Raw genomic sequence first — 91,029 nt, 5'->3', positions numbered from 1 at the left:
TAAGTATGAAAGTTGAAAACTAACGTCATTTTAGGTCTAATGTTACGCTTCCCTAAACTTAGACCAGATTGGGAGCTTTGCTGAAATTATCTTTTGCTTTTCCAGACCCTAGGATCTCTGCTAGTATGAGTAACTGCTATAACAATAATGGATTTGTCAGGTTCTATTATCCTATAATGAATTTGGTATGGAAACTTATCGACCAATATATTTCTAACATCTCTATATCCAACCTGACATTGAAACGGATAATTACTGATGTAATTTAGTCTTGTTTTTAAAGATTTATAAAAACGACTACCTAGGCCTTGCCTTTTTTCATTGTACCATTTAATGATTTCTTTGATGTCCATACTAGCCTCACTGAGTAGCTTTACCTTATAGCTCATTGGCCATTTTCAATATCCTTCATCACATCATCCCAATCCAATACCTTGCTAGGATCTTTTTCATAGGAAGCTATTCGCTCATCCAACAATGCTTTATGAGCCTTACTTAAACCTTCTTCTTGTCTATCTTTATAAGCCTGCATTTGTTCAAGTACTTTTCGATCATCTAGCTTTGTGATCCAATGGATTAGGTCCACTTTTATTGATTGAATATCCATTTTGTTCCTGTTTATTTGTTCCACTAAGTTAATGAAAATTTTGTTGAGTTAAATTTTCGTATTCCTAACAATGAATCGTCATTTTAGGTCTAATGTTACGCTTCCCTAAACTTAGACCAGACTGGGGAGTAGGATCTCGAGAAGGCCCTAAGATTTTTAAAATACTTCTTTGCGACTCCGCGACTCTGCGTGCAGCTTTCAATGTTTACTTTGTGCATGATCCTCGCAAAGGCGCTAAGACGCTAAGGTTTTGAAAATCCTTTCTGTGGCTCCGCAATTCTGTGCGAAACTCTTAACGTTTATTTTAATTTTGGGAAAGTATGAAAGTTTTCAACTTTCATACTTTTGGGTCTAAGTTACGCTTCGCTAAACTTAGACCAGACTAGAATAGCCCTATATAGGGCAAAAATTTAGACCAATAATGGGATAGTTAAAACCTTAAACTAGCGGGATCCTGTCTGGTATCTACTACGGCTTCTACATACAAAGCGTCTCTTTCAATACTGTAGATAATCTTATAATTTCCTTGGACTAAGAAGCGGTATGAAACTCCTATCGATATATTGGTCTCATAAGGTGATCCTGATTCAGGAAAAGTTTCTAATTGTCTGGTTTTAGATAAGATAGACTGGACAACATTTTTTGCAGATTTTCGAGATTTTTCCGCAATAAAGTCATAAATGACTTCCAAATCACCCATCGACTCATCTGTCCAAATTACCTGTACTTTCTTCAACGGTCCCACTTACTTTTAAAATAATTCTCAACATCCTCTTGGCTGTGAGTCTTACCCCTCTTTTTGTCGGCTTCCGATCGGGTTAATTTGGATTCCAGATTCTCACCCATTCTTATACGGTAGGCTGATTCGATGGAAGATCTACGCAGGGCATCAACTTTTTTGATCATGGTTTCATCTTGCGTGGTCAACCAGTTAATTAATTCAATTTTTTTAACAGCTAGGTCCATACTATTGAAATTTCTTTTATAAAGTTAACGAATTTTCTCTTTTATAAAATCCCTTTTGAATACCTTTTAGACGAAGTTTAAGTGTTATCGGTTGGTAACTAGAGTAGAATTCAGAAAGTACATTAACCTAGCCCTAAGGTTATTTATAATTCAGACTTAAAGCGAATTGCTGAAAACTTATGATAGGAAGGAGTAGATTCAATCTACTCCTAGTGCGGGCATAAAAGTTGAAAACTTTTGTCATTTTAGGTCTAATGTTACGCTTCCCTAAACTTAGACCAGACTGGGAGTTAAGATTTTTAAAATACTTCTTTGCGACTCCGCGACTCTGCGTGCAACTTTCAATGTTTAATTTGTGCATAATCCGCGCAAAGGCGCTAAGACGCTAAGGTTTTGAAAATCCTTTCTGTGGCTCCGCTAAACTTAGACCAGATAGTGCTCTCAGTGTAGTCCAATATTTTAATTGGACCTATAATCAGGATTGTAATTGGGGTTTTCGGTATGTAGTATCGGATTAAAGTCCATCAACCATTCTTTAAAGGATGCTTTCATCTCCTCCACTTTTTGGCCATTCTCCTCACTCAAATCATTGGTTTCGCCTATGTCTTTAGAAAGATCAAACAACTCCACGGATGGAGGATCATAGTATTCGACCAATTTATATTCTCCCATGCGTATGGCATACCCGGGCATTTTGGCTTGTGGACTGTAATGTGGGTAATACCAACAAAGTTTGTCACGATTCCATTTACCTTTCCCTGTCAATAATGGGAGCAAAGAAACACCATCTATGTCCTGATTGTCAATGCTTAAACCTGCCATTTCAACAATGGTTGGAAGCATATCATCCGTAATCACAGGTACATTACTTGTACTGTTTGGTTTAACATTACCCGGCCATTTGATAATTAATGGCACCCTGATACCCCCTTCATAAATATAACCTTTGCCTTCTCTGAGTGGGGCATTATTGGTCACCCTACCTTCCCCTCCATTATCGCTTCCCAATACAACGATGGTATTTTTGTCCAGGCCAAGTGAGTCCAAGAACTTCAATAACCTTCCGACATTCCAGTCCACATTCTCTATCATGGCTGCATAAATCGCATTCTTTTGCTCCTTTTGCCCTTCTAACTTCAATTCATATTTATTCACCAAAGAATCAGGCGCCTCTAACGGGGTATGCACTGCATAATGGGACAGGTACAAAAAGAAGGGGCCCTCTTTATTCTTATCTATAAAATTAATGGCTTCATCGGTAAGCCTGTTGGTTAAATATTGCCCTTCTTCTCTATTGTCTAGGTTCTTTATGACAGGGTTCCAGCTTTTCTCCGATTCAAATGGCCCCCAATAGGTGGGAGGACTGCCATGTTCATATCCAGCAATGTTAATATCAAATCCTTGGTGCGTAGGAAAATATTGCTCTTCTTCCCCAACATGCCACTTACCTATGCTAGCCGAGGTATAGCCTGACTGAAGCAAAATTTCAGGAATCATTTTTTCTTCAAGCGAAACGTGCATATAATCATCTGGGGGGATAATCCTCCCTTCCTCCGGATACCTATGTTTACCAATGGCAGTGATATGTCCGGTAAAACCAATGTTCGCAGGGTTTTTACCGGTCAATATACTGGCACGAGATGGAGAACAAACCGGACTTGCAGAATAAGCAGCTGTAAACTTCATCCCTTGGGACCTTAGCTTGTCAATATTTGGCGTTTCATAGAATTCACTGCCATAGCAGCCCAGGTCTTTCCAACCCAAATCATCTATCAGGATATATACAATATTTGGAGGCCGCTCCTGAGCCAATAGGTTGGAATGAATGCTTAGTAGCAAAAGGTAAATTACACTCAAAAAAATCTTTGAATTACTCATATATAATCTTTAGAACAGAAATACAATTGATTCGAGCTTAGTGAATGCTCCCTTCTGGTCGAAGTTTAAGGGGTAGCAATAACTTTAAACCTACCATGACGAAAGTTTTCAACTTAAGAAAATATCCTTACCAAGTTGCTTTTGGTTTAAAATTCGAGATCTTTTTTCTATTCTCAAAACCGAATTGCAAATTCAATTGGAATTTAACTTGAAAGCACAATTTCCAAACAGTCAAATAGCTACCTCAAACAATTAAATACTGTCATAGACTATGGGAGGGAAATGGAAGCTTACTAGTTTTTCTGGATTAGCTCGAGTTGGGAAAGTTGAAAACTTCCGGCCTTTTAGTTCTAAGTTACACTACGCTAAATATAGACCAGACGGAGAATTTCTTAAATAAGTAGCTACTAATAAGCTAAAGTTATCCGTCAAAAGAGAAAGTAAAAATAATCTGTCTAAGGATAATTTATCCTGATTTTGGAATCCAAATATACTTTTGTTAGATTTAATCTAACCTTTGAAAATATGTTACGATTATCTTCTCTTCCATTGATTATTATTTTATTTGCATGTAGCCAACAAAATAATGAAGGTTTAAAATCCGATTCAATTTCCATTTCTATTGATTCTGTAAGGGTAGATGCTAAAGATCAATTTCTTTATTTAAATTCTTACCTACGTCACTCTGACCTTTCTGAAGATAAAAAATTCCTGTTTAATTTCAACCTGGACAAACACCATATCGAACAAATTGATTTGGATAAATTGGAATTGGTAAATACTTACCCAATGGAAAAAGAAGGTCCAGATGGGATTGGAACAAATATTCATAATATTCGCTACCTACAAAACGATACTTTTTTTATTAGTTCTTATGAAAGAAGTGGCATTGTGAATTTGGAAGGTGAAAAAATATTGGATATCTCCTTCGATATTCATGATTTAAAGGGTAGTCAAATTAGCCCAAGCGCTAGTCTCCAAGAGATCCAAATTCATCCTAATAATACAAACCTGATTTATGCTATTTTTAATGATTGGAGAGAAATGGAATATATTTTTGCCAAAATTGATCTTAAGACCAAAATTGTAGAAATCATAGATTTACCCGAATTTAATGATGTTGAAAAACAATATATAGGGTTAACCGACCAGGAAGGCAAAACATTAACAATGAATGGCCCTACACCATACCTGGATTTATTTGAGGATCAAATTTATATCTCGAATATAACTGATAGTGCGGTTTATATTCTTGACCTTAAGAATGACACTCTTCAGTTCAAACAGCCAAACCATAAAATCTTCAATTTATCTAGAAAAGGGCCATCTGTACCCAAAACAGAAAGTTTTGAAACTTTTAAAGCGCAAGTTTTAGCCGTTCGAGAGGATATTAATTTTTCAAGGGTATTATATGACCCAGATCGGAAGTTACATTATAGATTTAGCTTTAATGAGGTGTATAATGACGGAAAAATTGAAGAAGGGCCTACAAGAACCACTAATTATTTAAGTGTATTTGATTCAGAATTTGATTTGGTGTCAGAACATAGAATTAAATCCTTGACTATCACACCACTTAAATTTTTTGTGAAGAATCAAAAAATCTGGATCTACAAAAATTTCGAGGATGAAATGGGGTTTTTACGATTGTCACTTCATGACGTAAAAGGTTGAAAAGAAATAGGAAAACCCTATGAAACACTTCATTTACTATTTCATTTTTTTCTTTTTGTGGGCATGTGGGTCTGGCGATTCTTCCGGTGAAAATGGGATAGTTGCGGATTTGAATTTTACACTTGATACTGTAAAGATCGATTCCAAAGGGGAAATCCTGTTTCTGAACAATGAACTGCGTTCGGCTGTACTTGATGATAAAAAGCAATACCTATATAACCTAAATCGGCAAACTTTTTCTATCGAAAAGATCGATCTGGATAAGTTGGCACTTGCGTCCATACTCCCTTTCGAAGAAAATGGACCAAATGGCTTAGGAGACTATATGTATGGAATAAAACTTGTGGATGGTGACCGGTTTTTGATGTCTGGCTATAGAAGGCATGCGTTGTTTGACAGCAGTGGGAATAAATTGTCTTCCGTAGGACCATGGGAAATCCCAACATTTGTTTCAAGTAAGGAAGAAGGGAACGTGCTATTTCCTGAGCGTTTACCCGGTACCACCTCTTCATATGTTGGAGTATATATAGCTCCCGGAAATCGGGAACCAGCCGTATTGTTTTGGGATATCGATGAAAAAACCTACCGAAAAGTGAAGAATCCATTATTAAAAAAATCAATTCAATACCAAACGGATTTTGACGATGGGACAACTTCTTTGTTTGTAGGAGGAGGGGAATACTTGAAGGTGATCAATGAAAAGGTATTGCTGGGCTTGTTTGGAAGTTCAGACCTATCTATTATGGAAGCCGGAGAGAAAGCGTTTCACAAAAAGACTTTTGAGAACGGTTGGATTCCCAGGGAAAAAGAGACCGTTTTTCCAGAAAAAATAAACGACAGGCTTTTGTTTCAAGAGCTCCTTAGGGAAAGTTTAACCGAAATTTCTTACACCAGTCCTTTTTGGGACGAGAGTCGTCAGGTGTATTTAAGGTTTTCCTACGAAATGGAATTCAGCCAGGATGTAAGCCCTTCTCTTAGTCAACTCATACCAAAACCATCCTCAGTCAAAGTTTATCTTTCTGTTTATGATGGTAATTTTAATTTATTGCGGGAGTCCCATGTGCCTGTTTTGGACAAAGCACCTTCTCACCATTTCGCCAAAGATGGCAAGATCTGGATTTTTGAGAATATGGAAGATGAAATGGGGTTTGTGCGACTTGAGTTTGATTTGTAATTAATCATCGAATTTAGAATATCATAAATGCTCCTACCTAATAAAACTTAAACTATGAAAAAATCATTCATCATTGCTCTATGTGGTTTATTAGTTTATTGTGGAGAAACAAAAGAGGGCAAAGTGAATCATCCGTTAGAGATGCATTATACACTTGATACCCTTCTAATCGATACGGGAAATGAATTCCTTTACTTAAATGCCGGGCTTCGGGTGGCTGCACTTGATGAGAAAAAGGAATACTTGTATAATTTTAACCCAAATGATTATACCCTCGAAAAGATTGATTTGAACAAGGGGATACTGGCAGATAAACTTCCCTTTGAAAAAGAGGGGCCCAATGGGGTAGGCGAAATGGTTTTTGGAATCAATCTCATTTCGTCCAATTCCATTGCTTTTATGGGCTATATGAATGTAAGGCTATTCGATTTAGAAGGAGGTAAAAGGAGTGAATTTGCCTTTTACGGTATACCATTTGCCGGAGACATGATGGCAGAAAGTGAAAGTTTTCAATTTTTAAGTAACCAGATGGTTGATCTGCACACCATGATAGGCTTGATTCGAGATAATAGTAAGAAAACGTATGCCTTGGGAATTTTGAATACAGATACTCAATCCCTTACTAAAGTACCTTTACCTTTTGAAGCATTAGAAAATTTTCGTTTTAAATTAAGCAGTCCTTCCAGAATCCAAATGTCCTCTCCAACTGTAACGATAAGTAAGCACCAAAAAAGTTACATTATCAGCAATGAAATTTCAAACAGTATTTTACTTTATGATAATGACAGCCTGTTGCAGATTGATTACCAGAGTAAATTGACTGCTGATAAAAAAACAGGGGAATACAATCATGATTTTGAAAACGAAGAGGCGTTTAAGCAGACATCCTTAGACATGCGTAGGGAGATTAATTTTATGGCTCCCCTTTGGGATGAAGAGAAGCAGCTGTTTTACCGGTTTTCTCATAAAATTATCAAAATAGGAAACGATGTAGAAAATTATGAGGATATTGAATCAGCTGTGTACCTGACTGTTTTTGACATTGATTTTAATGTGCTTGCAGCGTCTCTTGTTGAAGCGCTAAATACACCACCTGGCTACCATTTTGTCAAGGACGGTAAAATTTGGATGTTTATAAATAGGCAAGATGAAATGGGCTTTGTGCGGTTAACTGCGGATGTTGAGTAGAGCAACCGCTTTCGGCCTAGTAAAACTATTAATTTGGACAAGGTGAGCGTTTACAAATTACACCTAGTTGCGGTTAGGAAAGTTGAAAACTTTCAGCATTTTGGGTCTAAGTTACGCGCTGCTAAACTTAGACCAGACCATAGGCTTGAAAAGCTTTGTCAAATCAATCCGGCACCACTGCAACCATGTCCATATTTAAGTAAATGCCTTCACGGCCTGTTCCCTGAATCCGTATCAAGGAGGCAGCCGGAGGTCTTTCGGGATTGTAAAATGCTGTCCTTACTTTCATCAAACCTTCACGACCTTTTTCATGGGAAGGATAGTAACTTGCTTTTACCAGGTGGTCGTAGCTTGATCCGGCTTTTTCAAGAATTCGCGACAAGGTTTCAAAAAGGTTTCTCGTTTTTTCTTCCTCATCTTTTCCTTCTGTCGCATACAAGCCGGAAGTAAACAATAGCCCTCCTGCTTTAATGTCAACTATCCTACTGTAGGTGGTAGCCTGGATCATCCACGGTGGAGCGTAATAACTGACGGCTTCTTTGTCATTGTAATGCTCAGGAGCCGAAGCGACCAATTCTATTTCAGCCTTGTTTTCTTCTACCAACCATTCCACCATGACAATGGGGGGTACTAGCTGCCCTCTGAAAAAAGCAGCGATCACTTCTTCTACTGCTGCCGCATCCTCAATGGGATTGATAAAAGCTTTAACCTGAACCACGTCACTGGCACTGGCGCCAATATAAGCCAGGGTAGCAAAAAGGTTTTGCATGGTTTTGTCACTGGCCTCTAAAAGGTCTTTGCCAGGTTCAGCCTGACCTGCAATAAATACTTTTCTGCCTGTCGGTAAGACAGCAACAGCCGCACGGTTGGTTTTTTCGTAAAGCCCTTTGCTAAAAGGAAGATTCACGCCCCGAGATGTTACTGAAGTCATTGGCGCAACAGCAATCCCATCCATACTCACTAAAACCTGCTCCCGAGCTTGATTAGCAACTATCAGGGTAATGGCCGGAAACGCTCCTTCAGGTAATAATTCTTTAATAAACTCACGAACAGGTCTGGAATGTTCTTCTTTCTGAAGGTAAACATTTAGCCTTAACAACTTACTTAAATCGGTATCCGCAGCTTGCAAAGTACGTTCTAAATTGTTCATAACTTGAGTTACCTGTACTTTGAGGTCATTGGGCGCTGATAGATTTCCATTGTCATCCAATGGAAAAACTTGATCCGTAAAGGCCAATGGGACATCTTCCGCTACCGTAGCCATTGAAGTACCGGTATCCACATTCGGTTCTATATAGTTTATATCTGAGCTTTTGCTCTGAAATTGTCCCATACTTTCCAATACCAGACCTAAAAACACAATCAAAAAAACCAATGGATAATGTAGGATCAATCCTTTATTCCTATTAAAATTGATTCCGGTAGGGTTACCGACCCCTGCATAAACAGACCTCTTTAAAATTGTCATGATTGATTTGTATTTTTTTCTCAAACTTAAGCCCTAATAATTTAATTTGCCACTTGCTGCTCCAGCCATTTGATCATTTCCTGTTGTTGGGCTTCCGTAAAATGGTTAAAAGCATGAGGGCTTTGCCATTCCAGTTCATCCCCTACTCCCATTTTTTGGTAAAGCTGCTTTAAACCTTCCATGGTATTAACGACATTTTCATGGTCAGCATGCCTGTCCAACTCCGGAGAAATAACCATTAGGGGTCTTGGGGCAATACTGGCAAGCATTTCAGGGAAATCCACTGGAATGCGACCTTCCTGTCCATCAAAAAACCCCAACCTTGGAATTAGCCCATACAAATGCGAAAAGGCTTTTAATCCCTCCACATTTCCAGAGGCATTTCTCAAAGGGGTAAAAGCGCTGGACAAAGCAAGCCCTGCTATTCTAGGTTCCAGTGCAGCCGTGATTAAGCCTACTGTTCCACCCAAAGCATAGCCCCCAACAAAAATCTTATCCTTATCGATAAAATCAATACTTTCTAATGCATCCACAGCCCCTCTGGCATCGGTGACCATTTTGCCCATCTTGGACCAATGGGGATACCTTTGGTAAAACAAAGTACCTTCTTCTATTCTGGCTCCATAGCCAATCATATCGTACGTCAAAACGGCTATCCCTTTGGCCAACAACCCATCAATCAATTCATTTAACTCATTATTGTAACCCGTATTGGTATATTTGTGTAAAAAAAGAACTGCAGGGATTTTTCCATTGGGGCCAGTTTTTCTTTCACCAGCTTCATCAGTAGGAACATAAAGCGCTCCATACAAATAATCGCCCATGGCATTATAAGGGGTAATGTTAAGTTTTTTTCCATTTTTCACCTTTGGTCGAGGCATAAACCTGCTAACATAATCCTCCTTTTCGCTAAATGTCTCAATGTCACTGGCAGGTAGGCCTGCGGGTTCATCGCCCAACAGCCAGATAAGGTCCTCTTTTATTTTTACTTGGGTCTTTTCCCATTGGGATACATTGGCCGGAATATTTTGGGTCGACTGAATAGGAAACTTGCTAAGCTCAATGGATTCCCCACTTTCTCTCTTCCACTTTTCAAAGCTATAATTGTAAAAAAGCTGATTTTCCCATGGGAAATTCTTCCTGCCAAATTGTATGTCCAGCCAATCCATAAAGGCTTCCAAATCCCTTTCTGAAACCGCATGCTCTCCATCTCTTAGCCTAATGCCAAGCTTTTCTGGAGCACCAAGAAAGTCATAAACTTTGGTTAGTGAAGTATATATTTGCTCGATGGCCCAAGGATCACCTCCACCTCCTTCTCGAATGGAAGAGCTTAACATTAAAGAATTCGGAGCAATCAGCGCCATTAAGGAATTTTGATCGATGGGCATTTTATGCTCTCTGCCCGAATAAAAACGTATTCGGGGATGCAACCAATGGGTACGTCTGGAAACTAGAAAGTCAATGGATTCATTGGAGTGCCTCTCGTCGGTATAGCGGTAAGGAAATTCTCCTCCTGTTCCTCCGCTGCTTGTAATGGTAGCTGTAATCCGCTCATCAAAAGCAGCAGCAAACAGAGATTGTTTTCCATTTCTGGAGTGACCGGTTATGGCTATTTTGGATTTGTCAACCTTACCTAATGTATACAAATAATCCACCGCCCTATGGGCACCCCAGGCTCTTGCCATCAATGTGGACCAATCGTATTCAGGATAGCGTTCCAGGTATTCTCTGGTATCGTCTTTCGCATCAGCCCCGGCATAAATCAAGCCCATATAACCTCTCCTTACAGCTATCTGTGCCCATCCTCGGTGGTTCCATTGCGTCATAAATACAGGAAATGGCCCATCGCCCGGCGGAGTAAACAACTCCAATGTCAATTTGGCCTTATGGTCTTCTCCAAACCGAAGTTCAATCATCTGAATGCTGACTCCATTTTCTGTCCTTTCGGACAAGATCTCAGCTTTCAGATTGGTAGGAGGATCAGGGAAAGTCCCTGAAAGGATGTGTTTCACCTGCTCCTTAAAATATTCCCTTTGCGACGCCCATTGAGCCATGGTGGTAATCTTCTCATTTTCTTTGCCCTCTCCAATGATCAGTGGATCAGGCAGAAAAGGAATGGAGGGAATTACCCCGTAATTAGGGGGTAATTCTCCGGTTCTTTCTATCCAATCTTCCCAGGTAAGGTCATGAAAACTAACAAAGCTATCATGACTAGAAGGTTTCTCCTGTAAAAGAATCAACTCCTTCAGGTATTCCTCACGGATAGCTTTGTCTTCTTGCGCATTTGCCATAAACTGACATAGGCATAGCATTATGAAAATAAAGCCGATTGAATATTTTTCCTTTCCCATTGTTTACTTATTAGTGGAAATTGAGGCGAATAACCTGTTGTGAACCAATTCTTTTATTACAATTCCCAGCCATTTACTGAATTGATTTACTCATTCAAAATAGTTAAGAAAAGGTAAAAGATGCTAGTGTCTGGACATTTATTTTGACCCAAAAAATTAAAATCCCTTAATAATATAAAGATTGACCTTCATTTTTTAACCTAATCCATTGCGATTTTATTTTCTCTTCAGTTTTTCCACTTTGGTATTTTAATAATTCTCACTATTACGATTTTTGGCCTGATTTGTGACATTTACTTCTATCGCCTCGTATAGGAAAAATAAGTGCGCGAAAAACAGTAATTTTTAGGAAAGTGCTTAAATCCGGTTTGTATAAATATCCAATTCTTATGAAAATCTTATCCTCCCTTTTCTTGCTCCTAATTTTTCATCAATCCATCGCTCAAGTAAGCCCTGAGAAAGAAGTCCAATCCAAGGTGGAGGAAGCCACCGTCTTTTTAAAAGGGGCCCAGATACTCCGCAAGGAAACAGTCACATTGCCAAAAGGGGAATCCATTGTCAAATTCACCCACCTCTCTCCTTTTATAGCTCCCAAAAGCATACAACTTAAAGCCGATGGTGAATTGACTGTATTGGGCATAAATCACCAACAAAACTTTCTGAATCAATCAGAAAAATCGGCATCTCTCCTTAAGCTGGAAAAAGCCCTTGAACAGGTCAATGAAAAAATTGAATTGGAAAACACTTATTTGTCCATTGCCCAAGAGGAAATCATTTTTCTCCAAACCAATCGGCTCATAGGAGGTAAAAACGAAACCCTAAATGTAACCACCCTTAAACAAGCGGCTGAATATTATGGCAATCAACTCACTGCCTTAAAACTGCAAACCATAGAAAGGAACAGTACCATTAAGAAATTACTTGAAGAGAAAAACAACCTTCAGAGTCAAATCAATTCTCTAGCTGGTGAAAAAGAGTTTGCTTCAGGCGAGGTATTGGTAAGAGTAGATGCTAAAGTATCCGGTAGCTTTTCTTTCGAGCTGTCCTACCTTGTTGACAATGCTGGCTGGTTTCCTTCCTATGACATTCGAGCCAAAGATATTAATAGTCCGGTTAGCTTGCATTATAAGGCCAATCTCAGACAGGACACTAAAGTAGATTGGGAGAATGTGAAACTTACCTTTTCTTCAGCGGAGCCTAGTGTCTCCGGTGTTGCCCCCGAACTACGACCCTACTTGCTCAATTACAATACTGCCCCTCCCAGTTATAGCCAAAGGACAGGAAGCGTGGCAGGAAAAGTTATGGACCCAGAGGGAAATGGTCTACCCGGTGTGACCATCGTTGTGTCCGGAACAACCATTGGTGCCACTTCAGATTTTGGGGGTAATTACAGTATCACCTTGCCTAACCGTGCCAGCCAATTAACTTATTCATTTGTTGGGTATGTTTCGCAAACCCTGCCAATTACCGCAGATGTTATGAATGTGGTAATGAGAGAGGATAAGGTTGCACTGAATGAGGTAGCCGTTACTGCTTATGGAATTAGTAAACGGATGAAAGGTATGGCTGAAAGGCAAGAGGTAAAATTTGACGCTGATGAAGCTCAAGCCATGCAAAGTCAACCCATTCCAATGGCACAAGTTGAAAACCAAACGGCCGTTACCTTCGAAATTACCACCCCCTATTCCATTCAATCAGACAGTAAAAATTATACTGTGGATATGGTCACCTATGAATTGCCTGCTTTTTATCAATACTTTGCTGTCCCGAAGGTCAATAACACGGCTTACCTGATTGCTGGGATTACTAACTGGGAACAATACCAACTATTAGAAGGAGAGGCCAATGTCTTTTTTGAACAAACCTTTGTAGGTAAAAGCCTGCTGGATGTAGGCTACGCTTCTGATACCCTAGAAATTTCCCTAGGAAGAGATAAAATGGTGACTGTAAAGAGGGAAAAAGAAAAGGACTTTACCGAGAAATCTTTCTTAGGAAACAAAAAGACATCAAGCAGGATGTGGAAAACCACCATTAAAAACAATAAGAGCCAGCCTATATCAATGGTTGTTTTAGATCAGGTGCCTGTTTCTACCTTAGAAGAAATAGAAGTAACAGTACAAAGTCTTTCCGGGGGGAAACATGATACTAAAACCGGTGAAATCAAATGGGATTTCGAATTGGCTCCTTCAGCTACAAAGGCGCTGGAATTGAAGTATGAGGTCAAGTATCCCAGAAGTAAGAATCTTGTCATTGAATAATTTCAATCTGATACATACATGAAACTTTTAAATGGGACTTATAGGATATTGTAGCAAGATGATGTAGGTCAACCCTCTATTCAATGGTTTAGAAATATTTTTGACATTAATTCCTCCGTTCATTTATTCTCCTGATACTTCGTTCCTCAGGGCAGGCTTGCTTTGAGAGGAAAGTAAAAAAACAGGGCTGTCAAATCTTATATGAAGAAGGAATAGTAGTTGGTAGCCTCTTAGCCATTGATAATGTTTACTGTTAATGCTTTTTGGATTTTTCAAATAGCCTATTTATCAAGTTCATCGATCAAAAATTGACAGTTGATAACTTTCTCCAATAAATCTTGAGGTACATAGTAATACTGGTTGGAGGCCTCAAATCCTATTCTGGAATCCTTGCTTGATACTTCAAGCAGGTCAATCGCCGTTTGTTTTTCTTGCTCTAAAATTTCTTTCACCTGATCTCTAAGTACTGTATCGGTTTTTTGGCTTTCAAGCCAAATGTCTCTTGCCATAATAAAGCGACCCTGTTGCCCAACCGACTGAAAATGAAGGTAGGCAGCCTTGGCCAGGTTAAGGTCTTCTTCCAATAGTCTTTTTGTTGCCTCCTCTTTCGTAACTAAAATAGCTCCTTCCAGAAATTTAAGCCCTCTTTTCCACTGATGGGCCATTTTTTCAAATTGGGAGATCAGGGTTTCAGGGGGATAGGGCCCGGCCCAGCCTTTCAAGTCATCATAAGGAAAACCAACCATGGTTGCCCGATAACCTGTGGGTTTCAGGAACAATAAATTGGATGGCCCATATTGTTGAGGAGCAGAATAAACCACCCGAATATCATAGGGATATTCTTTAAAAGCTGTACTGAATGTAGTCCAAGCATTTCTTACATAGGGAACAGCGGTTCTTCCATATCTTTCAAGGGCCAGGGCATTCAACACTTCTTCCTCTGTCGCATCCGGATTATCGGAGAATTTTTTCGCTACCTCTAGGTTGGGCGAAGGATAGGATCCTAAAGTCCAGCTTAACATCACTCCATCTATATCCATTTGTGCCAAATTTGCTGCATGTTCAGCAACCAAGTCCATGACAGGTAGCCATGGGATGGCAGACAACTCCCAGGTATTGTTAAATTGTACTTTGGCTACTGTTTTTAGCAGGTTCTTTTTTGCCCCACTCCAATGTGATTTGGCCCTAGGACCAGGCCCTACAGCAGATATTGAATATTCTCCTACTGTATTGGAAACCCCTCCTCTTTCAATAGGCTTGGCCCATTCACTAACAGACATCAACCATACATCTTCTGGCAATTTATCGATCACTTCTCTTGCCATGCCATGTCCATTCCATCCCCAGTCCCAAGCGATAACTTTTGCCTCTGGTTTGGCAGCATGTACTCCATTTCCAATGGTACGGTTTACTTCTGCTATGATGTCTTCATAAGGTCGCTTACTGCATCGAGGACACTGGTCTTTCCCTCCATGAGAAGCACAATTGGTAAGGTTTTCTGAAGCTGTGATGGTAAAAACTCCTCCCAATTCAGGAACTTCGGTAAAAACATGGGTAAGCGATTTTTCCATCCAATTTCTTACCTGCTCGTCACTCGTACACATGGTAGCAAAACCATCTTTTTTTACTCCGGCCATTTCTGGACGGTGATCAAAAAAAGCCATAGGCTGTGCCCGAGGTTCGTTCATATAGAGGTAGATATCTATTCCAAATTTTTTGGCCCGCTGGGCTATCTTTTGTAAATTCTTCAGGCGAATTTCACTGTCTTCTCCAAATTCCGGAAACTCCTCCCCCTGAGGTGCCAGTTGACCGAGAACTACATGCATCCACACTCCATTTACACCCTTTAGAGCTAGTTTTTGCAATAACCCATTGGGAAAGGGATCATTTTCTTCGTCCATCAAAGGGTCACCAAAAATTCCAAAATAAGAATAAATAAAACGAAGTTGATCCTCTTTTAACGAATCTTTCTCGATAAAAATTTCTTCCTCATCAAAGGTTTTCAGTGCCTCTATAAATTCAAAAAGCTCCTCTGATTCTACTGTATTATTTTTTTCAATGATCGGCTGGATAAGTTCTTTTATGGCCATTGCTTTTTTTACCTCCTCCGCAGTGGGATTTGTAAATCGCAGCTCAGGGCAGGCCGGTTTGAGGTTCCCAAATTTATAGAATAAAAAATCATCTTCCTTTAATGCAAATTCAAGCCTTTCCCTATCCATGTCCAGCAGGGTAAGCAATTGATCATAAGGCAATAAATGCCAATTTCTCCGCAATAAACTTATATAAATTTGGTCTTGAAATTTCTCCGGAAGCAACTTTTGATCCTCCAAGCCCATAAGCTGTGCAAGCATAATAATGTCCGCAGGCTTACAGTGTATGGTTTCTGCCAATTTTTCAGGGCTCACAAGGTTCCAGTTCCTCCATACAAAGGCAAAGCTCCTGTTGGGAAAATGGTCAAAGGTTAGGGCAGGTGGGTGAGTGCCTATGGGCAGGGAGTTTTGGGCAAAAACCGGATATTGAAATAGTACACAAACAGAAAAGATTACTGCGAATATAAGTTTCATAAGACGGTTGGGAAGGTAATTTATTGTTTTTAAAGAACCACTTGTAATTAATAAAAATTTAAGCTTTAATAAAAGGTAAACTTTTAACTTGACAGACTTTATTGTAAATTTATGTTTGGCATGCTTTAAATAAATGAGGAATAGAGGAGTTTGAATAAATATTAATGGAGAAAACCCCCTAAACCTAAACCACCTATCTATGACCCTACCCATAATTATTGTGCTTTGTGCTTTAATGCTCTTTGCATATTTTTTTGACATCACATCAGCAAGAACAAAAATCCCGCCAGTGATTTTGTTATTCGCTATGGGCTGGGCAGCAAATCAAGCCGCTGGCTTTTTTGATTTGGATATTCCGGATCTAACCACCGTATTGCCTTTTCTTGGCACCATCGGTTTGGTACTGATCGTATTAGAAGGTGCCCTTGAACTGGATTTTGATACTTCAAAGTTGTCTTTTGTAGGAAAAACAGTTTTGATTGCTATTATTCCAGTTATTATAATAAGTTTCAGCTTGGCCTACGCCATACAGTTTTTCACTGATGTGGCATTTAAATCTGCTTTACTCAACGCCATACCTTTCGCTATTATAAGTAGTGCTATTGCCATCCCTTCCGTACAAAACTTAAGAGCGGTAAACCGTGAATTTGTAACGTATGAAAGCAGCGTTTCTGATATTTTTGGGGTGCTCCTTTTTAATTTTTTATTGGAAAAGAAAATCATGAACGTCAAAACCCTAGGCCTATTCTTTGGGGAGATAGTCATGATTTTAATCGTTACTTTTTTTGCTACCATTATGCTGGCCTTTTTGTTAAGCCGCATCAAACATCCGGTAAAATTCGCTCCTATTATTTTAATGATTGTATTGATCTTTGCAGTCTCAGAACTTTACCATTTACCTGCTTTAATATTTATCCTTCTTTTTGGCTTGTTTATAGGTAACCTTAACCAGCTCAAACAAAGCGTTTTCGTAAAAAAACTACATACAAAAAGTTTTAAAAAAGAAATTAAAAAGTTTAAAGAGCTCACCATGGAGCTTACTTTCTTGATTCGGACCTTATTCTTTCTAGTGTTTGGATTCTTGATTGAAACCAATGAACTTATCAATACAGAAACCCTTATATGGTCTGTTTCAATCACTGCAGGTATTTTTCTGTTGAGGGCATTAATTTTAAAAATATTTAAAATTAACCTTTTGCCTTTGATGTTTATTTCTCCAAGAGGTTTGGTAACTATTCTATTGTATTTGAGTGTACCGCTAACCATGTCCATTCCCATAATCAATGACTCACTGATCATTCAGGTAATCATTTTTACTTCCCTTGCCATGATGCTTGGCATGTTGACCTCTAAACCAAAAAATGGCAAAGCGGAAGAAATCAAGGCTAAAGAAGCGGAGCCTCAAAATAAAAACCTGAGTAATGGCTAAACCATAGGTTTTTGGCCCATAGGAAACCTTTAATGGCTATTAAGGCATGACCTGTACTTTACTATTAAAGTTAAATACAAGCCATACCTAGATTAAGCTGCTCTCTATACTTTAACCCAAACGATTAAAGGTTTTACTAATATCATAAAGGCAAAACAATCCTTACAAATTACCGCGATTGACCCCTTCCTAAAATAGGCAAAATGCTTGCTACTTTTCCTTTTCGGATACCATATATACGATCATATAAATTCACTACGGGATCACAGTGAGGAACAATAACTTCCAAAATATCCCCGGTTTTATACGATTTATTGGAGCTTTCGAAGGTAACCGTTCCGTATTCATCCGAACCGGCATTATAATTAAAACCCGTTTCACCAATCACTATGCCACTGGGCTTATTAATGGTTAAAGCTTTGGCTCCTGAATCAGTTATTAGCCTGTTGGAATGATTGGTATTGATCACAGTTGCCAGGACTGTAAGTGCCGGATCAAAATCATCGTACAAACTTTCATTGCGCTCACTACCAATGGCCATGTATTGGGTATCCATAAACAAATAACTACCTACCTGAACATCTGTAAAACCAGGTACCTCACCCATCATATTATAGGTTCCTGTACCTGCTCCGCTAAAAATCTCCATATTCAAACCGGCTTTTTCCATCATGGCATAGGTCTCTGATACAGGACCAAAAGTTTGAATGGTTCTTTCTTTTCTCTTTTGGAACCCTTTTATATGCTGCGCTCCACCATCATAAGCCAAAATCCCCTTAAAAGTTAAATTTGGAAGTTGATCCACCAATTGGGCCAATTCAAGCGCTGGTAAACCGGTAGGTACACCCGATCTTCGGATCACATCCAAGTCGACCACCACGTCAGCGATAACTCCCGCCTCCTTGGCAGCATCCTGTAAGTCCCGGGCATTTTGCTTGTTGTCTACAGCCTGAATAAATCCATTATGCGCTTTACGCAATTGCATGGCCTTCCTGATTTTCGGCTTACTGATATTCACTCCGGTCATAAGCACCTGTGAAATGCCATTTTCAAGCATCACCTGCGATTCTGCTAGTTTAGCAGTACAAACACCCACCGCTCCGGCTTCCATTTGAAGTTTTGCAAGGGCAGGACATTTGTGTGTTTTGGTATGCGGCCTTACGCCAATACCTGTACCCTCGAGATTCTTATGCACCTTTTTGAGGTTTTCTTCCATAATGTCCAAATCCAAACACAAAGAAGGAGTCTCCAATTCCCATTTAGAAAGGCCTATCTCATCCTCCTTTTCCGGTCTATATGGGTTGGAAAATGCTTTCCCGGCCAATAAGGCAGCAGATCCTGCCATGCCTGTATACTGTAAAAATTTTCTACGGTTAAAATTATTTTTCATTTGTTAGTGGTTTTTGTAAAGGTTAAAAATATTCAATAAAACTTATTAATCAACAGTTTTTTCTCTCTTGTCCAACAGAAAAATTTACAGCCCACCATAATCCCTCCTTAATGGTCAAAGGCTATTTCTAACTCCTACAGTTCCCGTCATTTCAAGAAAACATTGTATATTGATGTTGACAAGATTTCTATGTGAAATGAAACAGGCAACAATTGTTGAATACGGACCTGCAAACAAGGCATTCCAAATTCAAGAAGCCCCTTCTCCTAATCCTCAGGAACATGAGGTGCAAATTGAGGTCGAAGGCTTTGGTTTGAATTATGCTGATGTGATGGCAAGAAACGGACTGTATAAAGAGGCTCCTGAACTTCCTTTTGTACCAGGATATGAAGTCGTAGGTAAAGTAAAAAAAGTTGGTGACCGAGTACCTTTACCTTTGAAAGGAAAGCGAGTGGTGGCATTTACTCGATTTGGTGGATATGCATCTGAGGCCTTGGCAGACTACAAAGCTTTGGGGATAATTTCGGATGAAATTTCAGGTGGAGAAGCCTGTGCATTGGCCACCCAGTATTGCACGGCATACTATATGAGCCATTACTTCCAACAAGTGCGTAAGGGGGAAATTGCCTTGATTCATGCCTGTGCCGGAGGAGTAGGTACTGCACTTACCCAGCTGTGTCAATTAAAGGGGGTAAAAGTAATTGGTCTATGCAGTTCCAATGAGAAAATGGACTACCTGAGAACTTTAAAGGTAGATTACCCCATCAATTATAAGGAGACAGATTATATGGATTGGATTATCAAAAATTTTGGTGATAGAGCCGTAGATCATGTATTCAATGCCGTAGCCGGAAAAAGTTTTAAAAAAGATTTAAAACTACTGACGTATGGAGGCAAACTCTTTTGTTTTGGTGGTGCCGCCAGAAGTGGCCAAAAGGATAACCTGATCAATGACCTTTCCTTTTTATTAAAAACCGGTTTTATAAGCCCACTTTTCATGATGATGAAGGCACAAGCAGTTATCGGGGTGAATATGTTGCGTTTTGCAGACCATAAGGTGGAAGTAATTGGCACTTGCTTAAAAGAACTTATCAAGCTGTATGAAAATAAAAAAATAGCTCCAGTAGTAGGTGGAAAATATGCTATAGAAAATTTAGCTGAGGCCCATACTTCTCTGGAATCAGGTAAAAGTATGGGTAAAATATATGTGCATTGGTAAGAGCTCTCCGACCGTCGGAAGCTTGAAGCGCCTATCATTTATTTCAGTATGCTCAGTGGGAGCTAATGGACTCTTTTATAGTCTTTAAAAATTTAGAATTCATGTAAAAAAGTCAAAGTCTTCGAACCAAAGATATTATTCACAATCACTTAGATTATCAACTTTAACCAAATAAACAACCTATGAACTCAAAAGTAAATCCCGTAAACTGGTTTGAAATCTATGTCGAGGATATGGACCGTGCAAAGAAATTTTATAGCCAAGTATTAGAGCAAGCCTTGGAAGACATGAAGGTACCTGAAGGAGCCGGAGACCTAAGAATGGTTTGCTTCCCCTATGTAGATGGAGGTATCAATGCTTCCGGTGCATTGGTGAAATCAAGTGAGATGAAGCCTGGAACCGGAGGTACACTGGTATATTTTTCTTGTGAAGACTGTGCGGTAGAACAAGGAAGAATAGCCGCTGCAGGTGGACAAGTAATTCAGCCTAAATTTCAAATTGGGGAACATGGCTATTGTGCTATAGGTATGGATACCGAAGGAAATACCTTTGGATTGTATTCAATGTAAAAAATATAAGCAATGAAAAAGTATCTCATTGAAATTAAGTGGGGATTAATCTTTGCCTTTATGGGCCTGATTTGGATGTTTATCGAACGCTCTGTAGGCTTGCATGATACCTACATTGCCCATCATGCGACTTATACAAATTTTATTGCCATCCCGGCAATTATCATCTATGTATTAGGCTTATTGGAAAAAAGAAAGGTTTACTATGCAGGCAAAATGACCTATTGGCAGGGAGTCAAAACAGGTTTGTTGATAACACTGGTAGTCACTATCCTCACCCCACTTACCCAATGGATTACACTTTCGATCATCACGCCTGACTATTTTGAAAATGTCATTGCCTATGCTGTAGATTCAGGTAAAATGACCAAACAAGAGGCCAGTGATTACTTTAATTTTAAAAGTTATATGATTCAAAGTATTCTAGGTGCACCAATTATGGGCATCGTTACTTCAGGAATGGTGGCTGCTTTTACCGTTAAGAGATAAGAGACTGGGAAATCCTTTTCCAGTTTATTTTCAAGAATTAAAGCGGAAATTTAGCAAAGGAATCTAAATCCACATAACCGAGCAATTAACTGTTCAGTGGCCCCCATAAAATTTATTTCTGTAGAATACTATGGCTTATTTGGTAACTTGGATTTAGTCACTTAAATGATTTATTATGAAGAAATTGCTTTTCTGGTGGTCTAAGCTCAAGTCTACATTTTGGTTTGTGCCTGTATGGATTATAATTTTAGGCATTGCTCTTCCCTTTTGGCTTGTTTATTTAGACAGCATACAGACGATTGATCCACAGGGTCCTTGGAAGTATTTATTTCCCGGCAGTCCGGATGCTGCCAAAAATATTCTTAGCACCATTGCCGGCGCCATGATTGGGGTAGCAGGCACAGTATTTTCGATTACCTTAGTGGCCCTTACATTGGCAAGTAATCAATTTGGCCCCAGATTGATCAAAAATTTCATGTATGACCGAATCAACCAAACAGTTTTAGGGACATACGTTTCTTTATTTATTTACTGTTTGATTGTATTAAACACGGTTAAGGATACTGATGAATTGGAGTTTATACCGATTATTTCGGTCTTTTTCGCCTTGGTGATGACCCTGGCAAACATTGTATTACTAATTGTTTTTATCCACCATGTGGCCAATAGCATACAGGCAGATAATATCATTGGTAAAATTTCAAAAAGCATTTCCCAGAACTTAAAAACGCTATTTCCGGAAGAAATAGGACAAGCTGCCGACTCCAATTTTGATTTGGAAAAAGTAAGATCCAACTTCTCTTATAAGCTACCCTTAAAAAGCAATAAAGAAGGCTATTTGCAGTATGTGGATGGGGAGCGCCTGATGGAAGAGGTTATGGAAAAAGACCTCTACTTAGAACTTCACTTTCGGCCTGGGGATTACGTTTTTCCCGGAAAAGAAATGGGAAAGCTTTATTCCCATAGCAAGCTTTCAGATGAGGAGATAAAACCAATCCAAAACAGCTTCCTAACCGGAAGAACCCGAACTTCTGAACAGGATGCGGAACATGCCATTCATCAAATGGTGGAAATCGCGGCCAGAGCCCTTTCTCCCGGCGTAAATGATCCTTATACAGCCATTGCTTGTATAGATAATTTAAGCAATACCATTGCTTATCTTACCACAGTAAAATTTCCCTCCCCTTATCGACTTGGAAAGAACAATAGGTTGAGGATTTATGCCAATGCACTGACCTTTGAAGGAATGATGGGTGCTGCCTTCAACGCCATCAGACAATATGCCAAAGGAAACCCACCTGTAATTATCCATTTGATGGCAGCCATGGCCACCCTTTCTGATTTTACACAAGACAAAAAACAGAAACAAATAATAAATAAACACGCAAAAATGATCCTGAATTTGGCCGAAATTTCCATTGAAGAGGAATCAGACCTTCAGGATTTACAGAAAAGATTTGATGCCATTCATCAATAGCTTGAAAAATAATTTTTTTCTACTAACCTATTAATGCAACAACCTATCTTATAGTTGGTTAAACATTTATGGGTCTTATAACGAATTGGAAGTCAACTAATAGTTGCATAATTTCCCTAATTTTGCAATGCTATGAAGAAATTTGTTATTGTTGTTTTTCTGAATTTGGTAGTATCAGTCACTTTTGCTCAGCAATATGATATGGGTATTTATGCCGGTGTATTTTCACCGACAAGTTTTGGAAACTACACTAAAGGAACACTTGGGCCCTCTTTCGGGATTAAGTTTGACTACCATTTCAACGATAAATTTGCCCTGTCTTCCAATTATATGTTTGGACGCTTCAATCATACTTCTGATAGAAATGGCTTAAAAATCCGGGAGAAAGCAAACCTTTTTTTCCTTACTTTTCAAAAAAAGTTTCCGTTAAAAAAAGGATGGTTGCTGGCAGTGGGCACAGGTATTGGGTACTACCTGGAGTACAGTAATGATGAAATAGATCCAATTACGCAAATCACTGAATTCTACAGGGATTTCACAATGCCTTTAGAATTAAATATCAATAAAAATATCGGGAAAAACCTTTATGGGGGCATTAAATCAGGCTTCTTTCTAACTCCTTTTTACGATATTGGATCATTTCATTTAGGACCGGAAATTCGGTACCGTTTTTAATATCAATTCATGAGCAAGCTTTTAACAATTGCAGGACTTTTGTTTTTTACGATGGGTGGGCTATCGGCCCAAAATTTAGACCTACATTTTAACCTTGGCCATTTTACTATTACTGATCAAAGGGCCATAGAATTACCAAGTGTTGGATTAAATGCAAACCTGGGCTTTTTTTATCAAGTAGATAATCACTGGTCCATGGGTGTTTCCCTTAATCGTTCTTGGAACAATTATTATCGAGAATCTATGGCTGGGACACCTGTAATGGGTATTCCATTACCTCTAAACGGAACACTCACTTCAGACCATTTTTCATTCATGGTAAATAGAAAGCTAGAACTTCCATTTTCTATTTTGCTAGAGGGAGGAGTTGGACTAGGTATGTATGTGGATCGGAATAATTACTATGAACCTGTATATTTCAATGAGGACAAACAGGAATACCGTGGTTTTTTTAATGTAGACGATTATACACAAGGCATCACTTTTCCTGCTCAATTTAGTTTGCGGAAAGAATTTTACAACAAATGGAGTATAGGCATTCAAGGGGCCGTTTATTATGATCAGTTTTTTAAAAGGAGAGGCAAGTATTTTGGCCCTAGGTTAGGGTTTTATCTTTAAGTTATAACAGATAAAAGGGTATCAGTGTTCTTTATTTTCTCAAGTAAAAAGTCCATTGACTACATTCCCGGCAACATCGGTAAGGCGGTACCTCCTGCCTTGATGTTTAAAAATTAGTTTTTCGTGATCGACTCCAAAAAGGTGCATAAGGCTGGCATGGAAATCATGCACATGTACCGGGTCTTTGGTGACATTGTATCCAAAATCATCCGTTTCACCATAAGTAAAGCCTGGTTTAACCCCTGCACCGGCCATCCACATGGTAAAACAGCGAGGGTGGTGGTCTCTCCCATAATTATCGGCCGTCAATGTCCCTTGACTGTATACGGTTCTACCAAACTCTCCACCCCAAACGACCAAGGTATCTTCCAGAAGCCCTCTTTGTTTAAGATCTTTGATAAGGGCAGCACTTGCCTGATCCGTTTTTGCACATTGATTTTTTATTCCATTGGGTAAGTTGCCATGCTGGTCCCATCCCTGATGGTAAAGCTGTACAAATTTTACATCCTTTTCTATTAGCTTCCTAGCCAAAAGACAATTGGCCGCATAGGTGCCGGGGTCTCTACTTGACTCACCGTACAAATCAAATACCCAATCAGGTTCATCAGACATATCCGATACCTCAGGAACTGAGGACTGCATACGGAAAGCCATTTCATACTGAGCAATTCTGGCATTGATCTCTGGGTCTCCATAAGTATCGTACTGGAGTCCATTTAAAGTTTTTAAGTAATCCAGCATTTCTTTACGGTCATTCCCATCATAATTTTCCGGATTGCCCAAGAAAAGAACAGGGTCTTTTCCGGACCTGAATTGAACCCCTTGATGCTGGGAAGGCAAAAACCCATTGCCCCAAAGCCTTGCATACAAGGGCTGATCCCTTACGGCATCCTTGGATACAAGGACAACAAAACCCGGCAAGTTTTGATTTTCAGAACCAAGACCATAGGATAACCAGGCGCCCATTGAGGGCCTTCCGGGCAACTGATGTCCGGTTTGCATAAATGTAATGGCCGGGTCATGGTTAATTTGTTCGGTGATCATGGATTTAATAAAACAAAGCTCATCGACCACTTCAGCCATATGTGGCATCAGTTCACTTACCCAAGTCCGACTCTTTCCATACTGCTGAAAATTAAAGCTGGATTGAGCTACCGGAAAAATACTTTGATTGGCACTCATACCAGTGAGGCGTTGGCTTCCACGGATGGATTCCGGAAGGTCTTGACCATGCCTATCACTTAGGCCCGGCTTATAATCAAAAAGGTCCAACTGTGAAGGTCCTCCACTTTGAAAAAGATAAATAATTCGCTTGGCTTTGGGCGCATGGTGCGGAAGGCCCGGCAAGCCTGAGCCGAGCATGGTATCCGTTCCTTTGGCCATAAGTCCATCACTGGAAAATAGGGAAGCCAAAGCCAAGCCTCCCATTCCCATGGCTGTTTTGGTGAGAAAATGCCTGCGGTCTATCTTTTTCTCCAGCTCATGAAGCTCCGGATAAGCTTGAAACTGATGTTTTTTATGGTGGTTGCACATAGTCAATTATCTTTTGGTGATGGTAGCGTCAGCGTTGAGTATGGCACTCGCTACCACAGTATTGGCCGCCCATTCATATTGGTCCGGGCTTTTTTGCACGGGATAAGCTCCGGTATTGAGCCATCCGTCCATTTTCTCGGGAGATTTTTTAAACTTTTCTAGTTCTGCTTCCTTTAAATTTAATAAAACTGCCAGTTCTGCATCTTTAGGAAACCTACCCGTCAGCTTTCGAAAAGCATTTTGAATGGCCTTACCGGTGTCCTGTTCTGAAGCTATCTGCATGCCCATCACTTTTGCTATTTCCACATAAATGGGATCATTCATTAGCACCAAGGCTTGAAGGGGTGTGTTGGTTTCCTGTCTTTTAATGGTCGCTTCTGATCTTTCCGGCGCATCAAATATATGCAAGGTGGGATTAGGCACAGAACGTTTCCATAAGGTATATAAACTTCTCCTGAACAGGTTTTCGCCGGTGTCCTCTACATATTGACCACCATTTACAGACCATAGTCCCTCAGGTTGATAAGGTTTGACACTTGGGCCTCCAATCTTTTTTCCCAGCATACTGCTGGCAAAAAGCGCATTGTCTCTGATCATTTCACCTGCCATTCTCCCGGAAGGGCCCCGAGCCAGCCATGTGTTGTCAGGGTCCTTTTCCTGTAAATCTTTTCCGGCCAAAGAAGACTGTCTATAAGTGGCAGACAACAATATCATTTTCTGTATTTTTTTTACATCCCAGCCGGAGCTTCTAAAAGTTACCGCCAACCAATCCAATAATTCCGGATGACTGGGCATTTCTCCTTGGTTCCCAAAATCTGAAGAAGTAGCAACCAAACCTTTACCAAAAAATTGCTGCCAAAGGCGGTTTACTGCCACTCTTGCTGTCAGCGGATGTTTTGGATCTACCAACCACCGGGCCAGGCCTAGCCGGTTTTTTGGATAATTTTCCGGCATGGGCAGAATGGACTCCGGTGTGCCGGCTTCAACTTCCTCACCATGTGCCGCATATTCTCCCCGCTCCAAAATATAAGTGGGTCTCGGGGGATTCATGTCCTCCATTACCATTACTTCTTGTATAGGTTCCACCTCGGCAGTATGTTCGCTTCGGGCTTTTTCTAATACCTTCAATTGTTCCTGATACCTTTTTGATACATTATGCCAGTAGAAAGTCTCCAAGATTTTTCTCTCAACTGTACTTAATTCGGAAACCTTTTTATTGATCAGCTGAGCAAATTCTTTAGGTTGTAACCATTCAAGAATTTCCAAAGCTGTCAATTCCTTGTTGAATATTTGGAGCTCATCCACTGCCGCACCTTTTAGCCCTCTTCCTCTCCAAACAGCTCCTACCTGAATCCCCGGTTGGTCATTACCTGCAAAAAGTATGTCTTTGTACAGGTTGTCTCTGGACACTTCGCTTTCCATCAGTACACCATTGGCATAGGTTTTAATTCCCTTGGCCTTGGATGAGCCATCATAAGTCATTAATAAATGGACCCACTGATCTCTAGGAACGTCCTCAATTGTCAGGTTACTTATGACATTGTATGGAGCCGTATGGGCAAGAATCATTTCCAATTTATTGTCCTTCAAATACAAGTGATAACCACGCCTATTGAACAATACCGCTCCATTTCCGGTATGGAAAATCACTCCATTTTCTAAGTCCGACGGGATGTTCACCCATATGCCTACACTGAAAGGTTGATCCTTAGAAAAACTACCTACGCCTCCCATCTTCAACCAAGAATCACCATTTAAAGAAGCTGCCTTACCTATATATCCTTCCACCAATTCGGGCTGTTTGCTTTTTTCTCCCGTACTTTCCATAATACCTCTAACAGAAGGATTTATCTTGTCTTGCAAAGGGGTTTTATCAAAATCAAAATGCGCGATTAGTGATTTTGATGGATTGTAAAAGCGGGAATTTTTGTAGGATTCATTATTGATCCAAGATTTAAAATTGTCCTGTTCATTATTTTTTATGTTGGCCAAGATCTTTTCCGCTTGGTTTATATCGGCCTCTAACATCTTAAGCAGATTGTCTTTTTCTTCATCCGTCCAAAGCATCGTGGGTACAGGCATTGCATCGTCCCAGGAAATCTGTCCTGCTTCATCTACTTGATTGAAGAAACTACTTAGCTGGAAGTATTCTTTCTGGCTAATGGGGTCAAACTTATGGTCATGACACCTCGCACATTCCAGACTTAGGGCCATAAAAGCTTTGCCCAGTGTATTGGTCCTGTCTGCAACATATTCTACCCTAAATTCCTCCTGAACAATCCCTCCTTCCATGTTTTGGGGATGAATGCGATTAAAGGCAGTGGCCAGCTTTTGATTTTTCGTAGCTTTTGGCAGTTGATCACCGGCCAATTGCTCAGTGATAAACTGATCATAGGACATATTCTGATTGTAAGCCTCTATTACCCAATCGCGCCATGGTGACATGTCTCTAATCCTATCTACGGTATATCCATGCGTATCGGCAAACCTTGCAAGATCCATCCAATACAAGGCCATCTGCTCTCCATAATGGGCTGAGTTTAGCAATCGATCAACTTGCTTTTCATAGGCGTTTTCCGAACTGTCAGCCAGAAAGGCATCCAATTCTTCCAAACTTGGGGGTAGCCCGGTTACATCCAAGCTTAATCTTCTCAAAAGTAATTCTTTGGTGGCAGGGGGGCTAGGTTGAAAACCATGTTCAAAAAGTTGCCTACCTATGAAAAGGTCAATGGGTTTTTTGGACCAATTTTGGATTTTAGCCGCCGGAATATCCGGTAATTCCGGCGTAATGAATGCCCAGTGGGGGCGGTATTCGGCCCCGGATTGGATCCATTTTATTAGGATTGCTTTTTGCCTGTTGGTTAAAGTCAGGTGAGACTCAGGGGTAGGCATTTGGAAATTGGGGTCTTCTGATATGATCCGGTGAAAAACTTCACTTTCCTTCAACTTCCCCGGGCTAATGGGAATTTTACCACTTTCCTTTGTGGCCGCATAAGCTGCATCCGGAAGGTCAAGCCTCATACCGGCTTCTCTGGCAGCCTCATCGGGACCATGACATGAAAAGCAATTGTCCGATAAAATGGGTTTCACATGGATATTAAAATCCACTTGCTCCGGAAGGTCTTCCATTGCCTCAGCTATTGGTTCCGGTAAATTGGGCTTACAGGAGAATGCCATCATTACCAGAAATAAATGTATCCATCTAATCGACATCGTATTCCTTGGGTCAATTATTAAGTGTAAAAATAAATTTAACCGAAATTTAATCCAATTCCCATATTTTTTGAAGATATCATCGAATGCGTCAATTAAAAATTAGGCCAAATCCACTAAATATAGGAGCTACCCTAATCATCAGATTTAAAAGTGCCTTCCACTTAATTAGCTAGATAAAAAAGGACAGAGGAAAGCTGTTGGTAGATAAATGAAGGCCAGGCCTTAAAATATATAAGTCAAACTATAACTGAAATCCACCCTTTTAAGCAACTTAAATCAAACTAAAAAACACTTAAAATGGATGGAAATACAGGAAAACACTTAAAATAAAATGTTACTTATATTAAAATACATATAATATTATCACAGTGTATAAAATAAAAGTATTCCATTAAAATATGTTATTTTTTTAAATTTAAAATTATATTGGGATTAATTGGTTTGTCCAATAACCAAGGGACACCTGTTGACTTCTGCTTACCACAATCAATAGAGACAGACAGGAAGGTTGTATTTGGAGAGACAGCTCTCCAAACGGTGGGGTTATGAATATGCTAAACCCTTTCTAACAGAAATAAAATAAATAATAAACCCAAAAAACCCAAAGTATGAAAAAAGCACTTTCCCAATCGCTTTTCAGGATCATCACCTATTCCTTTATTGGCATTTTAGGACAAATTTTGATGGTTAGCAGTTCGTTTGCAAATGGAGAATTCATAAATGTCTCAGGTACAGTCACCTCATCTAACGGAGAGCAAATTCCCGGCGTCAGCATATTAGTCAAGGGCACAGCCATAGGCACAGTCACGGACCTTGATGGCACCTATTCGCTTAATGTTCCGAATGAAGGTGATATACTTGTTTTTTCCTCCATTGGATACCTTACACAGGAAGTACCCTTGAATGGCAGGGCTGTGATTGACATTATAATGGAAGAAGATATCCAAGGCCTAGAAGAGGTAGTAGTGGTGGGATATGGAACTCAGAAAAAAGTCAATGTAATCGGTTCTGTGACAACCATAGGTAAGGAAGAATTAAGTGCTGCTCCAGTCTCCACAATTTCTAATGCCTTAGCAGGACGTCTACCGGGAGCTATTGTTCAACAAACGAGTGGTGAACCGGGGAATGACCAAGCTTCTATTTTGGTCAGAGGAAGTTCCACCTTGGGTAATAACAGTCCTTTAGTTGTTATTGACGGAATACCCGGACGGGACTTGAATTCGGTTCCAGCTAATAATATTGAAAGTATCACCGTACTTAAAGATGCATCAGCTGCTATTTATGGTTCCAGGGCTGCCAACGGTGTTATCCTTGTTACTACCAAAGGCGGGTTAAAGAATACTCCTGCCACCTTCAGGTATGAATTTTACGAAGGGTTTCTATCACCTACCATGGTTCCTGAAATGGCAGACGCCCCCACTTATGCACAGATGATCCGAGAAATGCAATCTTACAGGGGAGTGGACGAAGCGAACATGTCTTTTTCTTTAGAGGATATTGAAAAATACAAAGCAGGAAATTTGCCCTGGACACATCCCAATACGGATTGGTTTGGTGCAGGACTAGCTGATTACAGCAGAAACCGCAGCCATAATTTCTCTGTTAGTGGTGGTGGTGAATCTGTTAATTACTATGCAGCTTTAGGCACGCAATATGATGGAGGCATTTATTCCAACTCTGCAAGTTCTTTTAATCGGTATAATCTAACGACAAATGTAGACGTAAAAGTCAACGAATATTTAGATGTAGGTATTAATATTATTGCATCTCAAGAAAAAAGGATGTTCCCTACCAGAGGTTCAGGAACAGTGTTTGCCCATTTGATTAGAGGCTATCCTACAGAAACAGCAACTTGGCCCAACGGCTTACCAGGACCTGATGTAGAACGAGGAGACCAGCCCCTTGTGATCTCATCATTTGAACCGGGGTATGATGATGACAGACGATACCGAAGCAACAATACGCTTTCTGCCAATTTCAAAATTCCCGGAGTCGAAGGTTTGACACTCTCCAGTTATTATGCTTATGATATTTACTTCAAGCAAAGAAAATTGTTCGAAAGGCCTTTTAACCTTTATCACTTGGACGTGGGAGGGTATTTGGCTGCAGGGAATACCGGTAGTGAAGATGGATCGGCATTTCTAACCGGAATTCCCAGTGGTCAGGCACCAGAACCAAGACTTAGAGATTTCTTTGACAATACCATTACCAATACTTTTAATTTAAAATTGAACTATGACAAAACCCTTAATGAGGTTCACAATATCAGCACTTTTATTTCCTACGAAAATTCTGAATATTCAGGTCAGGGAATTGAGGCATTCAGAAGATATTTTGTTTCCGATGAGCTGCCCTACTTATTCGCCGGAGGAAATGCGGAAAAAGATAACGGTGGATGGATTGATATAGATGCTAGGGTAAACTATTTTGGTAGGTTTAGTTATAATTTTAAGGAAACTTATTTATTCCAGTTTAGTTTCCGAAGAGACGGTTCCCTTAGGTTCTCAGAAGAAAGTGGCCGTTGGGGGAATTTCCCGGGGGTGCTTGCAGGTTGGAATGCTTCCAATGAAGATTTTTGGAAAGACAATATCGGCTTTATTGATTTTTTCAAAATCAAAGCATCTTGGGGTAAGATGGGGAACGATCTGGTAAATCCATTCCAATACCTCACAAGTTATGAGTTTGACCAAGGCACCGTATTCGGGTCAGGTAGGAATTATAACACTGGTCTAAACCTAACCGGAACACCAAACCCTTTTATTACTTGGGAAGTGGCCAATGTATACAATGCAGGATTTGAGTCAAATTTCTTAGACGGAAGGTTGAGTTTAGATACCGAATTTTTTTATGAAAGAAGAAACAACATTCTTGTTCAAAGGAGTGCTTCAGTTCCCAACTACACCGGCATCTCCTTACCGGATGAAAATTTTGGCATCGTAGACAACAAGGGGTTTGAAGTTATTCTGGGATACAACGACCAAAAACCAAAGTTCTCCTATGGAATAAATGGGAACCTTGCCTTTGCCCGTAACAGTGTAATTGAATTTGACGAACCGGAACGAAATGTTCCCTGGCAGGTTCAGACTGGTCATCCTCAAGGATCTGCCTTGCTTTATCGATCAATAGGTATTTTCAGGGATGAAGAGCATGTGAACTCTTTACCTCATGTACCTGGTGCACGTCCCGGTGACATTATCATCGAAGACTATGATGGCAATGGCATCATTAATAACGACGACAGAACCTTGTATGACAGGACAACCAATCCACAAATCACCTATGGTCTTTCTTTTAATGTTAAGTATGAAAATTGGGAATTAAGAGGACTGGTGCAAGGTGCAGGAAGAGCAATGAGATTAATGTACACGTCATTACAAGGTAGTTCAGGCAATTATTTTCAATATGACGCAGAAGGTAGATGGACTCCCGATAATATTGATGCGGATAAGCCCAGAGCATTTGAAAGAGAAGAGGAATATTGGCGGTTAAATTTTAGGACAGACTATTCCTATCACAATACGTCTTATGCTCGCTTAAAGAATCTCCAGCTTTCCTACACTATTCCCACCCATCTCTTAGAAGCAATTCAAGTTTCCACTGCGAGAGTATTTGTTACAGGTCAAAACTTATTCCTGATCCATACCGGAACTGATATTATGGACCCTGAACTTGGAAATCTTAATAACTATCCAATCATGAGAGTCCTTTCATTTGGTACAAGTGTTTCTTTCTAATTAGATATAAAACAATCGTCATGAAAAAATATATAAATATTAAAATTTTATCAGTTTTTCTACTTTTGATGTCTTCCTGTGTAGATGAAGTTTTGGATAAAGCCCCATTAGACAGATATTCTGAGGAGCTGGTTTGGTCGGACATCAACCTTGCCAATAGCTATTTGAATACTGCCTATCGTAATATTTCAAGTGGGTTTAACACCAATTTAAACCTCGCCGGGGTATCTGACCATACCTTTTTTATCCATATCTATGGAACAGATGTTTATGTTCAGGGGAACATAACTCCTTCTAACATGGGGCCTTTCAATCATGCTCGGTTCAGGTTTCTCAATTGGCAGCTATTTGACAATATTCAAATCATCAATACCTTCCTTGCAAATATTGATCAGGTAGTAGAAAACACGCAAGAAAATGAACGAGAAGCAGCACAAATAAAAGCTGAAATATTGAAAGGAGAAGCCTTATTCCTCAGGGCCTTTTCCTATGCTCAGATGGCCCGTACTTTTGGCGGCCTTCCTATATTAACAGAACCTTTCGGGATAGGAGATGATTATTTAGGAACACCAAGGGGATCTTTTGAAGAAACGGTCAATTTTATAGTGCAGGATTGTGACAATGCGGCGAACCTTCTTTTACCAAAGAATGAAATGGAAATGGGAAGGGCAACCAAAGGGGCGGCATTGGCGCTCAAGTCACGTATCTTGCTGTTTGCAGCCAGTGACCTTACCGCTGATGGTACAGCTGAAAATAAATATGTAGGTTACGAAAACCCGGATAGAGCAGCACTTTGGTTGGCAGCAAAAAATGCAGCAAAAGAGGTGATTGAAATGAACACCTATTCCCTTGCTGATTTTGGAGCCCCGGATAAAGAGGCAGTGGCTAACAATTATTATGATTTCTTCAGACAAAAGGATCTTTCCAGCAATGAGGTGATTTGGGGTAAAATGTTTGTAGCTGATGTTGGGGAACGGCATAGAAATAACTTATGGCAGGGCCCCAATGGATTATCAAACTATGGAAGCAATAATCCTACTCAAGATCTAGTAGATACTTACCAGATGGAAGATGGATCTAGCTTTTCAGATCATTTCACGCTAGATGAAAATAGTTATTATCAGAACATTTCAGATAAGTACACAAACGAAAACCCATACTATCACCGTGAACCGAGGTTCTATGGTTCTATATTATATGATAGTGCAAATTGGCAACCACGATTTTCTGACCTGCAAGAAAGAGATCCTCTGGGTATTTATGACAGACGAACCCGTATTACTATACAAGGAGGCAATGAGGTAAGCAGCCTTGTAGGCATTGATACCCGGCAGGGACCTGTACATTCATGGAATGCCGGCTACACAGGCTATTTGATGAAGAAGATGATGGACCATGAAGTTATTGGCAAAGACCAATACAATGAAAATGTCTGGATATGGCTTAGATACGCTGAGATAATTTTAAACTATGCTGAAGCTAGCTTAGAGCTAGGCGAAACCGAAGAGGCAGCAACATATATCAATATGATCAGAAACCGGGCCGGTATGCCTGATTTTACCGGAGATATTGAAGAGGCACTTCGGTATGAAAGAGAAATTGAATTTACTTTTGAAAATATCCGGTGGTTTGACATCAGGAGATGGAAGATTCTTGAAGAAAAACTTGATGATGCCAAAGGAATTGAGATTGTGGAAACCAGTAACCTAGATGATGGAACAGTAAACACCATCTGGAGACGATTAACGGTTCAGGATCGTACGGTTGACAAAAAAATGTACTGGATACCCATTCCAAATGATGAAATGAATAAAGCACCTCATTTGGTACAGAATCCCGGTTATTAATGATAGGGCAAAGTAATAGAAAAAGTGAAAAAGAAAATGAACCAAATAGTTTTACATTTCTATTGGCATCTGAATACATTTTGGTGACCTTTTACAGTCATTGAGTTTAAAGTGAGCTGAAGGATAGTTTCTGATATGATGATTGATATGATTCGTGTTCATCAGATCGGAGTTTTACTTCCAACTTCCTTCTGATTCCACTATTCAGTGCACACCTTTGGATTCAGCCAATGGTTGGCGATCACAAACTCCCATAGCGGGCCATTACCTGGTTAATTACCATGTACGGTACAAAACAAAAAAACCTGTTCAATTGAACAGGTTTTTTTGTTTTGATGTGATCCCGCTGGGGTTCGAACCCAGGACCCTAACATTAAAAGTGTTATGCTCTACCAGCTGAGCTACAGAATCATTATTCCAATTATTTGACTCCTTTTTTCAAGGTTTAATATCAAAAGATTCCTTGGTTTTTCGCCTTAGTTTCCCGTAATTGGACTGCAAATTTAAAGGACTATATTGAAAATGCCAAATCTTAGATGGATCTTTCTTGTTTTTTTATCAGCTTTCTCACTGGGTTACCCGCATCAGGCTGATAGTCAGGTCGAGGGAAAAACAAGTCTTTCGACTGCCGATAGCTTATTTTCAGAAAAAAAATACAAAGAGGCCTTAGAAGTCTATGAAAACATTCTTTATCAAGAAAATGCTTACTCTCCGGCCATGCTAATAAAGATGGGCTTTATCTCTGAAGGTTTGGGGGATTATGGTAAAGCATCTCTTTACCTTTCCAAGTATTATGATTATAACCCAAATCCTGAAGTCATTGATAAAATCAAATCTTTGACCGGACAGGCGTCCCTAGAGGGATATCAAATTTCTGATCAAGACAGGTTTCTTAGGCTATTATTGGATTATAAGACCATCATTACCGGAACTGCTGCTTTGTTAATGTTGGTATTTTTAATCCTGGTATTTGTCTTCCCCGCCAAACGAACGGTTTTCTATTACCCAGCGATGCTATTTTTAATCATCACATTTGTTTCTAACAATTTTTTAAACAAACCTGATACAGGCATTATAACAGGTGGACCGGTGCTTATCATGGACAGCCCGTCTTCCGCAGGAAACTTGATCAGAAGAGTGGAAGCAGGACATCGCGTCACCATTTCAGCCAGTAAAGACATGTGGTATGAAATTGAGTGGGGAAACAATACGGCCTATGTTCGCAAAGCAGACATTTCAAAAATCTAATCACATCTTCTACTCGGTAGATTATACGAGGAGAGTTAAGTTCCTACAGTTTTGCCCCAAAAGGAATTTTATACCTTGAGTAAAAGTTTAATCCGGATAATGAAATAGGATTCGAACTAAAATTTCAATCGCAAGAATATTTGGCTAATTTCCCGCAAATTAGAATGCCTATTTCGGTTTAATATAGGCAAATATTTAAAAATCCTGATGCTGGGCCAAACTTCTATTAAGATGGATCGTTAGACGCAGTTTGAATTTGAAAGAGTAGCATACCCTTGTTCATTATATGCCAAAACCTTTGTTATAAGGAATCAAGAGATTGATCCTTCTCCTCTATTTCTTCATCCATATCAGGATCTACCATACTCAGAATTTCGCCCGGAGATAGGTATAGTGCCTCAATTTTTTGCTTATAAGCCAAAGGAATTTGATCGTGATTTAACACAAAGTTTTTGGTGGCAATAATTTTCTCACCAAGGCCATGGGCTACAGCATAACTGTCGGCAGCTATTTCTGCTTTAGTGATGAACGCATTAGAAAGGTAATATTTCATACCAAAACCTAGAAGGTTCAATGAACTCCTATTTAAATAATCCTGAATATGCCCCAATTCATGACCAATCCAACCTAAGAAAACATCCTTTGGCAGTTCTTCAATTGGAATTGGATTGTCTTCTAAAAAAAGATACCTGGATATTTTTATTTTATAGGAACGATTGTCTTTGGAATGCTTAAATAAAGAGCCGACTTTCGGCTGGGCCTGCATTACAGATCCACTGATTTTTTTCTTAAACTGAAAATCAATTTTGGTATTGATTAAATCCGGAAAATAAGACAAGGCTTCTAAAGTCAGCTCCCGTATTTCACTGGGAATGTTCTTATTAGTCGCAAATTTTTCAAATTCTCCGTTTGAATCCTGTGAAAGTTCAGTTACTGTAAGCATCTCTTTTTTGTCATATCTATCACTAGAATTGTAGATGGACATGAGGTTTAAAGAAATTATAATATTCAATATTAAATATGTCATGTTTTACACCTTATTTATCATTGTATAATACACAATATCATGTAGCATTCCAAAATTTTAGGCATAAAAAAATCCCGCCTACTTAGGCGGGATTTACAATTTTATCACTGAATGGCTATCAAATAGCCCACGCTCTGTCTCCTTTTTTATAATCAATACAAGGTTCATACCTACCGGGTGTCTCTACGAACCTTAACGCTTGAGTAGCTCCAATCTCAGAGGTAAAATAACCCAAAAGTGTCAGGTCTTTGATCATGAGAATATATTTGTCCTCTTTATTATCTTCAGCATCGGGGTTCATGGCTTTTTTATTCACCTGATTCAGAAAGTCAGTTCTTTCTTCTACAGAAGCATCCATAAAGTCCTTTTCGGTGCCGGCTTTAAAATCGTGTTTCAACTTATTAAGACCATTGATAAAGGATTTCTGTTGTTCTTCAGTATAAGTAGATTTCACCATCATGGCCATAAATGAACCTATCCCTGCAGCCTTGGCTCCCGGGGTATCTGTGGTTGGAATAATGGCCTCCCCGATTTCATCCATATAAGCCAATTCCTCTTCGGAAAAATCCAGGCCTTCAATTTGTTTATCGGGAGCACAGCCTGTCAATATCACATTGGCTCCTACCATGGTCCCTCCCATCATCAGTACCACGCTTTTAAGTGCTTCTCTTCTATTCATAAAATTCATAACGCTTCAATTTGGGTTTACAGGTTACCTTTTTTCAATTCTTCCACAGCAAAACTAGCTGCTCTTGCGGTCATGGCCATGTATGTCAGTGAAGGGTTTTGGGCTGCTGCAGAAACCATAGCTGCCCCGTCCGTTACAAAAACATTTTTGGCATCCCACACCTGGTTATTGCCATTTAAAACAGAAGTTTTAGGGTCTCTTCCCATCCTTGCTGTACCCATCTCGTGTATACCTTGTCCAAAAGTATACCCGGTATCATAGGTAGTAACATTTTTAACGCCCGCTGCTTCTAGCATTTCTGCAGCATCGTTTTTCATGTCTACTCTCATTTTTTTCTCATTTTCATGGATTTCAGCATCCATTTCCAGAACAGGTATGCCCCACTTATCAGTAACCGTCTTGCTAAGCTTTATGGTGTTGCTGTGGTAAGGAAGGATCTCACCAAATGCTGTCATGCCTATGGTCCAATCTCCCGGCTCGGTAAGCTCCGCTTTCAAAGGTGCCCCAAAATCCAATTCAGCAACTGTTCTGCTCCATCCTTGTCTACTTGCTCCTCCTTGGTATCCAAAGCCTCTCACATAATCCCTGCTTTCGTTTCCTAGGTTTCTATATCTAGGGACATAAAATCCTCCTGGCCTTCTTCCAAAATAATATTTGTCATCGAAGCCTTCGACTACACCTCTTGCTCCTAACCTGAAGTGATGATCCATTACATTGTGTCCAAGCTCTCCCGAACTACTCCCCAATCCTTCAGGCCATATATCTGTGGCAGAACGCATTAAGATAGCTGAGGAATTGAAAGCTGAAGCACATAAAAATACAATTTTGGAATTGAATTCGTAAGTTTCATTGGTTTCTCCATCGAGAACTTCTACTCCAGTGGCTCGCTTGTTATCTTTGTCATAAAGCACTTTGGTCACGATGGACCAAGGCCTTAAGGTAAGATTTCCTGTGGCATCTGCTGCAGGTAGTGTAGAAGATTGGGTACTAAAATAGCCACCATAAGGGCAACCTAGAGAACATTTATTTCTGTATTGACAGCCCGGTCTTCCCGGAAGCGGCTGACTAATATTGGCTGTTCTTGCATTGGTCATTACCCTTGCTCCCTTAAAATGGTCTTTGACCCTTTCTGCCACAGTCTTTTCAACGCAGTTCAATGGCATGGCAGGCATAAATTCACCATCAGGAAGAATATCCAATCCATCCTTATTTCCGGAGATACCGGCAAATTTCTCTACATAACTGTACCAAGGGGCCAAGTCTTTGTACCTGATGGGCCAATCTACAGCAATCCCTTGTTTGGCATTTGCCTCAAAATCTGTATCTGACCATCTGTAACTTTGTCTCCCCCATAGCAAGGAGCGACCTCCAACTTGATAACCTCTAAACCATGTAAATGGCTTTTTTTCTACATATGGAGAATCATCCTCATGCGCCCACCAGTCAAGGTTTAACTCATTCAGGACATAGTCCCTTCTAAGGTTTGGGTGGTTCTCCAACATCTCAATTGTTCGCCTACCTCTATGAGGCACTTCCCATGGTGCCTTGGTAGCGTTTTTATAATCTTTTACGTGCTCCACGTTCGGACCTCTTTCCAGTAGAAGTACTTTTAATCCCTTCTCTGTTAGTTCCTTTGCCGCCCATCCGCCGCTGATCCCTGATCCAACGACAATAGCGTCATAACTTTGATTAGCCATATGCTTCAATTGTTTATTTTAGGTATTGCAATACTATTGATATTTATAAAGAAATGGTATGATTTTTCCATTTACCTGAATCCAACAGTTACTATTTATAAATGCTCTAAATTAGTTCCTATTTTTTCGTCCGGGGCCTACTCATTTTTCTATTACATTGCTGTTCTTCAAGCTATTCCTTTCTGCATTGGCTTTGATAAAATCATTGTCCTTAAAAAAGACAACAAAGATTACAGTAACCACCAAGGCTATCCCGGAAGGAATCAGCCAAATATTTTTCCAAACATGATTCCCATTCTCTAACAAATAGAAGTCTGAAACTATTCCTGCAATCCAAAAACCTATCAGCATACCTATGCCATAGGTGGCCAATGTAATCAAGCCTTGGGCAGAACTTTTATATTTCGGTCCGGCTTTTGAATCGGTATAAATCTGTCCGGAAACGAAGAAGAAATCGTAACAAATCCCATGTAATGCTATGCCAATAAGCAACAAATAGGTACCCTCACCGGCATCGCCAAAAGCAAACATTACATACCTGACTACCCAAGCAAGCATGCCCACAATCAAGGTGGTCTTCAATCCAAATTTCTTAAAAAAGAATGGCATCAGCAAAAGAAACAGCACTTCCGAAACCTGCCCTATGGTCATTTTACCGGTAGGGTTAGTTAAACCTACTTCGGATAGGAAAGGATTGGCATTCTGATAGTAAAATGCCAAAGGGATACAAATTAGAATAGAGGAAAGAAAGAAAATAGAAAAATCCTTGTCTTTCAATAACTTAAGTGCGTCTAAACCAAGTATTTCAGAAATCGATTGTTTTTCATCCTTACTAGAAGCAACAGGAGGAGTTTTGGGAAGTGTAAAGGCAAATAACCCCAAAACAACGGAAGAGATAGAGGACATTAGAAAGGTATTGCTAAGCATTCCTTCTCCAATGGAAGCTGCACTATCCCAGGTAAAGAAAAAGCTAATCATTAAACCGGAAGCAATCCAGCCTACCGTTCCCCACACCCGAATCGTGCTAAATTCTTTGGCGGGATCCTTCATCTGATTGAAAGAAACCGAATTGACCAAAGCCAATGTGGGCATATATATGATCATGTAGATTAGTACATAAGGATAAAAGGAGACAAAACTTTCTGAAACATACATCATGTACATCAAGCCGGCCCCAATGAGGTGGGAAATACCCAATATCTTTTCTGCATTAAAAAACCTATCTGCTATTAATCCTATTATGAATGGTGCAACAATAGCTCCTATTGATTGGGTAGAGAATGCTGCCGCCAACTGACCACCATTGGCCTGAAGGTTATTGCCTAAAAAAGTACCTAAAGTTACGTACCAGGATCCCCAAACGAAAAACTCTAGAAACATCATGAGGGAAAGCTTAAACCTGTTATTTAATGTCATATTTTTTGGTGTGTTAGTGGTAAGTTTGATGAGATTTAGTCAGGGACACTTATCAAACATTCTATAGAATTATTTAAAATTTAAGCCAATTTAACGTAAATTTATCACTTCAGAAAGCAAGCATACTATTTCTCATTTTCCTAAAATTATTTTAATCAATTTACAATATTTGTAGATTCATGTTAATGTATTAAAAAATATACGGGTAAAGCGGAATATTAATCAACAAAAAACCAAAGACCACAAGAATGAGTAACAGAAAACTTAAAATGGGTATGATTGGCGGTGGACCTGGATCTTTTATAGGTGCTGTCCACAGGATTTCAGCAGCAATGGACGGAATCATTGAATTGGCCGCTGGGGCTTTTAGTAGTAGTCCGGAAAAATCTGCAGAAACCGGCAAAGAACTTTTTCTCCCTTCTGAAAGGGTATATGGCTCATACGATGAGATGTTTGAAAAAGAGTTGCTACTCCCGGAATCTGAAAGAATTGATTTTGTAGCCATTGTTACGCCAAACCATGTTCATTTTGATCCTACAAAGAAGGCCCTAGAAAATGGTTTTCACGTGGTTTTGGATAAACCCATGACTTTTAGCTATGAAGAAGCAAAAGAGCTTAACAAAATAATCGAACAAACAGGCTTATTGTTTTGCCTTACCCATACTTACACCGGCTACCCAATGGTCAAGGAAGCAAAACATTTGATTGCTACAGGTGTTATTGGTAAGGTGAGAAAGGTATACGTAGAATATCCTCAAGGCTGGCTTTGGAATAAACTTGAAAATACAGATTACAAGCAAGCCATCTGGAGAACAGACCCCAGCAAGAGTGGCATTGCCAATTGTATGGGAGATATAGGCACCCATGCATTTAACCTGGCAGAATATGTCAGTGGACTAAAATTGACCAAACTGTGTGCTGACCTTAATTGTGTGGTTGACGGCAGAACCCTTGATGATGATGGGGCGGTACTACTGAAATTTGAAGATGGGGCATCCGGAGTTTTAATGGCGACACAAATTGCCCCCGGAGCAGAAAACAATATCAAAATCAGGGTATATGGTGAAAAAGCGGGGCTTGAATGGGAGCAGGACAATGCCAATTCTTTAATTGTTAGACATCCTGAAGCACCGGATCAGATATACCGCGCAGGTGGCAATATCCCTTACCTTTCTTCTTCGGCCTTAGAAAACGTAAGAACCCCGGGAGGCCATCCGGAAGGATACCTTGAGGCTTTTGCCAATTTATACAGAAATTTTGCCAGGTGTCTTTATGCCAGAAAAAATGGCGAAACACCTAAGAAGGAGTGGGAAGACTATCCGGGTGCTGAAGATGGAATGCGCGGAATGGCATTTGTTGAGCATGTCGTAAAAAGTAGCAATTCTAATGAAAAATGGACTAAATTTGAACTTTAAATAACCAAAAACTATATGAAAACCATTAAAGGACCAGCCTTATTTTTGGCTCAGTTTGTAGATGATAAAGCCCCTTTCAATAATTTAAAAGACATTTGTACTTGGGCTGCAAGTATAGGATACAAAGCCGTACAAATTCCTACATGGGATGCTAGGCTCATTGACCTTCAAAAAGCGGCTGAGGACTTGGACTATGTAGAGCAAATAAAAAATACTGTAAAAGAGGCTGGTGTAGAAATTTCTGACTTTTCCACCCATTTGCAAGGCCAATTGGTAGCAGTAAGTCCGGCATACAATGAACTTTTTGATGCTTTTGCTCCTGCTGAACTAGCCGGTGACCTGAAAGGCAAGCAGGAATGGGCAACCAACCAATTGATGATGGCTGCCAAAGCCAGTAAAAACTTCGGTTTAACAACTCACGGTACTTTTAGCGGAGCTTTGATGTGGCATACGGTTTACCCTTGGCCTCAGCGTCCTGCCGGTTTGGTAGATACCGGTTTTGAAGAATTGGCCAAACGATGGCTACCTATTTTGGATGAGTTTGACAAATATGGCGTGGATGTTTGTTATGAACTACACCCTGGGGAAGACTTGCATGATGGGGTTACTTTTGATTTATTCCTTGAAAAAGTAAACCATCACAAAAGGGCAAATATTTTATATGACCCAAGTCACTTTGTCTTGCAATGCCTGAATTATGTAGATTTTATCGATATTTATAAGGATAGAATAAAAATGTTTCATGTCAAGGATGCAGAATTTAATCCTACAGGGAGACAAGGAGTATATGGAGGCTATTCCAGCTGGATAGAAAGAGCCGGAAGGTTCCGTTCATTAGGCGATGGCCAAGTTGATTTTAATGCGATATTTAGTAAACTTTCTCAATATGACTTTGATGGATGGGCTGTCCTAGAGTGGGAATGTGCCATCAAGCATCCGGAGAATGGAGCAATTGAAGGAGCTAAATTTATAAGTGAAAAAATAATAAGAGTAACCGAAAAAACCTTTGACGATTTCGCATCCACAGGAATGGATGAAGGTTTAAACAAAAAATTATTGGGAATTAATTAATCTAACTATTACAAACCATGAAGTTTAATTTAAATTTAAGTATGGCATTCATTGCCAGTGCAATGGTAGCCGTTTCTGCATGTGGTGGCTCAGGAAGTTCTGATTCAGCATCTAGCGAGAGCACTCCAGCGCCTCCTCCGGCACCTGTAGAGGAAATCAGCCTTGAGGAAAAGTACAAAGATGATCCTATTTTCATCAAAGGTTCTGAATTGATGGGACAAAATGACTGTCCTTCTTGCCATATGCTTGAAAGAAAAATTGTAGGTCCATCTTATGCTGATGTTGCTGCCAAATATGAGTCAACTGACGAAAACGTAGAACTATTGGCAGGAAGAGTTATCGCAGGTAGTGTAGGTACTTGGGGAGAAATTCCTATGCCGGCGCACCCTACCCTTTCAGAAGAAGATGCAAAAGATCTTGCAAAATTCGTATTATTGTTAAAGAAATAATTTGATATGATAAAAACAACTTTGTCTATAGCGGCTCTTTCTCTTGCCGTAGTGGCCTGTGGCCCTGCTAAAAGTGAGAAAGAGACTACAGAAGAAAACATTGAAGAAATCATCGTGACTGAAGAAGAGTGGATAAGTTTATTTGATGGCAACAGTCTAACAGGTTGGACCGGATTTGGTAAAGATCAACCGGGCGAAGCTTGGGAGGCTGCCGATGGTGTACTTTACTTTAATTCTGGTAAAAAAGACGAAGGTGCTTCTGCAGGTGATCTTGTTACCAAGGAAACCTTCGGTAATTTTCACTTGCAAATTGAGTGGAAAATCTCAGAAAATGGAAATAGTGGCATCATGTTTCACGTCCAGGACAATGGTGAATACGACAGACCTTACCATACCGGACCGGAGTACCAGGTACTTGACAATGATGGACATAAAGATGGCCAAATCATCACACACAGAGCCGGAGATCTTTATGACATGATTGAATCTTCCGAAGAAGCTGCCAAACCGGTAGGTGAATGGAATAAGACAGAAATCATAATCAATGACAATACCCTGCAGTTTTTTCTCAATGGAGTAAAAACAGTGGAGACTACACTTTGGGACGACCAATGGAAAGCCATGGTTGCAGAAAGCAAATTCTCTAAGTGGGAAGGCTTTGCCAAATACAAAGAAGGTAAAATTGTCCTCCAAGATCATGGAGATGATGTTTGGTTCAGAAATATCAAAATCAAAAGACTATAATAATTTGAGTTAAAATGGTTCTACCATTCTAAACTCCCGGCTTTTATGCCGGTCTGAAAATACAAAAAGCCGGAAGATAATTTCTTCCGGCTTTTTTATGTTAAGCTTATTTTAACCCAAAATAGTTAACAGAAGCTCTGTTGCCTATTTCGGGTTAAAAACTTAGGTCCATCTAGGCCACGATAGTTTTCAATATATCATTTAAGGTTTTGCTTGGACGCATAGCGGAAGACGTTTTGTCCTCGTCAGGCTTATAATAACCTCCAATATCCACAGGGCTTCCCTGCGCACCATTTAGTTCATCCACCACTTTTTGCTCATTTTCACTCATGGTTTTGGCCACCGGGGTGAAAATAGCTTTCAGCGCTGCATCCTCATCTTGGTTTGCCAAGGCCTCTGCCCAATAAGTGGCCAGGTAAAAATGGCTTCCTCTGTTGTCAAGCTCATTCACTTTTCTGGAAGGAGACTTTCCATTTTCCAAAAACTTCGCTGTTGCTTCATCCAAGGTTTTTCCTAATACCTTAGCTCGCTCATTATTAAAGGTTTCTCCCAAATGATCAAGAGAAACAGCTAGGGCTAAAAATTCTCCCAAAGAATCCCACCTAAGGTGACCTTCTTCTACGAATTGTTGAACATGCTTAGGAGCAGACCCACCGGCACCGGTTTCAAATAAACCTCCACCATTCATCAAAGGTACCACTGAAAGCATTTTAGCACTAGTTCCCAATTCCAAAATTGGAAATAAATCTGTCAAGTAATCCCTCAATACATTACCGGTAACAGAAATGGTGTCTTTGCCGTCTTTAATACGTTCCAAAGAATAACGAGTCGCTTCTTCAGGAGATTTGATATAGATTTCCAAGCCACTGGTGTCGTGGTCTTTTAGGTAAGTTTCAACTTTAGCAATAAGGGCAGCATCATGAGACCTGTTTTTATCTAACCAGAAAACGGCAGGAACACCTGTGGCTTTGGCCCTGTTTACAGCAAGCTTAACCCAATCCTGAATAGGTGCATCCTTTACCTGACACATTCTCCAGATATCTCCTTTATCTACTGTATTTTCCAAAATTACATTACCGGAAGCATCCGTTACTTTTACGGTACCTGCAGATGGAATTTCGAATGTTTTATCATGAGAACCGTACTCTTCGGCTTTTTGAGCCATCAGCCCTACATTAGGAACAGAGCCCATCGTGGTTGGATCAAAAGCACCGTTTTTCTTACAAAAATCAATGGTTTCTTGATAAACTCCCGCATAAGACCTGTCTGGAATTACTGCTTTGGTATCTTGCAATTGATTGTTTTTGTTCCACATTTGTCCACTGCTTCTGATCATGGCAGGCATGGAAGCATCAATGATTACATCACTTGGAACGTGTAGGTTGGTGATTCCTTTGTCAGAATTTACCATGGCCAAGTCAGGACTCTCTGCATAACAAGCATCGATATCAGCTTCAATTGATTTGCGGGTAGCTTCAGGCAATTTGTCCAAAGCGGCAATAAGATCTCCAAAACCATTATTTGGATCTACGCCTGCTTCTTTAAGGACCTCCGCATGTTTTTCAAATACCGGAGCAAAGAAAACAGTCACTGCATGTCCAAAAATGATTGGGTCAGAAACCTTCATCATTGTTGCTTTCATATGCAATGAAAACAATACGCCTTGCTCTTTTGCTTCGGCAATTTGCTCTTTAAGAAATTTTCTTAAAGCAGAAATGCTTAAAACAGCGGCATCAATGATCTCACCTTTTTGTAAGGCCAAACCTTCTTTTAAGGTAGTCTCTGTGCCGTCTTCTCCGTGCAATACGATATTGATACTGGTTTCTGAAGGTATGGTTACGGACTTTTCGCTACCATAAAAATCTCCTTCAGGCATACTTGAAACATGAGACTTGGAGTCTTTGCTCCATTTTCCCATGCTGTGAGGATTCTTTCTGGCGAATTGCTTGACAGCCTGTGGAGCCCTTCTATCAGAGTTACCTTCCCTTAAGACCGGGTTTACAGCAGAACCTTTAATTTTATCGTATTTGGCTTTGATGTTTTCTTCTTGTTCATTTTTAGGATCATCAGGATAATCCGGCAATGCAAAACCCTTTTCCTGCAACTCTTTGATTGCAGTTTTCAACTGCGGAATAGAGGCACTAATATTAGGTAATTTTACGATGTTAGCTTCCGGCGTTTTGGCGATCTCTCCCAATTCGGAAAGCGCATCCTTCACTCTTTGCTCTTCTTTTAAAAACTCAGGAAAATTAGCAAGAATTCTGCCTGAAAGAGAAATGTCTCTTGTTTCCACAGACACCCCGGCCGAATCGGTAAATGCCTTGATGATTGGCAATAAGGAATAGGTGGCTAATGCCGGTGCCTCATCGGTAAGGGTATAAAGAATTTTGGGGGTTTTGTCACTCATGTTTATATCTGTTTTCTAATTGTATTATTAAAAATGAATTACATTTAAAATTGTGGGCTAAATTACGAAAAATATCTTTATCCTAAGACCGCAGATCGAGATAAGGGAAAATAATAACCCTAAGGGGGATAGCATACATAAGGTGAGAAAATCAGGTACCAATGGTAAACTTAGCAGCTTAAAAACCAAAGGCCTTCAATCCTCCTTCTTCATTACAGGTATTTGCTTAATAACTTTCTTCCTGATTAGGGAAATCTTCGGATTTAACGTCCTTAATATAATCCCCTACTGCTTTTAACATGGTATTTCTGATGTCTGCATATTGCCTCAAAAACCTAGGTTGAAACTCTTGGGTTATCCCCAACATGTCATGAAGCACCAATACTTGCCCATCCACATCCGGACCTGCACCTATGCCGATCACAGGGATACTCACCGCTGAAGCCACTTCTTTAGCTAATGAGGCGGGTATTTTCTCCAATACAAGGGCAAAACAGCCACATTCCTCCAAGACCTTCGCATCAGCTAAAAGTTTTTTGGCTTCGTCTTTTGCTTTGGCCCTAACAGTGTAGGTTCCAAACTTATAAATGGACTGCGGTGTTAAGCCCAAGTGTCCCATCACAGGTACACCGGCACTCAATATACGGATAACAGACTCTTTGATTTCTTCTCCCCCCTCTACCTTTACAGCATGGGCACCCGATTCTTTCATGATCCGGATGGCAGACCTTAGTGCCTCTGAACTATTGCCCTGATAAGAGCCAAAAGGAATATCTACCACAACAAGCGCCCGTTCCACTGCCCTTACCACAGAGGTAGCATGATAGATCATCTGGTCTAGGGTGATTGGCAAGGTGGTTTCATGCCCTGCCATTACATTGGAAGCAGAGTCACCCACCAAAATCATGTCAATTCCCGCTGCATCTACTATGCCTGCCATGGAAAAATCATAAGCAGTAAGCATGGAAATTTTTTCTTTACGCTTCTTCATTTCCTGAAGAATATGCGTAGTAATTCGTTTTAAATGAGTTGATTGATGTACAGACATATTAGTGTAAATGAACAGTGGAATCTTCTGGGTCTAAGTTAACAGTAATGTGCTCACTCAAGGTGGTGGCCAATTCATAGCCGGTATAATCCGGAGCAACCGGGAAAAGCTTGTGGCTTCTGTTGACCAAAACCAAAACTTCCATTTTTTTCACTTCTTGTTCTAGGAAAGGAATCATGGCAAAGGCTAGGGTTTTACCTGTATTCAATACATCGTCTACAAGGATGATAGACTTCCCATTTAATGGCTCATGCGCTGACAGGATTACCTCCTCCATTTTAGGATTGGCCTTGTCAAGTTCTATCTTAACCAACTGAAGATCAAAGGGTGCAATCTCTTTAAGTTTCGCCACCATTAATTCTGCGAAAACATATCCCATCCCGGTAAGTCCTGCTATGGTTAATTGTTTTTCTCCCGCATTCCTTTCATAAATCTCAAACGCTATTCGTGTGATCTTCTGTTTGATTTGATGGTGGTTCAATACCAATATTTTTGCTTTTTGCGTCATTTTTATTGTCAAAATTTTAATGAAAGTAACCGAATTGCCACTGCTTTCAAAGCATTGAATAAACTTTTGCTTTGCCTAAATCCTGAGAAATACTATTGATTTACCTTTATCTATGACTATCCTCCTCACTCATTATTTTGAGATAGTTCTCATAACGATAAGGGTGTATATAGCCTTGTTCTAATACTTCGAGAACCTTGCATCCCGGTTCATTTATATGTTTGCAATTGTTGTATTTACATTGTCCCAAGTATTTTCTTAGCTCCACAAAGTAATGGGACAACTCATGATCATCAATGTCCAAAATACCAAATTCCTTAATACCGGGGGTATCGATAAAATAACCATCTTCCCCAAAAGGAAACATTTCTGCAAAGGTAGTGGTATGCACTCCCTTGGAAGAAAACTTTGAAACCTCTTGGGTGGCCTGGGTTGCATTGGGAATAAGCCTATTGAGCAAGGTGGACTTTCCAACTCCGGAATGTCCCGCTAATAAGGTCGTCTTTCCTTCTAGTCCGGTGCTAAATTTCTCCATCAGGTCCTCATCATGTAAGGCCGACAATTCCACAACAGGATACCCTAACGGTGCATAAATATCGTGCAATTCCTGCTTGAAATCCAGGTCTTTTTGTTTGGTCAAGCTTTCTACCTTATTGATAAGAATAGTACTTGGAATGCGAAAACTTTCCGCACTGACCAAAAACCGATCAATAAAACCAAGTGAAGTACGTGGTGACCTCACCGTTACCATTAGATAAGCCTGGTCAATATTGGACGCCAAAATATGGGAAAAATGTTGCTTCCTGGTAGATTTCCGAATGATGTAATTGTCTCTAGGCAGAATTTCGGAAATCACAGCCGTTGACTGGTTCTTTTCATTCGCCAGCAATACATAATCTCCCACCGCTATAGGATTGGTTAATTTGAGGTTATCCTGCTTGAACTTGCCCCTAAGCCGAGCTTTGATCAGTTTTTCACCCACCTTAACCTCATACCAAGACCCTGTCGTTTTGATCACCCTTCCTTTCATCTTTCCTTCTTAATGATTGCCATTGTATTATCAGCACTTCCCAAGTTATCGCCTACCAGTTTTTTAGCAGCCATGCAAGCTTTTTCATAATCTGCCTCCTGACTAAGTTTGGCTATTAAGGATATGATTTCTGACCTGTTTTTCACAGGAAAGCCACAGCCGTATTGCCGGCTTATACCGGCTTCGGGAAATTTGGACACTTTTTTCAAAGGCCCGTGCAAAACGGGAATTCCAAAAGCCAAAGGTTCCAGTATATTGTGTAGCCCTTTCCCCATTGCCCCGCCTATATATGCCCAGTGGGCAAATTGATACAAGGAAGACAACATGCCGATATTGTCAATTACCAAGACCTTCCAAGCTTGTGGCTGCTCCTGATTTTTATATTCTGAGTACTTTACCGAAGGCAAGGTAATGGCCTTTTGCCAATTCTCAATGATTTCCCTATCTATATCATGAGGAGCAACGATAAACTGTATATCCTTGGATTGATTGATAAAAGGAATCAAATTATTCATGTCTTCTTGCCATACACTACCCAAAACCATTACCTTCTGAACAATCCCCTGCTCAATTTCCGGAAATAATTTAGGCGATAGACTGGTTTTGTAAACATTGTCAAATCGAGGATCCCCCGTAATGCTTATATTTTTAACGCCCACATGATCAAGTAGTTCTTTAGAGACTTGATTTTGAACAAATATATGATCAAAGCGGAGCAAAATATCCTTGAAGAACTTACCATACCAAGAAAAATAGACTTGCTCTTTTCTAAATGAAGCTGCAACCAAGTAGAGCGGTATTTTTCTTTGTTTAATGGCCATAATGGTGTTGGCCCACAGGTCATATTTAACAAAAAACACCATATCCGGTGAGAGTAGGTCTACGAATCGGTCAGCATTATGTGGGGTATCTATTGGCAAGTAACACATAAAATCAACCCACTCTTGCTTTTTTTTAATGGCTTGTTCATAGCCCGAAGGACTGAAAAAAGATACTGCAACGCCCCATAGTGGATATTCTTTCTTAAATGCAGCGATTACCGGTTTTGCCTGAAGGTATTCTCCAAGGGAGGCGACATGAAACCAAGCCAAAGGGCTTGGGCTTGCTTTCCGAAATGATTTTACCGCTTCAAAGGTGTTTTTTCTACCATCGACAGCTAGTTTGAGCTTCGCTGATCTTTTGCTGCCAATCTTCATCAGCCCATCAAGCAAAATCATTCCCAGGTTGTACAAAATCCTCATGGAGCAAAATTACATCAAAAATATTTCTTTGAGCAATCCCTTGTCTATTTCATGGCCTCCACTGTACCTAAGTTCTTTAAAGTTGGCAAAACCCGCCTCTGAAAGACGATTTTCCGCTTGGGAGTAAATTTGGGATTGCAAGAAAGGGTCATTGTCACCCAATGCCAAAATGATCTGGCTGCTGTTAAGTCTTTCAACCATTAGTGTAGTATCCAAATCATAGGCCGGAGCTCCGGCCCAAAAAACTACTTTGGTTGGTTTAAGATTTGATTGGCAGATCCAACGGCTCATGGTGGCGGCACCCTGAGAAAATCCCAACACATTTATTTGAGGTATGATTTTATATTTGTTGAGCAGTTCTTCCATCATTGCATTGAGGTAAGCATTGCTATTGGCGATGTCAATTTCGCGCTCATGTTTGGTCATCCAGTTGGCCCCAACTCTTCCTGAAAAGCCTTCAAGATAAAAATGGTTGAGTCCCTCTGGAGCCACTATTAAGGTACGCTCATCAAATAATGGATTGAACTTCCTTAGAAAAAATTTAGGCAGTTGGCCATATCCATGAAAAACAATCCAGACAGTGTTTTCTTCTCCTGTAGGCGCATGGCTAAGTGAAAAAGTATGTTTAGCTTGAAATTGTAGCTCTTTTTGAACCATTATTCGTTTAAATTTTCAAGTTTGTTGGGAAGCAATTGGTCTATCCCCTGGGCTTTCAACACACTCCCATCAGCCTGAAGCATCAACAGTTCTATTTGGCTGCCGAATTTCATTTCATATTCGCTAATGGTCTGCCTGCACAAACCGCAAGGGGTAACCGTAGCCAGGCCTGTATTGTCGGCTTTCATGGCTGCTATTGCAACTGTTAACGGTTTTATCTTAGGGAAGTTGGCATGGGTATAGGTTAATAAAACCCTCTCTGCACAAATCCCTGCAGGGTAGCAGATATTTTCCTGATTATTTGCCCAAAAAGTCTGTCCATCCGCTAAAATCACAGCTGCACCTACTCGAAAATTAGAATAAGGTGCATGCGCATTTTCTGTTGCCTTGATGGCCAGGTCAATTAATTTCGCTTGCCTTTCATCTAAATTTTCAGCGTTAATTAATTCCAAGGTATTGATATGGCTGACTTTTTTATTCTCCTTCATATTCAAATATATCAATTTTCTTAAGCGTAAGATTAATTATGGTTTTAGAAGGGCAATGAGCTGTTTTAATATTGGATATCACTCAACTATCGTAAAATAAACAAATACCTCTATATATTTTAATTTACTCCACTATTATATAGTATTCAACCTGGTTTATCAACCTTAATTTTTCAGTAATTTTTTTGGCTTTTGCCAAGATATTAAATTATTATAACTAACTTAATTGGTGATTCATGATTTCAAATAACCCCAAAAGTAGGATCCTAAGGTAAATATTGCCGTTTCGGATAAAATTTTAGGCCATTTATAAAAAATTACTAACCAAATCCTCCCTTCTGGATAAAATTTTGGGAATATTTGAATTGTATAATTTTTGTCAATTAAATCTATTAATTCTATGAAGAAAAATTCTACCTACTATTTACTAATGGTGCTTTTTCTGATGTTAAATGGGACACTTATGGCCCAACAAATTAACATCCAAGGAAAGGTTACTGCAGCAGAAGATCCGGAAGGGCTTCCAGGTGTCAGCATTGTAGCTGAGGGTACAGGAACAGGTACCGTTTCTGATATCAATGGAAACTTTAGCATCAACGTACCCAATGAAAACACAGTATTGGTATTTTCTTATATTGGTTACGCTTCTCAATCCATTACCGTAGGCACGCAGCAGACACTGAATGTGGTTATGGAGTCCGAAGCAAAAGGATTGGATGAATTCATTGTAACGGCATTCGGAATTTCCCAAGAGAAAAAATCCCTAGGATATGCTGCTCAAAATATTGATGCCGAGGCCATTACCAAAGTAAAACAGCCCAATCTTGTAAGTTCACTTCAAGGGCAGGCTGCAGGGGTTCAGATAACCAACTCCGGTGGTGCTCCCGGTCAGTCTGCACGGATTATCATTCGGGGAATCAATTCACTGGATCCCGGAGCCAATAACCAACCACTTTTTGTAGTGGATGGCGTGCCGGTAGATAACTCTACCATAGAGTCAACAGGTACACCAAGGGGTTTATCAAATAGAATGGCCGATTTAAATCCAAATGATGTGGCTTCAATTTCCGTATTGAAAGGTGCAGCAGCCACTGCCTTGTATGGGGTAAGAGCAGCCAATGGTGCTGTAATTGTAACCACCAAAAAAGGAAAAGCTGGAGAAGTAAGGGTCAACTACAACGGTTCAGTTGGCTTTGAAACCTTAAATCAGCTGCCGAAATTACAAGACAAATATGGGCAAGGGTTTAGTGGAGAGTATCAACCAAGTAGTTTCTGGCCTTCATGGGGCGCACCTATAGCCGAAGTACAACAAACTGTTTCTGATCACAAATACCAAGACAATTGGAACCGAGCATTCAATACGGGAGTCCAGATAGATAATAATATAAGTATTTCCGGAGGAAATGAAATGGCCACCTTTTATGGTTCCTTTGGAAACTTACAGCAAGAGGGTATTATTCCTTTTTCTAATTGGAACAGAACTACAGCCAAATTTTCCGGAACTGTAAAAGTATCGGACAAATTTAATTTCTCTGGATCTGTAAATTATAGCAATTCTGGAGGCAACAGGGTCCCTCATGATCGCTTTATGGAACGCATGATGTACTGGTCAGAAACAACGGATGTTCGGGATTATATCAATGAGGATGGAACGATGAGAACCTATTCCAATACCAACCCCATCTATGATGCGCGTTTTGCTACCTATGAAGACGATGTAAACCGAGTAATCGGAAATATCAACTTAAACTATATTCCTGCGGATTGGCTTTCCTTCTCCTATCGTTTAGGAACAGACTTTTATAGTGACCAACGAACAGAAATCACTCCTGGACCTAAAGGGATCGTTGGAGAAGTTCCACTAAGTTCAACAGGTTACTTGGAAGAAACAAGGATCAACAGTAGAGACCTTACTTCCAATTTCTATATAACTTTAAAAAAGCAATTTACTTCAGACCTAAATGCCAGCCTGAGATTGGGTAATGACATTTTTGAGCGAAAATATGATAGAGTAACCGCACGTGGTGAGAATTTTGTCATTCCTGAATTTTATAATTTAGGTGTCGCCTCTCAAATCTTTACCAGTCAAGGTAAGAGTATTAAAAGAATAGTGGGATTTTATGGGGATTTGATGGTGGATTATAAGAACTACCTTTTTCTAAATGTCACGGGTAGAAATGATATTTCCTCCACCCTACCCAAAGACAACAATTCTTTTTTCTATTCTTCTTTCAATCTGGGTTATGTGTTTAGTGAAAACATGGTTCTTCCCTCATGGCTAACTTTTGGTAAATTGAGGGCTTCTTATGCACAAGTAGGTAAAGATACAGATGCCCATATTTTAGGATCCACCTATGTTTCTCCCTCCATTTTTCCATTAAACGGGCAGGTAGGATTTACAAGGAATTCGGTCTATGGAGATTTATCACTAAGACCTGAGCAAACCAATGCCATAGAATTTGGTTTGCAAACAGCCTTCCTGAACAATAGGGCAAACTTTGATGTAACCTATTACAAATCCAACGCGAAGGATCAAATTATCCCTGTACCGGTGTCGGATGCCACAGGCTTTTCATCCTATATCACCAATGCAGGAGAAATTCAAAACAGTGGGTTTGAGTTTATTTTAGGGGGAACTCCTATCAAGTCCAATGATTTCAGCTGGAATATCAGTGCCAACTTGTCCATTAATAATAATGAGATCAAAGCTATCAAAGAAGGAATTGATGAGATCGTTGTTGGTAGCCAATATGGATATGCCGGATCTACTGTTACAATGAAACTGCTTGAAGGAGAGGCCTATGGAAATATCTTTGGAAGCTCTTACGAAAGATTAGGCACTGATCCGGACAATATATTTCTGGACCGCAGCCTTCCAATAATAATTGGAACCAATGGCTTTCCGGTAAGGACAGGTACGCAATTGATTTTAGGTAATGCGGTGCCGAAATGGATTGGAGGCATTAGAAATGATTTTACCTATAAAGACTTTGAATTGTCCTTCCTGATCGATTTCAGGACCGGTCTGGAACAATACAATCAGTATGCAAACTTCCTTTCCGCATTTGGTAAAAATGAGTTTACTGAAGCACGTGAAGATTTTAGGGTTTTTGAAGGAGTCTTGGCAGATGGATCTACCAACACCAAGGAAGTTTGGCTGGGCCAGGGTGAAGGTCCGGACGGAGTCGATTATGGCGCCGGTTATTGGAGAAACTATTACCGAACTACCAGTGAGAACTTTGTGAGTGATGCCAGCTATATCAAATTACGAAACATCACCCTGGGCTATAATTTAAACCCGGACTTACTAGAAAGAACGCCATTTAGAACTGCTCGGGTTTCTATTGCTGCCAATAATATCATCCTATATACCCCTTGGGATGGATTTGATCCGGAGTCCTTCTCTGCAGGTGCCGGTGGCAATGCCATTGGTTTTACGGGGCTGGGCTACCCCGGCGTACAGAGTTTTTTCTTTAACCTGAACCTTGGACTATAAAAACTGCAACTATGAAAGCGATATATACTATACTTTGCCTAATGCTTTTTTTAGTGTTAAGCTCATGTGAGAATTTTCTCGATGTCAATGAAAATCCCAACAACCCACAGGATGCTCCCATTTCAGGGCTGATGACCAATGCTACCTATGAGACCTCTCTCAATGTGTATGCAATTGGTAGCATTACTTCCAATTATGTGCAATACCTTGCTTCACCTAATCCTGCAAGCGCTTCAGATGTAATGGAAGCAAGTAACTACAGTGGTCTTTGGTTTGATTTATATAATGTGATGACTGATTTGACCGACTTGATGCAAAAGGCCGAAGAAGAAGATGCAGGACACTATCTTGGAGCCGGACAAATTCTGATGGCATTAAACCTTGGGATGACCGTGGATGCATTTGGAGATGTTCCTTATACCGAAGGATTTGATTTTAGTTCTGTTACTCCTACTTATGATGACGATGAAGCCTTGTATTCTGAAGTATTCAGCTTACTAGATCAAGGTATCCAAAACCTTTCCGGTACTACCTCTATTTCATTGGGAGGTGACGACTTTATCTTTAATGGAGACGTTTCTTCTTGGATAAAATTCGGCAATATGCTTAAAGCCAGGTTTATGTTGCACACAAAAGGGACAACTACCTATGATCCCCAAGCTATTTTGACCGCTTTGGCTAGTGGCATGACGAGTAATGACGATGATGCCACTGTGATCTTTTTTGAACAGCGATTCAATCCTTGGGCACAGGTAGCCATCAACAATGAAAGTTTGCTTTTAGGCGGTTGGATATCTACTCAGTTTATAGAAACAATGGATGGGACATCCTATGATGTAGTTGATCCACGGATGTCATTGATGATTGGTGCTACGGATGATGGAGAATACATTGGTGTAACCAATGGAGCAGGAAGAGGAAATGCACCTGAACAGGGTGCAAGATCTACCCTAATTCCCGATCAGTTCTATACTTACGAAGACTCCCCGCTACTGATTGCTACTTATGCTGAGCAGAAATTCATAGAGGCCGAAGTAGCCTTAGAAGGGGATCCTGAAAGAGCTTATGCCGCCTACCTTGAAGGAATTGAAGCCCATATGGACATGCTGGAAGTAAATGAGGAGGACAAAATGGCCTATCTCAACAGTCCCGAAGTAAGCATGGGAGCATCCGCTCTTAGCTTGGCAGATATCATGAAAGAAAAATGGGTAGCACTTTTTCTCCACCCTGAAACCTGGAATGATGCCAGAAGGTTTGATTATGGATACAAGGACATGACTTTGCCTGAAAACCTGAATGGTAACCTCAATGGACAGTACATCAGAAGACTGGCCTATCCGGACAATGAAGTGAGTCGGAATGGCAGTAACGTGCCTGATGTCACCCTGCTGGATAGAATCTGGTGGGACGAGTAAAAATTCCAGCCCCTCTATTTTGAAATAGAGGGGCTTTTATATTCAAATTTTCAGCCCAGTATGGGCGATATATTTATAGCCAAGGGTGAAACCGCTTATTTATTGAACATTATACCCAAGATTTTGTCAGTATTGTTTTCAAAAAAACAACAATACCGCCAATTTCACCTGACGGAAAATTGGTAGAAAAATTGAGCAATAACCTTACACTCAACATAACAAGTAAATACCGAAATCACTTCCTAGATTGGCTAGAAAATATTACTTTTCCTATGGCTTAACAGCCAAATCGAAATGTATTCCGCAAAGACCTTTCCTATGAAAAACTGTAAATGGTTGTGCTTGTTGTTCTTCTTCTCTTGTACCGTCCAAAAAATCAATAAAACGGTGCGTACCTCTGATGTGTTTGAAAAAGGACATATGGGATTTATGCTTTATGATCCGGTGAAGGACAAAACACTGGTAAAATTAAATGAAGCCAAATATTTTATCCCAGCCTCCAATACCAAAATATTTACCTTTTATTCCAGTTACAAAGCCTTGGGTGATGGGTATATCAACGGGCTAAATTATACCTACCAAGGAGATTCTCTTATTTTCTGGGGAACGGGAGACCCCTCACTTTTGCACCCCGACTTTAAAGACAGTACTGTGATCAATTTTCTTAAAAATGCAGACAAGAAGTTGTATATGGTAAATAATTTTGAGCAGCTTTCTAGCTATGGACCCGGCTGGTCTTGGAACTGGTTTCCTTACTACTTTGCTGCCGAAAGATCCGCCATGCCCATTTATGGAAATGTTTTGCGCTATTCTAAAAAAGCTGAGTTAGCGGAGGCAACGCCCTATCCGAAAACAGTCCTTTTACCCCTTATGCCTTCCTCACAAACCCATTCCGGCAACTATTTTATTCAAAGGGACTTTAAGAAAAACACTTATGAATATGCCATAAATAAAGAAAAGGACAGCTTGGCCTTTGCAACTGATAAACCATTTATTACCTCTGCAAATTTGACCAGAAATCTACTTCAGGAAGCAGTAGGAAAGCAAATTTCACTCATAAACAATAAGGATTACTCCAAATCCTCACATGAAAAATTGCCTACTGTAAAGGCGGACAGTTTGTACGCCCAAATGATGAAAATTAGCGACAACTTTCTAGCAGAACAGCTAATGGTTCTTGTCTCTGATGCGGTCTTGGATTCTATCAATATCCGAGGTGGCATCTCCTATGCAAAGGAACATTATCTAGCAGATCTTCCTGACGAGCCCCAATGGGTGGATGGGTCAGGTCTTTCCCCACAGAATATGTTTACCCCTCGGTCAGTCATAAAGTTGCTGCATAAAATCCATACTGAGGTGCCTATGGAAAAAATCAAAGCCTATTTCCCGGCGGGTGGAGAATCCGGCACCATCCGCAACTGGTACCGTGCTGACCCGGGTGAGCCCGCCTACATCTACGCCAAAACCGGCACCCTTGCAATGAGCACTGCTCTCAGTGGTTTCCTCCTTACCAAAAGTGGCAAAACCCTGCTTTTCAGCACCTTCTTCAACAATTACACCGGCAGCTCCAGCGTGCAAAAGAAAGAGTTGCAAAAATTGCTTTATTTTATTCATGATAAGTATTAGTGGATAATTATTAATTGCTAATGGTTAGTTGTTAATGGTTAGTTGTTAATTATTAATTGTTAATGGTTTGGAGTTTTGGGGTGAAATTTAGGATTTAGGCGGATAATATCAATTTAAAAATATAAAAACCAGTGACTTACGAGGAAACCATGGGCCGGCTTTATGCGCTTCAAAATCCAGAGAAAGTCATTTTTAAGGAAAAGAAATTTGGGGTAGTCTCTAATAATTCTTTGGGGATTTACCATTCTGAATTAAAGAAGATAGCCAAAGATATCGGAAAGGACAATGAACTAGGCCTGCAGCTTTTTGATAGTGGTACTTTTGATGGCAGTATTTCATGAAGAAGCCAAGGACTTTGCCGAGACATTGATGTAACGATATGAAAAGTACCAAATAAAAAGTTTTTGTCAATAATTAATTAACCAATATGGCTACGGATATTTATTTTAATGAATCGATCAAAAAGGCTGTGAAAGGGCTTATAGAAAGGAGAATCCTCATTGGATCAGTATTGGCTCATAAGGGTCAAATTATTGGAAAAGGACACAACAAATGAATTCAGCAAAAAAGTATTGTTTTACATGGAGAAATAGATGCATTGGAAAATACCGGTAGACAACCTGCTACTGTTTACCAAAGCAGTTTCTAGTATACTACTTTGTTTCCTTTTCCCATGTGTACCGGAGCAATTTTATTATATGGTATACTAAGGGTAATCATAGGTGAAAACACAACATTTTTGGGTCCAGAAGATTTGTTAAGAGCAAACAAATCGTTTTAAACGATCACCACTGTAATAATTTAATGCAGAATTTTATATTGAAATGCCCTTACTTGTGGCAGAAGGACATTGGCCAACCTTAACCAGAAAAATTTTAACTTAATAGCCTGTTTACTCTCTGTAATTAGATATTACCCTTGGGTTTGACGGAATTGGAAGTTCAATATCCAAGGAAATATGGCTATTGTAGACAAGCTTATCAAAATGGAAGTTTCAGAAAAATGAACGGAACAAGTTTATGGGTATATCAAATTCAAACTAAATATCAATAACAATGGCTTTTAGCCCGTAGAATAGAGAAATATATTATAAACGATTTTGGAAGGCATTGTTGCCTTTTTAATCTTCAACAATGCCCCAAACCCCCGACTCTAGTTAATTCTAAAAGGTTTGTGTCGGTACCATAATCGGAGTTAAGTTTGGTTGGGAAATTTCCATATTTTAAAGGCGTTTCTTCCCAGGAGCATCTCTCGGTCCTGCTCACTATAAAAATAGCAGTATTTATCTACAAACTCAAGTTCTTTGTCCATTGGCAATTCCCATCTTGGCCGAGGATAACCTGTACCCCAAATTAGCTGCTGGGGCCCGAATTCCTCATAGATAGCCTTGTAAAATGGCAATGTATCCTCATAGGGATATGCTTTTAATTCTGACATTTCATAGGGCTCAGAATTGGATATCCAAACCTGTGGAAAACGTTTTAACTTAAACATCTTTCTAAACTCATCCCAGCAATCCGCTGCTTTTAGATCTGGTTTTCCGGCATGGTCAATTACTATTTTTACACCAGGAAACCTCTCGGCCATATCTTCTAACATTGGCATTTGGCTTGGAAGAATGTAATAGTTGAACACTACCCCTAGTTTCTCTGCCTCCTTCCACAATGGATAATGTTCAGGTGAATTCAGCCAGGTAGATTTGGGATGATAGATTGGGCTAAACCGCATTCCCTGAAATCCATGCTCCTTTACCCAAAATCTTAGCTTTTCTACAATTTTAGGATCCTCTGGATTAAGTAAACCATGTGCTACAAAATGATTGGGATAAGTTTTCAAACAATTGGCCATGTAGGAATTGTCCCATCCATAGTACCTAGGGTTGATCAAAACCCCATACTTAAGCCCAAAATCCTTCATTTGTTCTATCTGATTTTCTATTGGAGCTTCCATTGACACCTTTAGGTTAGGATTTTCAGGGTGTTTAAAAGGAAACCTGGAATCAAAATTCCACGTTTCCACGTGCGTATCGATGATCAATCGATCTTTTTTTCTTTTATCCGAATTAGCAACAGATACAGCCTCCTGATAGTCAAAGTCTCCAAGCAGTGGAATAAGTGCCAAATTTTTAATCACATCCCTTCGTCTCATGGTTTTCTTCTGTAATTATGAACCAATAATGTATTAATAAACGAGTTATTTAGTCAAACAAAGAATTCTAATAGGCTTGTTAGAATAAAATAAATAAGAAAATTTTTTCTTAAAATTACCAACCAGTATTCTGAACCAATTGTGGGTTAATGTCTATTTCCAGCTGGGGAAATGGAAAGTACCTGTGTTTTGGAAGATATCCCAATGGTCCCAATTCCTCCTCTGCGAGACCCCATCGCCTAAGATCACTAAATCGGTGGTTTTCAAATGCCAGTTCCACCTCTCTTTCATCCACAATAGCAGCAAACATCGCTTCTTTTGTACCAGTCTCAGCCTCTGTAAGGACAGGCATATTAACGGAAGGTCTTTGTCGCACTCTGTTCACAGCATTGCGGGCTTCACTAATCTTACCCATTTCATTTGCCGCTTCTGCATACATCAGTAATACATCAGCAAATCGAATAACGGGATAGTTGGTCCCTGCCCCCTGTAAATAGAGGATCGGCACCATACCTTTCCGTATATTGTACCCCGTTGCAGACCATGTGGATTTGTAATAATCCAAATCAATACTTGCTGTCGTTAAATTTGGAGCAAAAATGTCGCCATCCCTAAAAATTGAATAGCCCAATCGGGGATCATTTTCGGAAAATGCATCAACAATTTTTTGGGTGGCTACATGGCTACCTGTCCCTCCATTTACGCCGGGTAAGTGAGACTGGTTTCTGGTACTTGTTCCTGCCCCTCCAATATCAGCAAACTGAACTTCAAAAATGGATTCACTATTGTTTTCAAAATTTCTATTCCAAATTTGATCAAATTCATCCATCAAATTATAAGTTCCTGATTGAATTACCTCGGCAAAAAGGGATTCTGCCTCCTCGTAATTTTCGGTGTATAAATGTGCCTTTCCAAGAAGTGATTGTGCAGCACCTTTCGTAACCCTGCCTAAATCCGATGATTCATATGAAGCTGGCAATGCTGGAATTGCATCCTGAAGGTCAATTTTAATGGCTTCATAAATTTCTGCTTGGGTATTTTTACCTACAAGCACATCATCAGGGTTCTCAACTGTTTCCAATAATAGTATCACATCTCCCCACATGTTTGTAAGGTTCCAGTAATAGAAAGCCCTAAGAAATTTAGCCTCAGCAATGTATCTCGCTTTCAATGCATTATCCATATCCACAAGGGGAGCCTCGGTAATGACGGAATTAGCTCTTTTTATTCCCTGATAAAAAGCCGCATAAATATTGAGCAAATAAGTATCCGACGCATCAAAGGAAAAATTATTTATTGCTAAGGGAGTAGTATTGGAGAGCAATATTTCGCCGGAAGGCACTCCTATGAACTTCGGAAGGTAGTCTCCATATAGATCTGATACCTGAAGCTGCTGATAGGTCCCATTAACAGCCAGACTTACCCTGTCCGAAGAATTGACAAAACCTTCTTCAAGAAGTTTATCAGGGGGGGACTTTTCTAAATAGTCATCACTACAGCCAAAAAGCAGCAAAAAGGAAATTACGATATTGAATATTAATATGTTTTTCATTTTAAAGAAATTAATGTTGGAATAAATAGAATCAAAAACCTACTTGTAAACCCAGCTGGATAATTCGAGGAATTGGATAATTTCCTGTATCCACACCTATTGATAAGGGATTAAGATCGTTGTTGCCATAGCCAGAACCTCCCAGTCCATCCGGACTATAATTGGAATAACCAGTGATGGTGAATAGATTCTGGGCATTTATATAGGTTCTGAAATTGCTTATTCCAAACTTGCTCAAAAATGTTTCTGGAAGAACATAGCCTATCTGAACGTTTTGTAATCGAAGGTAACTTGCATCTTCAACATAACGCGAAGAGGGACGTGAGTTAAGATTTGCTCCTCCTCGAATTGCCCTGGGCATGGTGTTGGAGGTGCCGGGACCAGTCCATCGATCCACCACAGTAGCCATTTGTCCATGCTCACCGTTCATACTTTCAAGATAGGCTCTTTGTGCATTGTACAGTTGCTTTCCTTGAACGCCCTGAAAACTGAAATTTAGATCATATGCTTTGTAATTTAGACTTGAAGAAAGGCCATAATTAAAATCAGGAAAGGGATCTCCTATAACGGTTCTGTCGTTGGCATCTATAATTCCATTTCCATCGATATCTCTGAACTTCACATCTCCTGGAGCGGCCCCTGTCTGGGTTGCATGATTCTCAATTTCGGAATCCGTCTGGAAAATACCATCCATAATATATCCATAAAAACTAGACATAGGTTCACCTATAGTAGTACGGGTAAAGGTTCCAAACTGATAGACGTTTTCTACTAAATTAATAATAGACGACCCTTTTCCAAGTGAAGTAACCTCATTTCGAACTGTTGTAAGGTTTGCTGTTAAGTCAAAATATAAATCTCCAACATACTTTCTGTACCCTAGTAAAAACTCAAATCCTGAATTCTTTAAACCAGCAGCATTCTGGAAAGCACCATTGGAACGGTAAACACCAGAAACAGTAGAGACAGGAGTTCTTAAAAGAATACCATCTGTATTTTTAACCCAGTAATCAGCAGAAAGAGTAAGTGAATTATTAATAAAGGAAATGTTAACTCCCAAATTGCTCTGCTCGGTTGATTCCCATCTCAAGAGTGGATTTCCGAGGGTAAGTACTGCTGATGCGGGGGCTATTTGGTCAGCACCAAAGAAATACCTTGGAGCAGTTGTCACCGTAGTAACATTGCTATAATTACCAATTTCTTGATTACCCAATTTACCCCAACTGGCTCTTAGTTTCAAACCTGTCATTGCAGAAATGTCCTGAAGAAAAGGCTCTCTGTCTATGTTCCAGCCAGCGGCAAAGGAGGGGAAATTACCGTACCTGTTTTCCTTTCCAAATCTGGAAGATCCATCTCTCCGAATGGTAGCTGTAAACAAGTATTTATCCTCAATGGAAATATTGGCACGTCCGATAAAGGAACGCAAGGCCCACTCTTCTTCATTTCCACTCAAGGTAAAAACACCTGTCATGGCATTAAACACCTGCAGTTCATTACTTGGCGAATCTCTTTTGCTACCAGAAAGGTTGCTAAAAAAGGCATTTTGCTGGGTATAGCCTCCCAGTAAAGAAATGGAGTACTTTTCTTGAAAAACCTTTTCAAAAGAAAGGGTATGCTCTAATAAGTATTCGTTGGATTCATTCTTAGACTCGTTAAGAGTCTGGGTATTATTGGATCGGTTGTCCATATTGAATATTCCTACAAAGATTTTATTGGTGTTCAAGCTTGTATTGATGCCAGCATTCAGTCGATATTTTAGGGAAGGAATAATGGAATATTCAGCAAACACATTCCCTAATAGGTTGTTACGAGTTGTATAATTACGTCTCAAATCTCTCCTTCCAACTATATTTTCCCTGTTGTTTACCCCTGTTTCTGCAGGGTTAGGTCCTCCATAACCACCTAAATTTTGTGGTTTATATAATTTCATGGTAGGGGATGCACCTAACAGATAGGCAAAATCAAGGTTATTTGCTTGTCCAAGATTCAATCCCTCAGACCGGCTCAATATCAATGATTCCCCAATTTTAAGTTTCTTCCCCTTTCCAATGGTGAATTCGCTGTTGACCCTTCCGGAGTACCGTTTTAAGGAACTGAAAACCATAACTCCTTCTTGATCCAAATAACCACCGGAAAGGTAAAATTTCGAGTTCTCACCCCCTCCCGATACCGTCAAGCTGTGATCCTGCATGGGGGCCGTCTGAAAAGCAGCTTTCTGCCAGTCAGTATCTGTTTTTAAAACTTCAGGATTATTAAAGGCTGCCTGAGGCGCATAACCACCATTTAACTGTGCATCATTTACCACATCTGCAAGTTGCTGGGAATTTGCCATCGGTATAAAGTTATTGAAGGACTGAATTCCATAATAGCCATTATATTCCAGCTTTGTTTCCCCTGACACCCCCTTTTTGGTTGTAACCAAAATAACCCCGTTAGCAGCTCTGGAGCCATAAATTGCCGAAGCTGAAGCATCTTTAAGAACGGTTATGCTTTCAATATCATTTGGGTTAATAGCGTTGATATTATTTCCTGGCATAGGTACTCCATCTATAACATATAAAGGACCTGAATTGCCAAATGTTCCCTGCCCTCTGATCCTGATCTGGACAGCTCCTCCAGGTTCTCCTGAGGTAGAAGTAATTTCTGCCCCCGCAACTTTTCCTTGAAGGGCTTGGTTCAAATTGGAAAATGCCTGTCCTTCAAACTCTTTTGCTGTAACGGAAGTTACCGAACCAGTCAAATCACTTTTTTTCTGGGTACCGTATCCAATTACTACCACACCATCCAAGGACTGAACATCTTCTACCAAACTAACATTAATAAGAGTTCTTGAATTGACTGCCACCTCTTGGGTAATAAATCCAACAAAAGAAAAAATTAATACCGCCCCTTCCGGTGCATTAATTGAATAATTACCATCTAAATCGGTAACCGTACCAATTGCTGAGCCTTTTATTAAAACATTCACACCGGGAATGGATTCTTCATCGAATTTAGAAATCACCTTTCCTTTTATGGCAATGTCTTTTCTAATCGATAATTCAAAACGTTCCCTTTGAAAGGAATTTTCAAAGGAAACGGGAGCCCTCTCCACCTGTTCAATTTCCTCTTTTTCGCTGACTTTCTTATCTTCCGTTAAACCAGGTGAATTGGTAGGTAGAATTTTTCCTGATAAAAAATGAGAACTTGAGTCGGCCTGACCTGGGAAATTAATTAACAAGGTCAGCACAATTAATGTGGTTTTTCGAAGTACGACCTGTAAGCAGTACGGTATTTGTGTTTTCATATTCGAAAGAATTAGTGATGGAAAAACTTTTTGTTTGTACTTGGTCAATAAAATACCTGCAATATTTGCGGGTAAAATCAATGAGAATTGGGCAGGTTATTTTTTTCTTGTATGCTATTTGACTTGAAAATAAGGCTATTTACAGGCTTTTGTGGGTAGATAGACTTTGATCTCTAGACAGAAAAACCTATATAAAACTTATTATATCTGTTTTTTGTAGAATTTGAATCATCGACAAAATCGTTTACTTGGCAGAACTCCTATGCCACATATGGTCAATACACTTATTCTGGAATTTTGGGACTTTGGATAATTACATGCTTTAAGACAAAACCAGGATAATACTGTACCACTTGGTTTTTTCTTAATTTTTCTTCATTCATAAAAAATCCTAGATGCATTCTCAATTCATCCTGTGTCTTCTCTTATTTTATATTCCTAATATGATTATTTCCGATTTTAATATCATTCAAATCCATCTCTCATCTGGCAAGGGTTGATGCCAACATTTTTTTCTACTAAAGTTTGAAATACCAATGACTCCTCAAAAAATAAAAATTTAGGAAATTATAAGGTTACAAAATGGGTATATTTTAGTTGAATTGGGTTCCGAGATTGACGATTCTAATCGAATATTTACCAAAGGTAGGTCTCAGGACTTTCAATGATACAAAAAAAATATTAATAATAAAACAACATCAAATCTTTATATTTTATATAAAATTAAATTACCTAATAATTTTTGAAGAAATATAATAAGGATAGTTATTAATTAAAGCATTCTTACTAATATGTCTCCACTTATAATAAATAAAGTACTGAAACAAGAAAAGAGTAAAATGAAAAATAGCTTGAATCTATTCATTTTTCAATACGTCTGAATAAGTACATAAAAACAAAGAAAATTATGACCAACCTAAGCCAAACACAGCTCCATTCAATTCAAGACAAATGACTTACGAGGAAACCATAGGCAGACTTTATGCACTTCAAAATCCAGAGAAAGTCATTTTTAAGGAAAAGAAATTTGGGGTAGTCTCTAATAATTCTTTGGGGATTTACCATTCTGAATTAAAGAAGATAGCCAAGGATATCGGAAAGGACAATGAACTAGGCCTGCAGCTTTTTGATAGTGGTATTTACGAAGCCCGCATATTATGTAGCAAAGTTTTCAAACCCAAAGATGTAACCGTAGAATTGATGGAAAAGTGGGTGAAGACATTTGAGAACTGGGAGGTTTGTGATAGCTTTTCTATGGGTTTATTTGCTAAAAGTGATTTTGCCCTAGAAAAGATCTTTGAATGGACAAAAAGGAAACCTGAGTTTGAAAAAAGAGCAGGATTCACAATTATGGCCTCCTACTGCATGGCAGATAAACTATCAGACAATGTGCTATTTGAAACCTTTTTCCCCATCATCAAACGGGAGGCCAATGATGAAAGAATCTATGTGAAAAAAGCCGTGAATTGGGCCCTTCGCAATATTGGAAAAAGAAACCCCGACCTGAACAAAAAAACCATCCTTCTGGCCCAAGAAATACTGCAAATTGAAAGCCCTGCGGCAAAATGGATTGCCAAAAATGCATTGAATGAATTAGAGAAAGACAATATCAGAATGTCAGATTATCCAAGGGCTATCTATAGGGGGTAGATGGAAGGCTTTGTATAAAAATTTGCCAAAAATAAAATGGACAAATACCAAAATAAATACCGCGTAGGATCTATTCGTTTACCCGGATATGATTATCGTAAAAACGGTGCCTATTTTATAACCATCTGTACAAAAAATAGGGAAAATTGTGGATGCTACGATGCAATTGAATGAATTAGGCCAAATCGCCCACAAATATTGGATGGAAATACCCAAACATTTTCCGTTTGTTGAATTGGGAAATTTCGTTGTGATGCCCAATCATACCCATGGTATATTGGTGATTAAACATGATCAATTCACCCTGGTAGATACGTTGCAATGTAACGTATCTACCGCCACGCCAACCAAACCCAAAAACAAACAAATGGCAATAATTTCACCAAAACCAGGTAGCGTTTCAACGATTATTCGTTCCTACAAATCTGCTGTTACCAAACAGGCACGATTAATAAATGCCAATTTTTCCTGACAGGCCAGATTTCACGACCATATCATCAGGATTTCTGCCTCATTCGAAAGAATACAAAATTACATTTCCGCCAACCCATTGAATTGGAAAAAGGATAAATTTTCTGTTTAGCTAAAAAATCATAATTTGATTTGATCCAATATGGGTTAAATCAATTAAAACCCCATAAGAATTTTACCTATTGGATCCTTAGGCGTAAATTACATGACATTATTAATTGTAATTGGTAAGGCCCAAAATCAATATGGAGTCAATAAGTATTTTTGAAATTATAAAGGTAGGCATAGGACCGTCCAGCTCACATACCATGGGCCCTTGGAGAGCTGCCCTATTTTTTTTAGACCATTTAAGGAAAAATAATCAGCTTCATAAGGTCACTGAGATTTGTACCAGCTTCTTTGGCTCACTGGCCAAGACAGGAAAAGGCCATGGAACAGATATTGCCGTCATTCTTGGCCTCTCAAATGAGGATTTTAAGACCATTGACACTGATAAAATTGGTGAAAAGATTGAAGGAATTAAAAGTCAAGGTAGCATATCCATTTCCGCTGAACATTCCATCTCTTTTAATTATGAAAAAAACATCCTTTTTGAATTCAGTAAAAGCCTGGAGTATCATCCAAACGGAATGCGATTTGAAGCCAAATTAAAAGATGGTTCCTTAATATCGCAGGAATATTTCTCTGTAGGGGGAGGGTTTGTGGTGAAACAAAATACAGGACATGTGGCGACAAACCCCATAAGCAGCAAGTACCCATGCCACTCCCAAAAAGACCTTTTAGACAATTGCAATCGCTTAAACCTCAGCATTTCTGAACTGGTAATGCTCAATGAAACAGCTTGGCAAACTGAGGCTGAAACCAGAAAACAAGCCCTTTATATTTGGGAGGAAATAAAAGATTGTATTTTTAGAGGTATTAATAAATCCGGAATACTTCCCGGGGGGCTGAAAGTAAGGCGAAGAGCTTACGACTTGAACAAAAAGTTTTTACAGGGCCAAAAGTTTGCTGATGTAGCAGACTGGATGAAAGCCATTAAAAATGGCCCAAAGGATTTTGATACTGTAAATAAATGGATAAGTGTTTTTGCCTTAGCCGTAAACGAAGAAAATGCTTCTTTTGGTAGGATCATTACTGCCCCTACCAATGGTGCCTCAGGCGTAATTCCGGCAGTAATGATGTACGCCCATTGTTTCACAGCCAATTTTGATGAGGATGAAATCGTAAAATTTATTCTTACCGCCGGAGAAATAGGTACGCTCTATAAAAAAGGGGCCACTATTTCTGCGGCCATGGGAGGTTGTCAGGCAGAAATAGGTGTATCCAGCTCTATGGCAGCAGGAGCACTAACTGAAACGCTTGGTGGAACCAAAGAACAGGTGTGTCAGGCAGCTGAAATCGCCATGGAACACCATTTGGGCATGACCTGCGATCCCATCGGGGGCTTGGTACAAATTCCCTGTATTGAAAGGAACAGTATGGGCGCCATCAAGGCCATCACAGCCTCCAATATGGCCTTGGAAAGTGATGCCAAAGCCGCACGGCTAAGTCTGGACAATGTAATCAAAGTAATGTGGGAAACGGCCCAAGATATGAAATCTAAATACAAAGAAACTTCCGAAGGAGGTTTGGCCAAAATCCCGGTAAACATATCCGAATGTTAAATTGGACCTATTCAAACTTTTAATAGAAAAGTTTGAATAGGTCTTACTAAACCAAAATTGGATCCAACAGCCAAAAATAGTATATTCCATCTTTCTTAATATCAGCTATAGGTCAATTAATGAAGAAGAAGGTCACCAAAATACTTGGGTTGTTGGTTCTACAATTTTCTTTCTTAGCTATATGTGGATCTGCACAAGAGGGTGAAAAATTATATAAAACTTACTGTGCAGGATGTCATGGGGCTAATTTAGAAGGCAATTCAGCCAGTTCCCTAATCAAAACGGCATGGAAATACGGTAGAAGCGGTAGCTTGATGACCAGAAATATCACTTTTGGGATACCCGGAACAGAAATGATTGCCTGGAACCAAGTTTTAAATAAAGAACAAATCAAGTCACTGGTGGACTTTATTTCCGATGCACAGAAAATTCAACCGAATATCGATCGTGCCATTCCACAGCATATTCAAACTGAAAAATATGATTTACATATTGAGGAATGGGTAGAGGATGTGATCAAAACTCCTTGGGCCATTGAATTCGTATCCAAGGACAGTGCCCTGGTATCTGAAAGACGGGGAATGCTTCGCTGGATTGTAAAAGGAACCCCTTTAAAAGAGTCTGTGAGAGGAGTCCCCCAATCTCAAGAATTTAAAACCGGTGGTTACATGGATATTGCGATTGATCCTAAATACAAAGAAAATGGATGGATTTACCTGGCTTTTAGTTTTGCTCCGGAGCGAATAAATGATGCTTCTGCCCCTGCCATGACTAAAATTGTAAGGGGTAAAATTGACAATAACAACTGGGTAGCGGAAGAAAACTTGTTTGAAGTACCAAATGAACTATTGGTGACAAAAGGAAATAGGTGGGGATGCAGGTTTTTATTTGACAAGGAAGGTTACTTGTATTTCTCCATAGGTGATATGGGTTATGCCGAATACGCTCAGGATTTGAGTAAGCCGGTTGCTAAGATCTACCGCATCAATCCTGATGGAAGTGTTCCCAATGACAACCCATTTATTAATCAAGTCGATGCATTGCCTCAATTGTTTACAAGAGGAAACAGAAATGTACAGGGAATCGCTCAACACCCTGAGACCGGTGACATCTGGTTTACAGAACATGGCCCTATGGGAGGTGATGAATTGAACATTTTAAAGAAAGGAGGCAATTATGGTTGGCCTGATATTACCTATGGAATAGACTATGACGGTAGTGTTGTATCCGACCAAACAACTCAGGAAGGGATGTTGCAGCCCATTATATTCTGGAATCCATCTATTGCGGTTTCTCCGGCTGAATTTTCGAACAGCCCCTTGTTTCCCCATTGGAAAAACAACTTATTTATAGGTGCACTTGCCTTTGAGGAAGTGAGAAGACTACCCACCGATGGCAATAAAGTGGAATACCAAGAAATGATCTTAAAAGGATATGGCCGGGTTAGAGACTTAAAGTTTGGTCCCGATGGAGCATTTTATGTGGTACTCAACCAACCAGACAAAATTTTAAGGATCACTCCAAAATAAACCGGTAGCTCAGCAGATGATAAGGTAATTTTATTATTCGCTGAGTAGATGACCCCTATTACTGCGTGGATAGAATTGAGACAGGAAACTTATCCCGTAACCATATTTGGCCATGAAAAAATTATATCATTATTAACAATTCCAAAAATGACTAAACAACGAATCTTTTTTACCGGAGGATCGGGAAAAGCAGGTAAACATGTGGTTCCTTATCTACTCGCCCAAGGCCATCGGGTAATGAATGTAGACCTGAAACCTTTGGATCATCCCGGGGTGGACAATTTGATAGCTGATATAACAGATTCCGGGCAAATGTTCAATGCCATGAGTTCCTATGCAGCTTTGGATGAGTTGGAGCCTGGAAATGGTGTACCGAAGTTTGATGCAGTTGTACATTTTGCTGCCGTTCCCAGAATCTTAATTAACCCTGACAATGAGACTTTTCGTGTCAATACCATGGGTACCTACAATATAATAGAAGCGGCGGTAAAACTTGGCATTAAAAAAATCATCATTGCCTCTTCAGAAACTACCTATGGTGTCTGCTTCTCAGATGGCCCAACTGATCCTAATTCCTTGCCTTTGGAGGAAGACTATGATGTGGATCCCATGGACAGCTACGGTTTATCGAAGGTGGTGAATGAGAAAACGGCTCGCAGTTTTCAGCGGCGTTCAGGCGTTGATATTTATGCGCTTCGCATTGGAAATGTCATCGAACCCCACGAATATGCTGAACTGTTCCCGCATTACTTTAAAAACCCTGAAGTGCGCAGAAGGAATGCCTTCTGTTATATTGACGCAAGAGATCTCGGACAGATTGTTGATTTATGTTTGAAAAAAGATGGCCTTGGTTATCAGGTTTTCAATGCCGGGAACGACCACAATGGGGCAGTGATTCCAAGCAAAGAGTTGGCGGAAAGGTTCTTCCCGGGTGTGCCGATTACTCGGGAGCTCGAAGAGCATGAAGCTTTGTTTTCAAATAAAAAAATACGTGAAGTGTTGGGCTTCAAAGAAGAACACAACTGGCAAAAATATGTAAAATGGGAATGATGCTCGAAAACTGAAATTTTAACATCGAAATTTTATTCTGTATTGCCTGACAGAAAATATTCTTATCAATAAACCTTACCTTTTAAATGAAAAATATTTTTAGATCTCTTGGGATTTTTGTTTTAGCGCTTGTATTTCAATCCTGCACGAGCACCAATGATGTTCATGTAAGTAGCCCTAATGGAAAATTTAGGTTTGAATTGCTGACTGAAGATTCACAGCTTTATTATCGCGCATTTTTTGATGGTAAAGAGATCATAGGAAAGTCTATACTTGGATTTGAGCTTTCTGACACAAGCAATATCACCCAAAACCTTGAAATAAATGAGGTTAAAGAAAGTAAAGTAGCAACAGATTGGAAGCCTGTTTATGGGGAAAAAAACATGTACCCGGATCAATACCATCAATCTGTTGTTACCTTTAGTTCAAAGGACCAAAAAACACCTCTCTTCCAACTAAACATAAGGGCATACAATGAAGGGCTTGCCTTTCAGTATGAATTTGAAAATGCAGGACAGCTTACCCTAAATGCTGAACTTACCGAATTTGCCTTACCTGCCAATTCAGAAGTATGGGTCTCCGAGCAAGCACAAGGAGCGATTAACAAGACAAAGTTAACGGAAATAAGCAACAAGATTGTTGAACGTCCATTATTAGCAGAGCTGAACGATTCTTTATTTGTAGCCCTGGGTGAAGCTGCTTTGGTTGATTTTGCCAGAATGAAGTTTGAATTGTCCAAGGACAAGCCTACTGCTTTAGTAGCCAGTCTTGAGGGCCAAGTACAATTTGATGGGCCATTTACAAGCCCTTGGAGAACCATAATGGCAGGAAATTCTCCAGGGGAAATCCTGGAAAACAATTATTTATTATTGAACCTCAACGCGCCGAATGCGATAAAAAACTCAGACTGGATAAAACCCGGAAAGGTTATTCGTGAGGTTACCTTAACCACAGATGGAGGAATGGCCTGCGTAGACTTTGCTGTGAAACATAACTTACAATACATTGAATTTGATGCAGGCTGGTATGGAAATGAATACGATGATGCATCGGATGCCACCACCATTACAGTAGATCCCAACCGCTCCAAAGGCCCTTTAGACCTCAAAAGGGTAATCAAATATGCAGAAAGCAAAGGAATTGGGGTGATTTTGTATGTCAACCGAAGAGCTTTAGAAAAACAACTGGATGAAGTATTGCCATTATTAAAATCATGGGGGGTAAAAGGTATCAAATATGGCTTTGTAAATGTAGGTCCACAGGAATGGACCAGCTGGTTACATGAAGCGGTACGAAAGGCTGCAGACCATGGCCTTATGATAGACATACACGATGAATACCGCCCAACGGGCTATTCTCGCACCTATCCAAACCTGATGACACAGGAAGGTATTCGCGGGGATGAGGAATCTCCTGACAATACCACTGTTTTAAAAACCTTGTTTACCCGCATGCTTGCAGGTGCAGGCGACCATACCAACTGCTATTTTGCTGAAAGGGTAGACAATAAAATGGGCTCGCACGCTTCGCAACTGGCCAAGGCAGTTATGATTTACAGCCCTTGGCAATTTCTGTATTGGTATGACCGACCGGAAAATTCTCCCGGAGCACATAAAGGAGCCGGAAACAGTACCAATTATATTTTGGAAGTACCTGAATTGACATTTTTCGACGAAATGCCTACGGTTTGGGATGACACTAAGGTGCTATCCGGCTACCCGGGAGAACATGCAGTTGTCGCCAGAAAAAGTGGAGACACTTGGTTTGTCGGAGCACTTAATGGGTATCAGGAAAGGGACAATGAAATTTCATTTGATTTCTTAAATCCAAACAAAACGTATACAGCCACAATTTACACCGACGATGATGAAGTAAAAACCCACAGCAGGGTAGCTTTAGAAACGCGAAGCCTAAGTTCAAAGGACTTGATGCAATTCAAATTGGGAAAACACAAGGGAATGGCGATGGTTATAAAACCTGCTAAATAGAAAATATGGGATGGCCAATAGCGAGAAACAAAAATTGCTATTGGCCCACTTCAGTTAAAAATGCAGCATATAATCTCTGAGCAGATCAATGTATTCGGTAGTGTAGGCATTGTTTGCATCTTTGATAACCAAGAAAGTTTTTTCGCTTTGCTTTGGCTTCTTTCTGGTAAAAGAAGCAATTACACGGTGGACTTTACTGGTTTCTCGGTCCTGAAGTAGGGTTTGGCTATTTGAGTAAAAGCCTATCTCTTTTCCTAGACTTTTAAAATCCTCCATTTCATTGGGTGGTAATATAAGCCAAAGCACCCCTTCTGTTTTCAGCAAACGATCAATACCAGCCCACAAATCAGAAAAATTAAGCCCTTTTTCATGTCTGGCAAGGTTAATATTGGTTTGGTTACTTTGCAACTGCCCGCTGTAATAAGGAGGATTGGTGATAATCAGATCGTATGGCTCGATATTACTTGATTCAAATTCCTGAAAGGCTTGTTGGTGTACCGTGATATTAATTCCCAATTTATTGGAGGAAACATTTTGCCTTGCCTGTTCGAAAGCTTCTTTGTCAATTTCTACCGCATCAATGTCGGCTACCGGGTACTTTTGGGCCATCATCAATGCCAACACACCTGTACCCGTGCCAATATCCAGAATATTTCCGTGTTGATGAGAAGCCCTTGCTAGGGCGCCAAGGACAACGGCATCGGTGCTCACTTTCATGGCACAGCGTTCTTGCTCTATACGAAACTGCTTGAACTGGAAATAACTAATTGAACGGCGTCCCATTAGCCGTTTTGTTCCGCTTCATAACCCTGATCAGCGGGCAAATTATTTCCCATGGCTGCTGAGACCGCCAATTCATCACATCTTTCATTGAGTGGATTTCCTGCATGGCCTTTTACCCACTGAAAAGTAGGCTTGTATTTCAAGTGAAGGGGAATGTACTTTTTCCAAAGATCCATGTTCTTTTTGCCTTTAAAACCCTTTTTTTGCCAACCCCAAATCCAACCTTTTTGAACGGAGTCCACCACGTATTTGCTATCTGAAAAGATAGTTATTGGCAGCCCTTCTACTTTCAATGCCTCCAAACCCCTGATGACAGCGAGCAATTCCATTCGGTTATTGGTAGTCAGGCGAAAACCTTCGGAAAGCTCCTTTCTTAAATTTTTATAGAGTAAAATCACCCCATATCCACCGTTTCCGGGATTGCCCCTACTCGCTCCGTCGGTATATATTTTTATCATTTGCAGATCTATTTTGCTTCAAAAATAATGGAAATATTGCAAACGGCCCATAAAGTAAGTACGGACTTAAGCTTTTGTCCAAACCGACATTGTCCCAAATCTATCTTCTATTATGCAGGTAATAATAGCAATTGCTATAACTGCTTTAGCTCCATGCTGTTGTCGCTAGATATAAAGGCAAAATAAAGGGAATTATTAGCGATGAATTATTTGGAAAAATGGCTAAATATTTCGTTTTTAAGCATTAATTAAAGTCATAAACTAGGGAATATAAGCCAACCAGTAGGCGATACGAATAATTAGCAATGATTAAAACATGAAAAAATACATTTTAAACAAAGCTGAAGAAATTATTTCGGAATCTGAGGAGCCTACTTATGAATCCATTTCCCTTCACGATTTTCTAGTGGAATTTGACTATGCCACCAAGTATTTGCCCAGGTTCTTAAAAGTCCGCTCTTTTGCTCTCTATATGCTGTTTTTTAAAAGGGCTTATTATTCCATAGGTAGTCGGAAAATTAAGGTTAAAATTGCTGCATTGGGACAAAATATGCTGTCTAATTTTGACAATCCCATGTCCAAGGATGTGGTCAAACGTGGGATTAATGACCTGGTTAAATTTGGGATCCTAAAAAAGGTTCACCGACCGGGTAAAATCAATGAATACATCGTAAAATTACCTTCGGAGATAAAAGCCATAAAAAAGCTGATTAAAATTGAAGATACCATAGAAGAAAGCATGTATGGAGACTCAGAGGACGACATCCTTACTGATCTTAACAAAAGAAACGAGATTTTAAAAAGAGACAATAACAAGTGCTTCTATTGTCTTTGCGAGCTTAAAGCACCTGATTTTTACCTTAACCATATCCATGCCAAAGCAGATGGTGGCTACGATTGGAAATCTAATTTGGTCTCCTCTTGCAGAACCTGCAATACTGTAAAAAATGCTGAAAATGTAGATGCCATTTTACAGCGCAACTTTCAAAAAGGCTTGATCTTAAAAACCGAGTATTTGGCACAAAAAAACAAACTGAATAAATTGAAGGCTGAATACCAACAAATAAAAGAAAACATCGGTAATATACCATAAACCCAAACTCACAAGAGAAAGGGTTTATGGTATAAACGCAGCATTGAAAAATGCGCAATTGAATCTATTCCTCAAAGACACATTCAGAATCATTAGCCTTCCATATGATCTGCTTGGAATCAAGGTCATCTAGCGTATGGTCCTCCTCAATTTGATTTCCGGAACAGTCATAAGTAACAAGCTGCCAATTACAACTGGGGCAACAACTCGCCAAATAAAACACGGTTGCTCCATTATAGGTGGCCTGTCCTATATAATTATATTCCGACATCTCAGCAGAGGCATAGTTTTCCTGCAAGATTTTTAGCCAAGGTAGTTTGGTTAGTGGTTCTGTTACACCACAAATAGTCTCAGGCTCCTGGTCTTCATTGCAAGAAAAACAAAGGATAAGACATAAGAAAAGAGGAATAGTGAATTTTTTCATAAAAGTGTTAATTTATAATAAATTGGTTTTATACCCATACGTCTTCTACCCCGGTTTCGCTACATAGGGCCTTTGATAAAATAGCATTAAGTTGAAAAAGACCCCACTATTTCAATTGCTCCCTTCCACATATTATTATGAAAAAACTTCCAAAACAGAAGCGTTTGGTGAAAAAGGATAAGTTTGAAGCTTGAAGATTGCAATTTTAGTCATAAATTAAAGATTGAACACTTAACCTTTACCACGAATGAAAAATAGCTTTGGCCACATCGCTCTTACTCCCCTGCTCATGGTTTTATTCAATTTCTCTCTTTTGGCGCAGGAAATGGATTTTGAATCTTATAACCCCAAGTCTACCTTGGTGGTACCCGAGCACCCCATCAAAAGAGCAAAGTTTCCATTTGTTGACATTCACAGCCACCAGAGAAATGTTGATGAATCGCTTATTTCAAACCTAACAAGGGAAATGGATGAAATAAACATGGCGACGATGGTTAATCTTAGTGGTAAAAGGTTTACGAGAAACGGAGATGAAGGCGCCGCTGAGGATTACTTAAATTCCATGATTCAAGCGTTCAATAAACACGCCCCGGGAAGATTTATTGTTTTCACAAACCTTTCTTTTGATGGTATAGGAGGTAAAGGGTGGAAAGACAAAGCAGTCAGCATTTTAGAGGAGGATGTTAAAAATGGGGCCAATGGTTTGAAGATCTTCAAAAGCTTGGGTTTGAGCGTGAAAGACATACATGGCAAAAGGGTTCCTATCAATCATCCGGATCTGGATGCTATTTGGGCCAAATGCGGTGAATTGGGGATCCCGGTTCTTATTCATGCAGCGGACCCAGCTCCTTTTTGGGAACCCATGGATAGTAAAAATGAGCGTTGGTTGGAGTTAAAATTGCGACCCAATAGGAAGAGAGGCGCGAATAACCCGGCCCCTTTCGAACAAATTATTGCAGAGCAACATGCTGTATTTGAAAAGCATACAAACACCACCTTTATCAATGCCCATATGGGTTGGATGGCCAATGACCTGGAAAAAGCTGGTAGACACTTGGACGAATACCCCAATGTGAATTTTGGAATAGCGGCTGTAATTGCCGAATTCGGTCGACAACCTCGTGCCGCCAAAAAGTTTTTTATCAAGTACCAGGACAGGATTCTATTTGGAAAGGACGCCTATAATAAAGAGGAGTTTTACACCTATTTCAGGGTGCTGGAAACTGAGAATGAATATTTCCCTTATTACAAGAAATACCACGCATTTTGGCGCATGTATGGCTTGGGTTTACCTGATGAGGTTCTCAAGAAAGTCTATTATAAAAATGCGCTAAGAATTGTTCCCAATATGGACAATAGCCTTTTTCCTGATTGATTAGAGTCAATACAATAGGCTCCTATAAAGCCCTAATAACTTTATCATAGGAATGGGCTAGCAGCCACAAAACAAGGAATTAAATCAGAAACCTTGCACAAATTGTGAAAAACTCCCCTTTACATTAAAGGATAATTTCTCCTTTAAGCTTGTTGTTGTTCTTTTTGCTATCCTTGGTATTGATAATCAAGCGGTATTTTAATTTTTTGCCGGGTTGATTGGCAAGAAATTTTTCCCCGGAAGCGTACACCAAGGACTTTCCTGATGCTATGTCAGAAGTTTTGGTATCAAAGCTAATCATCTTGCCGTTTACCTTTAAAAACACACTGTAAGTTCCCGCAGGAGCCGTTTCCGGTCCATTGTTTCTGATGGCATACTTAAATGTCCGATAGCCATTTACCTCAGCATCTAGCATTACTTCCACTGCTTCTAGATCAAAAGGTACTTCTTCCTGAGCAAATAAGGGTGAAACCGCTAAAAAACAAACAATTAAAAATTTCCATTTCATAAGCTATACATTTAGTACAAGTCCAAAAATAAAAAAGCCCGGTCACTTAAAAGCAACCGGGTATAAAATAATTTTATTAAGTTTTAATTAATTGGCAGCGGGAGCGGCCGTAGCTTCAACCCCTAACTTGGCCAAAACAAGATCTGTAAATGGATCATTGTCTTTGGTGTACAGAATCACTGGTGCCTGACCTGCAGACTCAGATAAGATATGTGTATAATTATGTTCTGCTGCTACTGAATTGATCGCATTGTAAACCTTGGTTTGTACAGGTTCTAATAACTCCTGAAGCTTTCTTTGGTAGCCTGCTTGGGCATCCTGCTCAAACTTCTGGATTTCTTGTTGCAATTTTTGAAGTTCTTGTTGCTTCGTGTTCCTTGCATCCTCTGTCATATTAGGTGCCGCTTGCTGGAAAGCCTGTGCTTGCCTTTGAAAATCTGTACTTTTCGTTTGGATTTGTTGACCCAATTGGTTGCTATAGTCTTTGATATCAGCGTCTATTTGCTCCATCTCCGGCATCAAGCTCATGATATACTCTACATTGGTATATCCAATTTTGACTTCTTGTGCATTTGCTACAAATCCAAAGCAAAAGAGGGCAATTGCTGATAGGAAAATTCTTGCTTTCATAATTGTTAAACTTTGTTAATTTTAATTGTTTTCTTCTAATCCTAATTCTTCGATGATAAAATCCGAGTAATCATGTCTTGGGTCCGTATAAATTATGGACGTAGGACTTGATGCTTTGTCAAATAAAATGGCAATGCCATTTCGTTTAGAGACCCTGTCAATGGCATCATATATGGTTGATTGGAGCGGCTGCAGCAGTTCTGCTTGTTTCTGGTACAGTTGCCCATTTTCACCAAATATTCTGTTATTGAAGGCCCGGGCCTCTTTTTGTTTTTCTCTTATAAGTTCCAGTCTTTCCTGGTACATTTCTTCGGTAAGCAAAACCTGCTCACCTTGGAGGTCACTGTACATCTGTTGTATCTCCTCCTCCAAATTTTGTGCCTCTTTTTTCCATTCTGAACTTAAGGCTTCCATTTCTCCCTGAATCTTTTTGTAATCCGGATGCTTGTTGAGAATATATTCTGTATCAACATAGCCCAATTTCTGTCCCATTAACACAATGGGCAAAAAGGTTAGCAAAAATAACAATTTCAGGGACTTTTCCATAATTATCTGAATTGTTGACCAATGGTAAAGTGAAACATTCCACCACTTGGTCCTGGGTTTGGATCACTTGTTGTTGAAACACCATCAAATCCATAACCCCAATCGATACCTAGTAAACCAAAGGCCGGCATGAATATCCTCGCACCAAAACCGGCGGATTTTTTCAGATCATAAGGGTTATAATCTTGATAATTTCCCCAGTTATTTCCTGCCTCTGCAAAACCAAGTAAGAAGATGGTGGCAGAAGGGTTAGGAGATACAAGGAAACGGAGTTCCATTACATGTTTATTATAAACCACACCACCATAAGCTACAGGTGCATTGGGTTGATTTCTAAATTCTTTTCCTGGGGTAATGGATTGGTTTTCGTAACCTCTCAGACCAATAATTTCTTGACCAAGAGCAAAGTTCATCATGTTCATACCATCACCACCCAAAACAAATCGTTCAAGAGGTATTATACCCGTCTTGTCTCCATAGGAACCTAAGAAACCCAGGTGTGTTCGCGCACTCAATACAAGCTTGGTAGACCCCATTACCGGGGTGTAAAAAGACCCGTCAAACATCCATTTGTGGTACTCCAGCCATTGGTATTTCTCCTGATCGGTTGATTCACTTGTCAGGCCATTGTTCAAGGCTGCATAAGGTGGAGTGAGTGAGGCACTCAAGGTAATGTTAGAACCAAACCTAGGATAGATGGCCTGATCCAGGTTGTTTCTGGATATGGTGGTGTTCAAGGCCACACTTTTCGCATTACCTGTATTAAAGCTTAAGCCGAAATAGTTTCCGTATTCATCAAAATTATAATTCTGAAATTGGAGACTGTTACTGATCTGGAAGTAATCATCCGGCCAGGTAACCCTTTTTGCCAAGCCAATAGAAGCACCGGTAATTTTGAAAGATCCCAGTTCTTCACCGAAATTGGTAGTACTGTAAAAATTCAACTGTCTTTGTACAGAATGGTTGAAGCTAAAACTTAAAGCATTTGGTTTTTTGCCTCCAAACCAAGGTTCGGTAAAGGACATGCTATAATTCTGGAAACTTTTACCATTGGCCTGTACTCTCAAAGAAAGTTTCTGCCCATCCCCTACCGGAAGTGGTCTCCATTTGGAAAAGTCTTTGATGTTTTTGATTGAGAAGTTATTGAAGGTAAGCCCTACCGTTCCCACAAAGCCAAAGAGACCACCCCAACCTCCGGAAAGCTCGATCTGATCATTTGGCCTTTCTTCAAGTTGGAAGGTAATGTCAACAGTTGCATCCTCAAAATTAGGACGCATATCCGGCTCAATATTTTCAGGGTTGAAGTAACCGATTTGAGACAGCTCTCGAATGGTTCTTACCAAGGCTTTTCTATTAAACAACTGTCCGGGAAGAATTCGTATTTCCCTCATGACCACATGGTCACTGGTACGCTCATTCCCTTCAATTGTAACACTATTTACCGTCACTTGAGGTCCTTCAAATATCCTCAACTCAATGTCTATGGAATCCGCTGCAATATTTACCTCCACAGGGTCTATCGTGAAAAACAAATAGCCATTGTCTTGGTACAGAGAACTGACATCATCACCTCTTTGGGGATCATAATTAAGCCTCTTGTCTAGCTTTTCTTTGTTGTAAATGTCTCCACTAAATATCCCCAGTTTTGCTTGAAGCTCTTCATCGGTATGAATATAGTTTCCCGAAAACGCAATGTTTCGATAATAGTATTGCTTTCCTTCCTCTATGTCAAGATTAATATTAATACGGCTATCATCAAAACGGAAAACGCTATCTGATAAAATCTCTGCGTCTCGATAACCACGGCTATTGTAAAAATCAACGATAGCCTTTTTATCATCACGGTAATCGCTTTTTACAAACTTAGACCCATTAAAGAAATTAAGTTTGAAGTTTCTATTGATATAAGCTTTCACTTCTTCATCAGTTACAGGATTTCTATTCGCCACTGCATTGCTGATGTTTTTAGGGTTGGCTTTTAAAAGCCTTGACAATAAATCTTTGAATATATAAACACGAGCATGCTCGTGCGTTCCTTTCATTTTTTTCTTCAGGCGATTGTCTGAAATATTTTCATTGCCATCAAAGGCGATTTCATTGATACGTACTTTGCTTTTCTTGTCTACGTCAAATCGAAGTTTGACACTGTTAGGAAGGGTAGTATCTCTTTCCTGTACTACTTTCACTTCTGTATTCAGAAAGCCTTTGCCAACAAAATAATCTCTAATATTGCGCTGGGCCGTATTGAGTACATCATCCCTAACTACACGCCCGGTAATATTTACCTTGTCTTTGAGTTCTCCTTCCTGGGTTTTATTAACCCCGGTAAAATCAAACCGGCTAAATCGAGGTCTCTCGGTCAGGTCTAATAAAAGGTGGATGTCATCCCCTTCAATTTTTGTAACCAAGATTTTAACATCTCCAATAATTCCTTGCCCCCAAAGCTTTTTTAATGCTCCTGAAATGGCATCACCGGGAACAGTTATTTGATCATCCACACGAAGACCCGCCAAAGAAATAATGGCTGTTTCGTCCAAAGTACTTAGACCAACAGCCTCAATGGACGCTATTCTGTACTTTTTTGGACTGGTATAACTTAGGTCTATAATATTTACCGGCTCCTTACTGGTGTACCGGCTTTGCCCCAACCTTATTTGGGCCTCTGCCACTCCGGTCAATAGCAGCAAGTAAATAATTAATAAATTCTTTTTCATTTCAAACGATCAAATTTAACCCCAGTAATATTTGTGCTGAGGCAGCAATAATTCTGAAATTCTTAACTCATTTCAGAACAAGTAGTGTCAATTGGAGCCTTTAGTTTGTGCTCCTGTTTTACCAAACCTTCTTTCCCTTTTCTGAAAAGCTAGTATGGCTTCATGCAAGTGTTTTTTCCGGAAATCCGGCCAAAGCACTTCAGTGAAATATAATTCTGTATAGGCCAATTGCCATAACATAAAATTACTTATCCTGATTTCACCACTGGTTCTGATTAACAGTTCCGGATCAGGTATATTGGCAGTATTCAGGTGCTCTCCAATCACTTTTTGATTGATGGCTTCTGCTGATAACTCACCATTAACTACTTTTTTGACAATGGCCTGAACAGCCTTTTCTAACTCCCAACGACCACTATAGCTCAATGCCAACACGACAGTCATGCCGGTATTGTCTTTGGTTTTTTCTTTCCCCATCTTAAGGTGCTTTCTGCACGAATCAGGAAGGCTATCAATATCGCCGATGGTTTCCAGTTTGATATTGTTCTTCATCATGGTGGGCACCTCATCTGTAATAGCCTGAACCAATATCTCCATCAGTGCATCCACTTCATCTTTGGGCCTGGACCAATTTTCAGTAGAGAAGGCATACAAGGTAATAAAATCTACCCCTAATTCTGCCGACCCTTCGATGGCATCCCTTACAGCGGCCAATGCATTTCTGTGGCCAAATATCCGCATGGCACCTTTCTTCTGAGCCCAACGCCCATTGCCATCCATAATCACTGCAATATGTCGGGGTATATTGCCCTTGTCAATCACTTCATTCATTCCAAAATTCTCTGTTGGTTTAATTGATTTACAAAAATGACACTTCTTTTTTAAAAATTCTATCCTGAGGTCAATTATTGTACTAGTAGCACTTGATCTGATGAAAGGAATAGCTTATGGTAAAGCCCAAAAAGTAATACCAATCACGGTCAGATGAATTGCCAAAATTAATGCTTGTTGGTTCTAGCACTTGATTTCCTGTGCCCGGATCGGTTCTGTACCGTGGCAAATAAATGGATTCATCTCCGATTTTATCCAAATTGTCTGTAAAGGTTGCCTTTGCTCCCCCTTCAAAAGAGAGTAAAATACGGTCTTTAAGTTTGTATTTTATTCCTGCCCCAAAGGGAAGAATTACAGTGCCCAAGCTGTAGTTTCCGGGTTGTATGTCTCCTTCATAGGATTGACCTTGTCCGAAGAACAAACCATATCCCAAACCAAAAAAGCCAAATGGAGAAAACCTACTGGTTGACTTATGACTCATATAGTCTATGAAATGAAACTCCATCCTTGCAGATACTTCAGCCATGGTGCCATTAAAAAAGGCATTTCTGGTTGCTGCTACCTGATCTAAGGGGCGGATACTGTCCGCTCCATTTAATCTAGCGATGGAAAACCCGGCCCTTAAGCTCCAGGCATTGTCAAAATTTCGTCTGCCAAATAACGTTCCTTGAATACCAAGCTGGTTTGGGTCAATGATCCGAAGGATATCTCCGGTATATGTCCCCGCACCTAAACCTAAACCTATCTCATGCTGTTGGGCTTTTACAGTTTGAGAAATTCCCAAACCTGTAAAGACCAAAATTACTGATAGTGCTAATGTGTAAAACCTGGATTTATTCAAGTCGTTGCAATTTATAAACTACCCAACGAATAAAAAACCCAACCAAGTATACTGTGGGTTAAATATTGTTAAAACTAGTTTCTCATGTCATATCCCCAGTTCAATTTTTGCCTAAGGGTGTCAAAGAAGCTGTAATCGTGAAACTTAACCAGCTTCGCTACAAATAATTCTTTTTTAATTTTCAGCTCTACGGACGCATCAATTGGCGCAGATCTGGAATCTAAAGATACAAGGAATTTTTCACTCCTACCTTCTATTTTAAAGGAGATTTCACTATCATCAGATACCACAATCGGCCTCACATTCAGGTTGTGCGGACTAACCGGGGTAATTACAAAGTTTTTGGCCAGTGGTGATATCAGTGGACCTCCACAACTTAAAGAATAACCTGTGGACCCGGTGGGGGTGGATACAATGATCCCATCTGCCCAATAACTATTCAGGTAATCCCCATCTATATAGGTATGTACCGTAATCATCGAAGAAGTGTCTCTCTTATGTATGGTAAACTCGTTCAATCCAAAATTTAGACCCTTGAAAAGGGGTACACTGGACTCTAACCTGACCAAGCTCCTGTCTTCCAAAGCATACCGGCCTTCCAATAAATCTTTGACCGCTGCTTTAATGTCTTCCTTGGCTATGGTGGCCAGAAATCCCATCCTACCCGTGTTGATGCCCAATACCGGGATTTCATAAGCCCCGATTAGGGAAATGGTATCCAATAAAGTGCCATCACCCCCAATGGAAATGACCACATCTACGGCTGCCAAATCATTCTTTGAGTTCAAAGGAGTCACAATAGGACTTAAGCCCTCCTTCTTCCGAAGGGAGGTAAACAGGTTTTTGGTAAGCTTTACATTTGATCCATTTTCTTCAAAAGCTTGAATCAGTTGGTAAATACAAGTTTGAAACTGAGTGGATATATTGATGCCGTGAAGTAATATATTCATGTAAGATCAGATATCTAAAAACCGCATCAAGTTACCAAGGCGATCCTGATCACTATTGATGCCCTCTTCTTCTTGGTAATGGTCAATAACCTTGTAACCAAATCGCTCCAACGTGGCCTTGATGTGTCGGAGTTCTACCTGATCTATTTTTAGGGTAACTTTAATTTTACTGTCATCTAGGGGATCATCTGATATAAAACTGCTAAGCACTTTTGCATTTTCTGACTCCACCACCCTTGCGATATCATACAGGCTGTAATCGGTCATAAACATGGACAAAATCAAAACTCCTCCCTGAGATTGGATGGAGATGCTATCCGTAAAGGCAGATATAGCTCCTTCTTGGGTGACCACACCTAGGTATTTCAATTCCTTATTTAATACGGCCACCATGCTAACCTCATTTTCAGAGGAGACCCTTAATACATCATAAATATGGCGATCCTCCTGAACAATACTGGCACTTCCTACCAACTCTACAATTTCAAGGGTCATTTCAGGATCATTGAGTTCATAGATGATTTCATCTGTAATAAAACCCTTAAATAAACCTTTGTCTACAACAGGTATTATATCCGTCCTGATTTCTTCCATCCAGGAAAGCCCTAACTTTACTTTGTCAGTAAATTTTAGAGGAGGAATGAGGTTGTTTATAAATTCTATTGCACGCATGTAGATAAAGGTATTAAAAGGATTCGAAAAATAAAACGAGAATAAGCCTCCCTTTGTTCATTTCCCTTAATTTCTTAACCTTTTTGGAGGTGAAAGTAGCTTATAAAACAGCAAATTATCGCTAAACAAGCATCAATAATGAATTTGAGGGACTTTCAATTCATTTATTAAATTTACCCAATTTAGGATCAACTGCTCACCATATTCAGTTAGATGAGCCTCCGGATGAAATTGAATCCCTACAATAGGCAAGTATCGGTGGGAAAAAGACATCACTGCCCCATTCTCCTCTTCAAGAATAACCTCCAAACTATCGGGAAGATCCTCCAATTCCAAGGAATGATAACGGGTTACCTTAAATCGTCCCGGAATATTTTTTAATATTTCATGCTTCTTTCTCTGGGAAACAATAGAAATTTTGCCATGCATGGGCCAAGGGCTCTTAACCAATTTGGCGCCAAAAAATGTACCTATGGCCTGATGCCCCAGACAAATACCCAAAACAGGTACCTTATCATAATAATAGGCCAAAATTTCCATTAAGTTGCCTGCTTTATCGGGTGTTTCCGGCCCCGGTGATATCACCAAAGCAGAAAAGGTAAAGCTGTGCACTTCAGCCAAACTTACATCGTTTCGCAAAACGGTTACCTGCTCTCCCGTTCTTCTAAAATAATCTGCTAGAATATGAGCAAAAGAATCGAAGTTATCAATTAACAAAATCACCGGAAGAGCTATTTACGAGTTCTTTGATAGTAGCAATGGCCGTATCGATTATAGGAGTATAGTCATCCAATACTGCAACCATGGTAGGGGCTACAGGTACTATAATCGGATAGATTACTGCATCTTTTTTCATTTCGGAAGGCACTTGAAATTCAAAGGAGTTGGCCACCCAAATCAAAAGGCTGATCATAATACTCCATTTGAAAATACCTAAAATGGCTCCTGCAAAGCTATCAAAAGTTCCGAGGATGGTAAGATCCAAGGCTTTTTTGACAAGGTAAGCCAATATCCGAATGGAAACAGTTACCGCCAGAAAGATCAATACAAAAGCCACGAAGGGCAACATAAAGGTCAAGCTTTCCACCTTATCTGTAAGTAGCTCCGCGCCCCAATTCATAAAGCGAAAAGCCAGAATTATACCTACAAAAAAAGCCAGGATAGACAAAAGTCCAATAAAAAGCCCCTGACGGTAGCCACTAAAGGCTCCAACAGCCAGCATGCCCAATATGATAATGTCTATCGTGCTCAAATTATCCTTAAGGGTTTAATAAAGATTTCACTTTTTGAGAAATGGCTTTTCCATCTGCCTTACCGGCTAATTTTTTTGTTGCCATTCCCATTACTTTTCCCATGTCCTTAGGTCCTGATGCACCTGTTTGGCTGATGATGGCCTCCAACTCTGCCGTCAATTCTTCTTCACTAAGCTGCTTGGGAAGAAATTCGCTGATCACTTCCAGTTCCGTAATCTCCAATTTGGCAAGGTCTTTCCTGTCCTGCTTCTCAAATATTTCTATAGAATCTCTTCTTTGCTTGGCAGCTTTGGTCAGGATTTGTAACTCTTCAGCATCCGAAAGCCCGGTTTCATTTCCTGTTTTAGTTTCTTCAAGCATGATCATAGACTTGATAGCGCGCAATCCACGCAACCTGTCTTTGTCCTTAGCTAGCATTGCTTGTTTGATTTCTTTTTCTATGTTGGTTTTTAAGCTCATGACTTATATTTATATGACTTGTTTAGTTTAAAACTGATCCTATCCTTAAAACGGACATAAAAATTAAAAACGTCTTATTCCCATCGGTATTTTCGATGTTCACGCAATATATTTAATTTAGCGCAAAATTAGCTGATATTTGGAACATGACGAAATTAAGTGTAAACATAAATAAAATTGCCACCCTTAGAAATGCCCGCGGCCATAATAATCCCGATCTGGTTCAGGTAGCATTAGATGCAGAGCGGTTTGGTGCCCAAGGTATAACTGTTCACCCAAGACCTGACGAAAGACATATCAGGTATAACGATGTATTTGCACTAAAAGATCAAGTCACTACGGAATTTAATATTGAAGGCTATCCGGACAAAAGGTACATGGAGATCATCAGACTGGCCAAACCAGCTCAGGCCACACTCGTACCGGACCCACCGGAGGCCATTACCTCCAATACCGGATGGGACACCATCCAACACAAAGAGATGCTCAAAGACCTTATTTCAGAACTTCACAGTTATGGGGTAAGGACTTCCATTTTCATCAATCCGGAAAGTAAATACTTTGAACCTGCCAAAGAAACAGGAACTGACAGGGTGGAATTGTATACGGAACCTTACGCAAGTACTTATCACAAAGACAAAGTAAAGGCTGTTGCTCCTTATTTAGAGGTAGCGGCCCTGGCCAGAGAACTAGGCCTGGGATTGAATGCAGGCCATGACTTGGATTTACACAATTTGAAATTTTTAAAGGAGCAAATTCCTTACTTGGATGAAGTTTCCATAGGACATGCCCTTATCTGTGATGCCCTGTACTATGGTCTTGAAAATACCATTCAGATGTACCGCAGACAATTGGAAGAATAAAACCAAACCAATATGACATTAAACTTTAGAAAAACAGGCACTGGAAAGCCTTTGGTAATCCTGCATGGGCTTTTTGGTTCTGCTGACAACTGGATGAGCATTGCTAAAGGATTGGAAGAGAATTATACACTCTACCTACTGGACCAGCGCAACCATGGCGATTCCCCACACAGTGATACCTGGAATTATAAAGCCATGGCAGCAGACCTAAAAGAATTTATGGAGGCTGAAGGTTTGCAAAAAGCCAGTTTTCTAGGGCATTCTATGGGAGGAAAAACGGTGATGAAATTTGCCTTAACTTACCCTGAAATGGTGGAGAAATTAGTGGTAGCAGATATTGCCCCAAGGCCTTACCCGGTCCATCACCAGACCATATTGGAGGCCCTCAATGCAGTGGATACTAAATCTCTCTCCTCCAGAAAAGAAGCTGAAGACAAATTGGCCGAATATATCCCTGAACGTGGCATTCGCCAATTTTTGCTTAAAAATTTGACCAGAAAAGAGGGAGCGTTTGAATGGAAAATCAATCTACCAATCATCACCAAGCAAATCGAAAATGTAGGCGAGGAAATAACTGCTGACAAGCCTTTTGTCGGCCCTGCACTCTTTATGGGAGGAGCCAATTCAGACTATATCAAAAGCAGTGATAAGGAAGAAATAGCAACTCTTTTCCCTGACAATCACATTATCCATATCAAAAACACCGGCCACTGGCTACATGCAGAGCAGCCCGAAGCGGTGATCGCTACCCTAAAAACTTTTCTTGGGAGTTGAGACCGGAAACTTTATTACAATTTGAATAATTCCGAGGTAAATGGTTAGGGAGCTTGTACATTGATTAACACCTTTAGGTATTAGCTCCCTTTTTTGTTCAATCCTAATAAATAATTCATCCTGTCCACGGCTAAAAGCCCTGGCTATTATTGGTTAATCCCTTCAGGCTTTCTGAGATCCATTCCTATTTCTTTCCTAATATCAAGCTTAATCAAAAATATAATCTAACTATTTCTAGGCATTTAAATAAGGTTTAGCGTATACCTGAAAATATAAAAAAGTTCCTTAACGATTAGGTTCAACCCTTTTCAGGGTTGAGAAATAACTAATTCGCCATTTCCACGAGTTCCACCCGTGGCTATTATTGGTGAAGCCCTTCAGGCTTCTTTCGGTAAATTCCTTTTTTCAATTCTGAATCACCATTTACAGAATGTGTAACAAATCATTGTCGTTCTCCTGGCCTGAAGGGCCTGAACAACAATAACCGTGGGTGCCCAACTCACGGGCTCGGAACTAGCACCCAAAACCTCAACCCTGAATGGGGTTGAACAATAGCGTACTATCCTAGAAGATATCGCTCATCAAACTCCACTCCGTTTTCTTTAAGCAAACGTTTGTACTCTTCCGTAAATGATTCTTTCAGGTGGTGATTTCTTTGGTTTTTAATATAGGAAACTATGTGATCCTTATCACGAAAAGAACAAGTAAACGATCCATACCCTTTACCCCACGAATCCCATAATGGGCAGTTTTTTTGTTGCTTCATCCACATACTGCTAGCAACTTTAACACTTTTGATAAAACTCGATAAGGATATTGTAAGGTTTAAATCAGTCAATAGATGGATATGGTTTCCTATCCCGTTTATCTGATAGAGGTTGCAGTCACTATTCTTTACAACTCCCCAAATATATTTATAGAGGGCTTCGCAATGTTGGTCTGGAATAGTCGACTTTCTATCCTTGGTGCTTATTACCGAATGGTAGAGAATTTGCCTATAACTGCTCATAAAAATTTTGGGTTTGGGTCTATCTTAAAGTTACAAAGTTTTTTCTTTAACAAAAGATGTTCAACCCACTTCGGGGTTGGGAAAAAACTATTACATCCTGTCCACGGGTTTCACCCGTGGTTATTGTTGTTGAAGCCCTTCAGGCTTCTTACGTTCCTCTTAGAAATTACTTTTTTTCTCAAACAAATTGGGAATTGGTAATGTATTGTCATTATTTACAATCATTTAAAAGGCTTAATAAATCATGCTAATTTCACCAAACCAAAAAAAGGTAATTAGCCCTAAAACCCACAGGCCTGAAGGGCCTGAACTATAATAGCCGTGGGTGGCAACCCACGGGCCAGAAATCACCCCACTAATTCCCAACCCCGAAGCGGGTTGAACATTACCCAAGTAAGCGAGTAAAAAATGATGATAAATAATAGTAGTACAATAGATCTCTTAACGCTTTCATACAAAAACGATCCTTTATAGCTTTATCACAAAGCACCCATAAACCTTAACCCCCAAATTTCCTCCACAAATACAGCAATAGAGTCAACAATAAACTGAGCAGTATACTGGTACCCAAGGGAAAATAAAAGGTGAAATTTTCTTTTTTAAAAACCATATCGCCAGGCAAACCCTTAAAACCGGGAAATTTAGGCAGGAACCAGAGCAGCAATCCTGCAATCAGTAACAGCAGTCCGATAAAAATAAGTACTTTTGCTAAAGAAGGCATTCCATTTTCCATAATCCAAAAATAATGAAAGCTAAGGGAATATTATACCTGATACCTAATGTATTGGTACTTGAAACAGGCCAGGACATCATGGCACCGGTGGTCAAAAACGTAATTGCAGCTACCTCCCATTACCTGGTGGAAGATTTTAGAACCGCTCGCAGGTATATCAGTAGCCTCAAACTAGGGGTGAACCTGGAAGAGGTACACTTGGAAAAACTGGATAAAAAAACGCCTGAAAAACACCTAAAGAAATTGCTTGACCCTTTATTTAATGGGCATGATGTAGGCATCATTTCTGAAGCCGGCTGTCCGGGTATTGCTGATCCGGGGGCCAACGCCGTGGCCTTGGCACATAAATTAGGCATTAAAGTGGTTCCCTTACCGGGACCTTCTTCTATGTTTATGGCCTTGATGGGCTCAGGTTTTAATGGACAATCCTTTACCTTCAACGGATATTTACCCATAGACCGAAAAGAACGGGTACAAGCGATCAAAGCCTTAGAGGCCAAATCGATCAGGGAAAACACCACCCAAATGTTTATGGAAACGCCTTTCAGAAACAACCGGATGTTGGAAGATCTACTGGCCAACCTGAGCAATAATACCTTGCTTTGCATTGCAAGCAATATTACGGGTGCAGATGAAATGATTCAGACCAAAAAAGTTTCTGACTGGCGCAAAAAACATCCGGACCTTCATAAAATACCGGCTGTTTTTCTGATCTATCATTCCTAAAGATGTGTGGCCTAAATAATGTCGGAATTCTTACAGTAAAGATCCATATACTTA

74 protein-coding genes and 1 tRNA gene are annotated in these 91,029 nt (G+C 39.8%); 33 read left to right on the top strand and 42 right to left on the bottom strand.

Annotation, left to right across the window (positions count from 1 at the left end):
* Window positions 1–86: 86 nt before the first annotated feature.
* The 5 genes from Q4534_RS12300 to Q4534_RS12280 all read right to left on the bottom strand — a co-directional run bounded on the left by Q4534_RS12300 (window position 87) and on the right by Q4534_RS12280 (window position 3,451).
* Entirely contained in the window at window positions 87–389 is a 303-nt protein-coding gene (locus Q4534_RS12300; RefSeq protein ID WP_303613473.1) for a type II toxin-antitoxin system RelE/ParE family toxin, read from the bottom strand.
* A complete protein-coding gene (locus Q4534_RS12295) occupies window positions 386–607 on the bottom strand; it encodes an addiction module protein (RefSeq protein WP_303613472.1) in 222 nt (73 codons plus the stop codon). Before Q4534_RS12295 ends, Q4534_RS12300 begins: the two co-directional genes overlap by 4 nt.
* A gap of 430 nt (window positions 608–1,037) precedes the next feature.
* The gene (locus Q4534_RS12290; protein ID WP_303613471.1) at window positions 1,038–1,343 is read right to left on the bottom strand and encodes a type II toxin-antitoxin system RelE/ParE family toxin; all 306 of its coding nucleotides are present in this window, start codon (window positions 1,341–1,343) and stop codon (window positions 1,038–1,040) included.
* Window positions 1,340–1,573, bottom strand: coding sequence for a hypothetical protein (locus tag Q4534_RS12285; protein ID WP_303613470.1), 234 nt, complete (start codon window positions 1,571–1,573; stop codon window positions 1,340–1,342). Before Q4534_RS12285 ends, Q4534_RS12290 begins: the two co-directional genes overlap by 4 nt.
* Window positions 1,574–2,032: 459 nt before the next feature.
* A complete protein-coding gene (locus Q4534_RS12280) occupies window positions 2,033–3,451 on the bottom strand; it encodes a sulfatase (protein ID WP_303613469.1) in 1,419 nt (472 codons plus the stop codon).
* 477 nt (window positions 3,452–3,928) lie between these two features.
* On the opposite strand from Q4534_RS12280, the gene Q4534_RS12275 reads away from it, so the two are divergent.
* The 3 genes from Q4534_RS12275 to Q4534_RS12265 are packed head-to-tail and all read left to right on the top strand — an operon-like array spanning window position 3,929 to window position 7,487.
* On the top strand, window positions 3,929–5,125 hold the full coding sequence (locus Q4534_RS12275; RefSeq protein ID WP_303613468.1) for a DUF4221 family protein: 1,197 nt from the start codon (window positions 3,929–3,931) through the stop codon (window positions 5,123–5,125).
* 19 nt (window positions 5,126–5,144) lie between these two features.
* Window positions 5,145–6,299, top strand: a complete 1,155-nt coding sequence (locus Q4534_RS12270; RefSeq protein WP_303613467.1) for a DUF4221 family protein — start codon at window positions 5,145–5,147, stop codon at window positions 6,297–6,299.
* A 54-nt stretch (window positions 6,300–6,353) separates the two neighbouring features.
* Complete coding sequence (locus tag Q4534_RS12265; RefSeq protein ID WP_303613466.1) at window positions 6,354–7,487, top strand: DUF4221 family protein; 1,134 nt, start codon at window positions 6,354–6,356, stop codon at window positions 7,485–7,487.
* A gap of 163 nt (window positions 7,488–7,650) precedes the next feature.
* Here Q4534_RS12265 and Q4534_RS12260 read toward each other — a convergent pair whose 3' ends face one another.
* Together Q4534_RS12260 and Q4534_RS12255 are read right to left on the bottom strand one after the other, a co-directional pair.
* Window positions 7,651–8,955, bottom strand: a complete 1,305-nt coding sequence (locus tag Q4534_RS12260) for a Rid family hydrolase (RefSeq protein ID WP_303613465.1) — start codon at window positions 8,953–8,955, stop codon at window positions 7,651–7,653.
* A 41-nt stretch (window positions 8,956–8,996) separates the two neighbouring features.
* The gene (locus Q4534_RS12255) at window positions 8,997–11,306 is read right to left on the bottom strand and encodes a serine aminopeptidase domain-containing protein (RefSeq protein ID WP_303613464.1); all 2,310 of its coding nucleotides are present in this window, start codon (window positions 11,304–11,306) and stop codon (window positions 8,997–8,999) included.
* A 389-nt stretch (window positions 11,307–11,695) separates the two neighbouring features.
* Here Q4534_RS12255 and Q4534_RS12250 point away from each other — a divergent pair, with 389 nt between their 5' ends.
* Window positions 11,696–13,564 (top strand): mucoidy inhibitor MuiA family protein, encoded by a 1,869-nt coding sequence (locus Q4534_RS12250; protein ID WP_303613463.1) that lies wholly within the window; start codon window positions 11,696–11,698, stop codon window positions 13,562–13,564.
* Window positions 13,565–13,845: 281 nt separating this feature from the next.
* Here Q4534_RS12250 and Q4534_RS12245 read toward each other — a convergent pair whose 3' ends face one another.
* Window positions 13,846–16,128, bottom strand: coding sequence for a hypothetical protein (locus Q4534_RS12245; RefSeq protein ID WP_303613462.1), 2,283 nt, complete (start codon window positions 16,126–16,128; stop codon window positions 13,846–13,848).
* Window positions 16,129–16,327: 199 nt separating this feature from the next.
* Between Q4534_RS12245 and Q4534_RS12240 the strand changes: the two genes are divergently transcribed.
* Entirely contained in the window at window positions 16,328–17,557 is a 1,230-nt protein-coding gene (locus Q4534_RS12240; RefSeq protein ID WP_303613461.1) for a cation:proton antiporter, read from the top strand.
* Window positions 17,558–17,726: 169 nt separating this feature from the next.
* Here the strand turns inward: Q4534_RS12240 and Q4534_RS12235 are convergent, their stop codons facing one another.
* Window positions 17,727–18,947, bottom strand: coding sequence for a DSD1 family PLP-dependent enzyme (locus Q4534_RS12235; RefSeq protein WP_303613460.1), 1,221 nt, complete (start codon window positions 18,945–18,947; stop codon window positions 17,727–17,729).
* Between the two features lie 196 nt (window positions 18,948–19,143).
* Between Q4534_RS12235 and Q4534_RS12230 the strand changes: the two genes are divergently transcribed.
* From Q4534_RS12230 to Q4534_RS12205, 6 genes are all read left to right on the top strand, one after another.
* Window positions 19,144–20,166, top strand: coding sequence for a zinc-binding dehydrogenase (locus Q4534_RS12230; RefSeq protein WP_303613459.1), 1,023 nt, complete (start codon window positions 19,144–19,146; stop codon window positions 20,164–20,166).
* A gap of 182 nt (window positions 20,167–20,348) precedes the next feature.
* Window positions 20,349–20,735 (top strand): VOC family protein, encoded by a 387-nt coding sequence (locus tag Q4534_RS12225; RefSeq protein WP_303613458.1) that lies wholly within the window; start codon window positions 20,349–20,351, stop codon window positions 20,733–20,735.
* A 12-nt stretch (window positions 20,736–20,747) separates the two neighbouring features.
* On the top strand, window positions 20,748–21,224 hold the full coding sequence (locus Q4534_RS12220) for a DUF4199 domain-containing protein (protein WP_303613457.1): 477 nt from the start codon (window positions 20,748–20,750) through the stop codon (window positions 21,222–21,224).
* A gap of 175 nt (window positions 21,225–21,399) precedes the next feature.
* Window positions 21,400–22,701 (top strand): DUF2254 domain-containing protein, encoded by a 1,302-nt coding sequence (locus Q4534_RS12215; RefSeq protein WP_303613456.1) that lies wholly within the window; start codon window positions 21,400–21,402, stop codon window positions 22,699–22,701.
* 132 nt (window positions 22,702–22,833) lie between these two features.
* Complete coding sequence (locus Q4534_RS12210) at window positions 22,834–23,376, top strand: outer membrane beta-barrel protein (protein WP_303613455.1); 543 nt, start codon at window positions 22,834–22,836, stop codon at window positions 23,374–23,376.
* Window positions 23,377–23,385: 9 nt separating this feature from the next.
* Window positions 23,386–23,994: a transporter gene (locus Q4534_RS12205; protein WP_303613454.1), complete on the top strand. Its 609-nt coding sequence runs from the start codon at window positions 23,386–23,388 to the stop codon at window positions 23,992–23,994.
* Window positions 23,995–24,033: 39 nt separating this feature from the next.
* Here the strand turns inward: Q4534_RS12205 and Q4534_RS12200 are convergent, their stop codons facing one another.
* The gene (locus tag Q4534_RS12200) at window positions 24,034–25,527 is read right to left on the bottom strand and encodes a DUF1501 domain-containing protein (RefSeq protein ID WP_303613453.1); all 1,494 of its coding nucleotides are present in this window, start codon (window positions 25,525–25,527) and stop codon (window positions 24,034–24,036) included.
* A gap of 6 nt (window positions 25,528–25,533) precedes the next feature.
* Window positions 25,534–28,740 (bottom strand): DUF1553 domain-containing protein, encoded by a 3,207-nt coding sequence (locus Q4534_RS12195; RefSeq protein WP_303613452.1) that lies wholly within the window; start codon window positions 28,738–28,740, stop codon window positions 25,534–25,536.
* Between the two features lie 611 nt (window positions 28,741–29,351).
* On the opposite strand from Q4534_RS12195, the gene Q4534_RS12190 reads away from it, so the two are divergent.
* Window positions 29,352–32,477 (top strand): TonB-dependent receptor, encoded by a 3,126-nt coding sequence (locus Q4534_RS12190; RefSeq protein ID WP_303613451.1) that lies wholly within the window; start codon window positions 29,352–29,354, stop codon window positions 32,475–32,477.
* A 20-nt stretch (window positions 32,478–32,497) separates the two neighbouring features.
* Window positions 32,498–34,324, top strand: a complete 1,827-nt coding sequence (locus Q4534_RS12185; RefSeq protein ID WP_303613450.1) for a RagB/SusD family nutrient uptake outer membrane protein — start codon at window positions 32,498–32,500, stop codon at window positions 34,322–34,324.
* 338 nt (window positions 34,325–34,662) lie between these two features.
* On the opposite strand, the gene Q4534_RS12180 is transcribed toward Q4534_RS12185, so the two are convergent.
* Window positions 34,663–34,735 (bottom strand) — tRNA-Lys (locus tag Q4534_RS12180).
* A gap of 111 nt (window positions 34,736–34,846) precedes the next feature.
* Here Q4534_RS12180 and Q4534_RS12175 point away from each other — a divergent pair.
* The gene (locus Q4534_RS12175) at window positions 34,847–35,572 is read left to right on the top strand and encodes an SH3 domain-containing protein (protein WP_303613449.1); all 726 of its coding nucleotides are present in this window, start codon (window positions 34,847–34,849) and stop codon (window positions 35,570–35,572) included.
* Between the two features lie 301 nt (window positions 35,573–35,873).
* On the opposite strand, the gene Q4534_RS12170 is transcribed toward Q4534_RS12175, so the two are convergent.
* From Q4534_RS12170 to Q4534_RS12155, 4 genes are all read right to left on the bottom strand, one after another.
* Window positions 35,874–36,599: a hypothetical protein gene (locus Q4534_RS12170; protein ID WP_303613448.1), complete on the bottom strand. Its 726-nt coding sequence runs from the start codon at window positions 36,597–36,599 to the stop codon at window positions 35,874–35,876.
* Between the two features lie 118 nt (window positions 36,600–36,717).
* Window positions 36,718–37,278 (bottom strand): gluconate 2-dehydrogenase subunit 3 family protein, encoded by a 561-nt coding sequence (locus tag Q4534_RS12165; RefSeq protein ID WP_303613476.1) that lies wholly within the window; start codon window positions 37,276–37,278, stop codon window positions 36,718–36,720.
* A 26-nt stretch (window positions 37,279–37,304) separates the two neighbouring features.
* The gene (locus tag Q4534_RS12160; RefSeq protein WP_303613447.1) at window positions 37,305–38,984 is read right to left on the bottom strand and encodes a GMC oxidoreductase; all 1,680 of its coding nucleotides are present in this window, start codon (window positions 38,982–38,984) and stop codon (window positions 37,305–37,307) included.
* Between the two features lie 141 nt (window positions 38,985–39,125).
* On the bottom strand, window positions 39,126–40,400 hold the full coding sequence (locus Q4534_RS12155) for a nucleoside permease (RefSeq protein ID WP_303613446.1): 1,275 nt from the start codon (window positions 40,398–40,400) through the stop codon (window positions 39,126–39,128).
* Window positions 40,401–40,648: 248 nt separating this feature from the next.
* Between Q4534_RS12155 and Q4534_RS12150 the strand changes: the two genes are divergently transcribed.
* The 4 genes from Q4534_RS12150 to Q4534_RS12135 are packed head-to-tail and all read left to right on the top strand — an operon-like array spanning window position 40,649 to window position 44,079.
* Complete coding sequence (locus tag Q4534_RS12150) at window positions 40,649–41,815, top strand: Gfo/Idh/MocA family protein (protein WP_303613445.1); 1,167 nt, start codon at window positions 40,649–40,651, stop codon at window positions 41,813–41,815.
* Window positions 41,816–41,830: 15 nt separating this feature from the next.
* The gene (locus Q4534_RS12145; RefSeq protein WP_303613444.1) at window positions 41,831–42,886 is read left to right on the top strand and encodes a sugar phosphate isomerase/epimerase; all 1,056 of its coding nucleotides are present in this window, start codon (window positions 41,831–41,833) and stop codon (window positions 42,884–42,886) included.
* Between the two features lie 17 nt (window positions 42,887–42,903).
* Window positions 42,904–43,335 carry a c-type cytochrome gene (locus Q4534_RS12140; protein WP_303613443.1) on the top strand — a complete coding sequence of 144 codons (432 nt, stop codon included), beginning with the start codon at window positions 42,904–42,906 and terminating at the stop codon, window positions 43,333–43,335.
* A gap of 6 nt (window positions 43,336–43,341) precedes the next feature.
* Window positions 43,342–44,079: a DUF1080 domain-containing protein gene (locus Q4534_RS12135; protein ID WP_303613442.1), complete on the top strand. Its 738-nt coding sequence runs from the start codon at window positions 43,342–43,344 to the stop codon at window positions 44,077–44,079.
* 172 nt (window positions 44,080–44,251) lie between these two features.
* Here the strand turns inward: Q4534_RS12135 and Q4534_RS12130 are convergent, their stop codons facing one another.
* The 7 genes from Q4534_RS12130 to Q4534_RS12100 form a co-directional block, all read right to left on the bottom strand.
* On the bottom strand, window positions 44,252–46,486 hold the full coding sequence (locus tag Q4534_RS12130; protein ID WP_303613441.1) for an NADP-dependent isocitrate dehydrogenase: 2,235 nt from the start codon (window positions 46,484–46,486) through the stop codon (window positions 44,252–44,254).
* A 226-nt stretch (window positions 46,487–46,712) separates the two neighbouring features.
* Window positions 46,713–47,534, bottom strand: coding sequence for a 3-methyl-2-oxobutanoate hydroxymethyltransferase (panB, locus tag Q4534_RS12125; protein ID WP_014019926.1), 822 nt, complete (start codon window positions 47,532–47,534; stop codon window positions 46,713–46,715).
* Between the two features lies 1 nt (window position 47,535).
* Window positions 47,536–48,042 carry a phosphoribosyltransferase family protein gene (locus Q4534_RS12120; protein WP_303613440.1) on the bottom strand — a complete coding sequence of 169 codons (507 nt, stop codon included), beginning with the start codon at window positions 48,040–48,042 and terminating at the stop codon, window positions 47,536–47,538.
* A gap of 106 nt (window positions 48,043–48,148) precedes the next feature.
* Complete coding sequence (gene rsgA / locus Q4534_RS12115) at window positions 48,149–49,072, bottom strand: ribosome small subunit-dependent GTPase A (protein ID WP_303613439.1); 924 nt, start codon at window positions 49,070–49,072, stop codon at window positions 48,149–48,151.
* Window positions 49,069–50,313, bottom strand: coding sequence for a 3-deoxy-D-manno-octulosonic acid transferase (locus tag Q4534_RS12110; RefSeq protein ID WP_303613438.1), 1,245 nt, complete (start codon window positions 50,311–50,313; stop codon window positions 49,069–49,071). Before Q4534_RS12110 ends, rsgA begins: the two co-directional genes overlap by 4 nt.
* 9 nt (window positions 50,314–50,322) lie before the next feature.
* Window positions 50,323–50,970 carry an alpha/beta hydrolase gene (locus Q4534_RS12105; protein ID WP_303613437.1) on the bottom strand — a complete coding sequence of 216 codons (648 nt, stop codon included), beginning with the start codon at window positions 50,968–50,970 and terminating at the stop codon, window positions 50,323–50,325.
* Window positions 50,970–51,458 carry a cytidine deaminase gene (locus tag Q4534_RS12100; RefSeq protein ID WP_303613436.1) on the bottom strand — a complete coding sequence of 163 codons (489 nt, stop codon included), beginning with the start codon at window positions 51,456–51,458 and terminating at the stop codon, window positions 50,970–50,972. Before Q4534_RS12100 ends, Q4534_RS12105 begins: the two co-directional genes overlap by 1 nt.
* 400 nt (window positions 51,459–51,858) lie before the next feature.
* Between Q4534_RS12100 and Q4534_RS12095 the strand changes: the two genes are divergently transcribed.
* The 4 genes from Q4534_RS12095 to Q4534_RS12080 all read left to right on the top strand — a co-directional run bounded on the left by Q4534_RS12095 (window position 51,859) and on the right by Q4534_RS12080 (window position 58,336).
* Entirely contained in the window at window positions 51,859–54,954 is a 3,096-nt protein-coding gene (locus Q4534_RS12095; protein WP_303613435.1) for a SusC/RagA family TonB-linked outer membrane protein, read from the top strand.
* A gap of 11 nt (window positions 54,955–54,965) precedes the next feature.
* Window positions 54,966–56,369, top strand: a complete 1,404-nt coding sequence (locus Q4534_RS12090; RefSeq protein ID WP_303613434.1) for a SusD/RagB family nutrient-binding outer membrane lipoprotein — start codon at window positions 54,966–54,968, stop codon at window positions 56,367–56,369.
* Between the two features lie 318 nt (window positions 56,370–56,687).
* Window positions 56,688–57,995, top strand: coding sequence for a D-alanyl-D-alanine carboxypeptidase (locus tag Q4534_RS12085; RefSeq protein WP_303613433.1), 1,308 nt, complete (start codon window positions 56,688–56,690; stop codon window positions 57,993–57,995).
* Between the two features lie 131 nt (window positions 57,996–58,126).
* Window positions 58,127–58,336 (top strand): hypothetical protein, encoded by a 210-nt coding sequence (locus Q4534_RS12080; RefSeq protein ID WP_303613432.1) that lies wholly within the window; start codon window positions 58,127–58,129, stop codon window positions 58,334–58,336.
* An 853-nt stretch (window positions 58,337–59,189) separates the two neighbouring features.
* On the opposite strand, the gene Q4534_RS12075 is transcribed toward Q4534_RS12080, so the two are convergent.
* The 3 genes from Q4534_RS12075 to Q4534_RS12065 all read right to left on the bottom strand — a co-directional run bounded on the left by Q4534_RS12075 (window position 59,190) and on the right by Q4534_RS12065 (window position 64,981).
* Window positions 59,190–60,143: an amidohydrolase gene (locus Q4534_RS12075; RefSeq protein ID WP_303613431.1), complete on the bottom strand. Its 954-nt coding sequence runs from the start codon at window positions 60,141–60,143 to the stop codon at window positions 59,190–59,192.
* Between the two features lie 115 nt (window positions 60,144–60,258).
* Window positions 60,259–61,695, bottom strand: a complete 1,437-nt coding sequence (locus tag Q4534_RS12070) for a RagB/SusD family nutrient uptake outer membrane protein (protein WP_303613430.1) — start codon at window positions 61,693–61,695, stop codon at window positions 60,259–60,261.
* A gap of 31 nt (window positions 61,696–61,726) precedes the next feature.
* Window positions 61,727–64,981 carry a TonB-dependent receptor gene (locus Q4534_RS12065; protein ID WP_303613429.1) on the bottom strand — a complete coding sequence of 1,085 codons (3,255 nt, stop codon included), beginning with the start codon at window positions 64,979–64,981 and terminating at the stop codon, window positions 61,727–61,729.
* Between the two features lie 951 nt (window positions 64,982–65,932).
* Between Q4534_RS12065 and Q4534_RS12060 the strand changes: the two genes are divergently transcribed.
* From Q4534_RS12060 to Q4534_RS12035, 6 genes are all read left to right on the top strand, one after another.
* Window positions 65,933–66,631, top strand: a complete 699-nt coding sequence (locus Q4534_RS12060) for a DNA alkylation repair protein (RefSeq protein ID WP_303613428.1) — start codon at window positions 65,933–65,935, stop codon at window positions 66,629–66,631.
* Between the two features lie 160 nt (window positions 66,632–66,791).
* Window positions 66,792–67,103 (top strand): hypothetical protein, encoded by a 312-nt coding sequence (locus Q4534_RS12055; RefSeq protein ID WP_303613427.1) that lies wholly within the window; start codon window positions 66,792–66,794, stop codon window positions 67,101–67,103.
* A 244-nt stretch (window positions 67,104–67,347) separates the two neighbouring features.
* Entirely contained in the window at window positions 67,348–68,766 is a 1,419-nt protein-coding gene (locus tag Q4534_RS12050; protein ID WP_303613426.1) for an L-serine ammonia-lyase, read from the top strand.
* Window positions 68,767–68,885: 119 nt separating this feature from the next.
* Window positions 68,886–70,295, top strand: a complete 1,410-nt coding sequence (locus Q4534_RS12045; protein ID WP_303613425.1) for a PQQ-dependent sugar dehydrogenase — start codon at window positions 68,886–68,888, stop codon at window positions 70,293–70,295.
* Window positions 70,296–70,442: 147 nt separating this feature from the next.
* Entirely contained in the window at window positions 70,443–71,345 is a 903-nt protein-coding gene (locus Q4534_RS12040) for an NAD(P)-dependent oxidoreductase (RefSeq protein ID WP_303613424.1), read from the top strand.
* A gap of 86 nt (window positions 71,346–71,431) precedes the next feature.
* Window positions 71,432–73,333, top strand: a complete 1,902-nt coding sequence (locus tag Q4534_RS12035; RefSeq protein WP_303613423.1) for a glycoside hydrolase family 97 protein — start codon at window positions 71,432–71,434, stop codon at window positions 73,331–73,333.
* 54 nt (window positions 73,334–73,387) lie between these two features.
* On the opposite strand, the gene Q4534_RS12030 is transcribed toward Q4534_RS12035, so the two are convergent.
* Window positions 73,388–74,116: a tRNA1(Val) (adenine(37)-N6)-methyltransferase gene (locus Q4534_RS12030; protein WP_303613422.1), complete on the bottom strand. Its 729-nt coding sequence runs from the start codon at window positions 74,114–74,116 to the stop codon at window positions 73,388–73,390.
* The gene (rnhA, locus tag Q4534_RS12025) at window positions 74,116–74,574 is read right to left on the bottom strand and encodes a ribonuclease HI (RefSeq protein WP_303613421.1); all 459 of its coding nucleotides are present in this window, start codon (window positions 74,572–74,574) and stop codon (window positions 74,116–74,118) included. The genes Q4534_RS12030 and rnhA overlap by 1 nt, the downstream gene beginning before the upstream one ends.
* 316 nt (window positions 74,575–74,890) lie before the next feature.
* On the opposite strand from rnhA, the gene Q4534_RS12020 reads away from it, so the two are divergent.
* On the top strand, window positions 74,891–75,667 hold the full coding sequence (locus Q4534_RS12020) for an HNH endonuclease (RefSeq protein WP_303613420.1): 777 nt from the start codon (window positions 74,891–74,893) through the stop codon (window positions 75,665–75,667).
* A 64-nt stretch (window positions 75,668–75,731) separates the two neighbouring features.
* On the opposite strand, the gene Q4534_RS12015 is transcribed toward Q4534_RS12020, so the two are convergent.
* Entirely contained in the window at window positions 75,732–76,091 is a 360-nt protein-coding gene (locus Q4534_RS12015; RefSeq protein ID WP_303613419.1) for a hypothetical protein, read from the bottom strand.
* A gap of 247 nt (window positions 76,092–76,338) precedes the next feature.
* Here Q4534_RS12015 and Q4534_RS12010 point away from each other — a divergent pair, with 247 nt between their 5' ends.
* Window positions 76,339–77,466, top strand: coding sequence for an amidohydrolase family protein (locus tag Q4534_RS12010; RefSeq protein WP_303613418.1), 1,128 nt, complete (start codon window positions 76,339–76,341; stop codon window positions 77,464–77,466).
* A gap of 124 nt (window positions 77,467–77,590) precedes the next feature.
* Here Q4534_RS12010 and Q4534_RS12005 read toward each other — a convergent pair whose 3' ends face one another.
* From Q4534_RS12005 to Q4534_RS11955, 11 genes are all read right to left on the bottom strand, one after another.
* Entirely contained in the window at window positions 77,591–77,974 is a 384-nt protein-coding gene (locus tag Q4534_RS12005) for a hypothetical protein (RefSeq protein WP_303613417.1), read from the bottom strand.
* An 87-nt stretch (window positions 77,975–78,061) separates the two neighbouring features.
* Entirely contained in the window at window positions 78,062–78,604 is a 543-nt protein-coding gene (locus Q4534_RS12000) for an OmpH family outer membrane protein (RefSeq protein WP_303613416.1), read from the bottom strand.
* A gap of 21 nt (window positions 78,605–78,625) precedes the next feature.
* A complete protein-coding gene (locus Q4534_RS11995; RefSeq protein WP_303613415.1) occupies window positions 78,626–79,150 on the bottom strand; it encodes an OmpH family outer membrane protein in 525 nt (174 codons plus the stop codon).
* Between the two features lie 2 nt (window positions 79,151–79,152).
* Window positions 79,153–81,864, bottom strand: a complete 2,712-nt coding sequence (locus Q4534_RS11990) for an outer membrane protein assembly factor (RefSeq protein WP_303613414.1) — start codon at window positions 81,862–81,864, stop codon at window positions 79,153–79,155.
* Between the two features lie 87 nt (window positions 81,865–81,951).
* Window positions 81,952–82,695, bottom strand: coding sequence for an isoprenyl transferase (locus tag Q4534_RS11985; RefSeq protein ID WP_303613413.1), 744 nt, complete (start codon window positions 82,693–82,695; stop codon window positions 81,952–81,954).
* 82 nt (window positions 82,696–82,777) lie between these two features.
* Window positions 82,778–83,536, bottom strand: a complete 759-nt coding sequence (locus Q4534_RS11980) for a DUF6089 family protein (protein ID WP_303613412.1) — start codon at window positions 83,534–83,536, stop codon at window positions 82,778–82,780.
* A gap of 74 nt (window positions 83,537–83,610) precedes the next feature.
* Window positions 83,611–84,486, bottom strand: coding sequence for an NAD kinase (locus tag Q4534_RS11975; RefSeq protein ID WP_303613411.1), 876 nt, complete (start codon window positions 84,484–84,486; stop codon window positions 83,611–83,613).
* 6 nt (window positions 84,487–84,492) lie between these two features.
* Window positions 84,493–85,158: a hypothetical protein gene (locus Q4534_RS11970; RefSeq protein WP_014019897.1), complete on the bottom strand. Its 666-nt coding sequence runs from the start codon at window positions 85,156–85,158 to the stop codon at window positions 84,493–84,495.
* A 132-nt stretch (window positions 85,159–85,290) separates the two neighbouring features.
* A complete protein-coding gene (locus Q4534_RS11965; protein ID WP_303613410.1) occupies window positions 85,291–85,881 on the bottom strand; it encodes an aminodeoxychorismate/anthranilate synthase component II in 591 nt (196 codons plus the stop codon).
* On the bottom strand, window positions 85,865–86,410 hold the full coding sequence (locus tag Q4534_RS11960) for a CvpA family protein (RefSeq protein ID WP_303613409.1): 546 nt from the start codon (window positions 86,408–86,410) through the stop codon (window positions 85,865–85,867). Before Q4534_RS11960 ends, Q4534_RS11965 begins: the two co-directional genes overlap by 17 nt.
* 7 nt (window positions 86,411–86,417) lie before the next feature.
* Window positions 86,418–86,870 (bottom strand): GatB/YqeY domain-containing protein, encoded by a 453-nt coding sequence (locus tag Q4534_RS11955; RefSeq protein ID WP_303613408.1) that lies wholly within the window; start codon window positions 86,868–86,870, stop codon window positions 86,418–86,420.
* A gap of 146 nt (window positions 86,871–87,016) precedes the next feature.
* Here Q4534_RS11955 and Q4534_RS11950 point away from each other — a divergent pair, with 146 nt between their 5' ends.
* A complete protein-coding gene (locus Q4534_RS11950; RefSeq protein WP_303613407.1) occupies window positions 87,017–87,733 on the top strand; it encodes a pyridoxine 5'-phosphate synthase in 717 nt (238 codons plus the stop codon).
* Window positions 87,734–87,745: 12 nt separating this feature from the next.
* Window positions 87,746–88,507, top strand: a complete 762-nt coding sequence (locus tag Q4534_RS11945; RefSeq protein ID WP_303613406.1) for an alpha/beta fold hydrolase — start codon at window positions 87,746–87,748, stop codon at window positions 88,505–88,507.
* Window positions 88,508–89,066: 559 nt separating this feature from the next.
* Here the strand turns inward: Q4534_RS11945 and Q4534_RS11940 are convergent.
* Both Q4534_RS11940 and Q4534_RS11935 read right to left on the bottom strand, forming a co-directional pair.
* Window positions 89,067–89,516, bottom strand: a complete 450-nt coding sequence (locus Q4534_RS11940; protein WP_303613405.1) for a transposase — start codon at window positions 89,514–89,516, stop codon at window positions 89,067–89,069.
* A gap of 499 nt (window positions 89,517–90,015) precedes the next feature.
* Window positions 90,016–90,237 carry a DUF2905 domain-containing protein gene (locus tag Q4534_RS11935; protein ID WP_040417196.1) on the bottom strand — a complete coding sequence of 74 codons (222 nt, stop codon included), beginning with the start codon at window positions 90,235–90,237 and terminating at the stop codon, window positions 90,016–90,018.
* Between the two features lie 24 nt (window positions 90,238–90,261).
* On the opposite strand from Q4534_RS11935, the gene Q4534_RS11930 reads away from it, so the two are divergent.
* Window positions 90,262–90,975 carry an SAM-dependent methyltransferase gene (locus Q4534_RS11930; protein WP_303613404.1) on the top strand — a complete coding sequence of 238 codons (714 nt, stop codon included), beginning with the start codon at window positions 90,262–90,264 and terminating at the stop codon, window positions 90,973–90,975.
* The last annotated feature ends 54 nt before the right edge of the window (window positions 90,976–91,029 follow it).

It is taken from the genome of Cyclobacterium sp. 1_MG-2023, assembly GCF_030546805.1.
Taxonomy (GTDB): Bacteria; Bacteroidota; Bacteroidia; order Cytophagales; family Cyclobacteriaceae; genus Cyclobacterium.
The sequence above is the reverse complement of the archived record's forward strand: the minus strand, read 5'-3'. Positions and strand labels throughout refer to the sequence as shown.

Bases quoted from the DNA above. Each gene is read 5' to 3' on its own strand.
- Q4534_RS12300 (WP_303613473.1), bottom strand. From the start codon at position 389: ATGAGCTATAAGGTAAAGCTACTCAGTGAGGCTAGTATGGACATCAAA.
- Q4534_RS12295 (WP_303613472.1), bottom strand. From the start codon at position 607: ATGGATATTCAATCAATAAAAGTGGACCTAATCCATTGGATCACAAAG.
- Q4534_RS12285 (WP_303613470.1), bottom strand. From the start codon at position 1,573: ATGGACCTAGCTGTTAAAAAAATTGAATTAATTAACTGGTTGACCACG.
- Q4534_RS12280 (WP_303613469.1), bottom strand. From the start codon at position 3,451: ATGAGTAATTCAAAGATTTTTTTGAGTGTAATTTACCTTTTGCTACTA.
- Q4534_RS12270 (WP_303613467.1), top strand. From the start codon at position 5,145: ATGAAACACTTCATTTACTATTTCATTTTTTTCTTTTTGTGGGCATGT.
- Q4534_RS12265 (WP_303613466.1), top strand. From the start codon at position 6,354: ATGAAAAAATCATTCATCATTGCTCTATGTGGTTTATTAGTTTATTGT.
- Q4534_RS12260 (WP_303613465.1), bottom strand. From the start codon at position 8,955: ATGACAATTTTAAAGAGGTCTGTTTATGCAGGGGTCGGTAACCCTACC.
- Q4534_RS12255 (WP_303613464.1), bottom strand. From the start codon at position 11,306: ATGGGAAAGGAAAAATATTCAATCGGCTTTATTTTCATAATGCTATGC.
- Q4534_RS12250 (WP_303613463.1), top strand. From the start codon at position 11,696: ATGAAAATCTTATCCTCCCTTTTCTTGCTCCTAATTTTTCATCAATCC.
- Q4534_RS12245 (WP_303613462.1), bottom strand. From the start codon at position 16,128: ATGAAACTTATATTCGCAGTAATCTTTTCTGTTTGTGTACTATTTCAA.
- Q4534_RS12240 (WP_303613461.1), top strand. From the start codon at position 16,328: ATGACCCTACCCATAATTATTGTGCTTTGTGCTTTAATGCTCTTTGCA.
- Q4534_RS12235 (WP_303613460.1), bottom strand. From the start codon at position 18,947: ATGAAAAATAATTTTAACCGTAGAAAATTTTTACAGTATACAGGCATG.
- Q4534_RS12230 (WP_303613459.1), top strand. From the start codon at position 19,144: ATGAAACAGGCAACAATTGTTGAATACGGACCTGCAAACAAGGCATTC.
- Q4534_RS12225 (WP_303613458.1), top strand. From the start codon at position 20,349: ATGAACTCAAAAGTAAATCCCGTAAACTGGTTTGAAATCTATGTCGAG.
- Q4534_RS12220 (WP_303613457.1), top strand. From the start codon at position 20,748: ATGAAAAAGTATCTCATTGAAATTAAGTGGGGATTAATCTTTGCCTTT.
- Q4534_RS12215 (WP_303613456.1), top strand. From the start codon at position 21,400: ATGAAGAAATTGCTTTTCTGGTGGTCTAAGCTCAAGTCTACATTTTGG.
- Q4534_RS12210 (WP_303613455.1), top strand. From the start codon at position 22,834: ATGAAGAAATTTGTTATTGTTGTTTTTCTGAATTTGGTAGTATCAGTC.
- Q4534_RS12205 (WP_303613454.1), top strand. From the start codon at position 23,386: ATGAGCAAGCTTTTAACAATTGCAGGACTTTTGTTTTTTACGATGGGT.
- Q4534_RS12200 (WP_303613453.1), bottom strand. From the start codon at position 25,527: ATGTGCAACCACCATAAAAAACATCAGTTTCAAGCTTATCCGGAGCTT.
- Q4534_RS12195 (WP_303613452.1), bottom strand. From the start codon at position 28,740: ATGTCGATTAGATGGATACATTTATTTCTGGTAATGATGGCATTCTCC.
- Q4534_RS12190 (WP_303613451.1), top strand. From the start codon at position 29,352: ATGAAAAAAGCACTTTCCCAATCGCTTTTCAGGATCATCACCTATTCC.
- Q4534_RS12185 (WP_303613450.1), top strand. From the start codon at position 32,498: ATGAAAAAATATATAAATATTAAAATTTTATCAGTTTTTCTACTTTTG.
- Q4534_RS12175 (WP_303613449.1), top strand. From the start codon at position 34,847: ATGCCAAATCTTAGATGGATCTTTCTTGTTTTTTTATCAGCTTTCTCA.
- Q4534_RS12170 (WP_303613448.1), bottom strand. From the start codon at position 36,599: ATGACATATTTAATATTGAATATTATAATTTCTTTAAACCTCATGTCC.
- Q4534_RS12165 (WP_303613476.1), bottom strand. From the start codon at position 37,278: ATGAATAGAAGAGAAGCACTTAAAAGCGTGGTACTGATGATGGGAGGG.
- Q4534_RS12160 (WP_303613447.1), bottom strand. From the start codon at position 38,984: ATGGCTAATCAAAGTTATGACGCTATTGTCGTTGGATCAGGGATCAGC.
- Q4534_RS12155 (WP_303613446.1), bottom strand. From the start codon at position 40,400: ATGACATTAAATAACAGGTTTAAGCTTTCCCTCATGATGTTTCTAGAG.
- Q4534_RS12150 (WP_303613445.1), top strand. From the start codon at position 40,649: ATGAGTAACAGAAAACTTAAAATGGGTATGATTGGCGGTGGACCTGGA.
- Q4534_RS12145 (WP_303613444.1), top strand. From the start codon at position 41,831: ATGAAAACCATTAAAGGACCAGCCTTATTTTTGGCTCAGTTTGTAGAT.
- Q4534_RS12140 (WP_303613443.1), top strand. From the start codon at position 42,904: ATGAAGTTTAATTTAAATTTAAGTATGGCATTCATTGCCAGTGCAATG.
- Q4534_RS12135 (WP_303613442.1), top strand. From the start codon at position 43,342: ATGATAAAAACAACTTTGTCTATAGCGGCTCTTTCTCTTGCCGTAGTG.
- Q4534_RS12130 (WP_303613441.1), bottom strand. From the start codon at position 46,486: ATGAGTGACAAAACCCCCAAAATTCTTTATACCCTTACCGATGAGGCA.
- panB (WP_014019926.1), bottom strand. From the start codon at position 47,534: ATGTCTGTACATCAATCAACTCATTTAAAACGAATTACTACGCATATT.
- Q4534_RS12120 (WP_303613440.1), bottom strand. From the start codon at position 48,042: ATGACGCAAAAAGCAAAAATATTGGTATTGAACCACCATCAAATCAAA.
- rsgA (WP_303613439.1), bottom strand. From the start codon at position 49,072: ATGAAAGGAAGGGTGATCAAAACGACAGGGTCTTGGTATGAGGTTAAG.
- Q4534_RS12110 (WP_303613438.1), bottom strand. From the start codon at position 50,313: ATGAGGATTTTGTACAACCTGGGAATGATTTTGCTTGATGGGCTGATG.
- Q4534_RS12105 (WP_303613437.1), bottom strand. From the start codon at position 50,970: ATGGTTCAAAAAGAGCTACAATTTCAAGCTAAACATACTTTTTCACTT.
- Q4534_RS12100 (WP_303613436.1), bottom strand. From the start codon at position 51,458: ATGAAGGAGAATAAAAAAGTCAGCCATATCAATACCTTGGAATTAATT.
- Q4534_RS12095 (WP_303613435.1), top strand. From the start codon at position 51,859: ATGAAGAAAAATTCTACCTACTATTTACTAATGGTGCTTTTTCTGATG.
- Q4534_RS12090 (WP_303613434.1), top strand. From the start codon at position 54,966: ATGAAAGCGATATATACTATACTTTGCCTAATGCTTTTTTTAGTGTTA.
- Q4534_RS12085 (WP_303613433.1), top strand. From the start codon at position 56,688: ATGAAAAACTGTAAATGGTTGTGCTTGTTGTTCTTCTTCTCTTGTACC.
- Q4534_RS12075 (WP_303613431.1), bottom strand. From the start codon at position 60,143: ATGAGACGAAGGGATGTGATTAAAAATTTGGCACTTATTCCACTGCTT.
- Q4534_RS12070 (WP_303613430.1), bottom strand. From the start codon at position 61,695: ATGAAAAACATATTAATATTCAATATCGTAATTTCCTTTTTGCTGCTT.
- Q4534_RS12065 (WP_303613429.1), bottom strand. From the start codon at position 64,981: ATGAAAACACAAATACCGTACTGCTTACAGGTCGTACTTCGAAAAACC.
- Q4534_RS12060 (WP_303613428.1), top strand. From the start codon at position 65,933: ATGACTTACGAGGAAACCATAGGCAGACTTTATGCACTTCAAAATCCA.
- Q4534_RS12055 (WP_303613427.1), top strand. From the start codon at position 66,792: ATGCAATTGAATGAATTAGGCCAAATCGCCCACAAATATTGGATGGAA.
- Q4534_RS12050 (WP_303613426.1), top strand. From the start codon at position 67,348: ATGGAGTCAATAAGTATTTTTGAAATTATAAAGGTAGGCATAGGACCG.
- Q4534_RS12045 (WP_303613425.1), top strand. From the start codon at position 68,886: ATGAAGAAGAAGGTCACCAAAATACTTGGGTTGTTGGTTCTACAATTT.
- Q4534_RS12040 (WP_303613424.1), top strand. From the start codon at position 70,443: ATGACTAAACAACGAATCTTTTTTACCGGAGGATCGGGAAAAGCAGGT.
- Q4534_RS12035 (WP_303613423.1), top strand. From the start codon at position 71,432: ATGAAAAATATTTTTAGATCTCTTGGGATTTTTGTTTTAGCGCTTGTA.
- Q4534_RS12030 (WP_303613422.1), bottom strand. From the start codon at position 74,116: ATGGGACGCCGTTCAATTAGTTATTTCCAGTTCAAGCAGTTTCGTATA.
- rnhA (WP_303613421.1), bottom strand. From the start codon at position 74,574: ATGATAAAAATATATACCGACGGAGCGAGTAGGGGCAATCCCGGAAAC.
- Q4534_RS12020 (WP_303613420.1), top strand. From the start codon at position 74,891: ATGAAAAAATACATTTTAAACAAAGCTGAAGAAATTATTTCGGAATCT.
- Q4534_RS12015 (WP_303613419.1), bottom strand. From the start codon at position 76,091: ATGAAAAAATTCACTATTCCTCTTTTCTTATGTCTTATCCTTTGTTTT.
- Q4534_RS12010 (WP_303613418.1), top strand. From the start codon at position 76,339: ATGAAAAATAGCTTTGGCCACATCGCTCTTACTCCCCTGCTCATGGTT.
- Q4534_RS12005 (WP_303613417.1), bottom strand. From the start codon at position 77,974: ATGAAATGGAAATTTTTAATTGTTTGTTTTTTAGCGGTTTCACCCTTA.
- Q4534_RS12000 (WP_303613416.1), bottom strand. From the start codon at position 78,604: ATGAAAGCAAGAATTTTCCTATCAGCAATTGCCCTCTTTTGCTTTGGA.
- Q4534_RS11995 (WP_303613415.1), bottom strand. From the start codon at position 79,150: ATGGAAAAGTCCCTGAAATTGTTATTTTTGCTAACCTTTTTGCCCATT.
- Q4534_RS11990 (WP_303613414.1), bottom strand. From the start codon at position 81,864: ATGAAAAAGAATTTATTAATTATTTACTTGCTGCTATTGACCGGAGTG.
- Q4534_RS11985 (WP_303613413.1), bottom strand. From the start codon at position 82,695: ATGAATGAAGTGATTGACAAGGGCAATATACCCCGACATATTGCAGTG.
- Q4534_RS11975 (WP_303613411.1), bottom strand. From the start codon at position 84,486: ATGAATATATTACTTCACGGCATCAATATATCCACTCAGTTTCAAACT.
- Q4534_RS11970 (WP_014019897.1), bottom strand. From the start codon at position 85,158: ATGCGTGCAATAGAATTTATAAACAACCTCATTCCTCCTCTAAAATTT.
- Q4534_RS11955 (WP_303613408.1), bottom strand. From the start codon at position 86,870: ATGAGCTTAAAAACCAACATAGAAAAAGAAATCAAACAAGCAATGCTA.
- Q4534_RS11950 (WP_303613407.1), top strand. From the start codon at position 87,017: ATGACGAAATTAAGTGTAAACATAAATAAAATTGCCACCCTTAGAAAT.
- Q4534_RS11945 (WP_303613406.1), top strand. From the start codon at position 87,746: ATGACATTAAACTTTAGAAAAACAGGCACTGGAAAGCCTTTGGTAATC.
- Q4534_RS11940 (WP_303613405.1), bottom strand. From the start codon at position 89,516: ATGAGCAGTTATAGGCAAATTCTCTACCATTCGGTAATAAGCACCAAG.
- Q4534_RS11935 (WP_040417196.1), bottom strand. From the start codon at position 90,237: ATGCCTTCTTTAGCAAAAGTACTTATTTTTATCGGACTGCTGTTACTG.
- Q4534_RS11930 (WP_303613404.1), top strand. From the start codon at position 90,262: ATGAAAGCTAAGGGAATATTATACCTGATACCTAATGTATTGGTACTT.